General features: G+C 34.5%; 98 protein-coding genes and 1 pseudogene. 43 read left to right on the top strand and 56 right to left on the bottom strand.

Translation table 11 applies throughout. The annotated features are described in order from the left end of the window. Window positions 1-62: 62 nt before the first annotated feature. The 4 genes from IRZ80_RS15245 to IRZ80_RS15230 form a co-directional block, all read right to left on the bottom strand. Window positions 63-185: a FeoB-associated Cys-rich membrane protein gene (locus IRZ80_RS15245; RefSeq protein ID WP_194642437.1), complete on the bottom strand. Its 123-nt coding sequence runs from the start codon at window positions 183-185 to the stop codon at window positions 63-65. A gap of 6 nt (window positions 186-191) precedes the next feature. Continuing rightward, entirely contained in the window at window positions 192-2,291 is a 2,100-nt protein-coding gene (gene feoB, locus IRZ80_RS15240) for a ferrous iron transport protein B (protein WP_194642436.1), read from the bottom strand. Further along, on the bottom strand, window positions 2,288-2,530 hold the full coding sequence (locus tag IRZ80_RS15235) for a ferrous iron transport protein A (protein WP_115814808.1): 243 nt from the start codon (window positions 2,528-2,530) through the stop codon (window positions 2,288-2,290). The genes feoB and IRZ80_RS15235 overlap by 4 nt, the downstream gene beginning before the upstream one ends. A 71-nt stretch (window positions 2,531-2,601) precedes the next feature. Then, entirely contained in the window at window positions 2,602-3,279 is a 678-nt protein-coding gene (locus IRZ80_RS15230) for an SCO family protein (RefSeq protein WP_194642435.1), read from the bottom strand. A 131-nt stretch (window positions 3,280-3,410) separates the two neighbouring features. Here IRZ80_RS15230 and IRZ80_RS15225 point away from each other — a divergent pair, with 131 nt between their 5' ends. Then, complete coding sequence (locus IRZ80_RS15225; protein ID WP_194642434.1) at window positions 3,411-5,474, top strand: M13 family metallopeptidase; 2,064 nt, start codon at window positions 3,411-3,413, stop codon at window positions 5,472-5,474. Between the two features lie 134 nt (window positions 5,475-5,608). On the opposite strand, the gene IRZ80_RS15220 is transcribed toward IRZ80_RS15225, so the two are convergent. Beyond that, window positions 5,609-6,529: a DMT family transporter gene (locus IRZ80_RS15220; protein WP_228520920.1), complete on the bottom strand. Its 921-nt coding sequence runs from the start codon at window positions 6,527-6,529 to the stop codon at window positions 5,609-5,611. Between the two features lie 490 nt (window positions 6,530-7,019). On the opposite strand from IRZ80_RS15220, the gene IRZ80_RS15215 reads away from it, so the two are divergent. After that, complete coding sequence (locus IRZ80_RS15215) at window positions 7,020-9,362, top strand: CHASE domain-containing protein (protein ID WP_228520919.1); 2,343 nt, start codon at window positions 7,020-7,022, stop codon at window positions 9,360-9,362. Window positions 9,363-9,376: 14 nt separating this feature from the next. Here IRZ80_RS15215 and IRZ80_RS15210 read toward each other — a convergent pair whose 3' ends face one another. From IRZ80_RS15210 to IRZ80_RS15195, 4 genes are read right to left on the bottom strand one after another with little or no spacing between them, the layout of a single operon-like run. Continuing rightward, window positions 9,377-10,201: an SDR family oxidoreductase gene (locus IRZ80_RS15210; protein ID WP_194642432.1), complete on the bottom strand. Its 825-nt coding sequence runs from the start codon at window positions 10,199-10,201 to the stop codon at window positions 9,377-9,379. Window positions 10,202-10,236: 35 nt separating this feature from the next. Then, a complete protein-coding gene (locus tag IRZ80_RS15205) occupies window positions 10,237-10,788 on the bottom strand; it encodes a DUF2199 domain-containing protein (RefSeq protein ID WP_194642431.1) in 552 nt (183 codons plus the stop codon). A 52-nt stretch (window positions 10,789-10,840) separates the two neighbouring features. Then, window positions 10,841-11,290, bottom strand: coding sequence for a GNAT family N-acetyltransferase (locus IRZ80_RS15200; protein WP_194642430.1), 450 nt, complete (start codon window positions 11,288-11,290; stop codon window positions 10,841-10,843). Next, window positions 11,287-12,177, bottom strand: coding sequence for a LysR family transcriptional regulator (locus IRZ80_RS15195; protein WP_194642429.1), 891 nt, complete (start codon window positions 12,175-12,177; stop codon window positions 11,287-11,289). The genes IRZ80_RS15200 and IRZ80_RS15195 overlap by 4 nt, the downstream gene beginning before the upstream one ends. A 145-nt stretch (window positions 12,178-12,322) precedes the next feature. Here IRZ80_RS15195 and IRZ80_RS15190 point away from each other — a divergent pair, with 145 nt between their 5' ends. Then, the gene (locus IRZ80_RS15190) at window positions 12,323-12,718 is read left to right on the top strand and encodes a rhodanese-like domain-containing protein (protein ID WP_194642428.1); all 396 of its coding nucleotides are present in this window, start codon (window positions 12,323-12,325) and stop codon (window positions 12,716-12,718) included. A 23-nt stretch (window positions 12,719-12,741) separates the two neighbouring features. Here IRZ80_RS15190 and IRZ80_RS15185 read toward each other — a convergent pair whose 3' ends face one another. Then, window positions 12,742-13,281, bottom strand: a complete 540-nt coding sequence (locus IRZ80_RS15185) for a DUF4375 domain-containing protein (RefSeq protein WP_194642427.1) — start codon at window positions 13,279-13,281, stop codon at window positions 12,742-12,744. 207 nt (window positions 13,282-13,488) lie between these two features. On the opposite strand from IRZ80_RS15185, the gene IRZ80_RS15180 reads away from it, so the two are divergent. Continuing rightward, window positions 13,489-14,373: a DUF1080 domain-containing protein gene (locus IRZ80_RS15180; RefSeq protein WP_194642426.1), complete on the top strand. Its 885-nt coding sequence runs from the start codon at window positions 13,489-13,491 to the stop codon at window positions 14,371-14,373. A gap of 353 nt (window positions 14,374-14,726) precedes the next feature. Here IRZ80_RS15180 and IRZ80_RS15175 read toward each other — a convergent pair whose 3' ends face one another. Next, a complete protein-coding gene (locus tag IRZ80_RS15175; protein ID WP_194642425.1) occupies window positions 14,727-15,218 on the bottom strand; it encodes a hypothetical protein in 492 nt (163 codons plus the stop codon). A gap of 243 nt (window positions 15,219-15,461) precedes the next feature. Between IRZ80_RS15175 and IRZ80_RS15170 the strand changes: the two genes are divergently transcribed. Continuing rightward, the gene (locus IRZ80_RS15170) at window positions 15,462-17,375 is read left to right on the top strand and encodes a M1 family aminopeptidase (protein WP_194642424.1); all 1,914 of its coding nucleotides are present in this window, start codon (window positions 15,462-15,464) and stop codon (window positions 17,373-17,375) included. A 137-nt stretch (window positions 17,376-17,512) separates the two neighbouring features. Here the strand turns inward: IRZ80_RS15170 and IRZ80_RS15165 are convergent, their stop codons facing one another. The 11 genes from IRZ80_RS15165 to IRZ80_RS15115 form a co-directional block, all read right to left on the bottom strand. Next, entirely contained in the window at window positions 17,513-19,906 is a 2,394-nt protein-coding gene (locus IRZ80_RS15165) for a M28 family peptidase (protein WP_194642423.1), read from the bottom strand. A 14-nt stretch (window positions 19,907-19,920) separates the two neighbouring features. Then, a complete protein-coding gene (locus IRZ80_RS15160; protein ID WP_194642422.1) occupies window positions 19,921-20,268 on the bottom strand; it encodes a DUF2116 family Zn-ribbon domain-containing protein in 348 nt (115 codons plus the stop codon). Window positions 20,269-20,329: 61 nt separating this feature from the next. Continuing rightward, a complete protein-coding gene (locus tag IRZ80_RS15155) occupies window positions 20,330-21,052 on the bottom strand; it encodes a DUF2625 domain-containing protein (protein WP_194642421.1) in 723 nt (240 codons plus the stop codon). 376 nt (window positions 21,053-21,428) lie between these two features. Continuing rightward, window positions 21,429-21,929, bottom strand: a complete 501-nt coding sequence (locus IRZ80_RS15150; protein ID WP_194642420.1) for an SRPBCC domain-containing protein — start codon at window positions 21,927-21,929, stop codon at window positions 21,429-21,431. Then, on the bottom strand, window positions 21,926-22,246 hold the full coding sequence (locus IRZ80_RS15145) for an ArsR/SmtB family transcription factor (RefSeq protein WP_194642419.1): 321 nt from the start codon (window positions 22,244-22,246) through the stop codon (window positions 21,926-21,928). The genes IRZ80_RS15150 and IRZ80_RS15145 overlap by 4 nt, the downstream gene beginning before the upstream one ends. Window positions 22,247-22,473: 227 nt before the next feature. Then, window positions 22,474-22,869 carry a VOC family protein gene (locus IRZ80_RS15140; protein WP_194642418.1) on the bottom strand — a complete coding sequence of 132 codons (396 nt, stop codon included), beginning with the start codon at window positions 22,867-22,869 and terminating at the stop codon, window positions 22,474-22,476. A gap of 400 nt (window positions 22,870-23,269) precedes the next feature. Further along, window positions 23,270-23,689, bottom strand: coding sequence for a lysozyme inhibitor LprI family protein (locus IRZ80_RS15135; RefSeq protein WP_194642417.1), 420 nt, complete (start codon window positions 23,687-23,689; stop codon window positions 23,270-23,272). Window positions 23,690-23,833: 144 nt separating this feature from the next. After that, entirely contained in the window at window positions 23,834-24,361 is a 528-nt protein-coding gene (locus tag IRZ80_RS15130) for a DUF3997 domain-containing protein (protein ID WP_194642416.1), read from the bottom strand. 176 nt (window positions 24,362-24,537) lie between these two features. Continuing rightward, window positions 24,538-25,644, bottom strand: coding sequence for a hypothetical protein (locus tag IRZ80_RS15125; protein WP_194642415.1), 1,107 nt, complete (start codon window positions 25,642-25,644; stop codon window positions 24,538-24,540). A gap of 32 nt (window positions 25,645-25,676) precedes the next feature. Then, the gene (locus IRZ80_RS15120; protein WP_194642414.1) at window positions 25,677-26,360 is read right to left on the bottom strand and encodes a hypothetical protein; all 684 of its coding nucleotides are present in this window, start codon (window positions 26,358-26,360) and stop codon (window positions 25,677-25,679) included. Between the two features lie 164 nt (window positions 26,361-26,524). Next, window positions 26,525-27,082, bottom strand: coding sequence for a DUF4738 domain-containing protein (locus tag IRZ80_RS15115; protein WP_194642413.1), 558 nt, complete (start codon window positions 27,080-27,082; stop codon window positions 26,525-26,527). A 479-nt stretch (window positions 27,083-27,561) separates the two neighbouring features. Here IRZ80_RS15115 and IRZ80_RS21230 point away from each other — a divergent pair. Beyond that, window positions 27,562-27,822: pseudogene (locus IRZ80_RS21230) on the top strand (group II intron reverse transcriptase/maturase); the annotation flags it as partial. A gap of 79 nt (window positions 27,823-27,901) precedes the next feature. On the opposite strand, the gene IRZ80_RS15110 reads toward IRZ80_RS21230, so the two are convergent. The 8 genes from IRZ80_RS15110 to IRZ80_RS15075 form a co-directional block, all read right to left on the bottom strand. Beyond that, window positions 27,902-28,381 carry a hypothetical protein gene (locus IRZ80_RS15110; RefSeq protein WP_194642412.1) on the bottom strand — a complete coding sequence of 160 codons (480 nt, stop codon included), beginning with the start codon at window positions 28,379-28,381 and terminating at the stop codon, window positions 27,902-27,904. Window positions 28,382-28,395: 14 nt separating this feature from the next. Next, window positions 28,396-28,773, bottom strand: coding sequence for a PH domain-containing protein (locus IRZ80_RS15105; RefSeq protein WP_194642411.1), 378 nt, complete (start codon window positions 28,771-28,773; stop codon window positions 28,396-28,398). A gap of 265 nt (window positions 28,774-29,038) precedes the next feature. Then, window positions 29,039-30,484, bottom strand: a complete 1,446-nt coding sequence (locus IRZ80_RS15100) for an AAA family ATPase (protein ID WP_194642410.1) — start codon at window positions 30,482-30,484, stop codon at window positions 29,039-29,041. Window positions 30,485-30,650: 166 nt separating this feature from the next. Continuing rightward, complete coding sequence (locus tag IRZ80_RS15095; RefSeq protein ID WP_194642409.1) at window positions 30,651-31,928, bottom strand: SEFIR domain-containing protein; 1,278 nt, start codon at window positions 31,926-31,928, stop codon at window positions 30,651-30,653. A gap of 185 nt (window positions 31,929-32,113) precedes the next feature. Beyond that, window positions 32,114-32,590 carry a hypothetical protein gene (locus IRZ80_RS15090; RefSeq protein ID WP_194642408.1) on the bottom strand — a complete coding sequence of 159 codons (477 nt, stop codon included), beginning with the start codon at window positions 32,588-32,590 and terminating at the stop codon, window positions 32,114-32,116. A gap of 89 nt (window positions 32,591-32,679) precedes the next feature. Further along, the gene (locus IRZ80_RS15085) at window positions 32,680-33,033 is read right to left on the bottom strand and encodes a hypothetical protein (RefSeq protein WP_194642407.1); all 354 of its coding nucleotides are present in this window, start codon (window positions 33,031-33,033) and stop codon (window positions 32,680-32,682) included. A 171-nt stretch (window positions 33,034-33,204) separates the two neighbouring features. Continuing rightward, on the bottom strand, window positions 33,205-33,771 hold the full coding sequence (locus IRZ80_RS15080; protein ID WP_194642406.1) for an AtpZ/AtpI family protein: 567 nt from the start codon (window positions 33,769-33,771) through the stop codon (window positions 33,205-33,207). A gap of 236 nt (window positions 33,772-34,007) precedes the next feature. Further along, entirely contained in the window at window positions 34,008-34,814 is an 807-nt protein-coding gene (locus IRZ80_RS15075; RefSeq protein ID WP_194642405.1) for a hypothetical protein, read from the bottom strand. A gap of 337 nt (window positions 34,815-35,151) precedes the next feature. On the opposite strand from IRZ80_RS15075, the gene IRZ80_RS15070 reads away from it, so the two are divergent. Beyond that, window positions 35,152-35,475, top strand: a complete 324-nt coding sequence (locus IRZ80_RS15070) for a single-stranded DNA-binding protein (protein ID WP_194642404.1) — start codon at window positions 35,152-35,154, stop codon at window positions 35,473-35,475. A 78-nt stretch (window positions 35,476-35,553) separates the two neighbouring features. Here the strand turns inward: IRZ80_RS15070 and IRZ80_RS15065 are convergent, their stop codons facing one another. Together IRZ80_RS15065 and IRZ80_RS15060 are read right to left on the bottom strand one after the other, a co-directional pair. Further along, entirely contained in the window at window positions 35,554-36,489 is a 936-nt protein-coding gene (locus tag IRZ80_RS15065; protein ID WP_194642403.1) for a right-handed parallel beta-helix repeat-containing protein, read from the bottom strand. Window positions 36,490-37,520: 1,031 nt separating this feature from the next. Then, window positions 37,521-38,048, bottom strand: coding sequence for a ferritin (locus IRZ80_RS15060; protein ID WP_194642402.1), 528 nt, complete (start codon window positions 38,046-38,048; stop codon window positions 37,521-37,523). 321 nt (window positions 38,049-38,369) lie between these two features. On the opposite strand from IRZ80_RS15060, the gene serS reads away from it, so the two are divergent. From serS to IRZ80_RS15020, 8 genes are all read left to right on the top strand, one after another. Then, window positions 38,370-39,641 (top strand): serine--tRNA ligase, encoded by a 1,272-nt coding sequence (gene serS, locus IRZ80_RS15055; RefSeq protein WP_194642401.1) that lies wholly within the window; start codon window positions 38,370-38,372, stop codon window positions 39,639-39,641. A gap of 173 nt (window positions 39,642-39,814) precedes the next feature. Further along, complete coding sequence (locus IRZ80_RS15050; protein WP_194642400.1) at window positions 39,815-41,593, top strand: tetratricopeptide repeat protein; 1,779 nt, start codon at window positions 39,815-39,817, stop codon at window positions 41,591-41,593. Window positions 41,594-41,754: 161 nt separating this feature from the next. Beyond that, window positions 41,755-42,066, top strand: a complete 312-nt coding sequence (locus IRZ80_RS15045; protein ID WP_194642399.1) for a DUF4286 family protein — start codon at window positions 41,755-41,757, stop codon at window positions 42,064-42,066. Window positions 42,067-42,161: 95 nt separating this feature from the next. Then, complete coding sequence (rsmA, locus tag IRZ80_RS15040; protein ID WP_194642398.1) at window positions 42,162-42,944, top strand: 16S rRNA (adenine(1518)-N(6)/adenine(1519)-N(6))-dimethyltransferase RsmA; 783 nt, start codon at window positions 42,162-42,164, stop codon at window positions 42,942-42,944. Continuing rightward, window positions 42,931-44,283, top strand: coding sequence for a magnesium transporter (mgtE, locus tag IRZ80_RS15035; protein WP_194642397.1), 1,353 nt, complete (start codon window positions 42,931-42,933; stop codon window positions 44,281-44,283). Before rsmA ends, mgtE begins: the two co-directional genes overlap by 14 nt. A gap of 147 nt (window positions 44,284-44,430) precedes the next feature. Next, window positions 44,431-45,207, top strand: coding sequence for a pyrroline-5-carboxylate reductase (proC, locus tag IRZ80_RS15030; RefSeq protein WP_194642396.1), 777 nt, complete (start codon window positions 44,431-44,433; stop codon window positions 45,205-45,207). Between the two features lie 372 nt (window positions 45,208-45,579). Next, window positions 45,580-46,581, top strand: coding sequence for a hypothetical protein (locus tag IRZ80_RS15025; protein WP_194642395.1), 1,002 nt, complete (start codon window positions 45,580-45,582; stop codon window positions 46,579-46,581). An 80-nt stretch (window positions 46,582-46,661) separates the two neighbouring features. Then, window positions 46,662-47,243, top strand: a complete 582-nt coding sequence (locus tag IRZ80_RS15020) for a TIGR00730 family Rossman fold protein (RefSeq protein ID WP_194642394.1) — start codon at window positions 46,662-46,664, stop codon at window positions 47,241-47,243. A 32-nt stretch (window positions 47,244-47,275) separates the two neighbouring features. Here the strand turns inward: IRZ80_RS15020 and IRZ80_RS15015 are convergent, their stop codons facing one another. From IRZ80_RS15015 to metG, 7 genes are all read right to left on the bottom strand, one after another. Beyond that, window positions 47,276-48,667: a hypothetical protein gene (locus IRZ80_RS15015; RefSeq protein WP_194642393.1), complete on the bottom strand. Its 1,392-nt coding sequence runs from the start codon at window positions 48,665-48,667 to the stop codon at window positions 47,276-47,278. 64 nt (window positions 48,668-48,731) lie between these two features. Next, window positions 48,732-49,370: a chloramphenicol acetyltransferase gene (locus IRZ80_RS15010; RefSeq protein ID WP_194642392.1), complete on the bottom strand. Its 639-nt coding sequence runs from the start codon at window positions 49,368-49,370 to the stop codon at window positions 48,732-48,734. Window positions 49,371-49,518: 148 nt separating this feature from the next. Further along, the gene (locus IRZ80_RS15005) at window positions 49,519-50,790 is read right to left on the bottom strand and encodes an OmpA family protein (protein ID WP_194642391.1); all 1,272 of its coding nucleotides are present in this window, start codon (window positions 50,788-50,790) and stop codon (window positions 49,519-49,521) included. Window positions 50,791-51,062: 272 nt separating this feature from the next. Beyond that, entirely contained in the window at window positions 51,063-51,770 is a 708-nt protein-coding gene (locus IRZ80_RS15000) for an HAD family hydrolase (protein ID WP_194642390.1), read from the bottom strand. 55 nt (window positions 51,771-51,825) lie between these two features. After that, window positions 51,826-52,704: a DMT family transporter gene (locus tag IRZ80_RS14995; protein ID WP_194642389.1), complete on the bottom strand. Its 879-nt coding sequence runs from the start codon at window positions 52,702-52,704 to the stop codon at window positions 51,826-51,828. A gap of 130 nt (window positions 52,705-52,834) precedes the next feature. After that, window positions 52,835-53,533, bottom strand: a complete 699-nt coding sequence (locus IRZ80_RS14990; protein WP_317174773.1) for a transposase — start codon at window positions 53,531-53,533, stop codon at window positions 52,835-52,837. Between the two features lie 97 nt (window positions 53,534-53,630). After that, window positions 53,631-55,715 (bottom strand): methionine--tRNA ligase, encoded by a 2,085-nt coding sequence (metG, locus tag IRZ80_RS14985; protein WP_317174774.1) that lies wholly within the window; start codon window positions 55,713-55,715, stop codon window positions 53,631-53,633. A 568-nt stretch (window positions 55,716-56,283) separates the two neighbouring features. On the opposite strand from metG, the gene IRZ80_RS14980 reads away from it, so the two are divergent. The 4 genes from IRZ80_RS14980 (at window position 56,284) to IRZ80_RS14965 (ending at window position 58,583) form a co-directional block, all read left to right on the top strand. After that, the gene (locus tag IRZ80_RS14980) at window positions 56,284-57,177 is read left to right on the top strand and encodes a hypothetical protein (RefSeq protein WP_194642387.1); all 894 of its coding nucleotides are present in this window, start codon (window positions 56,284-56,286) and stop codon (window positions 57,175-57,177) included. A gap of 327 nt (window positions 57,178-57,504) precedes the next feature. Continuing rightward, complete coding sequence (locus IRZ80_RS14975; protein ID WP_194642386.1) at window positions 57,505-58,008, top strand: GNAT family N-acetyltransferase; 504 nt, start codon at window positions 57,505-57,507, stop codon at window positions 58,006-58,008. A 168-nt stretch (window positions 58,009-58,176) separates the two neighbouring features. After that, on the top strand, window positions 58,177-58,362 hold the full coding sequence (locus IRZ80_RS14970; protein WP_194642385.1) for a hypothetical protein: 186 nt from the start codon (window positions 58,177-58,179) through the stop codon (window positions 58,360-58,362). A gap of 50 nt (window positions 58,363-58,412) precedes the next feature. Next, entirely contained in the window at window positions 58,413-58,583 is a 171-nt protein-coding gene (locus IRZ80_RS14965) for a hypothetical protein (RefSeq protein ID WP_194642384.1), read from the top strand. Window positions 58,584-58,680: 97 nt separating this feature from the next. Here the strand turns inward: IRZ80_RS14965 and IRZ80_RS14960 are convergent, their stop codons facing one another. The 5 genes from IRZ80_RS14960 to nhaA form a co-directional block, all read right to left on the bottom strand. Then, entirely contained in the window at window positions 58,681-59,193 is a 513-nt protein-coding gene (locus IRZ80_RS14960; protein WP_194642383.1) for a hypothetical protein, read from the bottom strand. Between the two features lie 357 nt (window positions 59,194-59,550). Continuing rightward, the gene (locus tag IRZ80_RS14955; RefSeq protein ID WP_194642382.1) at window positions 59,551-60,918 is read right to left on the bottom strand and encodes a hypothetical protein; all 1,368 of its coding nucleotides are present in this window, start codon (window positions 60,916-60,918) and stop codon (window positions 59,551-59,553) included. Window positions 60,919-60,921: 3 nt separating this feature from the next. Beyond that, window positions 60,922-62,916: a hypothetical protein gene (locus tag IRZ80_RS14950; RefSeq protein WP_194642381.1), complete on the bottom strand. Its 1,995-nt coding sequence runs from the start codon at window positions 62,914-62,916 to the stop codon at window positions 60,922-60,924. A 22-nt stretch (window positions 62,917-62,938) separates the two neighbouring features. Then, window positions 62,939-63,598 carry a hypothetical protein gene (locus IRZ80_RS14945; protein ID WP_194642380.1) on the bottom strand — a complete coding sequence of 220 codons (660 nt, stop codon included), beginning with the start codon at window positions 63,596-63,598 and terminating at the stop codon, window positions 62,939-62,941. A 108-nt stretch (window positions 63,599-63,706) separates the two neighbouring features. Then, on the bottom strand, window positions 63,707-64,870 hold the full coding sequence (gene nhaA, locus IRZ80_RS14940; RefSeq protein WP_194642379.1) for a Na+/H+ antiporter NhaA: 1,164 nt from the start codon (window positions 64,868-64,870) through the stop codon (window positions 63,707-63,709). A 323-nt stretch (window positions 64,871-65,193) separates the two neighbouring features. Between nhaA and IRZ80_RS14935 the strand changes: the two genes are divergently transcribed. From IRZ80_RS14935 to IRZ80_RS14925, 3 genes are all read left to right on the top strand, one after another. Further along, window positions 65,194-66,144 carry a 2-hydroxyacid dehydrogenase gene (locus tag IRZ80_RS14935; protein WP_194642378.1) on the top strand — a complete coding sequence of 317 codons (951 nt, stop codon included), beginning with the start codon at window positions 65,194-65,196 and terminating at the stop codon, window positions 66,142-66,144. 89 nt (window positions 66,145-66,233) lie between these two features. Further along, the gene (locus tag IRZ80_RS14930) at window positions 66,234-66,614 is read left to right on the top strand and encodes a DUF4234 domain-containing protein (RefSeq protein WP_194642377.1); all 381 of its coding nucleotides are present in this window, start codon (window positions 66,234-66,236) and stop codon (window positions 66,612-66,614) included. Window positions 66,615-66,621: 7 nt separating this feature from the next. Continuing rightward, complete coding sequence (locus IRZ80_RS14925; RefSeq protein ID WP_194642376.1) at window positions 66,622-67,059, top strand: DUF2752 domain-containing protein; 438 nt, start codon at window positions 66,622-66,624, stop codon at window positions 67,057-67,059. A 38-nt stretch (window positions 67,060-67,097) separates the two neighbouring features. Here IRZ80_RS14925 and IRZ80_RS14920 read toward each other — a convergent pair whose 3' ends face one another. Further along, a complete protein-coding gene (locus IRZ80_RS14920) occupies window positions 67,098-68,915 on the bottom strand; it encodes a GNAT family N-acyltransferase (protein ID WP_194642375.1) in 1,818 nt (605 codons plus the stop codon). 191 nt (window positions 68,916-69,106) lie between these two features. On the opposite strand from IRZ80_RS14920, the gene IRZ80_RS14915 reads away from it, so the two are divergent. Next, entirely contained in the window at window positions 69,107-69,868 is a 762-nt protein-coding gene (locus tag IRZ80_RS14915; protein ID WP_194642374.1) for an exodeoxyribonuclease III, read from the top strand. Between the two features lie 124 nt (window positions 69,869-69,992). Continuing rightward, the gene (locus tag IRZ80_RS14910) at window positions 69,993-70,931 is read left to right on the top strand and encodes a flagellar motor protein MotB (RefSeq protein WP_194642373.1); all 939 of its coding nucleotides are present in this window, start codon (window positions 69,993-69,995) and stop codon (window positions 70,929-70,931) included. 75 nt (window positions 70,932-71,006) lie between these two features. Here the strand turns inward: IRZ80_RS14910 and IRZ80_RS21265 are convergent, their stop codons facing one another. Then, a complete protein-coding gene (locus tag IRZ80_RS21265; RefSeq protein WP_194642439.1) occupies window positions 71,007-71,273 on the bottom strand; it encodes a type II toxin-antitoxin system RelE/ParE family toxin in 267 nt (88 codons plus the stop codon). Between the two features lie 47 nt (window positions 71,274-71,320). Next, a complete protein-coding gene (locus tag IRZ80_RS14900; RefSeq protein WP_194642372.1) occupies window positions 71,321-71,557 on the bottom strand; it encodes an addiction module component CHP02574 family protein in 237 nt (78 codons plus the stop codon). A gap of 235 nt (window positions 71,558-71,792) precedes the next feature. On the opposite strand from IRZ80_RS14900, the gene IRZ80_RS14895 reads away from it, so the two are divergent. Then, window positions 71,793-72,830: an aldo/keto reductase gene (locus IRZ80_RS14895; RefSeq protein ID WP_194642371.1), complete on the top strand. Its 1,038-nt coding sequence runs from the start codon at window positions 71,793-71,795 to the stop codon at window positions 72,828-72,830. A 58-nt stretch (window positions 72,831-72,888) separates the two neighbouring features. On the opposite strand, the gene IRZ80_RS14890 is transcribed toward IRZ80_RS14895, so the two are convergent. From IRZ80_RS14890 to IRZ80_RS14880, 3 genes are all read right to left on the bottom strand, one after another. After that, on the bottom strand, window positions 72,889-74,541 hold the full coding sequence (locus tag IRZ80_RS14890) for a DUF4139 domain-containing protein (RefSeq protein ID WP_194642370.1): 1,653 nt from the start codon (window positions 74,539-74,541) through the stop codon (window positions 72,889-72,891). A 196-nt stretch (window positions 74,542-74,737) separates the two neighbouring features. Further along, window positions 74,738-75,898 (bottom strand): vWA domain-containing protein, encoded by a 1,161-nt coding sequence (locus tag IRZ80_RS14885; RefSeq protein ID WP_194642369.1) that lies wholly within the window; start codon window positions 75,896-75,898, stop codon window positions 74,738-74,740. A 156-nt stretch (window positions 75,899-76,054) separates the two neighbouring features. Beyond that, window positions 76,055-77,017, bottom strand: a complete 963-nt coding sequence (locus IRZ80_RS14880) for an SIMPL domain-containing protein (protein ID WP_194642368.1) — start codon at window positions 77,015-77,017, stop codon at window positions 76,055-76,057. Between the two features lie 147 nt (window positions 77,018-77,164). Here IRZ80_RS14880 and IRZ80_RS14875 point away from each other — a divergent pair, with 147 nt between their 5' ends. Continuing rightward, window positions 77,165-79,006 (top strand): histidine kinase, encoded by a 1,842-nt coding sequence (locus IRZ80_RS14875; RefSeq protein ID WP_317174772.1) that lies wholly within the window; start codon window positions 77,165-77,167, stop codon window positions 79,004-79,006. Beyond that, window positions 79,003-79,749, top strand: a complete 747-nt coding sequence (locus IRZ80_RS14870; RefSeq protein ID WP_194642367.1) for a LytR/AlgR family response regulator transcription factor — start codon at window positions 79,003-79,005, stop codon at window positions 79,747-79,749. Before IRZ80_RS14875 ends, IRZ80_RS14870 begins: the two co-directional genes overlap by 4 nt. Before the next feature lie 67 nt (window positions 79,750-79,816). On the opposite strand, the gene IRZ80_RS14865 is transcribed toward IRZ80_RS14870, so the two are convergent. The 5 genes from IRZ80_RS14865 to panC form a co-directional block, all read right to left on the bottom strand. Further along, the gene (locus IRZ80_RS14865; protein WP_194642366.1) at window positions 79,817-81,778 is read right to left on the bottom strand and encodes a transglycosylase domain-containing protein; all 1,962 of its coding nucleotides are present in this window, start codon (window positions 81,776-81,778) and stop codon (window positions 79,817-79,819) included. 39 nt (window positions 81,779-81,817) lie between these two features. Beyond that, on the bottom strand, window positions 81,818-83,179 hold the full coding sequence (gene radA, locus IRZ80_RS14860; RefSeq protein WP_194642365.1) for a DNA repair protein RadA: 1,362 nt from the start codon (window positions 83,177-83,179) through the stop codon (window positions 81,818-81,820). Between the two features lie 2 nt (window positions 83,180-83,181). Next, complete coding sequence (locus IRZ80_RS14855) at window positions 83,182-84,438, bottom strand: alpha/beta hydrolase (protein ID WP_194642364.1); 1,257 nt, start codon at window positions 84,436-84,438, stop codon at window positions 83,182-83,184. 85 nt (window positions 84,439-84,523) lie between these two features. Continuing rightward, complete coding sequence (panD, locus tag IRZ80_RS14850; RefSeq protein WP_194642363.1) at window positions 84,524-84,874, bottom strand: aspartate 1-decarboxylase; 351 nt, start codon at window positions 84,872-84,874, stop codon at window positions 84,524-84,526. Window positions 84,875-84,880: 6 nt separating this feature from the next. Continuing rightward, on the bottom strand, window positions 84,881-85,729 hold the full coding sequence (gene panC, locus IRZ80_RS14845) for a pantoate--beta-alanine ligase (RefSeq protein WP_194642362.1): 849 nt from the start codon (window positions 85,727-85,729) through the stop codon (window positions 84,881-84,883). A 107-nt stretch (window positions 85,730-85,836) separates the two neighbouring features. Here panC and IRZ80_RS14840 point away from each other — a divergent pair, with 107 nt between their 5' ends. The 14 genes from IRZ80_RS14840 to IRZ80_RS14775 all read left to right on the top strand — a co-directional run bounded on the left by IRZ80_RS14840 (window position 85,837) and on the right by IRZ80_RS14775 (window position 103,999). Continuing rightward, window positions 85,837-86,643: a glycogen/starch synthase gene (locus IRZ80_RS14840; protein ID WP_194642361.1), complete on the top strand. Its 807-nt coding sequence runs from the start codon at window positions 85,837-85,839 to the stop codon at window positions 86,641-86,643. 21 nt (window positions 86,644-86,664) lie between these two features. Continuing rightward, window positions 86,665-88,266: a DUF4270 domain-containing protein gene (locus IRZ80_RS14835; protein WP_194642360.1), complete on the top strand. Its 1,602-nt coding sequence runs from the start codon at window positions 86,665-86,667 to the stop codon at window positions 88,264-88,266. 8 nt (window positions 88,267-88,274) lie between these two features. Continuing rightward, entirely contained in the window at window positions 88,275-90,122 is a 1,848-nt protein-coding gene (gene glmS, locus IRZ80_RS14830) for a glutamine--fructose-6-phosphate transaminase (isomerizing) (RefSeq protein ID WP_194642359.1), read from the top strand. A 302-nt stretch (window positions 90,123-90,424) separates the two neighbouring features. Continuing rightward, the gene (locus IRZ80_RS14825) at window positions 90,425-93,286 is read left to right on the top strand and encodes a TonB-dependent receptor domain-containing protein (protein ID WP_194642358.1); all 2,862 of its coding nucleotides are present in this window, start codon (window positions 90,425-90,427) and stop codon (window positions 93,284-93,286) included. Window positions 93,287-93,323: 37 nt separating this feature from the next. Further along, window positions 93,324-94,808 carry a G-D-S-L family lipolytic protein gene (locus IRZ80_RS14820; protein ID WP_194642357.1) on the top strand — a complete coding sequence of 495 codons (1,485 nt, stop codon included), beginning with the start codon at window positions 93,324-93,326 and terminating at the stop codon, window positions 94,806-94,808. A 293-nt stretch (window positions 94,809-95,101) separates the two neighbouring features. Then, window positions 95,102-96,610 carry a F0F1 ATP synthase subunit beta gene (atpD, locus tag IRZ80_RS14815; RefSeq protein ID WP_194642356.1) on the top strand — a complete coding sequence of 503 codons (1,509 nt, stop codon included), beginning with the start codon at window positions 95,102-95,104 and terminating at the stop codon, window positions 96,608-96,610. A 77-nt stretch (window positions 96,611-96,687) separates the two neighbouring features. Continuing rightward, window positions 96,688-96,969, top strand: a complete 282-nt coding sequence (locus IRZ80_RS14810) for a hypothetical protein (protein WP_194642355.1) — start codon at window positions 96,688-96,690, stop codon at window positions 96,967-96,969. 443 nt (window positions 96,970-97,412) lie between these two features. Continuing rightward, the gene (locus tag IRZ80_RS14805; protein ID WP_194642354.1) at window positions 97,413-98,558 is read left to right on the top strand and encodes an aminotransferase class I/II-fold pyridoxal phosphate-dependent enzyme; all 1,146 of its coding nucleotides are present in this window, start codon (window positions 97,413-97,415) and stop codon (window positions 98,556-98,558) included. An 89-nt stretch (window positions 98,559-98,647) separates the two neighbouring features. Next, on the top strand, window positions 98,648-99,505 hold the full coding sequence (locus IRZ80_RS14800; RefSeq protein WP_194642353.1) for a TraB/GumN family protein: 858 nt from the start codon (window positions 98,648-98,650) through the stop codon (window positions 99,503-99,505). A 4-nt stretch (window positions 99,506-99,509) separates the two neighbouring features. Then, complete coding sequence (locus IRZ80_RS14795; protein WP_194642352.1) at window positions 99,510-100,013, top strand: RNA polymerase sigma factor; 504 nt, start codon at window positions 99,510-99,512, stop codon at window positions 100,011-100,013. Beyond that, entirely contained in the window at window positions 100,003-100,611 is a 609-nt protein-coding gene (locus IRZ80_RS14790; protein WP_194642351.1) for a hypothetical protein, read from the top strand. The genes IRZ80_RS14795 and IRZ80_RS14790 overlap by 11 nt, the downstream gene beginning before the upstream one ends. Window positions 100,612-100,747: 136 nt before the next feature. Beyond that, window positions 100,748-101,365, top strand: a complete 618-nt coding sequence (gene bioD, locus IRZ80_RS14785; RefSeq protein WP_194642350.1) for a dethiobiotin synthase — start codon at window positions 100,748-100,750, stop codon at window positions 101,363-101,365. A gap of 97 nt (window positions 101,366-101,462) precedes the next feature. Next, a complete protein-coding gene (bioA, locus tag IRZ80_RS14780; protein WP_194642349.1) occupies window positions 101,463-102,734 on the top strand; it encodes an adenosylmethionine--8-amino-7-oxononanoate transaminase in 1,272 nt (423 codons plus the stop codon). A gap of 110 nt (window positions 102,735-102,844) precedes the next feature. Continuing rightward, complete coding sequence (locus IRZ80_RS14775; protein WP_194642348.1) at window positions 102,845-103,999, top strand: beta-ketoacyl synthase N-terminal-like domain-containing protein; 1,155 nt, start codon at window positions 102,845-102,847, stop codon at window positions 103,997-103,999. Between the two features lie 164 nt (window positions 104,000-104,163). On the opposite strand, the gene IRZ80_RS14770 is transcribed toward IRZ80_RS14775, so the two are convergent. Continuing rightward, entirely contained in the window at window positions 104,164-104,640 is a 477-nt protein-coding gene (locus tag IRZ80_RS14770; protein WP_194642347.1) for a regulatory protein RecX, read from the bottom strand. Between the two features lie 730 nt (window positions 104,641-105,370). Between IRZ80_RS14770 and IRZ80_RS14765 the strand changes: the two genes are divergently transcribed. Both IRZ80_RS14765 and IRZ80_RS14760 read left to right on the top strand, forming a co-directional pair. Further along, on the top strand, window positions 105,371-106,960 hold the full coding sequence (locus IRZ80_RS14765; RefSeq protein ID WP_194642346.1) for a hypothetical protein: 1,590 nt from the start codon (window positions 105,371-105,373) through the stop codon (window positions 106,958-106,960). A 952-nt stretch (window positions 106,961-107,912) separates the two neighbouring features. Then, a partial coding sequence (locus IRZ80_RS14760; RefSeq protein ID WP_194642345.1) for a hypothetical protein occupies window positions 107,913-109,791 on the top strand: 1,879 nt, incomplete at its 3' end.

Raw genomic sequence — 109,791 nt, 5'->3', positions numbered from 1 at the left:
TTTTTGCCCCATACTAATTATTATTTTAGATTTTTAACAGGCTCTAAGTATTGGAATCCCAATCAACTGCAGCCACAATCACCATTTCCGCAGTTTTTGTCCGATTTTTTTTTGAAGAAAAATTTACGGATTAAAAATGCAAGTGCGATGATAAGTATAACAAAGGCTATAATTTCCTGAATCATTATGCTTTATTTTAAGATTTGAAAAGCAATTAATGCTACTACGTATGCTAAAGTACTCATAAAGACAAGCTGACCGGCCGGCCATTTCCAAGAATTGGTTTCTTTCTTTGTTATGGCAAGCGTACTGGCACACTGCATAGCAAAAGCATAAAACATTAATAAGGAAATACCCGAAGCAAAATTGAATATTTTTTCACCGGTTACCGGATTCACTTCATCGGCCATTTTATTTTTTATAGTATTTTCATTGTCGGTTCCGCCCACACTGTAGATGGTTGCCAGAGTGCCTACAAAAACTTCTCTGGCGGCAAATGAACTGATAATGGCTATGCCTATTTTCCAGTCGTATCCTAATGGAGAGATAATTGGTTCTATGCCTCTTCCCATTAATCCAATATAAGAGTTTTCGAGTTTTTGAGAGGCCACAGCATTATCAAATTCTGTTGATGACAGCGGATGTTCTTTTGCATTTTCAAAGACAATCTTTTCGGCATCTTTAAACTCTTTTCCTGGTCCGTAAGAAGCCAAAAACCATAGAATGATGGATATTGCCAAAATGATTTTTCCAGCTCCAGTAACGAATGCTTTTGTTTTTTCAATTACGTTGATGGCAACATTCTTAAACATTGGCAGCTTGTAATTAGGCATTTCTACAACGAAAAATGTTTTGCCTTTTACTTTCAAAATAAGATTCAGAATATAAGCAGCTAGAATTGCCATTCCAAAACCGATAACATACAGCAGCATTAAGGTTAATCCCTGAAGATTTAAAATTCCAAAAACATAAGTATCAGGAATTACCAATCCAATAATAATGGCATAAACAGGTAAACGGGCAGAGCAGGTTGTAAAAGGAGTTACCAGTATAGTAATCAGTCTTTCTTTCCAGTTTTCGATATTTCGGGTCGCCATAATAGCTGGAATAGCACAGGCAGTTCCTGAAATTAAAGGAACTACGCTTTTTCCGGATAATCCAAACCGGCGCATGATTTTGTCCATTAAAAAAACAACACGGCTCATGTAACCGCTTTCCTCGAGTATCGAAATGAACAGAAACAGGAAGGCAATCTGGGGTATAAATATTAAAATACCGCCAATTCCCGGTATTATTCCCTGCGAAATCAAATTTGTCAGCATTCCTGAAGGTAAATGTTCTCCAGCTATGGTGCTTAGTGTAGCAAAAGTACTGTCGATAAAATCCATCGGAATTTTTGACCATTCGAAAATTGATTGAAAAATCACAAACAAAATCACGAAGAAAATGGCGTAGCCCCACACTTTATGAGTAAGTACACGGTCTAGTTTACTTCGGTAATCTTTGGCAATACTAGCATCAACTTTCAGACCTTCTTTTAAAACATTGTTGATGAACTGATAGCGTTTGATGGTTTCTTTTTGCTGCAGACGCTTCAAATCCGAATGGGATTTCGTAAACGTGCTTCGGATTTCATTTCGCTCCAAATTCAAAAAGTTGACATCCTGTGTGATAACCAGCCACAATTTATACAGCAGCTGATTAGGAAAGGCCTGCTGAAGACTGTCAAAATATGGCTTATCGATTACTGAAGCATTCAAACAAGGTTCTGCCGAAATGGTTTTGTAACTGATAATTAGGTTTTTCAATTCTTCGATTCCGTACCCTTTTCTGGAACTTATTAATGCAATTTTGGTTTTTAAGTGTTCCTCAAGATAGGGAATATCCAGGCTGATTCCTTTGGTTTCCATTCGATCTGCCATATTAATGACCAAAATAGTTGGAATTTCAAGGTCTTTTATCTGTGTATAAAGAAGTAAATTTCGTTTTAGATTTTCTACATCAGTAACAACTAATGCAACGTCTGGATAGAGACGGTCATTTTTGTTCAGCAGGAGTTCAATAACAACACTTTCATCAATTGAACTGGCATTTAGACTGTAAGTACCGGGTAAATCAAGAATATTGGCTTTGATATTGTTGGGCAGTTTACAAAAACCCATTTTTTTCTCTACGGTAATTCCGGGATAGTTCCCCACTTGCTGATTTAAACCAGTAAGCTGATTAAAAACTGAAGTTTTCCCAACATTTGGGTTTCCAATTAATGCAACGTTGATGTTTTTTAAACTCATTTTTCTGAAGTATTAATCAGTTCTACTTCAATAAGTTTGGCGGTTTCAATACGAATAGCAAGGTGTGAGCCATTTATATCTAGATACAGAGGATCACCAAACGGAGCCACCTGAAGCAATTCAACGTCATTACCTGGCAAACAGCCCATTTCCAGAAGTTTTAATGGGATTAAATCGATATCAAAATCCAGGATAGTGGCTTTTTGGCCTTTTTTGAGAGAATGTATCGTTGTTTGCAAAGCTTATTTAGATTGAATTTAGATTGCAAAAATACATTTTTATTTATAACTATACTTGATTATTATCAGTTTTACTCATTTTTTTCATTGGCGCAAAGCCAATCAATATCTTCAATTAATCTTTGAATTTCCTCTTTCTTAGTACCGTCATAAAATCCGCGGACGCGCTTTTTTTGGTCAACCAAAACAAAATTTTCAGTATGCACCATATCGTATAACTGGTCTGGTCTGCCCATTTTTACGGCCAAGTATGATTTTCGTGCCATTGTGTAGATTTCTTTTTTGTCACCGGTAACCAGATTCCATTTGGCATCAATGACACCATACTTTTTTGCATACTCTTTTAATGCAGGCACGGTGTCAGTTTCCGGGAAGACAGAAAGCGAGAGCAGTTTAACTTTTGGATTCTTCTTGATTGCTTTTTGCACATCGACTAGGTTAGTTGTCATTTTTGGACAAATAGAACCGCAGGTTGTAAAGAAAAAATCGGCTACGTATACTTTTCCTTCATAGTCTTTTTGGGTAATGGTTTTTCCATTTTGATTAGTAAAGGAAAAATCAGCGATTGTGTGGTATTTGCTGACGTATTGAACGGTTGAGTCTACTAATTCTGGGTTTACATCAGCCGGATTATAGATTGGCAGTGTTTTATTGGGTTTCAAGGCTGAATAAAACAAGTACAATGTTACGATTGAAAAAATTAAAACAATGGTTAGGTAGGTTCGATATTTTTTGAAGAAAGCAGACATAATTGTGATTTGATGCAAAAATACAAAAAGTAGTTTCTTTTTCAGGTTTTTTAATTTTATGTATTTTTTTAAAAATATAACAAAACGATAAATTATTTATATGTTTGTAACAACTTCTAAACAATTTATTAATGAAAAATGTATTGACAAAAAGGGTTTTATTTGCGATCCCTGCATTGATTTGGGCATCTCAAAGCCAAGCGCAGTCAGCAGCAAAGATGGCTGAACCAGGAATCAATGTCACATTTATGGACAAAAATGTAAAGCCAAATGATAATTTTTACCAATTTGTAAATGGAACTTGGTTAGAAAAAACCCAAATTCCAAATGATAGAACAACTTGGGGATCTTCTAGCGAGCTGGTTAAGAAAACAGATAAAGATGCTCTGGATATTTTGAAAGAATCTTCAAAAAATCCAAAGTATAAATCAAATACTGATCAGGGAAAAGCTATTAATCTTTATAAGTCATTCCTTGATACAGTAGTCAGAAATAAGCAGGGAATTAATCCATTGAAACCGTATTTGGCAAAAATCGATAAGATAAAAAATATCGAGGATCTGCAAAAAATACTGATTGAAATGGAATCGATTGGCGGAATTGGTTTTTTTGGAGTTGGAGTAGGAGCGGATGAGAAAGACAGCAATAAAAATACAGTTAGTCTTGGCTTAGGAAGACTGGGGCTGCCAGACAGAGATTATTATGTTTCTGATGATAAAGATTCTAAAGAAAAAAGAGAAAAATACCTGCTGCATGTTGCTAGAATGCTTCAGTTTATAGGTGAAAATCCAAAGCAGGCCAATGAGAGCGCTGCAAAAATTTTAGCTTTGGAAACTTCTATGTCAAAACCTAGATTGGATAGGGTTGAACGAAGAGATTCCAGACTGCAGTACAATCCCACGACAATTGCCGATTTACAAAAAATGGTACCGGCAATCAATTGGGAAAATTATTTTTCGGGAGTTGGATTTTCAAAATTAAGTACAGTCAATGTTGATCAGCCTCGTTATATGAAAGCGTTGCAGGCTATTTTTACCGAAAATAAAGTGGATGACTGGAAAGAATTTATGAAATGGACTCTGTTGAATAATTCAGCCAGCAAATTATCAATGAATATAGATGCTGCTGATTTTGATTTTTATGAAAAAACATTAACAGGTGCCATTACACAAAGACCTCTTGAAGAAAGAGCTTTACTGATTGTGAATAGAAATATTGGAGAAGCTTTAGGGAAATTATATGTTGAAAAATTATTTCCTGCAGAAGCGAAAGCAAAAGCGGAGAAGATGATTAAAAACATCATCAAAGGTTATGAATTCAGAATTAACAATTTAACTTGGATGTCTGCTGAAACAAAAGTAAAAGCAATTGAAAAATTAAATAAAATTTCTATAAAAGTCGGATATCCGGATAAATGGAAAGATTATTCAAAACTAGTAATAAAAGCGCCTTCTGAAGGAGGCAGTTATTTTGAGAATTCAAAAAATGTTTCAGTCTGGAATCATCAAAAAGCTATTGAGGAACTTTCAAAACCAGTTGATAAAACAGAATGGCACATGTCTCCGCAAACTGTAAATGCTTATTATAACCCATCTTATAACGAAATTGTTTTCCCTGCAGCCATTTTACAGCCTCCATTTTATAATTACCAAGCCGATGAAGCTGTAAATTATGGAGGAATTGGAGCTGTTATCGGACATGAAATATCTCATGGATTTGACGATTCAGGAGCGCGCTACAATGCTGATGGAAATCTTGTTGACTGGTGGACTGCCGAAGATTTAAAACAATTTAGTGCATTAGGAACAGCTCTTGCCGATCAGTACAGTGCATTAGAGCCTTTACCGGGAATACATGTCGACGGTAAATTTACGCTTGGCGAAAATATTGGCGATTTAGGGGGAGTAAACGCCGCTTATGATGGATTGCAATTGTTTTTGAAAGAAAACGGAAGACCCGAACTAATTGATGGATTTTCACCAGAACAGCGTTTCTTTATATCTTGGGCTACCGTATGGCGCATCAAAATGCGTGATGAAGCTATCAAAAACCGTGTAAAAACAGATCCGCATTCGCCGGGTATGTATAGAGGTTATGTACCATTACAGAATATTGATGCTTTTTATCAAGCATTTGATATTAAATCGGGTGAAGGAATGTTTATCGTTCCTGAGAAAAGAGTTAAAATCTGGTAGTAAATAATTTTAGCTAAAAGCATAAAAAATCCCATCAGATTCTAAAACTGATGGGATTTTTTTATGTCTTTTAAAACCAAATTCGATATAAGATTTGAGTATTATGAAAGAATCAGATGTAATTATACTTCTGGTCAGCGTTTTTTTCGCATGGCGAAATTAATAAGATACAAACCTATTAAAGTAACGCTTCCGCCAAAAATAATTGCCGAGGTTAAAGGTTCTTCAAAAATCAATGAGCCAAGAATTACTGCAACTATTGGATTCATATAAGCATAAAGGCTGCTCAGTTCTGTTGGGAGTTTCTGCAGTGCATAAATAAAAGCAATAAAAGTTAAAAGCGATCCAATAATTACCAAATAAGCAATTGCCCACCAGGAATTTACAGGGATTTCAGACAGGGGAATACCCGTTCCAGTGGCACCTATCAACGAAAAAAGAAAAATACTGGAAATAAACATCTGCAGGCCTAAACTAAAATACGGATTAAAACTTGCGGCCTTTTTCTTGGTGTATAATGTTCCAAATGACCATGTAATAGTTGCCATTATAGAAAGCACAATCCCAAATTGAAAGTCAGGCTGCAAAAAATCAAGCAGGTGTTCGTAGAAAATAATGCAGACACCGCCAAAACAGATTAAAATTCCTAAAACTGCTAATCTGGTGATGCGTTCGCCTTTGCAAAAATTAATTAGTAAAATCCACAAAGGAACCATTGCTGCTATGATAGCGCCCAAACCGCTGCTAATATATTTTACGCCCCAAGTACTAAGACCGTTACTTAAAAAGAAATTGAGCAGACTTAAAATCAGAATTGTTCTCCATTGTTTTCCTTTAGGCCAAGGCTCTTTTTTAAAAATAAAGAAACATAAATAAAGAAATCCAGCTATAAACTGTCTTATGGCAGCAAGCTGCAGTCCCGGCATATGTCTCACACCTTCCTTGGATGCCAGCCATGTGGTGCCCCAAAAAAATCCTACCCAGCACAATGCGAAAATAGGTAACCCGATGGCGTTAATTCTGGATTTTATAGCAGTTTTTATTTTTGTTCTCAATTTATAAACTATTTTTAATAAAGGCATCTGCCAAAAAACCTTTCGATTTTGTCGGTCTAAAGCAGTTTTAATGCAAGGTTAGGAGTAACCAAACCGTGGCAAAGGTAAGATTAAAACAATGTCTTTTTACTGTAATTTTTTTCTGTTTTAAGATAGTTTCTAAAATAAAATGGAATGAAAACCATTCGAGAACAGCGGATTTGATTCATATAATAACAGATCTTACCGCAGATTTTGTTTTCTGTTGCCAGAGACCGAATGTTTTTTAAACTTACAAAAGCTGTAATAAAAGACGGTTTATTTTTATAAATTGTTAAGTTTTTAACATGATTTTTTAATATTATTATTTTTTATTAATTTGTTCTTTATTAAAGGATTTTTTTTTAAGTTTAAAAAACGGATTTATACCTTTCAGATAAATGATAATTTAAACTGAAGATAAAAAATATCGCTTTCCATAAGTTACTTTAACTGCTGAAGAAATAGTAAGATGCCAAATGTAAGACATATAAAAAATAGCGCTGCAAAAAATCACAACCCTTTGTGGAATTCTTTTGTAATTCTATTTGTTGGACTTATAATAACTTTTGGTGTTTCCCATTATGTAAGCCAGGATGATGAATCTCAGTCTCAAAAAGAGTTCGTTCTGGCATGTAATGAGGTTAAAACAAAGATTTTCCTCCGAATCAATCTGCATGTACAATTTCTTCTTAATGCTTCTTCTTTTTTTGAAGCTTCCCAATTAGTCACTCGGAAAGAGTGGGAGCAATTCAATAAATTTTCAACAGTGAATGAAAATTTTAAAGGAGTCCAGGGTTTTGGATATGCAGCTATCGTAAAAAAAGAGCAGTTAAAAAAACACATTCAGAATATTCAGAAAGAAGGATTTTCAAAATACACAGTTTATCCTGCGGGAGACAGAGCAGTTTACACTTCGATCATTTATCTTGAGCCATATAATGAAAGAAATGCCCGGGCTCTGGGTTTCGATATGTTTTCAGAATCAGTCAGACGTAAAGCGATGGAAAAAGCCCGGGATTATAATATGCCGGTTCTGTCAGGAAAAGTAGTGCTGCGCCAGGAAACTAAAAAAAATGTTCAGGCAGGGACATTAATCTACGTTCCTGTTTATAAAAATACGCTAATAAATACAATAGCAGAAAGGCGTTCGGCTATATTGGGATGGGTTTTCAGCCCTTTTCGGATGGATGATTTAATGAAAAGTATTTTAGAGGAATGGAAGTTAGACGGTGACAAAAATATTCATTTGAAAATTTATGACGGCGAATTCCTCTCACAAAAAACACTATTGTTCGATAACCATGAAAACAGTATAAAAAGCAGCGATACCAAGATTAGAACGCGAATACTTCCAGTTTTGTTTAATAATAAAAAATGGACTTTGGTATTTTCCCAGCCAATTGGAAGCTCCTTTTTCTTTTCGGGTAAAACACTAGTGGCAGCAATTGGCGGCATCGTAATAAGTCTGCTGTTATTTGCATTATCTTATTCCTTATTAATAACCAAACGGCGTGCAAAAATCATTGCATGGCGTTTAAGTCAGGATCTTTCGGTTAAAAACAAAGAGTATGAGCGGATAAATAATTCGCTCAAAAAAAATTATAAAAAATTAATTTCATCTAAGGAAAAACTAAAAGAAGCCATCAGTGAACTGCAGAAAGCTAAAATAAAAGCAGAAGAAAGCGACCAGTTAAAATCTGCTTTTCTCGCCAATATGAGTCATGAGATCAGAACTCCGATGAATGGAATAATGGGGTTTGCCGAATTATTGAAAGAAGCTGATCTAAGCAGTGAAGAACAGAAGAATTACCTTGAAATTATCGAAAAGAGCGGTACCCGTCTGCTTAATATTATCAATGATATTGTCGATATTTCAAAAATTGAGGCTGGGCAGATGAACGCTGTTTTTTCAGCGACAAATATTGATGAACTGCTCCAGTACATACATACTTTTTTTAAGCCCGAAACACAGGAGAAAGGAGTGCTTCTTCTTCTTAAAACGCCTCTGGACGGGGATGAAACTATAATTAGGACTGACCGCGAAAAACTATATGCCATTCTTATCAATCTGGTTAAAAATGCAATCAAGTTTACTATCAAAGGAATTATAGAATTTGGATATACAGAAAAGGATGATCATATTGAATTTTTTGTAAAAGATACTGGAATAGGAATTCCAAAAGACAGGCATAATGCTATATTTGAACGTTTTATTCAAGCTGATTTCAATGATAAAATGGCACGTCAGGGAGCTGGTTTGGGTTTGTCTATAGCAAAGGCTTATGTAGAATTGCTCGGCGGTAAAATCTGGGTAGAAAGCGAGCCGGAAAAAGGATCTATATTTTATTTTACAATTCCAAGTATGGTGAAGTTGGAAGAAAACTACTGTACAGAAATCAATATGCCGGCGTGTCAATTCGATTGTGAGATCGCAAAACTGAAAATACTGATTGCTGAGGATGATAAAATATCCAGGCTGTTAATTCTAAAGGTTTTAAATCCATTTGGAAAAGAAATTATAACAGCAAAAACAGGAGTTGAAGCGGTAAAAATCTGCCGTAATAATCCTGATATTGATTTAATTCTGATGGACATGCAGATGCCGCAGATGAATGGATATGAAGCTACAAAGGAAATCAGAAAATTCAATAAAAAAGTAATTATTGTTGCCCAGACAGCTTTTGCGCTGGAAGGGGATAAAGAGAAAACAATAAAAGCAGGATGTGACGGTTATATTTCTAAACCAATTAAAAAGGAAGAATTGTCAAGACTGCTGCAAAGCCATTTTGGGAAGCAGCGAGAGCTTAACTAATTTTAGTTTTCTATTTATAAATTTGGTTTTATAAATTGATATTCCAAAATTTTTTCGATTTTTTCGCCTGAAATCAGTTTACCAGCCGAAGGTTTAGTGTGGTCAAATTTAGGCGGAGATAAGTTCAGTCCGGAAGCTTTTTCAGTATAATATTTCTCTCTTGTGGGATGAAAAGGACTTACTCCGTTGTAGATTTCGTTCCAGGAACCGGCAGTAATTATTTTTAGGATTATCCCAATGCAGTCTTCCTGATGAATAAAATTAATACAGGAATCCGGATTCTCCAGATTTTCTTTTCCAGCCAAAAATTTAATAGGATTCCGGTCTTCGCCAATGAGTCCGCCGAAACGCAGAATCGTGGTTTTGAAGCTGGAATTGTTCTGCAGCAGCGTTTCTGCTTCCAGTAATTGTTTTCCGCTTTCAGTATCTGGTTTTGGATGGGTTTCTTCGGTGATTCTTCCATTGGCTACACCATAAACTGAAGTTGAACTCACAAAGAGGACATTTTTTACAGCAGCGTTTTCAAGAAATGAAATCAGATTCTTTATTTTTTCGACAAATACCTTTTCTTCCACAGTCGAAGAATCATTGTTTTTTCCTCTCAATTGAGGCGGAATATTGACAATTAAAGTCTCGCTTCCGTTGAGAAAATTTTCGACGGCACCGTTTATGTTTTTGCTGTCAAGCGAAATTAAAAAAGCTTCAATTCCCAACGATTTTAATATAGGAAGTTTACTTTCGGACGTGGTCGAACCTTTCACGTAAAACCCATTTGTCAATAATGTTTTCGCCAAAGGCAGACCCAGCCAGCCACAGCCTAATATGCTTATTTGTTTCATTTTAAGTTTTTATAATTTTTTATGCGACGATAGTTTCAGTTTGTATTATGCTGACTTTTAATAATTTCGTCTACAATTTCCACCGCTTTCTTATAGGTAATTCCATTCTCTTGATCTATTGTCAAAGGATGTTCTTCTTCAATTGATTTTATTACAGGAATTATTCCCATTTCTTGTTCTATTGCAATCGTTTTAATATTTAATGTGTCTTCGTAAGTTGGAACAGTCGTCTGTAACCAGCCAAAATAAGGTTTTTCATTTATTCTGCTTGGATCTTCCCATAAGTCCATTCGTTTACTAAAATTGTCAGCACTTATTGATGTCCATACATTAAAAATTAAATCTTGATTATGATCAACAATTGGAATTGTCAGTCTGCCATGATGAAAAAAATGCTGTTTGTCAACTACACACAAACTTTCTTTTAGTTCGATCCTTTTTTCTCTATCTTCTGGCGGAACAGAAAAGTAATAGTCGGGAAATTCAGAACCAAAACAAAGTGGTAACTCGTCATACTTTTGTCCACAGCAAGAACATTTATATACTGGTTTGCTGTTGTTCTTTTTTAAAAATTTGAAAAGTTTCATTTTCTCAACTGTTTTTTTGTCTTGGTTGTTTTTAAGAGGTATTTCTATTCATTTATAAATCCAGAAAAAACCGCACTTTGTCTTTTCCTGTCGCGCCGATGCGGCGGTAAAATTTAATGGCTCTTTCGTTGAATTCAGGAGTCTGCCATTGTATATTGATACAGTTTTTGTCTGCTGCAATCTGTTTTAACTTTTCGATCAGGGCTTCGCCAATGCCAAAACCGCGGAAACCTTCTTCGAGATACAGGCAATCCATATACATAAAAGTGGCCGCGTCCCAGGTTGAAAAATCAAAAGTATAACTCGTATAGCCAGCTATTTTATCATTGACTTCTGCAATCAGACAGGATAATTTTGGGTTTTCGCCAAACAAAGCGTTTTTGAGCTTTTCTCCTTTTCCAGCGGGATCAAAAGAGGCTTGTTCGTATTCGGTATGTTTTTGGCACAAATCAATTAAAATGCTTATATCGTCTGGCTGGCAGTTTCGTATCAGAAAGTTCATTGGAGATTAATTTCGTTTTGTAAAAAGCCAATAAAATGACTGAAATATTCCGGATATTCTTTTTCGGCCCTGATGGCGATGAAATGTTTTCTTTTCAGCCCGTTTTTGCCAATTTTTATGGCTTTGACAGCACCATTTTTTAAATACGGCTGTAACGCCCATTTTGCCATTGACATCACACCCATATCAGCTTTGACCATTTCTATTGAGGCTTCGGTGAGTGGCAGCGGCGTTATTTTTTTTGGTGTTATTTTGGCTGGTGCCAAAAACATCTGATGCACAGTAACGGTTTCCAGCGGAAGAGAATGAATGATTAAATGTTCATTGGCAAAATCTTCGGGAGTCACATATTTTTTATTGGCCCACGGATGATTTTCGGAAACGGCCATCATCACTTCATCCTGAAAAAGTTCTATATATTTTATTCTGCCGTCTTTGATCTGGTCACTGACAATTCCGATGTCGATTACATTATCCAATAGTTTCTGTAATGGATAATGAGTGGCTTCGGTAACGATTTTCAATTCAATATTTGGATATAAATCATGAAACTGCTTTATAACTGAAGGCAGCCAATGGTAACTGGAAAAACATTCGGTACTGATGCGGATTTCGCCAAATTCTCCAAAAACCATTTCCTTGATTTGAAGTTCCGTTTCCGAAAGTTTGTCTAGGATTTCATTGGCTATTCCATACACTTTCTCGCCGGCTTTGGTCGGAATCAGTTTTTTATTCGTTCTCAAAAACAATTTGGTACCCAATTGATATTCGGCTTCCTTGAGCTGATGACTCAAGGCAGATTGTGTCAAATGCAGTTTGTCAATCGCTTTTGTGATGCTCCCTTCTTCGACAATTGCCTTTATCAATTTGAGATGTCTGATTTCCATTTAAAGAATTGTTTTTACAAAGGAACAAAAAATCTGCATGGATTTATATGAAAAGAATTAATGCAATGAATGAATTCTTTTCGTTAGTATTTGAAAAACAGTTACTTTAATTTTGGAGTATTAATCAATCTAAAAAATTATATAAATGGAAGAGCAGATAAAATTTTATGAAAACAAATTAGCCTTTGAGATGGATCCATCCGATTTGTTTGACGCTTTGAACAATGGCGAAAAAGTAATCGCACTCGATGCCCGAAAAGCATTTGGTTATGAGGCAGAGCATATTCCAAACGCAATTAATATGCCGCACCGCGAAATGAATGCAGAAACAACAGCCCATTTGGACAGAGAAGTTTTGTATGTAACCTATTGCGATGGGATAGGCTGTAATGCCTCGACCAAAGGCGCACTGAATATGGCCAGATTAGGATTCAAGGTAAAAGAATTAATCGGCGGTATCGAATGGTGGAAATTTGACGGCTACGCGACAGAAGGAACCAGCGGAAACAAAGTCGGACTGAAAATTGAATGTGCTTGTTAAAATGAAAATTATTGATCAGAAGGCTATTCTCTTTTGATCTCGTGTCCTATGAATTCTTCCAGAACAGTAAACATTTCGTCTACGGAAAGTATTTCTGTGTCTGGATGTGATTTCAAGAAATTAGCATTTAGTTCTATCAGGTTTTCTTCTATTTCAAAAAAAGTATCATTATTCAATAAATCTCTAATTGGGTTTACACCTTCGAGTCTGCTTTTGAAGAATTTTTCTCTTTTGACGCTGCTCATCAGTTTTACTTTTTTGCATTGCTGCTGGAACAGTTCCAAATGTTTTTCGGCACCAAGTAATTGAAGTCCTTCTTCAATAAGTTCATTTAATTCAGTGTTCCAGCGCGAATTATATACAAATTGGGCAAAATTCCCTTCAGTGTATTGGGAAACGTAATAATCCAGATAATAACTCATCAGAGCATCTTCATGAATCAGATCATCATCTACTTTTTCTTCGCGCATTAAATTGATTACTGAAATATTAGAATTGATGATGTCTTGAGGATTTTCGCTGTTTGATGCGGTTTCTGAAATAATGATTCTGCCGAATTCCATGTGAATTAATTTTATATAATAGACTGCAAAATTGCATCAAATAATATTGCTAATACGCAACTGATTTTGTTTTTTATCAAATAAAAATCATTTATTAGATAAAATAAAAGAAAAATCTTATTTTTTAATAAGGTATAAAACTGCATCTTTAATAAAATCATTAGTTTTGTTATACTAACTGCTATTTAAATAACCAACAGAGACCTTATGAAAAAAACTTCTTTATTACTATTGCTTGGGCTTCTTTTCAGTTTAACTTCCTTAACAAAAGAAAGTCATTTCAAGGATGAGGGCTGGATAAATTTATTGGACAATAATCTGAGTAAATGGGAAATGTACCTGAGTTATAAACATCAAAATGGGTATTCTGGAAAAATTCCAACGGATGCTGACGGTAAGGAAATCATGCCAATTGGCTATAACAAAAATGTAAATAATATGTTTACGGTAATTCAGGATAAAAATGAGCCGGTGCTGAAAGTTTCAGGGGAATATTATGGCTGTGTTTTTACCAAAGAAAAATTTAAAAACTATCGCTTAAAGCTAAAAGTAAAGTTTGGAACCAAAAAATGGGAGCCTAGAGCAGACAAACTTATGGATGCAGGCGTACTTTATCACTCTCAAGGCGAAGCAGGGGTAGATTACTGGCGTGCCTGGATGCTGGCGCAGGAGTTTCAGGTTATGGAAGGACATTTTGGAGATTATTGGAACATTGCCAATGCTGCTATCGACATCAGAGCGTATCTTCCAGAAGGAACAATGAGTGCAGTTGCTGATGAAAGCCAAAATTTTTTATCATTTGGCACCCACACAAATAACACTGGTTTCTGCATGCGAAAAATGAGAGCCGAAACACCTAATAACGGCTGGACAGAAATTGAATTAGTTTGTTTTGAGGGTAAAAGCCTTCATATAATTAATGGTAAAGTGGTAATGGTTTTGCAAAATTCCCGTTATTATGACGGCAAGGAATTTCAGCCTCTAATAGAAGGCAAAATACAGCTGCAGAGTGAAGCTGCTGAGGTTTATTACAAGGACATTAAAATAAAACCGATAAATAAAATGCCGGCTGAATTTGAAAAATTATTTTAAATAAAGAGCTGTTGATTATCAATTTCTAAAAAAAACGGAAATAGCTTTAAAAGTCATTTCCGTTTCATCCTGCTTCCCAAAAGAGGCAGCATTTAACACCAGAAAATCAATTATCTGATGTATATAATTGTTATTTTACTGTTTCCTCTGGAATAAATTCCTGACAGAGTTGTTACTGCACAAGGACTGACTGTAGAGTCATAATCTCCTGAAGTTATGTTATATTATCAATTTTTAAATTAATAATAGCTAAATTAGCTTTAGAGAGCTTGGAGACTGTTACATAATTATTGAAATTGTTTACATTATTCTTACCATAACTAAAAACGCTGTGATTGGTTTTGTAAATCTGTTTAAATTACAAATTTATTCTTGTGGTGTTTTTCAATGTTTTTGGTCAATTCCTCAGCTTTTTGTGTGCCGATTAAGATTTTTTCTCCGCTGTTTAATTCAACCGCCAGTCCTGTTTTTCCTTTAGTGTTATAAACAGTCCCATAAGAAGTAAATAACCGGACTCCGTAACCGACAAACTTATATTCTATAATTGCTGCAGATTTTATTTCATCCCATTTCAATGTTTTTTTTGTCAATGGAATAAAAGTAATGCGTATTTCTTTTTCGTCTATTTCTGTTTCCAGTTTCATGTACCAGAAGAAAGCTATCAGTCCGAATGGAATTAGCGTAAAGAAAATCAGTCCCATATCTGACATTGGCTTGTTCCCAAAAGGCACATCTTTAATCAGCTGGCTGAAAAGGCCGTAAACTTGAAAAATTCCAAGCCCGATTAAAAATAACCATAACCACCATTGGGTAAATTTTTGTTTTTCTTTGAATATTGTTTCCATTAAAATGCCGATTTATAAATGAATATTTTGATAATTTTATAGGTTTTCAAATATAATCTTTTAGAGCGGATTTTAGGAAATAAAACTAGTGATTCATTCTTACTTTTTTCGATGGCATAAACCAGATAAACACTATAAAAAAAGACAAATTTTATGCTGGTTAAACGAATGGTATTTTGTGGTTGGTTTTTAAGTCTTTAAAACAAAACCAATGATTATATTTGGCACATTAATAGAATTGAAATGAGAAAAAGTCTTTTGCTGGCTGTACAGATTTTAATGATTTTAAGCTGTGTTCAAAAAAGCACAAGCCAAACATCAGATATTGCCCAGATTGAACGAAAGACAGCGGTCCAGAAGATGAACCTGAGTGTTAATCCCAATACATTAAATTATGATGTTACTTATCAAAAATTGGAATTTACTGTAGATCCGGCCAAATATTTTATTTCAGGAATTGTGACCAGTACTTTTACTGCATTGTCTGATCTTAACTCAGTGACTTTTGATTTAACGAATAAACTCACAGTAAGTGCTGTTATTCAGAATGGCGTGTCATTAGCCTTTGTGCAAAATGCCAATAATGAATTAGTCATTACTTTACCTGCTATTTTAAAATCGGGAGCTTCGGCTTCTCTCGAAATTAGATATTCAGGGACTCCGGCCACAGGGGAGAAAGCATTTATTACTGCGGCACACAATGGTTCTCCTATTTTATATACTTTATCAGAACCTTATGGATCTCGCGACTGGTGGCCCTGCAAGCAGGATTTGAATGATAAAATTGATGCAGTTGATGTTTACATTACGGCACCTTCACAATATGTCAGTGTTTCCAATGGTGTTGAGCCCGAAGCACCCGTAATTAACGGAGCCAGCAAAACTACCCATTTTCATCACGGTTATCCTATTCCCGCTTATTTAGTTGCTATAGCGGTCACTAATTATAGTATTTACAATCAGCAGGGAGGAACTGCGCCCAGCCAGTATCCCATCATCAATTACATTTATCCCGAAACGTTAGCATCGGTTAAAACAAAATTGGACCAGACGCCATTGATTTTGAATTTTTACGAAAACCTTTTTGAAATCTATCCTTTTCATGCCGAGAAATATGGACACGCGCAGTTTGAATGGGGAGGCGGAATGGAGCATACTACGGTTTCTTTTATGAATAGTTTTGAAAGAGATTTAATTGCTCATGAAATGGCTCACCAATGGTTTGGAAACAAAGTCACCTGCGGTACTTGGAATGATATTTGGCTGAATGAAGGTTTTGCGGTTTATGCAGCTTCCCTCGTTATCGAAAACTTTGACGGACAGAATGCCTTTGTTTCTGAAAAAAATAAAATGATTGATAACATAGTTTCCAAAACTAATGGATCCGTATATGTAACAGATGCTGAGCTTTCTAATGTTGACAGGATTTTCAGTTCCCGATTAACCTATGACAAAGGAGCAATGGTGCTAAACATGCTCCGTTTTAAAATGGGGGATGCTTTGTTTTTTCAAGGAATAAAAAATTATTTAAAAGACCCGAATCTTGCTTATAAATATGCCAAAACTTCGAATCTGCAATCGCATTTGGAAGCTGTTTACGGCAATAGTCTGACGGAATTTTTTAATGACTGGGTTTATGGGCAGGGCTATCCAAGTTATAGCATTTCTGCTGAAAATTTAGACAGCGGTGAAGCCAGATTTACGGTCAGTCAGACACAATCGGATGCTTCAGTTTCCTTTTTTGAGATGCCCGTTCCTATCAGGATTTTTGGAAGCGGAGGACAGCAATTGGATTTGGTTCTGAATAATACTTTCAATGGGGAAACTTTTACCGAAAAAGTACCTTTTACGATTACAAGCATCACATTTGACCGTGCAAAAAATATTATTTCCAAAGACAATACAACAATTACATCTTCCAAAAAAAATGAACTGAGCACGGCACAGTTATTCTTAAACCCTGCCAATAATATTCTTTCACTTGACATTCCTAGTGGTATAACTGTCGAAAAAGTGCAGTTTTATAACATGGCTGGTCAAAGAATAAGAACTACAAATGCTGTGTCCAGCTGGGATGTCAGCTCTTGGGCTTCTGGTGTTTATCTGATAAAACTAAAAACAAATACCGGCACACAGCAGTTAAAATTTATAAAGTAATAGAACTTTTTAATCTGTTTGATAAAAATGCTTATGTAATTGCACATTTATGAAAAAAAGGAACAGAGATATTCAAAGTCATTTTATTAAACTTTGGATATCTCTGTTTTTTTTTGAGAAGTTTTACGAAACTGCTTTTACTTTACTTTCAAACTATCTTTCACTACTCTCAAACTGTCAGCCACAATCGGCTGTACAGCTACAGGTTTAATTGTTGGAGCAGCTTTCGGTCTGCGTCTTATTTTTTGGGTAATAATTACCGCATTGTTTAATACAAATGGTGTAGGCATCATCCAGTTTTCCCTTGGAGTCATGGAGAAAATTGGGTTGACCATCAAGTCAAAAGAACTTTCCATCACATCCATATCAAGAATCGTCGCTTTGTTTATTGTGAACTGTAACACCAGCGGTTCGTTGTTGACTACATAATAGCTCAGCAGTTTTTTGCCGTTTCGTTCTAATTCGGTTCCCTGCTGTCCAAGAGTCGAAGTTCCGTTGGCTTTGAAATTATAAAAACGCATAATTTCATTAGCAAAAACATCATAGCGGTTGACTTTTCGGTTTGGCGTGATCTGTATTTTTAGGAATCTTTTATGGCCTACTACGCTGTCTTTTAGGAACGAAATGCTTGGTTTTGCTATGTCTTTGTTTGGAGCTTCGGCAGAATAGGTGAACTCTGAATTGTATTTGCTGTACAGCTTCAAATCATTGAAAATTTTCGCGCCTTTCGGCTTTTCTCCTAGATAACCTTTTGTCCAGGAATCCAGATTGGTGTCATAAGTCAGCCAATGTGCTTTGTTGGTATCCGCATTATAGTAATACACCAAACTGTTCGATTTAGCTTCACCCGCTTCGTAACCCGAATGGTATTGCGCTTTCGCGAAAAAGATAACGGCTGTTAAAAAGAAAAACAGCGACCAGATTCCTTTTTTGGCGAAAGCCCCAAAAACAGGCAGTATTAAGACAAATAATAAAACCGTCAAAATTGCGCTACCAAACAGTATTTTCAGTCCCAAACCTATCGGAAACATTTGAATAAATGGTGCAACAATCAGTAAGGCGGGAATAGCGCAGATGAGGTTTACAATCCAATTCGATCTTTGGCTAAATACAAAAACCGCAAAGGCAAACAATCCAAAATACACAGGAATAATCAGGAATCCTGCACCCTGCAGACTATTGGCAAGAAAACCGTTCAGCACAATCCAAAAAATAAGCGGCATCACATAATGGTTCATTGCTACTTTGGGTTGTGAACCAATTTGATAAAAGAAAAAACAAATCGAAAGGCTCAGCAATACAAAAGCCGCAATATAATCGTGGCCGTTGTACGTAAAACCGTTAAGCAGATCATTGTACTGCGGATTAATCAGCAGCAGTCCTTTCCATCCATAATACGTTATCAGTCCGACAAAAATCAGTGAACCGAGGAAAGGGAAGAAGCCTTTCATAATATCGGACAGCTTCAGCATTCTTTTGGCTTTGCCAATAAATACCAAAATGATTAAAACGCCAACAGCGATCAGTGTCATTGGTATTACCCAGTCAAAAGGATAGCTGATAAAAGCAAACGGAATCGTAAAATAAACATCATCTGATGCGGAAGCTGTAGCATTCAGATCGGCATTCGAAAAGTGATTCAGTAGCGGCATCAGGTATGAACCTTGGTGTTTAAGCGTGCTTTTGTCTAAATGCGCTACATCGTCCTGTTGGGTATGGTAGTTAAAATGACTGTCGATAAAAGCAAAATTGAAACCCTGAATATCGCCCTTTTCCCGAAAAACAGTCAAATCTGTATCATTCGGCAGCATTTTGTAAATGCTGTACATCAGTGAATTTGAAACCGCATATGCTGGATCTGCTTTGGCAAATTCCTTTACCAAACCAGCATTCCCCTTGTTGGTCTCCATCAGCATATAACTCGGCCCTGATGAACCGCGGGCTTCAAAATTCAATACTAGCCCTACCTGTTTTGCCCATTTATGTTCGGTTACAAAAAGCGAAGCGCCGTTTAAGCCTAATTCCTCCGCATCTGTAAACAGAATGATAATGTCGTTTTGGTGTTTGGTTCTTGCATTCAAAAAAGCGCGAACACCTTCCAAAATCGTCGCCACACCCGATGCATCATCGCTCGCTCCGTGCGAGAAGGAATGCGGTGCGCTGTCATAATGTGAAAGCAGAAGCAGGGCTTTGCCACCCGGTTTAGTCCCGTCAATACGGCACATAATGTTTTTGGATTTTACTAAATTCCCCCAGTCTGTAAGTGTATAGCCTTCCTGAACTGTTGTTTCTAAGCCCAGTTTTTCAAGCTCGGCGATGATATAATTGGCAACAGCTTCATGGTTTTTGGTGCCTACATAATGCGGATGCTGTGCAATCGCTTCGACATGTTCCATGGCTCTGTCCGTCGAAAATTCAGTGACTTTCTTTTCCTCACCCTCCGAATACGAAGGCATTAGCGAGGCAAACAGTAAGCCCAAAATCCCAAGGATTACGGCAGCGGTTATAATGGAGGAATAATTTTTCTTCATTAGTATGTGTGGTATTAAATATCTTTTTTAACAAGCATATAGTAATCATTTTCCAAAACCATATAGCCTTGGTCGTATAGGAAATAGTAAGTATTCCCCGACTTGGTGTTCAAAATGCTGGTGAAAAATTCAAAATCAAAACCCCTGCTCATCAATTTGGCTCGGGTCGTTTTCGATTTTCCTTCAACATTTAGTTCCGACAAAATTCGGTAATTTTTGCGCAATTTGTTATTGATATTGCGCATATAATTCGTGCTGTCCTTATTTATTTTGTTGTTATAGGCATTTCGGCATCCGTCACTGCAGAATTTCTTGTCTTCTCGGCCTACAATCGGGTCACCGCATTCAAGGCAGTTTTTCATATTTTGTCGGTATTAATGTTCAAAATTAGTCTGTTTTTTTGGAGCGAAACATTAGGCTTTATTACTTGTAATAGCCTATTTTTAAACTATACTGTTCCTCTACGGGGACTTCTGTTTTAGCATTTTTTTCAATTTCTTTTCCTTCTTTGGTCCATAAATAAGGATAGAAATTATAGGTTTTATCATAATTAAGGTTTTTCACATCTTTTTCCCAGTTTTTCCATCGCAAACCTTTGTAAAAGGCGTCCAAGTCATTGTTAAGACAAAACAAAATGAATTCGGAATAGGTTATATTCAAAGGTTCGTATTCCAGACTGTCTGGCGCAGAATAATAGATTTTGCCGAAATCATTACCGAATGCCCCTCCATTTAAAATATAAAATCCTCCTATTGCATCATCGGCAATTAGCAGAAATGGTGGTGAATCGCCGTATTCCTTGAATGATTTTCCTTTATTCCAGTTTGAAATTGAACTGGTAAGTTTTGAATTTCCTGAGCCTAATATTCTAATCCAGCCATTATCAATGATTATTCCTCCAGTATAATAAATAATTGCTCCCATTGGAGAACGGGTTGTTACCTGAGTGTTGTATAAAGCATTTTTATCTGTAGCAGAATCCAATTCTAATATCTCAGCTTTGTTTTTGGCAGATTTAATCCATTCCTGTACTATTGGCCAGCTGGAATCTGTTGTATTTATTAGTTCTGAGAGAGGTTTCATTTTATTTTGTCCAAGTATGCCTTGCGCAACAAAAAATAAAATTAGTAATGATGTTTTTTTCATTGGTACGTTTTCATAAAGCTAGGGTCTAATTTTTCGACAAGAAAACTTCATCTAAAAATGTTGAGATGTTTTTGATTATAAATATATTAGATTTTGGCTGTAAAAAAGAGTTCTTTTAATGGAAAAGCATAAAGTATAATATAACTATCCGTGACTAATACCCAATCGATAAAATTGGTCACAGATTATAAAGATTAACACAGATTTCTAAAAAAGGCATGTAAAATCTGTGAGAATCTGTGTAATCAGTGGCAAAAAAAAACATTTAGTATGCTTTGCGGATAGTCATAAAATATAAATAAAGAACCCCGCTTTATCCCTAATTATATCGGGAAAGTGAGGTTTGTTTTATTGTCTTTTAGTTCTGGAAGCGAAATTATTTTTTCGATAATGCTTCCAATAATTCTTCTAGGTTGTCGATAGACATTGTGAATCCTTCTTTGAAACCCATTTCGATCATTCTCTCCATGCGTTCAAGAGATTCATTGTAAATTGAGATGCGGACTTTTGTTTTTCCGTTTTCTTCACTGAAATTATAATCCCATTCGGAGCCCGGTAATTGAGGATTTTCGTCCTTGTCGGCAAAAGCGTTGTACATTTTAAAATGGGTCTTCGGGCTAATAGAAGTATATTCCTGAATGGACCAATGTTCCTGCCCCTCTGGGCTCACCATCGCATAAAAGCGTTTTCCGCCAACTTTAAAATCCATGTATTTTGTTCTGGAAGTCCAAGGTTTTGGAGCAACCCACTGATCCAGCAGTTCTTTCGTGGTAAAAGCATCCCATACCAGCGAAAGATCGGCATTAAATTCTCGGTTTATGACTACCGTTTTGGCTGTTTTGTCAACGGTAAAATCAAATAGCAGATTGTTGTTCATTTTTTATTTTTTTTAATTGTTGATAATACGTCATCGAGCTGGTCAAAACGGATTTCCCAAATTTTTCGGTATTGTTCTAACCATTCGTCTATTTCCTTCATTTTCTTGATTTCAAGCGAATAATAGATTTCTCTGCCCTGCTGTACTTGTTTTACCAATTCGCATTCCGTTAGTATGCGGAGGTGTTTTGAAATCGCTTGTCGCGTAGTATTGAAATTTTCAGCAATTGTGTTAGGCGTCATGGCCTGTAAGGCAATTAAGGCGATGATAGCTCTTCTTGTCGGATCGGCTATGGCTTGAAAAACATCTCTTCTCATACTTTTTTAATTAAGAAACCAATCAGTTGCAAATATATGCGCAACTTTTCGGTTTCGCAAATGTTTTAATGATTTTTTTATTCTAATGATTTGATTTTGAGTTTTTTTGTTGTGTGGTTATTCTTTTGGAAACGTTTTAATACCCATATTTTATGGACTTTTACATTATAGACCACAGGCTCGGATAATATCGCAGCAACGGATTTTAATCTGTTGAAAAAGCAAAATCACATTCCAGGCCAATACAGGAAATTGAATTTATGTCCGTCAGGATCGGCAAAACCAAAAGTATAGCCTGCCTCAAAATTTTCCGGATTGGAGAAAATTTCTCCGCCTGCCTGTTTCACTTTTTCAAACCAGCGGTCAACATCTTCCCTGCTGTCAGCCGACAGGGAAAAGATAATTTCATTGTCGTTTTTAGTGTTGGTTATGTTGCCTTTCAAGGCAGATTCAAATCTTTTGTCTGCAAAGAAATTAATAATAAAATTGTTGTCAGCAAAAAGGATACTTACCAATTCTTCTGTCCGTTGGCAATTTTCTTTGAAACCCAAATCAGTATAAAACTTTGCCGTTTTCTCCAAATCACTTGAGGAAAGATTTGCCCATATCATTTTAGTTTTCATAATATTTGGTTTTATTTATAAGTTTGTTCTTTTTAAATATAAATATTATCTGTTTCTTTTATTTGCAGTTCAGCCTTGTCAGGAAAGAATTCAAAGAAATAGCCACTTTCTGACGTTTCACAACCTGGCGATACTTGTGGTTAAATATGCATGATTTTGGTTAATCATTAATTTTCCAAGTTCAAAACCCTCTTTAAATTAAGAAAATTGCCCAAATCTCTTGTAGCAAATGTGGCTGTTTTATAACTCAAAAATAAGTGATATTTGTCAAGAAACTCAAAATGTGTAAATTTCATTTAATTTATTTTTAATGTATTACGAATTAAATATTTATAAAAAGAAATCAAAATTAAACTAAGAGTTAGTTGTACAACAGCCACCGATGTTATATGCAGGCTTTTTAAAAGTCTAACATTCTATAGTATTCTTCTAATTCCAGCGTTCTTTCTTTCACAATTTCCTTTTTCTTATTTTCTGCTACCGTGAACCACATTGTTCCTTCCTTAACTTCATAATAAAATTTAGAAATAAACAAATATTCTTTATCTCGATAATTTATCCATTGTTTTTGTGATTCTTTCAAAATTTCAAATGCTTCTTTTGGAAGTTTAGTTTTCAAAAGTCCGTAATATTTGTTTAATTCTTTGTCCCACGATTCTCTTGCTTTTATTGTGCAGTTACACATTTCCGCATTAGAAATTTCACTTTTATTTAGACAGTTTGATTCAATTTTGTCTATTGATTTCTCATTTTTCTTTTGTGTCTGTGATATAGCAAAAAAAGAGAGAAACATAAAAAATACAGATAGAGTTCTTTTCATTGTTAAGTTGTTTAAGGCTTGCATATAAAGTTCCCTTGCTACAAGAGGTTTGGGGTTAAATTAAGACTTATTTTCTGACAAAACCATTTTCAAATTAAGACAAATGCCCAAATCTTTTGTAGTAGCGGTTGTGTGATGTGTTTTTTATTTCGGCTGATTTCCCATTAAGTTTTTAACATCTACAACTTCAGAGTCTGGATTCTTATATTGTATGTCTTTTCTTTGAACTTTTAAATAAAATTCTTCTGTTGAGTAGTTTATTTTAAGATTGTCAGGAACTCCAATTTCTTTTCGTTTTTTTAGATATTCAGCTTTTTGGAACGGTCCAAATAAACTATCATTTTTAACTTTCAAAATCCAAAATTGATTAAAATTACTTTTAAAAACTTTTTCCATCATTTTATCATATTTTAAGTTTTCATTAAAATTATAAATACTATCTGATGGTTTTTGAATAACAATTATATAATCTTTTGAATGTCCATAAAAAAGTATATGTCCAGGAATTGATATTATATTATATCCGATTCCTGATTTTTGTTTATTTACTAAGTTAATTTCTTCATTTGGATTGTAATCCAATTCGTAATTTTTTTCAATGGAATTATCCTTGCACGAAACAAGTAAAATTGATAAAAAAGATAAGATTATAATTCTCTTCATATTTTTCATTTCCTCTATATTTTCTGCAGTTTTTTGGCTACATAGCACATAAGGTTCCCTTACTACAAGAGGTTTGGGGTTAAATTAAGCCTTATTTTCGGTTTTGCTTAAACTTCCAAATAAAAGACCTTTTTTAAAAGCAAAATGCCCAAATCTCGCAAAACATCGTGTTGTGTGCTGTTTTTTTAATAGTATTCAATTTCATATACAACTTCATTCTGTGAAGGTTCATTGGAATAAGTAGTAATGGTTTTAACTAAATGATTATATTCATTATACAGGTATTCACATTGAAAATTATTTTTGTTATTAGTTGTTTCTGTTTTTGTTAACGATTCATTATCTGAATGAAAATAGTATGTAAAACTAAAATTACTTTGTTCAGTACTTAAACCCTCTTGCATTTCAGAATAAACTAAAAGATTGTTTTCATACTTTTTGGTTCTTTTCATTTGAGATGTTATCAAACCATCATAATTGTTCTTTTTTGTTTCAATAAAAGTAATTAAGTTCTTATCGTTATCATAAGTGTAATTTCTCTCAATGGTTTCTGATTTATTTTTTATAACTTTTTTTACAATCAGGTTATTTTTAAATTCCTGTTCAACAGTGCTATTATTTGTTTTCTCTGTTAATATATTGTTTTTAAATATACTTCTAATTGATTCATAAAAAACGATTTGGTTGTCTTTGTATTTGTAAATTCTGTCCATAAAGGTTTTTGTCTTTGCATCAATTTGATTTATTTCTTCTTTTCTGATTAAATTTTTACCTGAATAATAAAAATTTGAAATATACTTAAGTCCTGTTGAATCAGTGCATTTAATCAGTCTGTTTTTATTATCATAATATTGATAACCAATTATTTTATATATGCTGTCTTTTGTTAATTTGAAAGTTTTGCCATCTATTATTTTTCCCTTGTCGTTTAGATTTAATTTAGTCGTTGTGATTTCGTCTGGACGTATTTTATTACCGTTCTGATCAAAATTAGAGATTTGTTTTAGCGTGTGCTCTACAATCATATCACCTTTATATCTTTTAATCTCAATTATGGTATATTCGTTCCAAAAAACACTTCTTTTAGTATGTCTTCCTATGGAATCAAATTCATCAATACATTTACTATGTTCAGAATTTATTATTTTTTTATAGGGTTTCTTAGAAAAATCCCATTTATCACCAGGAGATGCCGATGGCCATTCAATATCAAAGTTTGGAGTTGGGTCTTTAATTTGTCCAAAAGTCAAAATCGTGAATAAGGAAAATGATAGGTAAATAATTTGTTTCATTTATAAATTCTGGTTTTTAATTATAATGTTTATTACTCTGAATATACTTCTAACGGCAGTTCTTTTGTGCTAATCAATTTCCCTGTATTACCATCTATTTCATATTCTTTATAAACACGTTTATTGTAATCAGGTTGTGATTGAATATACCAACACTTATTATATTTTCTAATTTGAGATACTGACTTATCGTTGTTTATTCTTTGCAATGAAATTTTATTTATTAAACAGAAACTAAATACTTTTTTATAGCCAAATTTATAATCACGATCAAAATTCTCAACATTAATTAATTCTCCATTTTCGTCATATTTATACCAATTACCAATTTTAAAACCTAAGAAACAATATATTCCTTTAAGTTTTATATTTCCATTTTCATGAAATTCTTTATAGATGCCAACTATTGGATTAATAGAAAAATCATATCCAGAAAATGTGGATTTACTATCATCAGATTTAGTATAACGTATTAAGCAAAAGTGTAATGAATCATTTTCTACATATTCATTTTTTCCAATATTAACATATATAGTTTTGCCTTTCTTATTTTTCTTTGTGTACCCGATATATTTGTCAGATGAATTAGGTAAAGTATCAAGATTAAATTTTTCAAATGAATTGGTTATTTCAGGCAGTTCTAATTTATATTTTTGCGCTAAAGATATATTAGTTGTCAAAATAATAACTAATAATATTTTATTTAAGGTTTTCATATTTAGTTATTATGGTAAAATAGCTCACAACGTGTTGCTATTACAGTGGGTTTGAGACTAAATTAAGCCCATTCTTCGGATTTGCCAAATGATCCAGATACTTGACCATTTTTCCATTAAGCCTATTGCCCAAATCCGTTGCAGTAGCGGTTATGGGTTGCTTTTTAATCTTCATCTTCTTCAGTTTTTTGAACAAAAGTCAATTTTCTATTTGCCAAATCAAAATAATGATAAAAGTCAATTGTATTGTCGGTCTCTGGTTTAGCAATTACTCCAAAGAATTGAATTTTGTCTTTCCCTGACGCCTCAAACCAATAATTTAAAAAAATGGCATTATCTAAAAATCCTTTGTTAACATATTTCGAAAACTGTTTTTTTGTAAATACAGTGTCTAAAAATATTTGTGAATTTTGTTTAATTGTAAGCGATATTTCAGCATCTCTATATTTGTCAATTTGTTTGTTACCATCTTCTTCATATTCATTGATTACGTAACTGTCAAGGTCTGTTTTTTTAATAGTGATTTGTATCTTGCTGTCGGCTATTATTGTATCAAATTTTTCAGTTCCCTTTGTCTCAGGAATGAATTTTTCTGATTTTTTATTAATCAAAATCACGACAGAATTGTCAGCAGTCTTAATAATTGGTTTTTTCTTTTCTGTCTGTGAATTACAGGCAAAAAGTAGGAAAGCCAAAATTAGAATCAATATATTTTTTCTCATCTATCGTCGGTTCTTTAAAGTAACCCATAACGTGTTGCTACTATAGTGGGTTTGGGATTAAATTAAGACCATTTTTCGGATTTGCCAAATCTTTCCAAATATAAAACCATTTTCAAATTATGCCAAATGCCCAAATCTTTTGTAGCAAGTGTGTGTGCCATGCATGAGCAGGACACACGCTGTAATGTTTGATAAAAATCCGAAAATACAAATTTTGGATTAGATAACAAATCCTACAGCGTGTATTTTTCCAGAGGGTGCAAGTCCCTTGTGGGCGGATTGAAACCCCGAACCATTAGCACGTCGCAAGGTTGTTAGCTGCGAAGCTAGAACTGAAGGAAGCGAAATATGAAGTATTCATGAACTCCAAAAGAGCAAATAAATACTTTGTGAATAAACGGCAAAATCCGGTACTGACGAACAGAATTTAGCGAAGCGGTATCACGAAGACCAAAAAAAACAATAAAAACTTATGAGTAAACCGACTTCAATACTGCATTTGGCACGATTGGAAGAAACCTGAAAGAAAGAGAAAGGGAAAGAATCTCATTCGGTTTGGAGTTGACCAAGGCCATTCCTATGCATTTAGCCGAACGAGAAAAGGGGGTTGGGCAATTGCACAGAGCCCGATTTTGAGTACCACCATTACTTTGAAACGCTTAAAACAGCGTGGTTATCAATCCTTAACCGATGTTTATATCGAACTCAACCCATCTCTTTGCGAACCGCCGTGTACGTGACCCGTATGCACGGTGGTGTGAGAGGCGCACTCCGTCCCTTTAGGGGCGGAGCCGTCTACTCGATTGTGCGACGTATTTTTTATTCTGTTAATGCTTTAATGTATATATAATCTATTTTTCCTGAACCATTATCGAATACACTAATCTCTTTTATGTTTTCTATATTATTCCATTTCTTAACATTTCCTGGATTATCAAAACTTGGTTCCGCAGATTTCAAACCTAACAATTCAATATTTTCATTATTGATTTCGTTTTCAGAAAGTTTATTTATTGTTATCCAATCTGCTTTGCCATTTATGAATACAATTTCAAATTTGTCAGATTGATAATTGGCTTTTTCACAAGGTTTATTTTCACAAGGTGTATTACTTGGTTTAACCATTTCAAGATTATCAGGTTTCCCTAAAATTTTTTCAATTTCTGTTTGGTCTTTTCCAATAATATCTGAAACATTAACTATTGTTTTTTTTTCTGTTGCTACTGCTTCATTTTTATTTGAATTTAAACAAGATGTAAATACAAAACTAATAAGCAATATTTTAATAAAATTTTTCATTGTTTAGATTTTGTTTAATGTGAAATTTTGCTTGCCATTAAAGAACCAACTTCTTTAATGTCTAATTTTTTTCCAAATTTAATTTCAAAACATCCAACTCCTGAAACCCATATTTTGAAATCTGCATCTGTATCGAAAAATCCTGCAGTTTCAACTGAAAAAGATGATATTTTTGAATATGGAAAAATTCTGTATTCTTTTTTGCCACCTGTAAATCCTTGAACATCGTAACAAATAATTTTGTAAGTTGTGAAAACAACTTTATCTCTTGCGTGTTTATATGATAAAAGTATTTCTTCTTCTGGAGCTAAAAACACATCAAATATCTCTTTACTTTCTGTTGGTGTTACCTTTTCTAGAACACTGAATTTTGCAATTAAATCTAAAGCCATTTTAATTTTTAAGTTTCCTACTCTTTTGGCTTTTCGGTTACGCCACGTTTTTAATTTGGTTTCAGTTCTCCAATTATAGTTTTTATGTTACTTTCTATTTTCGCGATTTTTGGTAATATGTCGCACAACGTTCTGGTACTACAGCGGGTTTGGGATTAAATTAAGCTTTATTTTCGGATTTGCCTAAACTTCCAAATAAAAGACCTTTTTTAAATTAAGCAAAATGCCCAAATCTCGCAAAACATCGTGTTAGGTGCAGTACTTTTTACACCTTATCGATTGTGTCAATCAACAAAGTGATATATCGTTTTAATTCTTCATTGTCAATCGCTAAATCTCTTGTATTTCCGGTCGAATGATGATAACTTTTAGTATAATCATTAAGTTCAATAATATCATCAACAATTGTTTGTAATCGATATAATCTCATTCCTAATGTTGATTTTTTAATAAGTTCAATTATATCTCCTAACCAAATATTGTTTGGAATTAAATCAAAATATTTAGATTTAAAAACGCCTTCTAAAACAGGCCTTATGCATCGAATAACTTCTCTTTTATCACTTTCAGAATTAACTCCTGATTTTAAATACTCTTTGATTATTTCAATATCCTTTTGAGTACTAGTTAAAAACTCCGAATTGATGTCGTATTTATTTAAGGAACTAGTTGTTCCATCGTTTTCTATTTTGAGAGTAATTTGGTCAATAAAGGAACATTTATCGCTAAAATCTGCAGTAAATGCTAAATCGTGTGATAATAAAATGAATTGCACAGAAGTATTAGCAATTTTCGCTAGCTGATAAATTGTAGCATTTCTTCTAGAATAATCAAAACTAGATAGTGGGTCGTCAAAAACAATTATTTTGTCTGATACGCCTAGAACTTCCAAACGGGCAAGAAAAAAACATAAAGCAACTGTACTTTTATCTCCTTCACTCATTGAGTATCTTGCATTCCCTATTTTTGAGGTTGGGTTTGGGTTGGCAAAAACTACTTGTTCATTGTACACCTCAAAAACTGGAAATATTCGAAATTTTTCAAAATCACTAGTATTTTCGAGATAAGAAAATTTTTTTAAATTTATGTAAGAAGTGAATTTCGATAGGTACTTATTTACAATTATAACGTGTTCATTATAAATAGGTTCTGTATAATCATTGAACTCATTCATTATTTCATCTAGTTTAGTTTGAACTAGTTTGATTTTATCTTTTAATTCAGAATTTGATTTGTCTTTTGAAAGTCTTTTTAAATATAGGTCTTTTTTACTAATTAGGGGTTTCATTTTATTCCTAAACTCTCCTCCTTTGTTTCCAAATAGTAACTTATATAAATTGGTTTTATTCTGTTTTGTTCCATAGGAACCTGCAAAAAGATAATCTTCTATATAATTAATATCAAATACTTCAATTTTTAGGTTATGATTACTCCATTTTTCTTCTTCCAAAGTAACAAGATTTGCACTATTTGAAACTTTGATTTTAACTTTTGGTGTGTTATTTGCTCCAAAAGTTTTTTTATAATTAATTAAATCAAGATTGTTTTTGGAAAGAGATTTTAATATTGTTGCCAGAGTAGTTTTTCCAGAACCATTGGGTGCATAGACAACATTTAACTTCTTTAATAAACCATTCCAATCTTGAGTTCCTTGAAATCTAAAATTTACAAAGTGTCCAATATTTGAGATTTCAATTATTTTTTCAATCATCGTTTTTTTTTTTTTAGTATTGCACCTAACGTTCCCTTGCTACAAGAGGTTTGGGATTAAATTAAGCCTTATTTTCGGATTTGCCTAAATTTCCCAAATACAAGACCATTTTTAAATTAAGCCAAATGCCCAAATCTCTTGTAGCAAGTGTTAGTGGCTGTTTTTTTTATTGATTTTTAGGTAGGAATAAGGACAAATCTAACTTTTTTGGCGAGCCATTGAAATCCCTGATAATGAATTCATTTAAAGGAAATTCTTTTTCACTTACACCTTTTTCAGTGAATATCTTAATAATAATTGTTTTGTCAATAATTTCGTGAATTGTGTAATTTCTTAAAATTATTTTTTCAAGCTTTATTGATTTTGTTTGATGAGAAAAAATTCTGTTCGATTCTTCTAATGTTACAATTTTGTATTCTCCTTCAACTCGACCATCAACCTCGTATGAAACAGTATGTTTTGGATAATGTATCTCAATACTGTATTCATTCAAGGTGCTATCGGTGGAGTTTGTAAAAGTCAAGTTTAAATCAAGTTCAATGTTTTTGAGTAATTGATAAAGGTATGATGCGGTTCCTGTCGTATTATTTAATTTAATGTCCGAAACTAAATTTTCTTTTTTTGAAAACAATGCAGGAGTTTCGCTTTTTTTGATTTTTGGTAATTCGTTAGCAACTTTTGAAAATTCATAAAGCTTTTTGTCAAGTAATTTGGCAAAAAGTTTTTGTTTTTCCGTTTCATTTTCTTTGCTGAAATCAATTATTTCTCGAGATTTGAAAAATAAAGGTGCAATATTATCATTATGACCTTCAAAAGATACTAAAATATATTTATTGGGATTAGTTTCAATATCTTTTAATATGAGTGAATATTCAGTTCCTACACCACCTTTAAAATCTTGAGCTTTGATTTTATAACCTTCCGATAAGATAACTACAACTTTTTGGTAGTCGGTCATGCCTTTATGCATCATGACTTTGAAGTCTTTTGCGGTTTCATTTTGAATTAACATTTTATCAACTTCTGCATGAAAGCCATTATCTCTTAAAAAATTAGTGAATGCTATAACTTTTTCGTTATGTTCTTCATTATCCCAACTGTATGTAACAAATACTTTAATTTCGTTAACATTATTTAATGTTGTTGAGTCTATCGTTTTTTCCATCGGATTACTTTTTAAATATTTAATACCTTCAATACTTAAACCATAACGTAAGTCACGTGTGCTAAGACCAATTGAAGGAATGAATTCACCTGGTTCATCAATTTTTGTTATTAAACCTTGTTGATTTAATTCATCCAAAAGCATTCTGAAGTTTTCGATACCAAACGAAGGACTAATCTCTAAGAAGAATTTCCCAAATTCAATTGGTACAAATTTTTTACTAAGTTCTTCAAGTATAAAGTTTATGAATTCTTCTTTTGATTTATATTCTTTTGACATTTGTTTAATTTACTGATTTTGAAGTTTATTGTGAGGTAAAATAGCCACTAACGTTCCCTTGCTACAAGAGGTTTGGGATTAAATTAAGCCTTATTTTCGGATTTGCCTGAACTTCCCAAATACAAGACCATTTTTAAATTAAGCCAATTGCCCAAATCTCTTGTAGCAAGTGTTACCAGCAGTATTTATGGGTTTCTACTTAATTTATCTCCAAAAATTTCAACTGTCGGTTTATATTCAGCTTTTGGGTCAACAATTAATAATTTCAACCTATCTTCAAAACTTAAAGTGGCTTTATATTCTGCTTCGTATTCCAATTGTTTCCGACCTTCAAAAGAGTTTATGTCTAAACTATGTTGGAATCTTTTATATTGTCTTCTTAAAGTTTCTGACCAACTTATAATTGGAAAATTTTCAGGTTTTGCTGATTCAAATTTTTCTAAGCAAACCAAAAAAGCACTATTAAAATCTAATAAATCAATATTTGAAATCCAACCTTTCGAACACAAATGTACTGGAAGAGAATAAACATTATATTCTGATTTGTTGTCATAAGACCAAATTTCACTTATAGGAAACTCAACAGGAAAGTTATTGTCTTTTTCAGTTTCAATTCCGCTATTACTAATAGTCCATCTTCCAATGTGAATTTTCTTTTCCATAAATATTTTTGTACTAATTTTTTAAATTTCTTTTAGCTCCAATTTTTCAGTTTGTTAAAGTCTTTTTCTTCAAATTCCATTAATAAATTCTAAAAGCATTTGTTAAATATTAAACATATTGAAAGCATACAAAAAAGCAATAGAGAAACTAATAAAGTTAAGAATTTTGAAAAAGTTTGTTGTTTAAATAGATTTATTTTTCTTACAAGTTTAACTCCAATTAAAGCTAACAATAATGAAGCAACAGTTATTAAACTTAGAATTAAGTATGAATTTTCATTTGGCCTGATTTCGTTAAATTCTGGAATTAAAAAAATGAGACAAATTGCTGAAATCAAATAACAAATAAAAAGCCCAATATTTTTTTCAGAATTTACCGGTTTATTTTCCTTGCTAGGCAAGTTGCCAAGATTTGCTAATATGTCTAGAATTTCTGAAATCATAATTTTAACGTTCTTTTTGACTAATATTGCTGGTAACGTTCCCTTGCTACAAGAGGTTTGGGATTAAATTAAGCCTTATTTTCGGATTTACCTAAACTTCTCAAGTACAAGACCATTTTTAAATTAAGCCAAATGCCCAAATCTCTTGTAGCAAGTGTTAGGCGTTCGGTTTTATTCGTCGATGTCTTCAAATATAAGTAAATTACTATTTTTGTCGATTTCTATTTTTCTCCAAGTTGGCGCATAATTATCTCCATTTGGTTGGAAAAGTTCTCTCACAAATTGATTTTCAGTTTCATAATTCTTAATCCGTTTTGGTCCATTATAATAGTCTTTACGATTCTCGAAATAATTTTCCGTTTTTAAGTCGCTATTATAATTCTTTGACTTTTGAATTTCTCTAATTATTTTGTTTTTATCGTGACTTGTAATCTTCAAAGTAAATGTATGATAGTAGTCGCCAATTCCTGACATTGATTTGTTTTCTATTAGTTCAAATTCATCAATTAGTACAATATTTTGTTCTTTCAAAAGTTCTTTGGCGTCATTTTTTGAGAAAAGTTCATCCTCAAAAATTTGAGTTAGAATAAATACTGCAATTAGAGTTCCAATTAGAAGGGAGAAATATTTACCGAATTTTGGATATCCAAATTTTTTCGGAATCCAAAAGCACAACCAAACTATTCCGATTATTATTGCAACTAAAATTAGAATTCCAGCAATTAAAAATATTATCATTTAATTTATGTTTTTCAACGGTTTTTGCAAACTGACGCCTAACGTTCCCTTGCTACAAGAGGTTTGGGATTAAAAATTCGTAATCTTTCTGATTTGCCTAAACATCCCAAATACAAAATCATTTTCAAATTAAGCCAAATGCCCAAATCTATTGTAGCAAGTGTTACAGGCTGGTTGTTTTGTGCGGAATTATGAATTTAACCGAAAACTTTTCACACTTCTGCTTTTTTAGTTTTTTAAAATTTCAATAAGGTTTTTATGTCTTCCGGAATTTGCTCTTTATTTTCTATTTGCCCATAAAATTTAAAAGCTTTTTGTTTCATTTTTTCGTCATTTTTAGTTTCAGAAACTTTGAGTAAACACAATGAATAATGGATTTTAAAGTTTTCGTCTTTTTTATAAGTTGAATAACATTTTTCTAAATATTCTAAACCTTCATCATATTTTTTGTTTTGTGATAACAAAACGCCTTTTAAAAATATTACTTCGTCTTTTAATTTTGGATTTAATAATTTATATTTTTCGATTGCAATATTTATATTTTCTAAACCTTTATCTACATCTCCGAAAATAGGAGAAGTTAATGCAAAACCATAATAACCTTCAGGGCTTTCAGGAAATAACGTAATTATTTCATTATATTTTTTTCGAGCAATTTTTAATGATCTATCTTGACCTAATCTTAATCCTTCGGAAGCTAAATTTATTTTAAATTCTAATGTTTTTTTTGACAAACTGTCTGCCATTATATAGCAAGCTATAGCCTTTTCGTCATTTAATAATCTCAAAGTGTATCCTGTAAAAAAAATTGCATCACAAAAATTCGTGTCTGTTTTGTATGCTTTAAAGAAAATATTTGAAGTTATTTTGAGATATTTTGGGTCTAAAGATTTGTTTAAATATAAAGTTTCTATGCCTAAATTAAAAAGCTTCATTGCTTTGGGATTTTCAGACTTACAATACAAGTTTTTACCTTCAAAGTAATTTTGAGAAAAAGTTAAATTAAAGCTTATTATTAGTAAAGTAGCAATGATTTTTTTCATTTTAAATATTTGTGTTTTTCTATGCGTTTTTTTGGTTCAACTTGCCTGTAACTTGTATATACCCGCAGCAAACTAAAAAAAATATTAAAAATTGAGGTAATTACTTTCTAGTTTGTAAGCGATATCCAACAAATATAGGGCTAATATTTTATTGTATATTAATTACATTCGCTTTTATTCTCAGCACATTATTCGTTTGCAAACGGTTACAAATACTTACAACCGAAAGTAAACAGTTACTAACCGAATAATTTTTGCATGCAGTCACATCTTTGTCATGTCAATAACAATAACAATATCAATAATAATATACGCTAACATTTAAATTTTACACGCCATGCAAAACAGAGTACAGTTAATCGGGAACACAGGGAATGATCCAATAATCAAAACGCTAGACAATGGGAGAAAAGTAGCAAACCTTTCCATCGCAACCAAAGAGTTTTACAAAAATGAAAAAGGAGAAAGGGTAGAACAAACCGAATGGCATCCCGTAGTTGCTTGGGGAAAAGTAGCCGAGATTATCGAAAAATTCGTAACCAAAGGCAAACAAATTGCCATAGACGGAAAACTAACCCACAGAAGCTACGATGACAAGAACGGAGAGAAACGATACATCACCGAAGTCGTAGTAAGCGAGATTATGCTGCTTGGAAAGTAGTTTCGAGCTTTGAATCTTCCATAAAAAAAGTGTTCGCTTAGCGAACACTTTTTATTTAGTATCATTACCTAAAATGAATTAATAGATTCTGGTGAATGATCCAGCTCCATTACCAGAAGCTGTACTTCCGGTAATTGTTATGTGTCCGGTATTTCCATTTCCGTCGTAGCCCCATGCTTTATTATTTGTGGCCGAATTACTGGTTACTGTATGTGGAATATTTTGACCTGCACTTCCTAATTTAAATCCGTTACCGTCACCATTTGTTCCGTATCCATTATTTTGTGATTTACAGTTTTTAATGGTTACTGTATATGGCTGTCCATACAAATCCCATCCATCGTCAGAATTATGGTATGCAGTACAGCTGTCAAAAACGTTTCCTGCACCTCCAGACAGTTTGCAGGCAAAACCATCTGCATTTTCTCCACCATTTGCTGTGTCGTAATTTTCAGCTGAGTAGCAATTACTTACAGTGTTGTGATGCGCTCCATTATAAACTTGAATTCCAGAGTCTTTATTGCCTGTGGCTGTAATTTTATAAATATAGTTATAGCCGCCCACTTGTAAAACCAAACCGCAATCAGGAGCATTTTTAATGGTCATGTTGGTAACATTCCAGTAACTTCCATTTAATTTCACGCCCCAGCCTGAAGATATTCCAGAACAATCTAGTGTGCCTCCTGTAAAGTTTATTTTAGAAGATGAAGTACCGCTTTTTAGTAATTGAAGTGTTTTGGTTAGTTTAATGGTGCCGCTTACAGTGATGACATCGCCAGGAGCAGCATTGGTTATTGCACTTATTAATGCCGTCTCAGTAGTTACTGAAGTACTTTTGCGTGTAAGTGAATTGCCAGATGGACTGCTTTGTGTATCATTTGAAATAGTTTGATCGTCGGTTGTGATGTTTTGCGAATCAGTCGGGCTGATAGTGTCATCATTTTGACAATTTGAAAGAAGCAGCGAAAGTAAAATTACACTTGTAATTTTACAAATTAGTACATTTTTTTTCATAAAAATTTAGTTTTTAAAATGGTTATTGATTAATTGCAATTAATTGTAATCGATTGCACAAATCTAATTCTAAAAAATAAAGTTTTTCTTATTTTTGTAAATAAATATATAATTTTATGTTAAAAACAGGTATTTATACCTGTTTTTTTAATGTATTTTAATAAATGTATAATTACATTTTTAACAAAAAACATATAGAAATTATGTTTTATGATTAAAAATCGGCTTTATAAGTGAAAGTTTAATTACGTTATAATTTACAATATTGATTTTTATTATAACATTTTAGAAAGTACTTGGAGAGATTTTTTTTTCGTTTTTCTCTTTAATCTTTGAAGAGTATGTGCAGGCAGTAAGGATTGATTGTAATAAGCAATATTTTTGTTTCTATTCATGATTTGATTTTGAGTAAATACTTTTACAGAACAAAATTATTATGAATATTATAAAAACAAGACAGCAGTAATCGTGAGGTTACTGCTGTTTATGGATTTTAATTTTATTGCTTTTAAGTAAATTTGTTGTTTTTATGGCTATGTAATAAATCAATATTCTAAAACATAGTGGTGTGTATTATTAAGCTGAACACTTTAAAGAAGTAAAAAATACTTTATTCGAACTAAAACTATGCTGATTTTTTTAATAAATCAAACATTGGACAGCGGCTGCAGCGTTTCTTTTCGCTTTTCTTGTATTTTTCACAACAGCTGGATTTACAGTTTGACGGTACTTTACAGCTTGACATGCAAGTCGACTTACAGCCTTCAAGAGCTTTCAGTTTTTTGAGGATTTCTTTTTTATCCTTTTTTTTCTTCTTGTCCTTTTTCTCCTTTTCTTTTTCTTTCTTGCTCAAGGTAACTGCGGATTATAGTTATGAATCTGTTTGAATCGTGTATAAAGAATTTAAAACCAATGCAAAGGTATGTTGTTTTTATCTATTCTAAATAAATTTTAACACTTTTGGAGCAAAAAAAATCCCCAAAATGCTGTTCGTGCATTTTGGGGATATTATTTATTAAGAGGTATCTTAACTATTTGGTAGCAGCGCCTCCATTTGCAGCAGCACTAGCAGCGGCTACCTGCTGGATGTCACGGTCAAAAAGATACAATCCGCCTTTGTCGTCACCGATAAGGTTGATTTTATCCAAAATTGATTTGGCAGTTGCTTCTTCTTCAATCTGCTCGGCTACGTACCATTGCAGGAAGTTATGAGTGGCATAATCTTTCTCCTGAAAAGTAATATGAACTAACTCATTAATCGAGTCAGATACAAAAACTTCGTGTTTGTATAATTCTTCAAACATTCCTTTGAAGGTTTCGTAAGATGTTTTTGGAGCTTTCAAATCGGTAATTTGAGCATGACCGCCACGTTCATTTACATACTTGATTAGCTTTAGCATGTGCAGACGCTCCTCATCTGATTGAGCGTACATAAACTGAGCGATACCTTCCAGTCCATTCACTTCAGCCCAGCATGCCATTGATAAATAGATTTGAGAAGATTCGGCCTCTATACGGATTTGCTTGTTTAGCGCTGTTTCGATATTTTTTAATAACATGATTTCTAGTTTTTAGTGAAATTAAAAATAAATAAGTTGAGTTCAACTTAGTTTTAAAGTATAAAGGAAAGAAATATTTTCAATTTATCAATATTTCATTGCAATTTTACTATGAAAACAGCTTGAATTTAGATTCGTTTTTGATAGTTTATTTCGCAAAGATTCACAAAGTATACACGAAGAATCAAGAAGTTTTATTTTAAAATCTTTGCCTGTCTCTGCGACTTCTTTGTGAATCTTTGCGAAATAAAAAAGCGGCTATTAAATCCATGAATTATTTCCTTAAATTTGCTTCCATTATTGAGTTATAAAAATCAAACTATGTTACAAATTGCATTTATTAGAGAGAATCAAGAGAAAGTAATCAGCGCTTTGGCCAAAAGAAATATGGATGCCAGAGCCGTTGTTGAAGAAGTGGTACAACTGGATGAAAAACGACGCGCTGCGCAAGTTGAGTTAGACAACACTTTATCCGAATCTAATAAATTGTCCAAAGATATAGGCGAATTGATGAAAGCCGGCGAAAAATCGAAAGCGTCAATCCTTAAAGAAAAAACGGTTCTTTTAAAAGAAAAAAGCAAAGCATTGGCTGAAAGCGCTGATGTTTTAGCAAATGAATTAACAGAAAAATTATATACACTGCCTAATCTTCCTGCAGCTATTGTTCCTGCTGGAAAATCGGCAGACGATAATTTAAATGTTTATGAAGAAGGTGATATTCCGGTTTTGCACGAAGGTGCGCAGCCACATTGGGAATTGGTAAAACAATATGATATCATTGATTTTGAACTTGGAAATAAAATTACAGGTGCAGGATTCCCTGTTTACAAAGGAAAAGGTGCCCGTTTACAGCGTGCTTTAATTAATTATTTCCTTGACAAAAATACAGCAGCAGGCTATCAGGAAGTTCAGGTTCCACATTTTGTGAATGAAGCTTCGGCTTATGGAACGGGGCAATTGCCGGACAAAGAAGGACAGATGTATCATGACGCAACAGATAATCTATATTTGATTCCAACTGCTGAGGTTCCTGTGACCAACATTTTCAGGGATGTAATCGTGAATGAAAATGAATTTCCAATTTTGCGGACTGCCTACACACCTTGTTTCCGTCGTGAAGCGGGTTCTTACGGTGCGCATGTGCGAGGATTGAACCGTCTGCATCAATTTGATAAAGTAGAAATTGTTCGTATTGAACATCCGGATAACTCCTACCAAGCTCTTGACGGAATGGTAGAACATGTAAAAAATATTCTGAAAGAATTGAAACTGCCTTTCCGAATTTTACGTCTTTGCGGAGGAGATATGGGTTTCACATCGGCTTTGACTTATGATTTTGAAGTGTATTCTACAGCGCAGGAACGCTGGTTAGAAATTTCATCAGTATCTAATTTTGAGACTTTTCAGGCGAACCGTTTGAAACTGCGTTTCAAAGATAAAGACGGTAAAAACCAATTGGCTCACACGCTTAACGGAAGTTCATTGGCTCTGCCAAGAGTTCTGGCAGGCATTTTAGAAAATTACCAGACTCCGGAAGGAATCGTAATCCCTGAGGTTTTGCGTCCATACTGCGGGTTTGATATTATAAATTAGTGAATAGCCATTAGCCAAAAGGCAATAGCTTGAAATTTAGATCGGAAATTATCCAATTAATTTGTGATTAAAAATTTGTCCTATAAGTCATATAAATGTATTGCAAAACTTTAAAAATAAAGCAAATGCAAACTTATATGACTTATATGTTTTATAAAAAATTGCTGTTAAAAATGAAAAAACTCTTCCTACATATCGCACTGTTTTTTTCATTAATTGGGTTTGCCCAAAATGAACAATTGGCCCAGTATTATTACGACAAAGGAGATTTTGAGAAAGCATTAGTCAGTTATCAGGAGTTATCAAACAGCCTGCCGTCTAACCCTTTTTATTTTCAGCGAAAAATTGACTGTATGCAGCAGCTGCTTCAGTTTGATCCTGTAGAAAAGGAAATTCAGGACCGACTGACAAGATCCGGACAGTCAACACTTTTGGTCGAATTAGGATATAATTTTCAATTACAGAAAAATGATGTCAAGGCCAAAAAATATTATGATGAGGCCATAGACAGAATCCGAAAAAATCCAAACGAAGTCTATGGTGTTGCCAATGCATTTGAAAAAAAAGTACTGCTTGAATATGCTTTAAAATCATATCTGACGGCGGTTGAAATGGTGCCAACCCTTGATTTTAAATATCAAACGGCTCTGCTGTATGGACAATTAGGAAATACAGACCAAATGACTGTTAATTTTTTGGAAGAAGCTTTTGAAAATCAGCAGTCGACTGTAATGATTCAAAATCAGTTGACGCGGTATATGTCTTCTGAAGGGGAATCTAAGTTTAACGAAAGTCTCCGGAAAGCCTTAATTGTTCGGGTTCAAAAAAATCAGGATGTTTTTTGGAATCAATTTCTAAGCTGGTTTTATATGCAGCAAAAGGAATTTGGAAAAGCGTTTATTCAGGAAAAAGCGATTTATAAGCGAAATCCGGAATCATTATCAAACATCATCAGTTTGGGACAAATCGCTATCGAAGAAGGAAATCAGGAAGTTGCCACCGAGGTGATGAATTATGTTTTAGAAAACACAACCGATGTTGATTTGATTGTTAGGGCTCAAAGTTATTTACTGCAGATGCGAATGGAAAAAGCGCAGGAAAAAGATTTTGCTGCTATTGATGCACAGTTTAATGCTTTGTTAAAGCAGTATGGAATAACGCCGGTTACTTTATCTTTGCAGTTAAAACAAGCACATTTTGTAAGTTTCATAATGAAAAACCCCACTTTGGGTAAAACCATTGTAAAGCGGGCAGCGGAGATGCAGCTGAATCAATTTGATCAGGCACAGTGCAAAATGGAACTGGCGGATATTTTGCTTTCTGAAGAAAAGTTCAATCAGGCATTACTCTATTATTCTCAGATTCAGGAAAATCTGCAGAATAATGTGCTGTCGCACGAAGCAAGTTTGAAATCAGCAAAAACAAGTTATTTTAAAACCGATTTTGAATGGGCTTTGAAACAGTTCAAAGAACTAAAATCGGCCACTACCCAGCTGATTGCCAATGACGCTTTGGAATATTTTCTTTTGATTAATGACAATACCGTTGCCGATTCGTCTCAGACGGCTTTGAAGCAATTTGCCAAAGGAGATTATCTTTTGTACCAAAATAGAAATCAGGAAGCTGTAGCTCAGTTTCAGCAGATTCTGAAAAGTTTCAAAGGACAGGAAATCGAAGCCGTGACTTTGCTCCGATTGGGCAGATTGTATGAAAAACTGGGTGATAATACGCTGGCTTTGGCACAATATCAAGATATTATTGATCATCACAGTGACGGAATTTATATTGATGAAGCACTGTATTTCTCGGCAGAGATTTATAATAAACAATTACAGCAGCCTGATAAGGCAAAAGCTTTATACGAGAAAATAATTTTTGCGCATCAGGACAGTATCTATTTTGTCGATGCCAGAAGGAAATTCAGGGAATTGCGAGGAGATACGAACCTTTAAAGAAAAGTTTAATCGTTTAATTGTTTAATTGTTTATTTGTTTAACCGAATTAATGATTAAACAAATAAGTATAATTAATAAAAGAAGAGTTTAATCGGTTAATTATTTTATCTTTTTAACTTTCTTCGATTAAACAATTAACCAAATTAACAATAAAAAAAATGATTATATACAACGTTACCACAAACATACATGAAAGCGTTCATGATCAATGGATGATCTGGATGCAGCACAAACATATTCCCGAAATGCTGGCTTGCGGAAAATTTAGTTCAGCTCGTTTAGTCCGAGTTTTGGTTGAGGAGGAAATGGGCGGCGTTACTTATTCTGTTCAGTATGAAACGGACAGTAAGGAAACATTAGCAAAATACTATCAGGAAGATGCTCCAAAATTAATAGAGGAAGGACAAAAATTGTTTGGCGACAAAATGCTGACTTTTAGAACTGAATTGCAAGTGATTTCAGATCATTAAAAATCTTTGGATTTAAAATTAAATTTTGTCTTTGCGTCTTTGCGAGATTATAACCCTAAATAAAGCGAGAAGACACAGTGCCTCGCAATAACGATATGGAAAAAGTAACAGCCAAAAAGCACCTCGGACAGCATTTCTTAAAAGATGAAAGCGTAGCGAAAGACATCGCTGACACCCTGAATTTAGAAGGGTATGAAGATGTACTGGAAATAGGACCCGGAATGGGAGTACTGACCAAGTATCTGCTGGAAAAACCAATCAATACATATGTTATCGAAATTGACACTGAATCGGTTGAATATCTGGGTGTTCATTATGATAAATTGAAGGGCAGAATCATTTCAAAAGATTTCCTCAAATACGATATAAATGAAGTTTTCGCTGGGAAACAATTTGCTATCATTGGAAATTTCCCGTATAATATTTCGACGCAGATTGTTTTTAAAACATTGGAATATCGCAATCAGATTCCTGAATTTGCCGGAATGTTCCAAAAAGAAGTAGCAGAACGTATCTGTGAGAAAAAAGGAACCAAAGCTTATGGAATCCTGTCCGTTTTGGCACAGGCGTTTTATGATACTGAATATTTATTTACCGTAGACGAAAATGTTTTTAATCCGCCACCCAAAGTAAAGTCGGGAGTGATGCGTATGCGAAGGAAAGAAGATTTTAGTCTGCCTTGTGGCGAAAAATTGTTTTTCACGGTTGTAAAAACGGCTTTTCAGCAGCGCAGAAAGACCTTGCGGAACAGTTTAAAAACCTTAAATTTGTCCGATAAATTGAGAGAAGACGAAGTTTTTAATCTTCGTCCCGAGCAATTGGATTACAAAGAATTTATAGCATTGACCCAAAAAATAGAAGCCGATGGAGGAGTTTAAAATCAGCAAAGAATTAATACTGCAGCTCGGTGAATTTATTCAAAGTAAAAATGACCAGCAGCTGGAAGTTTTATTGAATGATATGCACCATGCTGATATTGCCGAAGTTTTAGATGAATTAGACTTTGATCAGGCAACGTATATCTTTAAAGTTCTGGACAGTGAAAAAACTGCCGAAATCCTATTAGAGTTAGAAGATGATTTAAGGGAGAATATATTAAACAGGCTTTCGCCAAAAGAGATTGCCGAAGAGCTTGACGAATTAGAAACCAATGATGCGGCCGATATTATCGGGGAACTTTCGAAAGAGAAAAAAGCCGAAGTAATATCAGAGCTGCAGGACGTTGAACATGCTAAGGACATTGTAGAACTTTTACGTTACAAGGAAGATACTGCAGGAGGAATCATGCACAAGGAGCTTGTAAAAGTGAATGAAAACTGGAACGTGCTTACCTGTGTAAAAGAAATGCGTATTCAGGCCGAAAATATTTCCAGAGTCCATTCTATTTATGTAGTCGATGACGAAGACAGATTAAAAGGCCGATTGTCGCTGAAAGATCTGCTGACGACTTCTACACGGACAAATATCAGCGATGTATATATCCGAAAACTGAATTCGGTAAATGTAGATACAGAAGATGTTGAGGTGGCCAGAATCATGCAGAAATACGATTTGGAAGCTATTCCTGTAGTGGATGAACTGGGACGTTTAGTAGGGAGAATTACTATTGACGATATCGTGGACGTTATCAAAGACGAGGCCGAAAAAGATTATCAATTGGCAGCGGGTATTACTAATGACGTAGAGTCGAGCGATACTGTTCTGGAGCTGATGAAAGCAAGACTGCCGTGGCTTTTGATAGGAATGGTAATTGAAATTATTGCCTCAAAGGTTCTCGAAGGCAATCAGACTACGGGGCAGCAGTATTTTACTTTGATGATATTTGTTCCCTTACTTTCGGCTACAGCGGGAAATATTGGTGTGCAGGCATCTGCAATTGTGGTGCAGGGTCTGGCCAACGGAACTTTAAAACAATACAGCAGTCAATACTTAACTAAGGAACTTTCGGTTGCTATGATTTCGGGAACGATAATATCATTATTTTTATTTTTGTACCATTCTTTAATGTATCAGCAGTATCTAGTTGGATTTGCTATCTCTATTTCCATGCTTGTAGTAATAGTATTTGCAGCTTCATTAGGGGTATTAGTGCCTCTGTTTTTACATAGAAGGAAAATTGATCCTGCAATTGCGACAGGACCTTTTATTACTACTACAAACGATGTTTTCGGCATCATGATTTATTTTGAGATAGCCAGACTGATATTAGGATATTAAACATCGGCAACTTTTAGAATATAACAATTATCCCGAATTTATTTAAATTTAAAAATAATAGATTCGGGATAATTTGTGTTCTTTGTAATTCCTTTTTTTCGGCATCCGAAATACTATTAATCAATCAAAGAATAAAAAGATACAAGAATGAAAGTACATATCATAGGCGGAGGAAACCTTGGGGCTTCTGTCGCAATCGGGATAGCAAAATTTACTAAAGATAACCAGGTAACGGTAACGAGACGCAATTTGGCTCCTATTTCGCATTTAAAAGAATTAGGAGTTACAATCACTACAGATAATACCAGTAATATTCAGGAAGCAGATGTTGTTATCCTGACGATAAAACCCTATCAGGTAGATACCGTTCTGGCTGAGATTCTGCCTGTGATTTCCAGTAAAGTAATCGCTTCGGCAGTAAGCGGACTTTCTATAGAGAATTTACAGAATAAGATAGGGGAGAATCATAGTGCGGTGCGTATTATGCCAAATATCGCAGCACAATTTGGGGCTTCGGCTACCTGTATTGCTTTTCATGAAAAAAACAAAGAAAAAGCACAGCCAACAGTAACTCTTTTTCAGGGATTAGGAACAGCTCCTATCATTGACGAAAAACTGATGGATGCAGCAACCGTTCTAGCAGCAAGCGGAACAGCATTTGCTTTGCGCTACATACGTGCTTCTATGCAGGCGGGAATCGAAATTGGATTTGACTGGAAGACTGCCTTGGAGATATCGGCACAGACTGTTAAAGGTGCTGCCGAAATGCTGCTGGAGGAAAAAGGACATCCAGAACAATTGATTGACCGCGTTACTACACCGCAAGGCTGTACCATTGCAGGATTGAACGAGATGGAGCTTCATGGTTTCAGTTCTTCTTTAATCAAAGGAATCAAAACTTCATTAAAACAGATCAAGGGGTAAAGCCTTTTGGGCGTGCCACCATAAAGAAAGGGGTCAAATCATTGTAATGGTGATTCGGTCCCTTTATTTTATGCTGTCGGGCTATCCACGCTGCTTTGGCATCTGGTTTCTATCCCTCACAGATTACCATTTCAGAATAAAATTTGCTGAATTGCTACAGACTTATTTGAATTAATTTTCATCAGAAAATATTCAGGAATAAAAAGTTTTTGCTGATTTCCCAGATTATTTTCACTATTTTCATGCGCAAAAAAATAATATAATTTTCATAAATTCAAACTTATGCATATTGCTTTATTACCGCAATATCAATTATGCACAATTTTATAAAGTGCAGGCGTAAATGAATTAACAGCAATCTATTATACTCTTATGACTTCAAAAATTAAAATTCTTTTGTTTTTTTTCTTGATAATTTCAGGTCTGCTTTCAGCCCAAGATAATGCAGAAATTGTAAAAATAAAAAAGGAAATTGCAGCTTTATTTCAAAAAGCAGGCAAATCAAATCTTCAAAACGTGCTAACCTATAAAATAAACGGTAAAATTGGTTTTGTAGATGCTGTAACAAATAAAAAACTTCTTAATCCAACTTCCAATTTACAAGACGTAACACTTTTTAAACCTAATATGAAAGGGCTTTATAAAAAGTTGTACAATTTCGAAATTTCGGGAGACACCTTTAATATCAATGTTGAAAAGCTCACAAATGAGGAGTTATTCCCATCGATTAGAGGAATGCAAAGTGAACGTGAAACTATTGAAGTTATTGATTCCAAAGGAGGGTTCAAAGGTTTTACCGTTGATGTAAATGGTAAGCTTACCTCTTACTCAAATCTATATTATGATAAAGTGAGTCCCTTTCTGTTTGAAGGGAAATATTATGCAATGGCAACAAAACAGACAGGTCCGGATGAATATTTTGGAGGTATTATCGATACTGATGGTGTGCCGCTGCCTCACTTCAATTTTATCCATAAATGTCTTACTCTAATAAATTATGAGAATGATGATATTTGGTTTACAGAAGGTCTTTGCAGGGGGTTAAAAGGGTCTTTTATTAGTTTTAAAGGCAAAGTTAAATTTAAGGACGAACTTGTAGGAAGTACAAACTACAGTAACAATATTTTTGAATACAATCACAACCATTCTGATGATTGGGAAGTTAATGGAATTCTTGATGTATACAATATGGAATGGGTTATGAAACCTCAAACGGCTATTAAGATACAAGGATTAGGGTATACAAGCAAAAAGCAGCTTGATGAAAGTAAACTGGAAGAAAGACCAAACGCTAATGTTTACTTTTTGGTCGAAGAGGGCAAAAAGGAATATTTCATGGATTTTAAAATGAAGAAATACCTGCCGGTGAAATAGTCAGCAGCTGTATTTTTCAGGATTAAGGAGTATTTTAGTAATGTGATATGTTTTTTGAAGAATTTTAAATAGTTATTGAAATGAAAAGAATAACCGTATTCTGTGGTTCCAGTTCAGGAACTGAAGAAATTTACACTTCTCAGGCAGCTCTGCTTGGACAGAAATTAGCCAAGCGAAACATTGAATTGGTTTATGGAGGAGCCAAAGTCGGGCTTATGGGAGCCGTTGCAGACGGTGTTTTGAATGCAGGCGGTAAAGCAATCGGTGTGCTGCCAAATTTTTTGAGGTCAAAAGAAATTGCTCACCCAGCACTTACTCAATTAATTCTGGTTGATACCATGCACGAGCGAAAAACCAAAATGAATGACCTTTGCGACGGCGTAATCGCTCTGCCGGGCGGTTTTGGTACATTGGATGAGCTTTTCGAAATGCTGACGTGGGGACAGCTAGGACTGCATAAAAAACCAATTGCCATTTTAAACATTGATCGTTATTTTGATGCTTTAATTATTTTTATCCAGACAATGACAGACAAAGGTCTTTTGAAGGAAGTAAATCAGCAGATGCTTTTGATAAGCAGTGATATTGATGATCTTCTGGAGAAAATGGAAAATTATACAGCACCCGCTGTTGGAAAATGGATCAATAAAGAAAATATTTAATGTTATGCCGTTTTTTTAATTATAAAATCTATTTAAAACGAACGGTCAAATCCGTCAATAAACTTACGCATGATATATTGTTTTGCAGAACTGTCATAATAACCCAGAATATAGTAATTTTTATAGCGTATAATGCTTGGTAAGGTTACTTCTGAGTGTTCCAGTTCAAAACGTGAAATAAAATCGACAGCAAGAGGCTCCTGGTCTTTTTTAATGTGATCTAACTTTTTATCGAATATACTCTCAAAATAAACAGTGGTGGGAATATTTTGATACTGCAAATTATTGTCGAATGAATTAAAGTCTGACAATGTATTAATGAAATTTGCAAATTGGATGTTACCAGTGCCTCCTAATGTAATCAAAATCGAATTTGAGGTTTTGTAAACTGTTAATCCAGCTTCTAAATATACTAATTGGTTCAGAAATTTGGCAGTGGTTTTGAGCTCTTTTGGTCTTTGTCCTTCAAACTGCTGCCATAAAGGAGAACTTTTAAAGGAAATAGTATCGGTTTTTGAAACGAGTATGTTTTTTATGATAGCTGCTGTGTTGTAATCTTTTATTTCAAACACCAATTCTTCGGCATTGACTTTGAATTGATATATTTTACTCTCGTGGTAATATGAATTAGACAGGCTGACATAATTTTTGGTTGAAGTTTTCGGGAAATTTTTCTCCTGAATTTCTAAGGTTGACAGATCAATATCAAATGCCTGCGTTTCATTGTCATTATGATCAAAAGTCAGAAGCAATCGGTTTTTGAGGACGTAAAATTTTGTCTTTTGAGTGCCTTTAAATAATGGATTGAATTGGTTTGTTTCTATTTTTTCAATAGGACAGGCTTCCAGAATTTGGGTAAAGTTTATTGCTTGATTTTTACTGTTTTTGAATTTAAAAGAACTAAAATCAAGTGTTTTTTCTTCTTTTTTGCCATCTTTGAAAATGTACAGTATTAATTTTTCTTCAAATTGTTTTTGTGCAAGGATATAGAATGTATTGTTTTCCTGAAATTGTGTAATAACGGTTTGATTAAAAAACTGCTGTTCATAATTAATGGGATAACTGGTTTTGGAATTCAAATCATATTGTACAGCTGTTATTTTGGTCAAATCAGCATTTGACCAATAAAGAGCTGGATTTTCATCGCTGTTGAAACTATAGCCTGCAATTGTTGTAAGACTGGTGTCCGGCCTTGGAAATGAGTATTGACTGTTCAGAAACAAGGAACTGTTGTATTTTAGAATAGTAAGTGTTTCTTTATCGGAAGCAAACACAAACATATTATGGGTGATTGTGTTTTCTGCATTGATAATATGCCTGTATTCTTTGGATTTTTTTAGTTCTAAAGGAAAAGTAGCTAAGACCGTCTGGCTTAAAAGAAACTGGCTTTGAATTAGTATAAAAAAAAGAAATATTCTTTTCATATGTTTTTTGCTTTTCAAATGAGTATTCGTTTTGAAAGAATCAACAAAAATTGTTCCATTTTATTTATACAGTATCTTGATTCATAATTTCTTGAAAATAATCTGCCATTTGTCCTACGTGCAGAGCATCCATCAATCCATGATGAACGTGGATTGACATTGGCATTTTTCTTTTTCCTTTTTTAGATAATGTCATTTTTCCAAAAGAAATTTTTGGACAGCTGTCAGGAATGGTCATATTGCGTGCGTGTGAAAGCGAAGTGAAATTCAGCCACGGAATTGACGAAAAATGAATGAGATTGTCTTCTTTGAAGTCTCTAGTTAACAGTCCTGCTGTATTTTGAATACGCTCGATTTCGGCCATTGCATTTTTTTCAAAAACCGCATAATCGGGATGAAATTCTATCAAGGAAAATCCAAAAGTTCCATCACTCCTTCCTATAGTCGCCGATGCATCAATCCTGTCATGTATGTAAATATGAGTGTTGTCTATGCGGTATCTAAAACTTTCGAAAGTATTTACGGCTAACAGTGTTTTGTGTAAATAATAGATAAAAAATGAAGTGTCTAGTGCTTTGGAAACGGCATAGGCTTTGGTGCAGTCAATATTTATGCTTACCCCAAAAAAAGGTTCCTGCATTTGTTTAAAGAAAAGGAAATGTTCTTTTCTATTCCAATTATCTAGATTTAAAAGCGTTTTCAAAAAGTTATTTTTTTACAAAAATACAGTTTTTCTTTTAATCTGTTTTAGTTGAAAATTATAATAGTAATAGATCTTTTCTTAAGGATACAAAGCAAAAAAAGTCCTAAAATGATATCATTTTAGGACTTTTAAAAGTGGTTAAGTTAGCTTATTTTACAGTGAAAGTAACTTTTCTAACTAATTTTCTTGCTCCGTTAGATGTTTTGTCAACTGAAGTGTCTTCTCCAGCAGAAATAACATTTACTCTTGATGCGTCTATTTTAGATTTTACAAAAATATCTTTTATAGTGTTTGCTCTCGCAGCAGCTAGTTTGTCGTTGTAAGCAGTTTTTCCTAATTCATCTGCATGACCTACAATATCAACTGTAGCAGAAGGATTATTTCTTAGGTAAGTAAGAACGAAATTGATACCGTCTGTTGAATCATTTGTAGGTGTAGTTGAATTGTAATCGAAATAAGCACAAATGTATCCAGAGTTGATTAATCTCTTAACTGATTCGTTGTTTTTTGTAATAACAGTGCTTTCAGAATTGTCTCCGTAAGTTCTAGTTAAATAGCTTTCTAATTCATCAGGAATGCTGTTATTGTTAACATCAATAGACTGTCCTTTTGTGTTAACCATTACTCCAGCAATTGTATTTTGTTCTTGGTCTAAATAATCAGGAACACCATCTTTGTCTGTATCCTGCATTGTAGATTCTATATCAGCAATTTTTTTGTTTAATGCAGCAATTTCGCTAACTTCAACAATTGGACGTGCATACCAGTCAGCATGTTTGTCATATTTGCCTAAAGAATATGATAAACCAATAGTTCCATTTAATAATACGCCTGATGATAACATATCCGATTTGTTTAAGCTATATCCATCAAAAGCGACATCTTGTTTTGTATTATAAATAACTGAGAAATCACCTGTTAAAGCAATTCTGTTTGATAATTTAATTTGAGCTGTTACGCCAGTTATTAAATTAATCATTAAATCATTATCTCTTCCGTTATCAAAAGTAGCTTGAGCTACTCCAAATCCAGTATGAGCTAATAAACCAAAAGTTTGTGTGAATTCTTCAAAGTTCATTATTCTGCCAAGGTTAGCAACACCTTGAACTGCTACTCTGTAATAATCTGATTTAAAATCTTTAGAAGAATTATCATTTGCAAAGTGATTAAATCCAAAATCAGCTTTTAAACCAAATTTATTGTTAAACATATATCTTGCTCCAAAATCAACAACATATGGACTTAATGGAGAAGTATAATACCCGTTTGTCAGTGGTTTTGCTGGTTTGTTAAAACCGCCAGCCAGCTCAATAGTCCATCTGTTGAAGTTGCTGCTTTCTGTACTTTGTTCCGTATCAGTTTGTGCAGTCATAGTTGTCAGACCTGAAGCAAAAACTAATGCAAGTATTGTTTTTTTCATGATGTATTTTTAAAATTCGGGCAAAAATACAAAATTCAGAGTCATTTTTAAACCTTTAAAGCTCAATTGTGTAAGAAAAGAATATTATTATTTATTAAAATCGTTTAGTTTTTAATATAAAACACTGATAACAAGGCACTTGTATTGGTTTTTATTTTTTTTATAAAAAATTAAGTTTTTTGTGTTTCTAAGAAAATTGATACAAGGAATTAAAGCTTTGATTTAATTTTTGTAAAAATTTTCCAAATTTTTAGTATATATGTGTGTCATTATTAAGTTAATAATGGTAAAATTTCAGTTATTTTTTCGAATGCCTGGAAGTTTTTGTGCTCTACTTTATGGTCAATTTTTTCGTGTGCCCAAGTCGTGTGAAAAGGAATGTGAACTGCGTATCCTCCGATGGACAAAACAGGTAAAACATCCGATTTTAAGGAATTGCCAATCATGAAAAACTCATCAGGCTGAATCTCTAATCGTTTAATCAAATCCGAATAATCTACTTCCTGCTTGTCAGACATTACTTCAATATGATGAAAATAATGTCCCAGACCCGATTTGTGTAATTTACGGCGCTGATCTAGTAAATCGCCTTTGGTAGCAACAACCAATTTGTATCTGCCTTGCAGCGCTTTTAAAGTTTCTTCTACGCCATCCAGCAATACAATTGGCTTTTCGAGCAGTTCTTTTCCATATTCAATTATTTTTTCAATGACTTCTACTCGTATAGTTTTCTCTGAAATATTCATTGCAGCTTCTATCATTGATAAGATATATCCCTTAATTCCATAACCGTATAATTTGAGATTACCGATTTGAATTTTAAACAGCTCATTCGAAATTCCCTGATGTGATAGATAATCTTCCATCAGACCGCAGAATTTTTTTTCGGCTTCATCAAAGTAGGTTTCGTTGATCCATAAGGTATCGTCTGCGTCGAAGGCAATTACTTTTAAATTTTGAATTTTGTTTTTGTCTAACATATTTTTAAAATATTTTTTTCGGCCAATGTTTTTCAGCGACGAACTATTATTCAATTTAGAAAAACGATTTCAATGAAATTGTTTTATTGTAAAAAGTAATTCGGATTCCGAAAAGTAGAATAATTCCGCCGAAAATCATTTGTAAATTTATTTTTTCTTCTAAAAAAAGCCATGCCAAAATGGATGTAATCACAGCCTGACTCAACAAACTCAGTGAAACTCTGGTGGCACGCATGTGCTGTGTTGCATAGCTGACAGATAACCAAGCACATAATTGACAGATAAACGCCTGCAGCATCAGTACCAACCAGCCCGTATCTGAAAAACCAGTGAAAGGTTCGTTCAAACTGTAACAAAGAATTCCCAAATAAATGCTTGAAGCTGTTAAACTGATGGTCATAAAGGATAAAACATCAACTTTAGAAAGCACATTTTTACTGATCAAAAGATAAATGGAATATAAAACACCTGATAACACGGCAAATAGAAATGCTTGATTGAAATTCATTTCAACGAAAATTTCGAAACCAACCAAAATCACCATTCCGAATAAAGAAACGATAGTACCAATCCAGAAATTAGGTGCGGGCTTAGATTTTAGAAATAAAAATGAGCCAATACCAACCCAAACCGGAGACAGATTTGTCAGCAGTGATGCCTGTGTAGCACTCGATTCCTGAATAGCAATATTCCAGACGGCAACATCCGAAGAAAATAATACGCCGCAAAATGCTGCCAAAAGAGCAAATTTTAAAGAAGGAATTTTGAAGTTTTTACTCAAAATAACATAAGGTAAAAGCAGGATCAAGGCAAAAAACATTCGGTAAAAAGCCGAAATTAATCCCGGTGTCAAACGTAATTTTACCAATATCGGGAAAATCGAAATGCAGAGTATGCCACAGATTAAGGCTAATCTTGGTTTTGTAAGTTTCATTGTATATTATTATGTAGAGACGTTGCAGTGCAACGTCTCTATGTAGGTTAGTTTATAATTGTGTTTAATGTTGTCTTAGACGTTGTGTTAACGTTGTGTTAGACGTTGCAATGCAACTTCTCTACGTGAATTAATTATAAAATTTATCTTCCTTCCAATTTGTTACATTGTTTTGTATGTAATTTTGAATTCTTTCAAAAGATTCAGAATTACGTATGATGTGATCGTGAAAACGTTCTTGCCATTCAAAATCAGCGTGAATATAATGGGCATTTCTAGTTACTACCGATTTATAAGAACGTATCAGTGTAGAAATTGTTCCTGCTAATGGTGAAATTTTTGACATTTGTTCGTTTTTCTGTGACGTATTTTCGTCAATCGGGGGTGTAGAGACGTTGCATTGCAACGTCTTTGTAGACATGCAGACATTGCATTGCAACGTCTCTACCGCGTTGTCGATACGATCATCAACAATATTTGTTTTGTTAATAATCAATATTCCATGAATATGATTTGGCATAACCACATAATTTCCCAATTCAATAAATGGAAAATGTTTTGGGATTTCTGTCCAAAATGCATCTGCTATTTTTCCGATTTCATTTAACTGCATTTCATTTTCACCATTGGCTGATACAATTTCGCCAAAAAAATGTTCCCTGTTTTTAGTGCATATCGTTATAAAATAAGCACCATTTTGACCATAATCCCAATTTTTCAATCGGGTAGAAGAAATTCGGTATTTGTTTTGGAATTTACCGTTCATATAATTCGTTTGATTGATGTAGAGACGTTGCAGTGCAAGGTCTAAACGACAATTGATTTTCACGAATGTAATGTTTTTCTGCATTAAAACAAAAACGGTACATGGAAACAAAAAGAGACGTTGCAGTGCAACGTCTCTACGTAAAAATGATTTGATGTAATTAATTTATCGTCTCCCCATTTCCAACACCATCAGCATCCGGATTAATAAAAACCAATTTCCCTTCTGCATTTGTAGTCATCAAAATCATTCCCTGGCTTTCAACGCCACGCAATGCTCTTGGCGCCAAATTCACCAAAACAGTCACACGTTTTCCGATAATATCTTCTGGTTTAAAACTTTCAGCAATACCCGAAACAATCGTGCGGACATCAATTCCAGTATCAACTTTCAGAACCAAAAGTTTGTTGGCTTTTGGCATTTTTCCTGCTTCGAGGATCGTTCCTACACGGATATCCATTTTGGAGAAATCTTCAAACTGAATCAAATCTTTCTGAGGTTCAGCTTTTTTGTTTTCGGCGATATTAGCTGTTTTCGTAGCTTCTAGTTTATTTATTTGTTTCTGAATTTCTTCGTCTTCAATTTTAGAAAAAAGCAATTCGGCTTCGCCAATCTGGTGTCCAGCAGGAATTAAATCTGATGTTTCCGAAATCGAATTCCAATTCAATTGGTTTTCGATTTTCAAAATACGCGTCAATTTATTCGCTGTAAACGGCAGGAAAGGCTCGCACAAAATGCTCAAAGCTCCAGCAATCTGCAAGGCAACATACATTTGAGTTTTGGTACGCTCTTCATCCGTTTTAATCATTTTCCAAGGCTCTTCATCGGCAAGGTATTTGTTTCCAAGTCTGGCCACATTCATCATTTCGCCAAGTGCTTCACGGAAACGGTATCTTTCTACCGAACTCGAAATCACAGCAGGATACGCTTTCAATTCTGTCAAAGCAGCCTCATCCACTTCTGATAATTCATTTGGCTGAGGAACAATTCCGTTGTAATATTTATTGGTTAACACCACCACACGGTTGATGAAATTTCCAAAAATAGCCACCAATTCATTATTGTTTCTCGCCTGAAAATCTTTCCAAGTGAAGTCGTTGTCTTTAGTTTCAGGAGCATTAGATGTCAAAGCATAACGCAAAACATCCTGCTGGTTCGGAAATTCTTCCAGATATTCATGCAGCCAGACTGCCCAGTTTTTGGAAGTAGACAATTTGTTTCCTTCTAAGTTCAGGAACTCATTCGCAGGCACATTGTCTGGTAAAATGTAACTTCCTTCCGCTTTTAGCATTGCTGGGAAAATCACGCAGTGAAAAACAATATTATCTTTCCCTATAAAGTGAACCAGTTTTGTTCCTTTATCTTTCCAGTACGGCGTCCAGTCTTTTCCTTCTCTTTGTGCCCATTCTTTGGTAGACGAAATATAACCAATTGGCGCATCAAACCACACATATAATTTTTTTCCTTCGGCACCTTCAACCGGAACATCAATTCCCCAATCCAGGTCACGCGTTACAGCACGAGGCTCGAGTCCGCCATCAATCCAGGATTTTACCTGACCGTAAACATTCGGTTTCCAGTCGTTTTTATGTCCAACGAGAATCCATTCATTCAAAAAATCAGAATAACGGTCCAATGGCAAAAACCAGTGTTTCGTTGATTTTAAAACCGGAGTTTCTCCTGTTATTGTCGATTTTGGGTTGATTAAATCAGTTGCGTTCAAAGTTGAACCACATTTTTCACATTGATCCCCGTATGCTTCTGGGTTATCACATTTTGGACAGGTTCCGGTAACAAAACGGTCAGCTAAGAACTGATCAGCTTTAGCATCATACAATTGCTCGGTTACTTCTTCGATAAAATCACCGTTGTCGTATAGTTTTTTAAAGAACTCCTGAGCCGTACCATGATGAATCTGAGCCGAAGTTCTAGAGTAATTATCAAATGCAATTCCAAAATCAGAGAATGATTTTTTAATGATTCCGTGATATTTGTCGATTACTTCCTGAGGGGTAATGCCTTCTTTCTTGGCTTTCATCGAAATAGCCACACCGTGTTCGTCGCTGCCGCAAATGAATAAAACATCGCGGTTTTGCAGACGCAGGTAACGCGAATAAATATCAGCAGGTACGTAAACCCCCGCCAAATGTCCAATGTGTATCGGTCCGTTAGTATAAGGCAATGCCGCCGTAATCGTATATCTTTCTGGATTCTGTATCATGTGTTGATAGTATTGTTTTTTTATTTGTCACATGTAATTCGCCTACTAGTACTGGATGTAATAACCAATTTTCGTTAGGCTCATTTCATAACTCAAATTTATTGGGTGCAAAAATAAGCAATAGAATCGAGAGTTTTAGTATAAATTGTCATTGTACACGGCATTCACTTTTAAAAGTTTCTGACACGAATTATACTAATCTGCACGAATTAAGATTGCTGTTTAATTACACAAAATATTCGAAACTGTAAAAGTTGTAAAATTTGATTTCAATTTTGACAACCCCGCGGGTGGCGTTCTAGACCCCGCTGGCTGGGTTGTATAACCCCAATTTTGGCGTTCGGAACGCCAGCAACGGCGTCCAGAACCCCGATCACGGGGGTGGTGAACGTGGCGAGCGGGGTTATTTCGTTATTTCATCTTTTTTAAAAAAAGAAATGATGAACGGAGGATAAAGGATTTTTGTAAGAAAAGATTATATTTGGTAAATTAAAATATGCCAACTGCTTCTGTAAGTGTGATGTGATTTTTTTCTTTCTATCATAGTTATATACAAGTTGTGCGTAATTAAACCAAAAATGACCTGAAAACAATGACTGAACGAATTAATCATACTTGCTTTTTTTGCTCGCAACCCATTATTGAAAAGAAAACTTTGGAACACATTATTCCAAACAGTTTATTGGGTAAATTGGGAATTAAAGAACAAACAGTAACGAGTAAAGACGAAATACAATATAGTCGAATAAAAGTTCCTGCACATTCAAAATGTAATAGTGAATTTGGTAGTATTTACGAGGATACAATTATTAAACTATTGGATAATCCAGATCAACTTTATGAGGCTCTAAGACAGGAAGAAATTGGAATGATGATACAATATGGCCCAGATCAGTCTGTGACACAATTAATTTCTACTTGGTTATCAAAAATATTTTACGGACTATTCTACAATGATTCTTTAAAATCACAAGACGATGATTGGAGAAATATTTCGAAAGAAATCGTTTCAAGTGAGAATTTTAAAATCGTGCAAACATCCTATCAAAACAATCACGGTTTTTGCTTACCATCAAGTTTATTTGTTTTTAAAACAACAAATGAGAATTTTGATTTAAAGACATTGATTTATCCACAAGGTATTTTGTTGAAAATTAAATCTTTAGTTTTGGTTTTGGTTATTGCTGATGGATTTCTCACGAAAAACTATATTCAAGGAGACAATTTAACAAGCCTACATGAATATATGGGAAAAGTGGAACATGAGCAACCGGACTTCCCTGTCCATAATCTTGCATTAGCTGAAATTTTGGCCTTAAGACTTGCAATAAAAAAGAGCCCAAGCTTCATTGTTGCAAATGATGAGATACTAAATATGAGTTTCTCAACAAGCGTTAATAATCCTCAAGAATATTATAAAGTAGATGAAGAAGAAATTAACGAATATAGAACCCAAATCTTGAGCGAATTCGGGATTCAAAATTAACTACGCACAACACTTGTGGCTGTTGCACAACTCAAAATTAAGTAATATTAGTCAAGAAATGCAAAATACATTAATTATATTTAATTGTTTTTCAATGTTTTGTGAATTTTATATTTATAAAAAAATGATCAAAATTAAACTAAAATTAGTTGTGCAACAGCCACACTTGCTACAAGAGATTTGGGTATTTGGCTTAATTTAAAAATGGTCTTGTATTTGGGATGTTTTGGCAAATTCGAAAGATTATGAATTTTTAATCCCAAACCTCTTTTAGCAAGGAAACGTTAGTTAGAATTGTAAAGTGACACTCAACAAATAACATACAAAATGAATGATATAGAAATTATTGAAATCAAGTCTGACCAACTCAAACAATATAAAACGTTTTTAGCTTTTGGACTTGTTAATGACGAAGAGAATTTTAGAATAACACCCAATGATGACTTAAATGCACCTTTTCCGACCAAAGACAAAGTGGATAGTTTTACCCTTGGGGCTTATTCAGACAATCAATTAGCAGGCATAGTGAGTTTTGCTCGTGACGGTGGCGACCGAGAAAAATTAAAACATAAGGGTGTTCTATTTAGAATGTATGTTTCTAAACACTTTCGGGGACAAGGAATTGCAAAAAAACTAATTCAAACATTAGTAGAAAGGGTAAACCAAATCGCTGGCATTGAGCAAATCAACTTGACAGTTATAGCCAATAACGACAATGCAAAAAAACTCTATGAAAAATTTGGTTTTGTAACATTTGGATCCGAAAGCAACGCAATAAAATGGAAAGGAAAATATTTTACTGAAGACCAAATGACATTGAAACTAAAATAAAGTTTGTACACAAAAACAACGAACCGCTAACACTTGCTGCAAGAGATTTGGGTATTTGGCTAAATTGAAAAATTTGTTTGCATTCGGAAGATTCGGCAAATCCGAAAATGAGGCTTTATTTAACCCCAAACCCGCTGTATTAATAGAAAGTTATCCAAAAAGCAAACCATGAATAGAAAAAAAACAGCATATATTTTAATTATTGCAAGTTGTATTTTGCTAGTCTTTAATCTATTGCAATTAGATTTTGACAACTTAAAAGCCAAAAGTTTTTTAGGAATTGGTCCCAATATATTTGTAATAGTGGCAATGCTCTTTACAATTCGTGGCATTAATAAAAGGGAGGAAAAATAAAGAATGATTTTGATTTATCTTTGTAAACGAAACATAAAAGAATAAAAGTCATGCCAAAAGGACCCGAAAAAAACACCAAAAATAAGGCTTTGCATACCAAATTGCTCAATCGTAAAAAAGCTAAACTTCAGGAAGAGAAAAAGGAAAAAGCAGCACGATTAAAAGCTCTGGTCGCCAAGATGAATCAGAAAAAGAATAGCGGTGAATCGGATACCGTATAATATTTAAAAGATAACCCTTTTGTTTTTTAGAAATGTATAGCTATAAAAAAAACCACCTGAGAATATCAGATGGTTTTATAAAATATTTGTTTGTTTTTTATAATTTGTAAGTAACTCCAAATTTAGCGACGCTTACTGTGCTGCCTCCGCCTAATTCAAGATTGATGCCAAAATGATTATTGAAGAATACGCGGCCACCTACTTGAAGCCCAACATTTAAAGGATCGTAACCTGGATGGTAGTCTTTATTGTCATAATTCCAAATAAGACCTGTAACACTAGCACCAGCGTAGAAATCAAATTTACTTGGTATATCCAATATTCTATTGAAATGATAATTTCCATTTGCTCCAATACCTACAGCAGAGTTATGATTATAATTGGAGTTGCCATAATAGTAATTGTCATTATTTGTTAAATAAGAAATTTGACCTCCAATTGTAACATCTTTTACAAGTCCATAATCAAGACCAAAATAAAAAGGAACAAAGCCCCAGTCTGAAACTCCAACACCAGCATTTAATTGTATACCACCCTCTTTAAGTGAACTTTGAGCAAATATGCCATTTGATAAAAAACCAAATGCAATAATTAGAATAAGTTTTTTCATAGTTTTTTTTTAAATTATAACGCAAAAATAGAGTTTTATTATGTTTTATTTAAGGTTTTTTTGCCAGATTTAATCTTTTTAAATACCTGTTATATCTTTATATTTTTTAATTATATAGTTTACATGTCTGCAATAATAAACAAGCCGTTTTAGCAGATTGTTTTGAAAATAGTATTGATTGATTAAATTTAATATGACTATCCGTGACTAATACCCAATCGATAAAATTGGCCACAGATTACACAGATTAACACAGATTTCTAAAAAATGCATGTAAAATCTGTGAGAATCTGTGTAATCAGTAGCAAAAAAAACATTTAGTATGCTTTGCGGATAGTCATAAAATTTAAAATGTTTTTAGTTGCTAATTTCAAGCAAGCTTTTCCCTGTTCTTGATTTGATTGAAGCCTGAAAATATCCTAGATTATTTTTTTGGATAAGATTTATTTGTATAGTTTCAAATGGTTTTAAAAGTGCAAAGTTTTTGTTTTTTGCAATTAAAAAACGCCAGTCTTTTGGCTGAAGCTTATTGAGATTAATTTGTAAATACCCTGTTTTAGAATGGATTGATTTTGAAGATTGTACTTTGGACAGATTAGCTTCTAATAGTAAAGAATTATTTTTCACAGACGTTTGGGTCACTGCCAATGGAAAATTTACGAATACTTGATGATTATCAATTACTTTCTGATTTTTTAAATAGTCATAGATTTTTTCAGAATCGTCAGTTTGAATGGAAAAGTAAAAAGAAGGTTCGCGCGTGGTATGAACAACGGCTTTTTTTATCGGATTGAAATCATCATCATAATCATACGAAATAGCCGTATTCTTCTTTTCAAGTATGCTGTGAAACACTAATTCGGTTTGCTTGGGATTATGTATTAAAATGGAATCCAGATTGAATCCAATAATTTTGTTCATATTAGCCTTGTTATTTTTGAAAATATCTTGATGGCGAATTATTTCGAAATTAAAACCTAATGATAATAGAGCGTTAGGATGCTGAACAAAATGAAGGTTTTTTCTATACTTTGGTTTCAAATCCAACTGACCTTCAGCCACTATTTCATCTTCTTGTAATGAAATAGTGATGATGCCATCATCATTGAGCAGGTTATTTTTTTTGATCCAAATCATTACGGCGTCAGAAGTATTAATAGTTTTTTCGATCTTTTTAGAATCAAAATAATGATGCTTAACAAATAAATCTTCAGCTATCCTGATGAACGTTTGATAGTTATTTGAAGTGTTTACGCAATATAAAATCTGATTCGTATATCGGAGAATATAAGTATTTAAAGTTTTGGAATAATAACCAACAAATGACTTGCCAGATTCTGTTTTCACAAATTGATTATCGAGTAAGCTTTTATTAAATTTTGATTCATTTTCGACTATTGCAGTACAGCACCACTGATTCAAAGGCTGGTTTTGAATGTGAAAAAAAGATAAATAATCTGGAGTTTCTATTCCGTAATTTGAGAAATCAAAACGTTTTTTCGAATTGTTTGAACCAAGCCCCCATTGCGAAGGGTTTTTTAGACAGGAGAAAATAAAATGATTTCGAATGGTTTTAATATCTACCATTACAATCCCATCGGTATTTTCGGGAATGCTTTTTTTATCAAATTGTTTATGAAATCCAAACCAATAAAGGATTGCCACACTTCCTATTGTGATAAGAAGTATGGCAATTCTGAGAGAATTATTTTTAACCCTCTTCATGTATTATTCTGCAACGGTTGTTTCTTTCTGTTTTTCAGTATAAACCTCATTAATCACGTTAAAGAAATATTGTAAACTATTGGCGTGTTCTCCTTTAATGGTGTATGATAATTCAGATGTAATGGTTCCATTTTTAAATTTAGATGCTGCAGTGATCTCACCAGCATTTTTCAAAGCGATGTCCCAGTAATTGCTTTTAGTTTCTTTTGAAAGTTCGGTTTTGGAAGCTGTAATGATTTTATGAAGATCAAACCAACCCGATGAATTGTTTTTTAAAATCAATTTTTTGAAATCGGCCTGCAATGGCATTACTTTTTGCTGGATGAGGTTTTCTACATTTTCCTTAGAAGTTGTAATCATCAGTACACCGCTTTTTAGTCCAAAATATAAATTTTCAAGCAGATTATCTTTTTCAAAATGAAGCGTATAATAGCCATCTGTTAATTTATAATCGGTTCCTGTAAATTTATCGGTATTCAAAGGAAGTTTTAGTAATTTGTCTACAAAGGATTCATTTCGAGTATTCACAAGAAACGTGAAATCGGGCTGAATTTCTTCTTTATTTCCTTTGGTTTCTACTTGCTCATAATTTTCATTATATTCGAAAGTAACGTAATCTCTTTGTACTTTTTTGAGATCATGAAGTACAAAAATAGCATTGCCAGGAACTAAATCGGCAATGGCTTTTTCGTCCAAAATCAAAGCAATGGCATCAATCAGAACATCAGTTTCCTTGCCACTGGCTTCCTTTGAGTACGCTTGATAAACAGAGCTCAAAGTGTTTTTCATAACCTTGTATTCATAATTCATAATGGCTTCTGTATCCATGCTGATAGAGTAATAGCCCAAGATATTATTCCCAACATAATTCAACAGGTTTTTATCCATTTTGGAATCAAACATTTCCTGATATGATTTTTTTATTTCATCGTTTTTGGGAGTTAACACTTGACTGAATCGAATCTTATCTTTTTCAAAATAAGCATTTATGTGGTAATTGCTATTCAGAAGCCCATTTTTATAGATTCCCATCAAAGCCACATTACTGCCGGCAAAAGAAGAAAATAATTGTGACGTTAATATATCTAAATCTGCGAAAGCATAGAAATCGGATTTTGGGTCATTATTCTTAAAAACGTTTGAATTTATGCCTTCTTTATCCTTAGCAATATCAAAAGTTTCTTTAAAAACTAAATCTACAGCAGAGCTGATTTTCAATCTTTCGATAGAATCGGTCTTTTTAAATTCAAGATTTTGGAGTTTTCTGTTCGTTTCTTCCAATTCAGCTTGAGCCTTTTCTTGTTTGGCATAAAGTTCTTCTTCGGTAGGCTCAGCAATTACATGTTCTTTAACTGTTTTCTTTGCTTTTTTTCCTTTTTTTGATTTACTGTTTTTAGAAGTTTTGGTCTTTTTAGGTTCTGGAGTTGGTTTTATTTCTTCAGGAATATTATAGTCAGCGGCAATAGTATCTACCAAAACACTGGTGGTATCCATCAAAGTTAAATCAGAGTAAGGTTCATTGTATATATTTTTATGCGGTTTGGTATATGTAGCATTTACCAAAACAGCAAATTTATCATTCCATGCCAGATGATGATTTTTGGAAGTGCTGACACTCATATAATTTGTCTGTTTTTTTATTTTAAGACTGTCACCATATTTGCCTTGTATTAATTTTTCGAATTGTACTGCATTGTTTAATGGAATCAGCACTACATAATTCATGACAGTATCTTTGCTTGAATAATAGTGATACTGGTTTCGGGTAACATCAATGCCAGTCTGACTCAGATCTTTTGGAAGAAATTTTAATTCTTTGTCCAATAAAGCCTGCATCCAAGGATACTCCTGAATGGTTTTGAGAGCTGCTTTATCATTTAGATTTTTACTGTTAATGCACAGTGCAAACGGTGAATTCTGAGGAACTCTGTTTGCTAAATCCTGCGCACATAATGAAGCAGAAAAGCAAATTATAAGTAAAAGGAAATAGTTTTTCATATTTTGAAGTATAAATAATTGTTTAGTTAAGCGTGATAGTGTTTTCAATTTTTTCGTTTCCGTTAATAAGGCTGATTATGGATCCATTTAGCTTAATGGCCTTTCTGCTTTTGGATGTTGTCGAATTTTTGTTTGAAAATGATTTTATGGTGGAATCAAATTTGTAAACGGAAGTGTATTTTGCGGTTTGAAAAACTTCTTTATCCGATTTTTCTAATTTCTCATAAAGCGTTTTAATGGGGATTTTTTGGGTGCGGATAAATTTTTTATCGGCAAATGTAAAATAGTCAGTGCTTAACGAAGGATCTAGCTTTCTGCTGTTTTTCAGTTTTAAAAAAGCAGTGTTGAGATTGCTTATTTTTTGAAAATCAAGATCAATTGTAAAAATATAGTTCGTTAAATCGATATTGGTTTTTACATTTGAAATTCCTGAGGTACTTTGAGCCAATGCTTCTATTTTTGAAGCTTCTTTTTTTATTTCGTCTTTGGAAGGAATTGTGTAGCCATTTATTTTCTGCATTTTTAAAATCGAATTGATTTTAGTTTTGCTTTGGCTAAAATTAATTACAAAATTAAAATGTCCCGATCCATCGTCTTTCATCTGTACTTCTTCGATGACTTCAAAGCAGCTTTGGAACAGAAAAACAAAACATAATAGAGGTATAAAGTAAACTTTTTTCATCGTTGCAAATTGCTACAAATGTTTAATGATCTGTTTGTAGGCAATGGATTGCAAAGGAAAGAATAAAATTTCGTGTTTTGAATTTTTTCAAAATGCTTTTTATCCTATTTATATGTCTTTAAACGTTTTTTTGGGAGCTTTGAAAGTGATTTTTAAACAGATAAAACCCAAAATTCCTGATAAAGAGGAAGCAATTAAAATTGCTATTTTAGAGTAAGTTATGACTTCTTCTCCTTGGTTTTTAAAAGCTAATAAAGTGATAAAGATAGACATGGTAAATCCGATTCCGCCCAGCATTCCTGCTCCTAAAATATTTTTCCATTTTAAATCTTTCGGAAGTCTGCAAATTCCGATGGTTACAGCGAGGAACGAAAACAGATAAATACCCAGTGGTTTCCCTACCACAAGTCCCAGAATAATTCCAATAGAGTTCTCGTGACCTAATCCTTCATGCCAATTACCATTTATGGCAATACAGGTGTTGGCTATTGCAAATAAAGGGAGAATAATGAAGGCAACAGGTTTGTGCAAAAAGTGCTGTAATCGGTAAGACGAGGTTTTTTCTCCTCCATCTCCAAACGGAATTACAAATGCCACTAAAACACCAGTTATAGTAGCATGCACTCCAGAATTAAGCATAAAATACCACATGAAAACGCCGCCAATTAAGTAAGGAATTAAATTATGGACTTTACGTCTGTTCAAAATGAATAAGAAGCCCATAATGGCAAAAGCAATAATCAGATTAGTAAAAGCAATTGTCTGAGTGTAAAATAATGCAATAACAAGTATGGCTCCTAAGTCATCGATCACGGCAAGTGCGGTCAAAAATATTTTTAGCGATGCAGGAATCCGATTGCCTAATAATGATAAGACACCAATGGCAAAAGCGATATCGGTAGCCATAGGAATTCCGGCTCCGTTTTGGGTAGTCGTTCCGTAATTTAAAATCAGGAAAATTCCAGCTGGGAGAATCATTCCGCCCAAAGCCCCGAAAATAGGAAGTATGGCATTTTTGATATCGGCCAATTCGCCGTGATACATTTCACGCTCCAGTTCTAATCCAATTAATAAAAAGAAAATAGTCATTAATCCATCATTAATCCAGTCCGTAATGGAATGATGACCAATTTTGGTTTCCCAAAAAGCGATATATTCCGTCTGAATTTGAGAATTGGCCAGTATTAAGGAAACTATAGTTACAAAAAGCAGTAATATGCCACCCGCTTTTTCGCTATGGAAGAAATCCGTAAACGTATTTGTTAATTTCATTTTATAAGGACTATTAAATTGGAATCGCTAATTTAAGCATTTGTAATTTAATTTGGCTTCAAACCTCAAACCGTACAGGGCATTCGCTTTTACAAGTTTCTGACACGAATTACACTAATCTGCACGAATTAAGATTGCTGTTTAATTACACAAAATATTCGAAACTGTAAAAAGTTGTAAAATTTGATTTCAATTTTGATTTCAATTTTGATAAGAATTAGTGTTAATTGGTGCAATTCGTGTTTATCTTTTTTAAAATGCGAATGCCGTGCAAACCGTAATATTTTAATTAATTTTGAAATTCTAATTTACTCATCCGTATCATGGACATAAAAATTCTTCATATTGACAGCAATCATCCCTTGCTTTGGGATCAATTAGAACAGGCAGGATTTATTAATCATGCAGATTTTACTTCTTCCAAACAGGAAATCGAAGCTAAAATTCAAGACTATCAGGGAATTGTTATTCGAAGCCGTTTTAAAATTGATAAACAGTTTCTTGACAAAGCAGCCAATCTGCAATTCATTGCCAGAGTAGGAGCGGGTTTAGAAAGTATTGACTGCGATTATGCTGTTTCCAAAAATGTAACTCTTATTGCGGCACCCGAAGGGAATTGTAATGCTGTTGGCGAACATACTTTGGGAATGATATTGTCCCTTTTCAATAAATTAAATATTGCCGACAGCGAAATCCGTTCGGGGGAATGGAATAGAGAAAAAAATAGAGGGTACGAACTTGACGGAAAAACAGTTGGGATCATTGGCTACGGAAACATGGGGAAAGCATTTGCAAAAAAACTTCGTGGTTTTGAGGTTGAAGTATTGTGTTACGATATCAAGGAAAATGTTGGCGATGCCAATGCCAGACAGGTTTCACTGCAGGAATTACAGCAAAAGACCGATGTGCTGAGTCTTCACATTCCGTGGACTCCCGAAACCGACAAAATGGTTGACTCGGATTTTATTAATGCTTTCGCAAAAGACATTTGGATTATCAACACTTCCAGAGGAAAGAACATTATAACTGCCGATTTGGTTACTGCGATGCAGTCCGGAAAAGTGCTGGGTGCAGGATTGGATGTTTTAGAATACGAAAAACTGTCTTTTGAAAATCTTTTCCAGGATAAAAATACGCCCGAAGCTTTTCAGTATTTACTAGATGGGCGAAAAGTGATATTGACACCGCACATTGCAGGCTGGACTTACGAAAGCCATGAGCGTTTGGCTCAGGTGATTGTCGATAAAATTAAGGCTTTGTATGGGAAAATCTAATATTGTAAGGTTTTTAATTGTTTAAAAAATAGGAATTTGTGATATTTTTTATAATTTAGTCGAATATCTATCATTCATTAATTATAATTATGGAAAATAAATCTGAAGAAACTTGGAACACTCCTAAGAGTTCGATTCCAACATTTAAAGTTGACCCAATTGTAGTGTTGATCTTGAGTCTGTTAACATGCGGGCTGTATTTAATCTATTGGAACCTGAAAGCATCCGAAGTATTAAATGCAGTTGCAGAAAGAGAAATTATTTCGAACCCTATTGCTATTTTTGCTGGCTGCTGTTATCCTATAAACTGCTATTTCTTTTATTTGGCAGGTAAAGAAGGATTGCCGGCTATTCAAAGAAGACTCGGATATCAAGTCAAAGATGATTCATTGCTTTATTTGATTTTAGGTTTGTTTTTTCCAATGGTAGCAGCAATGATTCTGCAAAACGAAATCAATAAGCTGTATTAATATAGAAATGAAACGACAACGAAAAATACTCGGAATTATAGGAGCTGTGATAACTCTTGTAATTCCGTTTTTTTTGATGCTCCACAATCAGAATAATCATCTTGAAACAGATCAGTCGTTATGTCCCTTTAAGATGCTTACCGGTTTTCCCTGCCCAGGCTGCGGGATAACTAAATCATTGGTTTATTTCTATGAAGGAGATCTGCATAAAAGCTTGTATTATCATATTCTGGGGCCTTTTGTGGTTCTTTTCTGCGTAATGACGATATTTGTTTTAGCAGCAGAATTAGTTACAAAAAAAGAATATTTCAATGGGATTTTGTACAATAAAAAACTAGCCTATTTTCTGGCTTGTTTTCTTATCTGCTATCAGATAGTGAGAATTACCCATTTTGTTGAAAATAATACTTTTGATTCTATTTTAAAAGAATCCATTTGGAAATAAAAAAAGCCCGAAACAGGGCTTTTTTTTATATTCAGAATTTATTCTTCTTCTTCCGGTTCGTCTTTATCATTCAGTTTTCGCTCCAATTCAGCCTGAAATTCTTCCATAACTGGTTTCATAGTGCTTTCTGGTATATCTGCGATTCGAATGTACATTAATCCGTCGATTGCATTGTTGAATAATGGGTCAACATTAAAGGCAATTACTCTTGCATTCTGCTTGATGTATTTTTTAATCAAAACAGGCAGACGCAGATTCCCAGGTTCTAATTCGTCAATAATTTTGTCGAATTTATTCAAATCTGCTTCGGCTTCATCTAGTATAAAGTCTTTGTCAGCGTCTTTAAGTTTTACTTTATATGCTTTTTTCGGATGTACATATTGTGCAATATATGGATCGTAATAATTAGATTTCATGAATTCAATCATTAACGATTTTGAAAAGTCAGAAAACTGATTACTGATACTCACACCGCCAATCAAATATTTATGCTCTGGATACCTTAGAGTAGTGTGAATAATCCCCTTCCAAAGCAGGAACAAAGGCATAGGTCTTTGCTGATATTCTTTCACGATAAAAGCACGTCCCATTTCTATTGAACTCAGCATCATATCGTTTAATTCTGGTTCAAATCGAAACAGATCATTTAAGTAAAAACCTTCAATGCCATATTTTGGATAAATTTCAGAACCTAATCCCATACGGTAGGCACCGGCGATTTTTTTGGTTTCATCATCCCACAAAAACATGTGATTATAATATTGATCGTATTTGTCAATATCAATAGACTCGTTAGTTCCTTCTCCAACCTCTCTGAAAGTGATTTCCCGCAAACGGCCTATTTCATGTAAAATATGAGGAATCGATTTGGCATCTGTAAAAAACACTTCGTAGTTTTTGCTCTGCAGTAAACGGCAGTCTTTCTTGCGCAGATTTTTTACTTCGGCTTCAATTTTATTCTGATCGCTGGCAGTAACTATTTCTTTGGGACTTTTGGGTATTTTAAGTGATGGCGTCTGTAAAAGTTTGGATTCTTTTTCAAACGGATTGGCCAGCATATAGGTTTTCTTTCTCAGGAATTCCGTATAATCTTCAATGGATTCGTATTCGTTCTGTTCCGCAACTGAAATTGGTTTTCCTACGCGGACTTTGATGATCCGGTCTTTTTGAGTAAGGAGCTCAGATGGAAGTTTAGCAGTTCTAAGCGTGTCGTTTATTTTCGATAAAAAATAAAATAATCGGCTGTTTTTAGCATGAAAATAAATTGGAACTACAGGAACCTGTGCTTTTCGGATTACTTTTATGGCACCTTCTTCCCAAGCTTTATCAACTACCAGTTTTCCATCTTTATACGTAGAAACTTCACCAGCAGGGAACATTCCCAAAGGTTTTCCGTCTCTTAAATGACGAAGTGTCTCCTTAATTCCAACCACGCTGGATTTGGCATCTTTGTGATTTTCAAAAGGATTGACCGGCATGATGTAAGGCTTCATCGGATCAATACGGTGAAGTAAAAAATTGGCAATGATTTTGAAATTAGGCTCTTTTTCAAGCATTAATTTCAATAGCAGAATACCATCAATTCCACCAAGCGGGTGATTGGATATGGTAATGTAGGCACCGTCTTTCGGTAAGCGTTTAAAATCTTCTTCCGGAATTTCAAATTTAATCTGAAACTCGTCCAAAATAGCATTCAAGAATGGAACCTCTTTCAGATGTTTGTTGCGGTCATATATTTTGTTTAATGTCGAAATCTTTAAAACTTTCATCAGCAGCCAACCCGAAAAAGTACCGAAAACCCCGTACTTATCCGTATTTATTGCCTTTGCAACTTCTTTCGCGGTAACTAAACCCATTTATTTTTCTTTTTTGAGCAAGAAGCAAAGATAGCAAAATACTCCATTTTTTATGGTTTTTTTTGAATCAATCTTTTTACTTTTTACTACTTTTGGAATCCATAGAAAAAATAATCTTCCGAATTTGGGATAAAAAATTGGTTTTTAAGAGCCTTTTTGATAGCCATTATTTCGGACAAAAAAGTACATTAATGAAAATAATCTCATACAACGTCAACGGAATCCGAGCTGCAATTACTAAAGGTTTCATCGAATGGCTTCAGCATGCTAATCCTGACGTAATTTGTTTACAGGAAATCAAAGCAACCGAAGAGCAGATTCCTGTTTTGGAAATTACCGCTGCTGGTTATCCGTATCAATATTATTATCCAGCCACTAAAAAAGGCTATAGCGGTGTTGCTATTCTTTCCAAAATAAAACCTAATAACGTAGTTTATGGTACTGGAATTCAGCACATGGATTTTGAGGGGCGTAATCTTCGTGCCGATTTTGACGATTGTTCAATTATGAGTCTGTACCTGCCATCGGGAACTAATATCGATCGTTTGAACCATAAGTTTATGTACATGGATGATTTTCAAAATTATATTGACATTCTCAAAACAACCATACCTAATCTGATTATTTGCGGTGATTACAATATCTGCCATGAGGCGATTGACATTCACGACCCGATTCGTAATAAAAATGTTTCTGGTTTTTTACCCGAAGAAAGAGCTTGGCTCGATAAATTCATGAAATCCGGATTTGTGGATAGTTTTCGTTATTTCAACAGTGAGCCGCACCAATACTCGTGGTGGAGTTACCGAGCCGGAGCACGTGGGAATAATAAAGGCTGGCGCATCGATTATAATTTGGTCAGTGATTCATTAAAACACAAACTCAAAAGAGCCGTTATACTGCCTGATGCTATGCATTCTGACCATTGCCCTGTTTTGGTCGAAATTGAATAACATAATAGCAATGATAATGTTAATTTAAAATAAAAATATTGCAATGGATAGCCAGGCTAGGGCATTCTGTATTACAAGAACTTTTGACCTCAAATACTACAATAAATAATAAAATTTAAGAAAAATGATAAAAAGAATTTCCATTGGACTTTTAATTCTCGCACTGAGTACTTCTTGTGTTTCTAAGAAAATTTACAATGATCTTGAAAACCAATTTGCGAATCTAAAAAAAGAAAACCGAGCTATTTCTGATGAAAACGCTGCTCTTTTGGTTTCCAAAAAACAGCTGGAATCTGACAAAACTGCTTTGCAGGGTAAACTTGACGATGTCAATGCTAACCTAGCCAAAGTCCAGGCTGATTTAGAAGCAGCGAAAAATAAAATGAAAGTGATGCAGGATTCGTATGCTGCTTTAGAAAAAAACAGCAATGAATCATTGGAAGCTAATATGAAAAAGAACCGTGATTTATTGGCACAATTGGATGCTAAAGCAAAAGCGCTGGCAGATGAACAGGAAAAACTGAATGAAAGCAGCCAGCGGTTAAAAGAACTGGAAGATTTAATTGCGGCCAAAGAAGCCAGCATGAAAAAACTAAAAGAAACACTTTCAAAAGCGCTTAATGGTTTTGAAGGCAAAGGTTTGACGGTGGAACAAAAAAACGGAAAAGTATATGTTTCTATGGAAAACAAACTGCTTTTCAGTTCAGGCAGCTGGGCTGTTGGTGTCGAAGGTAAAAAAGCAGTTGTTGAGGTAGGGAAAGTTTTGGGTGATAATCCGGATATTTCGGTATTGATAGAAGGACATACTGATAATGATCCTTACGAAGGTTCTGGACCTATTGCAGACAACTGGGATCTTTCGACCAAAAGAGCAACGGCAATTGTTGCTATTTTGGGCGAAAACAAAAAAGTAAACAAACAGAATCTTACTGCTGCAGGGCGTAGTGAATATTCACCATTAGTTAGCAATAGTACTGCTGAAGGTAAATCTAAAAACCGCAGAATCGAAATTATCCTGACTCCTAAATTGGACGAAATTTCTAAAATGCTGAATGAGTTTTAGAAAGTCGCTAAGTTACTAATTTTAAAAAGGTTCACGTTTGCACGTGAACCTTTTTTATTGGAATGAATATGGTTTTTAAAGTCTCTCATTTAGTTTTCTTTTGTCTTGTTTATTGTGAAGAATTGCAACGATTGTGATTTGTTTTAAATCTTCTTCAATGTAAAAATGAATTCCATATGGAAATATTTTTGGATGAGCTATACGAATGTTTTTAAATATTGGGGAATAGATAAAAGGATTTTTTTGAATCTTTAAAATGATTTCTTTTATTGCTTTGGCAAACCGTTCTTCTAAATCAGTATCTGGGTTTTGCTCGTAATACCATAATTTAGCATTGTCAATATCTCTTTCTACTTATTCAAAATAGTTTAGCTCAAAATCAAAGACAATCATTTTTTGACTTTTTTATCGAGCGTATCAAAAAGACCTTTAATTGGTTTTACTCTTTCTGGATTTTTATAAATTGCTTCAATTCTTGAAGACAAAATTTCTTTTTGCCAATCAGGTATATCTTCTGTGATTTCCTCAATATCGGGATATTGTTTTTTAATTAAATCCCATTCTTGAGCAGGAATATACACACCCGAATTATTTCCGTCACTATCATGTAAAACTTGTAGTTTCATAATTAGTTTGCTGATTAAATGGTTATTCAACAGATACTGCTAATTACAAAAATATAAAAAAAATAGGTAAGGATTGGTAATTTGACTTGGATTCAGAGAAACATTCAGTTTTTTATTTCTCCGGATCTAGTTTGATGTAATTCAAAAATGCTAGACGATAAATTAATTTTTATCTTTGCTTCCATAAAAAAAACTTAGCTTCTTAGCATCTCAGAAACTTAGCCACTTAAAAAAAATGAAATATACCACTTTACCAGATACTGATATTAAAGTTAGTAAAATATGCCTTGGAACGATGACTTTCGGACAGCAGAACACGGAATCCGAAGGGCATGCTCAAATGGATTATGCACTCGACAAAGGAGTCAATTTTTTTGATACCGCCGAGATGTATTCTATTCCAAGCAGAGAAGAAACCTACGGAAGCACTGAAAAAATCATTGGAACTTGGCTGAAGAAAACAGGAAAAAGGGAAGAAATTGTTCTGGCTTCCAAAATTGCTGGGCCGAATCCTCTTTTTGGCTATATGCGCGAAAAACTTGATTTTTCTCCAGTAAGTATTCAATATGCTTTGGATAAAAGTCTGCAGCGGCTTCAAACCGATTATCTGGATATTTATCAACTGCATTGGCCGGAGCGCAAAACTAATTGTTTTGGACAGCGAGGGCTTAAAATTCAGGACGATGCATGGGAAGATAATATTCATGAGGTTTTGGAAACCTTAGACGGTCTGATTAAAGCTGGAAAAATAAAGCACATTGGAGTTTCTAATGAAAATCCTTGGGGAATGATGCGTTTTCTAGAGGAAAGTAAATATAACAATCTGCCAAGAATTAAAACGATTCAAAATCCATATTCTTTGCTGAACCGCCTTTTTGAAAACGCTTCTGCCGAAGTTTGTCTTCGTGAAAATGTGGGGTTATTGGCGTATTCGCCATTGGCTTTTGGCGTTTTGTCGGGTAAATTTTTGACAGGCGAAAGCCATCCAAATGCAAGATTGATCCTGTTTCCGCAATATGCAAGATACAGCAGTGCTCAATCTACTGAAGCAGCTAAATTATACCAAAAAATTGCCCATAAACACGGATTTACATTAACGCAATTGGCTCAGGCTTTTGTATTGCACCAGCCTTTTGTGACCAGTTCAATTATTGGTGCTACAACAATGGAACAGCTCAAAGAAAATATTGATACTATTGATGTAGTTTTATCAAAAGAAATTTTAGAGGAGATTAATGCTGTTCAGGCTGTTATTCCTGATCCCGCGCCTTAAATCTGAATATAAAAAATAAAAGCCTGTCAGTTTTTTTGAATCTGACAGGCTTTACAGTTTATAAATTCTCTATAACCTGATCTTTTGGATACCGCACTTTGTAACTAATCCTGATTTTCTTGGTTTCATTTGGCTTCATCTGCAGTTGCCATGTTAGGATTCCTGTTTCCGGATTTACTTTAGCACGATCGCTTTGCAGTAATTCAATTTCAATGTCTTTATTGGAACTCAACGGATATTGATCTTTTAGCAGCATTTCGATTGTTTCTTTTTTATTGTTTCTAATGGTAATATCAAAGGTAAAAGTCTGTTCTTTTTTAGAAGATAAAAACTTGGTGCCCGATTGATCCACGACTTTTTCGCGTTTGATAGTCACTTTTTTATCACGCCCCATGCTTAAACTCAAAGTGTCGCTCGTTTGGTTTGGTTCGATAAACGTTTTACCCACATACATGCCTTCAAAGATAATATTGGCTTCTCCTCTCAGCAGATTGTATTTGCTGTAATCGGCAATCTGAGCCAGTAAAAAAGCATCTTTTTCTGCTTTTGGTACTGCATAAAACTTATAGGATGCTGGAAGTTTAATTTCTTTCAATGAAACGCTGTGTACTTTTCCATTTGATAAAATATCATAAGGAATATCAATATCAAATGAAATATTCAATTGGTTTTCAGATACAGTCGTATAGTTTGAAACCGATGATTCAGCCATCGTTATCGGTTGTGCATTCATTTCTTCCTTGGCAATCTGAACTCCAGCAACTGTTCCCTGCAATTGATTTTGGATTCCTTTTCTCTTAGAGCCATAACCAACAACAACTACTTCTTGTAATCTGTCATTTGCTCTATAGTTTAAGAACCATGAACTTAATAAAGGCGCTTGATTGTTCTGATTTGGAACGCCACTGGACAGAGTCAGTTTTACTTTTTTCCAATCGATTCCAGTGTTTTGAATAACCTGCGCTTTGTACATCATATTGATTGGTGCCGTTACACTTTCGGTGCGTAAATCATAGAATGGTGTCCACGAAGCATTATTTGACAAATAGGTAATGTCCAAAGGAACTGTTCCAGCCAGATTATTCATCACCTGAACTATCAGTTTTCCAGAAGAAGTTTTTTCTTCTTTGCTTGTATCTACTTCGAGTTTGTTGTTCAGCTTTTGAAGAGTCTCATTGAGTTTTTGCTCTTTTTCGGCTAAGGCGTTTATTGTATTGGCAATTTCAGTCTGTTTGGATTTGTAATAATCGACCATTTTCATTAGTTCTAATACATTCAAACCCGAATTCACTCCCGAAACCTGCTGATTTCTGTCTAATAATGCCAATGTTTTGGTTTCCGAATTTTTGGCATTACCCACTTTTAAAAGTTCTTTTTGTACCAAAACGATACTGTCTTTTACTTTTTTTAATGCTGGAGATTTTAAATCCACTTCATATTCCGAAACGTAGTCGTTTGTAAATTGAACCGAAAGTACTGTTACGCTTACAGGTGCGCCTATCTGTACCGAGTTTTCATTTAAATCGACGGCTACATTTTTGATGACAATCTCACTTGTACCTAATGGCAGATTTATATTAGCTGTTTGAGAGATTTCTGCAGCGTTAAAATACACGGTTGCAGCTTTTACTTTGGCAGTCGTGAAAATTGGTTTTTGAGCAAAACTAAATGCCGAAAACAATAACGCAAAGAGGAAATAAATTTTTTTCATGAGGTAGTAAGTTAAGATTATATCTCTATAGATGACAAAAAGCTGAAAAAGGTTGGGTGTCTGCTTAAATTTTTTATAATTTTTTTTGCCACGGATTAAACACATTCACACAGATTTTATAAGCATCATTAAAAAATCCGTGTGAAACAATGTCTAATTTTATCGTTTTGAGTCTATTACGAATACTTTGTAAGGTTTATTTTTCTACTGTATAACCTTTCGCTTTTGCCAAAGCCACAATAGAGGTGTTAATTGCCTTGCCTAAATCATCTTGTGATTTTGTTTTTTTTGTTTCGGTGTCGATGTATTGCTGGCGTTTTTTGCCCAATTCACCAATTTCTTTTTGGATAGCTTCTCTCTCCTTGGTTTTTTGGGCAACGATTTTTTCTACTTCTGCTTCCGATTTATTTTGAAGTTCGGCGGGTAATTCTTCTTTTTTGATTTTTGTAATGGCTTTTGGGTCTTGTTTTACTTTGTCAACTAAGTCCCAGCTTTCGTTTTTATACACCGTTTTGGATTTACTTATAGCACGCTCCGCATAATTGGCAGATGAAACGCCTTGTGCATTTTTGTCTTGTGCTTCCTGATTCATTTTTTTGGAAATACCTTTAGAGCCATACCCAATATAGGTGTTATTTATCCTTACATTACAATTTGATATTTGATCGTCATAAGGCGTTGATACATATTGAATAGATTGATTAGAGTCAATATTGAAGTATTTTCCCTTTCCATAATCGGCTCCGTCTTTCCAAAAGGTGTTGATGCCTTCTAAACTGCTTCCGCAAAAGATAGTATTCACGTAAATATCGTTTTTCATCGCATCACTGATTGCTTCCTTGTAGTTTATTCCGCCTTGGTTGAAGGCTTCGTTTCCTGCAATATAAATGAGTTTCATATTGTCGTTTGCTTTTTCCCATTGCAGTTTTTTTGTAGCGTCTTGAATTACCGCACCACAGTATTCATTGCCTCCGTTGGTTCTTAGTGCAAATAATTTTTCGGAAATCAAGTCTAGATCGGTGGTGAGTGGCGTTACTTGTCGGATGTAGTTGGATTGCTGTGTCAATCCGTCGTTGCCGTATTCGTACAAAGCAATTTCGATATCGGGAGTTTTTCCTGAATATTTAAGAGTGGTCAAAGTGTTTACGATATTCCAAAGTCTGGATTTGGCTTGGTCGATCAATCCGTCCATACTGTTGGAAGTGTCCAATAAAAGAGCAACCTGTATTTTGTTGTTTTCGGATGGTTTTGGCTTTTCGGGATTAGTTTTTTCTAAGGGTTTTGCATTCGAATTGTTACAGCTTGCAAAAGAAAGTGTGGTGGCCAAAAGTGCGGAGATAAATAGTGTCGATTTCATAATTTCTAGTTTTTAAGGGTTGATTACAGATCAAACTTAGAAACTAAAAACACGTCATTTTTGGACAAATGGTGAAACGGGCTTTTGACTTGGTGAAAGGGTTTAAATTAAGTCTGAAACCTGTAGCAGAAATCTACTACAGGTTTCAGACTTAATTTAAAGCTTTTGCTTTGCGGTATCCATAACAAGATTCTTTAAATCGCCATTTGGAGTAATCAGTATAAATTGTTTATCTGTTTTTGGAATCTGTTTTTTTTCTCTATTAATCAAAATCTTTATTTCATATTGTACTTGTATAACTGGTTCCAATACCACAGGGTTTATTATAAAATCAAATTCTTTATTAAATACAGGCTGATAATAAAGCGTAGTCGATTTATTGGACTGATTGACATTTGCTGTTTTTTTTAAGTTTAAATCAGAACTGTTATACGCTTCATAGGATTTGTACATTTCTACAGGTAAGTTTAGAATAAAATCATCGGTTATTCTTTTCTCTGCATTTGTAAATGTCTCACCAAGAATTACCTCATAATTCTTGGTTTTTTCTTGTATTAAAAGCTTTGCCTTGTTCATCATTTCTTTTTTGATTGATTCTAAGGTGCTTGAAAAATAATCAACTCGTACCAGATCGTATATTTCATGATTGGATAAAATTGATATAAAATCGTTCAGCTGATTGGGATCAGAGTATTTTATGTGAATATTTTTCTTCAATTCAAACCCAATTGGAACTTCATTGTAGGTTTTACGGCTGAAAACCTTTTTCTCAACTTCATATTCATAAACAGGAACAAATGAGATCATATCTACAAAGGTTTCAACATCTTTTTTGAGTTTGATTTCTGTTAATGATTGCGAAATTCGCTGATTAATTAATTCATTGACCTCTTTGGCTGTTTTACCTGTTTGAGTTAAACTGAAAATAGCTGTGTATGAATCTGCCTTAACATTAGCAAGACCTTTTACATTTATCACAATACCATCTTGTGATGGAAAATTGATATTGATTGTATTTTGTTCAGAATACCGATTTTGGTAATTGGCATTTCCCGAAACCTGTCCAGAGCTGAATTGAGACAACAGAATGATTAAAAATGAAAAGAATGGTTTTTTCATATTGATAGATTTTAAGTTTACATGGTAAAAGTATCAATAGAGAAAATATATTTTTGAGAGAATGGGTCAACAAGCCGTTTGACTTGGTAAAAGCTATAGTTTTGGAATTAAAAATTAACTTACTTTACACTTTCTAAATATTTGTTTGTGAAACATAATTTATTAATTGTTTTTGCTCTGCTCTTTTTAGCGTTTTTATTTCCTCATGAAATAATTGCGCAGTCTGCTCCTATAGAAAAAATTGAAAAAAAAAATAGCTCCAGAATCAGTAAAGCCAAAATTAGTATAACTGCTGAGGAATTATCTAAATCTTTGGATGAAAATAATGAATCAAATATCGCTTCGAATTATGAAAAACTGGCCAATGAGTTTCTCGGAAAAGGGGATAATGCCAAGGCCGAGGAATACTTTAAAAAAGCGCTGGCGAGCTACACCAAACTAAAACTGACTGATGACAAAACCCGTGTTACCAGAAGCCTTGCCAAAGTGCAGGAATCCCAAAAAGATTATAAATCCGCCATCAGTAATTATGAAGTTGCGGGGGCAATGGCCGAAGATAAAAGTGCTGAAAAAGTCAATACGAACGATGCTAACCGACTGCGTTCGATAGCAAGTCCTGTGGCTCAGGAAAGTTATGTGAATTCGAACATTGAATTGCTTAAGAAGGAGAAAAAAAGCGAAGAGGTTTCGGATGCGTATGTGAAAAAGGCCGAAAATTCGCTTCAGCAAAAAAATAAGGATGTTGCGATAGAAAGTTACAATCAGGCACTCGCTTACGCAAAAGGGAAGCCGGCGACGATCATCAAAATCAATAATGAAATTGCAAAAGTATACGCTTCGGACAATCAGTTTGACAAGGCGATCGGGATTAGCGAAAAGCTTTTGGCAGATGCCAAAACCAAACAGGATTTCACTACTCAAATCAAGCAATTGCAGTCGCTTTCGGGTCTATATTTTCAAAAAGAAGAACCAAACAAGGCTATTGAAGCCTTAAAGGAAGCATTTGCTTTGGCACTGCAAAAAGGCAATTCGGCCGAAGCAAAAACAAGTCTGACGGCATTAACGCAGTATTATAACAAAAAGGGAAACAATAAGGAGAGTTTGGTTTTGTACGATCAATTTGTTAAGAATTTCGACCAGTTAATTCATTCGGACACGACTTTGATTGATGCCAAAACGTTTCAGGTGAGTGAAGATAAAATCCGCCAGCTTGAAAAAGAAAAGTCGCTGAAAGATGAATTGATTTCAAGGAAAAACACGTTCAATTATTTTCTTTTGGGTTCTATTGGATTGCTTTTACTGTTGTTTTTATGGATTGTGAAAGCGCTTTATTCGATTAAAATCAAGAACAAGGAAATCGCCCTGCAGTCGCTGCGCAGAGAAATGAATCCGCATTTTATTTTTAACAGCCTTAACAGCGTCAATCAGTTCATTGCCCAAAATAGGGAGTTGGAGGCCAATAAATACCTGACTTCGTATTCGAATCTGATGCGGAATGCAATGGAGAATTCCAATAAGGATTTCATTACGCTCGATAACGAATTGGAGCAATTACGAAAATATCTAGAATTGGAACATCTGCGTTTTCAGGATAAATTTGATTTTAAAATTAGTGTTGATCCGGAACTGGATGCCGAAAGAACGATGGTTCCGAATATGATAATGCAGCCGCATTTGGAAAATGCTATTTGGCATGGTTTGCGCTATTTGGATATGAAAGGACTGCTGTTGCTAAAAGTGGAATTAATCAGCGGAAAAGTGGTGATTCAGATTGAGGATAATGGCATTGGTCTGACCAAAAGCCAAGAGCTGAAAACGGCGAATCAAAAAGTACACGAATCGCGAGGAATGAGCAATACCAAAGAGCGCATCAGTCTGCTGAATGAACTGTACAAACAGCATATTTCTTTCCGGATTTTTGAAAAAACGTTACCGGAAAGAGGAACGATTGTCGAAATTAGCTGTCCATTAATTGATGAAATAGGATGAATTTTCAGAAGATAAAAAGCGTTATTGTCGAAGATGAATTGACGGCGCGTGAAGTGCTTAAGAATTATTTGGGTAAATATTGTCCGCAGGTGGAGGTTATTGGCGAAGCCCAAAATATTAAAGAGGCCGTTCCGCTCTTGCACGAATTACAGCCACAATTGGTTTTTCTGGATGTCGAAATGCCTTTCGGAAATGCTTTTGATGTTCTCGAAGCCTGCAAAGACCTGCATTTTGAAACCATTTTTGTGACCGCTTTTTCGGAGTATTCGCTGAAAGCCCTGAATCAAAGCGCGGCCTATTATCTGCTGAAACCCATCAGCATTGAAGAACTGATTGTTGCGGTAAACAAAGTCCATCATCAAATTCTGAATCAGGAAATTTTTAATAGAAATAAGATTATTATTGAAAATTTTAAGGAATCCAAACCCGAAAAGCAACAAGTGATTCTGCCGACACTGGAAGGTTTTGAAGTTGTAAAAATGGAGGAAATCATTCGGCTTCGCGGTAACGGCAATTTCACCGATTTGTATCTTCATAATGGAAGTAAAAAGATGGCGTGCCGTTTTTTAAAACATTTCTCCGAAATTCTGCCTTTGCCTTTTATCCGTGTCCACAAATCCCATATCATCAATTTGAATTGTGTGAAATCGTACAATAAAGGAGGGATTATTACGCTGAACGATTCCACCGAAATTGAAGTTTCCCCGACTTATAAAGAGGATTTTTTAAGGAATTTTAAATAAAAGTCTAACCACAAAGGACACAAAGAAAACGCTAAGAGCACAAAGCTTTGTGTCCTTGTTGTTATGCCTAAAAATCAAATTCCTCTTTCACATCCGTCGAGTCGATTACGGTTGTGTCTTTTACTTTGATATTTAATAACGAATGAGCCCGACCTGTAAGCGTAACAGGGGCAGACAAACCAACAGTATCTTCAGGAACTAATAAACCACGGCGGAACATCAGATTTCTCAGGAATGCCTGATGTTTGGTTGCATAGGCTTTCTGCAAACCTTCCTGGTCAAACTGCCACATGAATTTCTTTGGTTTTGGGATGATCGTTGCCAGATATAAACATTCGCGGACATTCAAATCGGCAGGTCTTTTTTGGAAATAAAATTCAGCTGCTTCGCCAATTCCATATACGTTTGGTCCCCATTCGATAATATTGAAATAGACTTCAAGCATACGTTGTTTGCTCGTGATTCGATTGCCTTCAATTATATAAACCAACAGAATTTCTTCTAGTTTTCGTGATAAAGTTTTTTCTCTTGTAAGGAAAACGTTTTTAACCAATTGCATGCTTATGGTGCTCGCTCCACGCGAAAACTTTTTGGTGCGGATATTTTTAAGAATCGATTGTTTAAAAGCTTCGTTTATAAAGCCGTGATGTGACATAAACGAAGGATCTTCGGAAGTTAAAACGCATTTTTGCAGATATGGTGAAATCTGGTCCAAAGGCGTGTAATAGGGATTGCTTGCACCCACAAAAACCGGACGCTGCAGTACACCTTTATCGACGGCACGGTAGGTGAATTCACCATTTAATTTGGCTAAATCTATATTGCCGTATTTGGTAATTTTAACATTACGTTTGTTGACATTGCTCTTGAAAACAATAGTATTCGGTTTGTTTTTGTTGAACATGAAATCCAGATTATAATCAAAATCACCTGTGGCTTCCATTCCCTGAAAATGGGTAAACAATCCATCAGGCAGGGAAGTGATAAAATCCTGTGTTTTGATTTTTGGAGTTCGGATTTGCAGTCTGTAAACGGTATCTTCTTCGGTGTTATACGAAAGATACGGATGTATTTTTATTTTGTTGAATTGAACGGTCGAACTGCTGTCGATCGAAATAAAATCGCTGCCTAACAAGAAGCGGAAATCAAAGCGTGCATTTTTAATATTAACATCTTTATTGGCAATTCTTTTATGGTTTACTTTCAGATTGGTAATCGAACTGAAACCATCAAAATGCAGTTCACCGCCACTCATGTCAATGTTTTGAACATTAAATCTAATTGAATCAAAACTGGCTTTTAAATTATATCGTTCGTCAAAATAAGGGACTTTGATGGCACCGGTGTCAATGTTAAAAAAATGGAGATCTCCTTTTTTATTTCTTGGATCTGCTATTCCGTTGATTCTCCATCGCTGTGCAAAGGTGTTGGTTTTAACCTCGATCGACGATTCCAGTTTAGTCTGATGTAAAGTCAGATTTTTAAAATTGACAGTTGCTTTTTTGCCGTTGTCATCGAGTTTGAAAACAAGATTTTCCATTGTCATATCTGTCGGAACTAGATTGAGGACTTTGGAGATAATGCGATAGGCAAATTCGGCATAATCTCTTTTTTTGTTCGTTTTTTGTTCGTTTTTGTCTTTTTTGAGGAATGCTCCAAAGTTTTTGACATTTCCTTTTTTGGTTAACTGGACATAACCGTTTTTTATTTCAAGAGTCCCAAGCTGCACATCGCCAATGAGCAAACGCCATAAATTTACACTTGTTTTTATTTTTTGGATTTTGAAAATTGTGTCCAGATTTTTTGGAGCCAAAGTAATTTCGTCCAGTTCTATTCCTGAAATACCATCGAAAGATGCTTTTTTTATAGCAAATTCGCTGTTGTATTCTAATTTCATTGTGGATGATACCTTATCCACTGCCTGATCCAAAAGTTCGTCCCTGAAAACCAGAAAACCAATTAGGAGCAGAGTAATAACTATCCCAATTATTTTGGAGGCAAGCAGTAACTTTTGTTTGTTAGTTTTCATGTTGTAGGAAAGAAAAGAAATGTTTTTTAAAATGATGTTTTATCCAAAAAGCATACTCACCACATCTTCGATTTTGGCCGCCAGCTGAATTTTGATTCCAGTATTTTTTAAAGCTATTTTATTGTACTTGGATACAAAAATAGTAGAAAATCCTAATTTTTCAGCTTCCTGAATACGCTGGTCTACTCGGTTTACAGGACGGATTTCGCCAGAAAGACCAACTTCGCCTGCAAAGCAGTAATCTTTGTTGACCGGAATGTCTTCATTAGATGATAAAATTGCTGCAACAACGGCCAAATCGATGGCAGGGTCGTCAACAGAAATTCCTCCGGTTACATTCAGGAAAACATCTTTTGCGCCAAGTCTAAAACCGGCTCTTTTTTCCAAAACGGCTAAAATCATATTCAGTCTTTTGGCGTTATAACCTGTGGTGCTTCTTTGTGGAGTTCCATATACTGCGGTACTTACCAGCGATTGAATTTCGATCATCAGCGGACGCATACCTTCTAGTGTGGTAGCAATGGCCGTTCCTGATAGTTCTTCGTCTTTGTGCGAAATCAATATTTCGGAAGGATTGGATACCTCCCGAAGTCCGCTTCCAAGCATTTCGTAGATACCAATCTCTGCAGTTGATCCAAAACGGTTTTTTAGCGAACGTAAAATGCGGTAAACATGATTTCTGTCACCTTCAAATTGAAGTACAGTATCAACCATATGTTCCAATATTTTTGGTCCGGCAATCGTTCCGTCTTTGGTGATATGACCAATTAATATTACGGGAATATTGGTTTCTTTGGCAAATTTAATCAGCTCGGCGGTTGTTTCCCGTATTTGAGAAATACTTCCGGCGGTCGATTCGATATAATCGGTATGCAAAGTCTGAATCGAATCAATTATGACAATTTCGGGCTGAATGGCTTCAATCTGCTTAAAGATATTCTGTGTTTTGGTTTCGGTAAGAATAAAACAGCTGTCCCCATTTGGAGTGATGCGTTCTGCACGCATCTTAATCTGCTTTTGGCTTTCCTCACCCGAAACGTATAAGGTTTTGTATGGTAATTTTAAAGAAATCTGCAGCAACAAAGTACTCTTTCCAATACCAGGTTCTCCTCCTAAAAGTATTAGAGAGCCAGGAACAATTCCGCCTCCCAGAACTCTGTTCAGCTCATTGTCAGTAGTATTGAGTCTGATTTCTTCTGTACTGTCAATTTCATTGATTCTTAATGGTTTTGGGGCTTTGCTAGTTGTGGACGGCTCGCTTTTCCAAGCCACTTTTTCCTGCTTTTGAATAATTTCCTCGGCAATAGTGTTCCATTCTCTGCAGGAATTACACTGCCCCTGCCATTTGGAATATTGGGCACCGCAATTCTGGCAAAAAAAAGTTGTTTTTACTTTGGACATTATTATTGCTTTTTTTCTTCTGTTACTGGTGCGTCAGCTGTAGGAGTTTCTTCAATTACTTCTTGTTTTGCTTCAGTATCCTGACCAACTTTTCCTTTTATTTTTGGTTTTTTTGCAAAGGTTTTTTTCAGCTCTTCAGCTTTTGCAAACATCATATCTTTGGTTAGATCAGCAATTTCTTCTTTGTTGAATCCTGACATATAATAACGTACAGCCCTTGGATTATCTTGTTTTTTTTCGAACATGATTGCTAATTCGTAATCTCCAAGCATGCTTTTTGGGTAATTTTTATCTGCAAGAATTGCCAAGGCATCCAGCTCATTGTAATCTTTGTTTTCTAGGATAGCTGCTTCTATGGCTTTGAAATCGGAGATTCTGATTGGATTTTTTATTCCAAAAGAATTTTCAATTATATCGTATTTTTTTTTCAGATATTCTACATAACCTTCTTTTAAAGTGACTATTTTAGTCTTGTATTCCAGTACAGATATTGGCTCTGCCACTGAGAAAATTTGATATAAAGCAGAAGGAATCGAATGCAGCACAAGTGAATAATGGGAGGCTTCCTTAAAATCTTCGAATTTATAATTTAAATCAGGGTTTTTAATTGTTTTTAGATTTGTGTCAAGATTTAGGATTCTTTCTCTCATTTTTTTCTCATCTCCATCGGCTGTGGATAAATAATAGAAAAGAGGTGTTTTGGAATTTGCAAGTAAATCTGGCATCGTTTGCTCCATATTTACTGGAAATTCCGGGCTTAATGAAATATAAGCATCAAATAGTGGTCTGTCTTTGTATAAAAAGAAATTTAAAAAAGAGGCGGTCGTGTCATGCCCGGCTATAATCTTGAAATTTGTTACTCTGTATTCCTTTTGAATCATAGGAATAAGTTCTAGTGAAATAAAATCAAAGAAATCTACACTTTTTCCGTCGGGCATTCCTGTTACAGGATCAACTCCGCAATCTGTGTTTCTTTGGTCATTTTTGTTTTGAGCTATACCAACAATTATTACTTCTGGTAAATCATCCCAATAAGAACCGTAAATTAACGCACCAGTGAAAGGATTTAATAAATAATCGCCATCTAATAAAACTAATAAGGGGTATTGTTTGGTTTTGTTTTTTTCATAAGAAGCGGGCAATGACACAAAAAGATCCCTTTTTTCTTTGAGTTTTTCTGAGTTAAAACTGATTGTTTTTATTTGTGCCAAACAGGAAAATGAAAAAAAGGCTAGGAATGCTAATAATAGATGTTTCATATGTTGGGGATTGGTTATCTATAAGAAATAGTGTCGCAATATAAACAATTATTAGTATACCGTGAAAGACGAAACTGACAAACTGTTATGTTAAAGAGTTGTCATTTTCATTAGGGAAAACAATCCATGGCTTAAATGTTTTTGCCTCTTCAAAATCTAAAGTTGCGTAAGAAATAATGATAATAATGTCATCTTTTTGAACTTTTCGTGCAGCAGGACCGTTTAATGTGATTATCCCAGAATTTTTTTCTCCAACTATCGCATAGGTATCAAAACGTTCTCCGTTATTAATGTTTACTATCGATACCTTTTCTCCTTCTATTATGTTGGATGCTTCTAATAATGCTTCATCTATAGTTATACTTCCGATGTAATTTAAGTCGGCTCCTGTAACTTTTACTCGGTGAATTTTTGATTTAACAACTTGAATATGCATGGTATTTTAATTTAAAGAAATAGTGTCTATTAAGCGGACATTGTTGATAAACACAGCAATAAACGCTCTGTATTTTTTGTTTTTATTTTTTCGGATGCAGGTAGAAAGAGTATCTTCATCTGCAATTTCAAAGTATTCTAAAGTGAATTCTCTATGTTTGTCGAACTCATTTTTAACCCATTGTGCTGTTTTTTGAGCACTGGTATTTGTAAATTTATTTTTGGCTTCTTTTAGTGTTTTGTAAATGACGGCTGCATCATTTCTTTGCTGCAAAGTTAAGCGTTCATTTCGAGAACTCATAGCTAAGTTGTTGGTTTCTCTTAAAATGGGGCAAACAATAATTGTTACGGGTAAATGGTTTTTCTCTACCATTTTTTTGACAATCTGTACCTGCTGAAAGTCTTTTTCCCCAAAATAGGCTCTTGCGGGCTGTACAATTTCGAAAAGAAGTTTTACAATAGTTCCAACCCCGTCAAAATGACCTGGTCTGAATTTTCCTTCCATTTTGTTTTCCAAACCGTCAAAATCAAAAGATTGTGATAACGTTTTTCCTTCGTATATGTCATCGACTGTTGGAGCAAAAACAATAATATCTGGATTTATTTGAGAAATTTTGATAATATCTTCGTCTAAAGTACGAGGGTATTTTTCTAAATCTTCAGGATTGTTAAATTGTGTTGGATTTACAAAAATACTTACAACCGTTATATCATTTTCCTGAACAGACTGCTTCATTAACGACTGATGTCCTTTATGCAGAGCACCCATTGTTGGAACAAATCCAATTGAAGAATCTGTAGTCTTTACTGAACGTAAATAATCCATTAAAGCTGTTTTTCCATCGAAAATCTGCATGGCTGTTTTGTTTAAATTAGATGCAAACTTAATATTTTAGTCCATAACTGCATAAATTTTTGTAATTTTGCATGGTTTTTATTGCCAATAATTAATCAATTTATATTATGAAAGATAAGAGGATATTATACGTATCATCTGAAGTTGTGCCTTATCTCGCTGAAAATGAGGTTTCATTAATGTCTTACGACGTACCAAAAATGATTAATGATCAAGGAGGGCAAATTAGAATTTTTATGCCAAGGTATGGAAATATTAACGAGAGAAGACACCAATTACATGAAGTGATCAGGCTTTCCGGGATGAATTTGGTGGTGAATGATTTGGACATGCCTCTTATTATAAAAGTAGCTTCAATACCAAAAGAGAGAATTCAGGTTTATTTTATTGATAACGAAGAGTATTTTAAGAGAAAAGCAACATTTGCAGATGAAGAAGGGGTAATGTATCCTGATAATGATGAGCGTGCAATTTTTTTTGCTAAAGGTGTTGTTGAAACTGTCAAAAAATTAAATTGGGTTCCAGATATTATACATGTTCATGGCTGGATGGCGGCTATGCTTCCAGTTTATATGAAGCATTTTTATAAAAATGAAGCTCTTTTTTCTGATACTAAAATAGTTACTTCTGTATATAGTCAGTCTTTTGATGGAATATTAGATGCTGAAATGATTAATAAAGTTCGTTTTGACGGTATTCCTGATGAAGCTATAGCCGAATTAGAAGTTCCTAACTATGAAAATATTATGAAAACTACTGTTCGTAATTCAGATGCTGTTATCATTGCTTCAGACGGACTCTCTCCAAGTTTAACAAAATTTATAGAATCTTCAAGTAAACCTTTTTTACCTTTGAAATTTAAGGATGAATTTTCAGTAGCTTATACTGAGTTTTATCAAGATATGTTGTTATAAATCAATCTTTTACGAATAAATATGCTTAAAAATTCTGTTTTTAAAATAATTCCTTTGCTTTTTTTTATTGTTCTTTTTAACTCCTGTGATAAAGAATTTAGTGCTGTTGGGTCGGATTTAATTGATAATAACCATTTTAATATCGTTAAAGAAAATTCTAGTACCGTTCAAGCAACTTGGAAAAAAACGGGTGCAATTGCTTCTAATAATTTAGCTGTAAATGCTTTGGGTATATTGGATAATACAGTATTTGGTCAGACAACTGCAAATTTTGCTACTCAGGTTCAGCTGTCTAGTGAAAATCCAGCAATAAATTCTGATTTAGGTCAAGACATTGTAAGTGTAACGCTTTATATTCCTTATTTTACAACCGCTGCAGGAACTACAAATACAGACGGAAGACCTGTCTATAAACTCGATTCTATTTATGGTAATAGAACTTCAAAGATTAAGCTGAAAATTTATGAAAATAAATTTTTGCTTGGGAGCTTAAATACAGAACCAGGGGCGCCAATTTATGATACAAATTACCCTCAGCTGTATTATACCAATCAAGATGCCATTTTTAGTGAAAAAAAAGGAGCGTTATTGTATGAAGATAATGACTTTGTATTTAGCGAAAAAGAATATTCTGATCCTGTTCCAGCTACAGCAACTAGTGCGGCTACAACTACATATACAGCTCCAGGCATGCGATTAAGTTTAGATAAGGCTTTTTTTCAGAAGCTGTTGTTTGATAAAACATCAAATAATTATAGTTTAGCCAGTAACTCTCTATTTGAACAATATTTCAAAGGATTGTATTTTAGCGTCGAAAAAAATGATGCTTCAGGTGTGTTAGCTAGAATGAATTTCAAAAAAGGGACTATTGTAGTAAAGTACAAAGAAAAGGCTCTTGCGGCAGATCTTACATTAACTGTTGAAAAATCCATTACTTTAAATCTTACTGGTAATACTGTAAATTTATTTAACAATGAACCTAGTACAGAAGCCAGTTCTTACTCAAGTCCAAAAGCAGATAGACTTTATGTAAGAGGGGGGGAAGGAAGTGTGGCTATAATTGATTTGTTTAATCCTGCAATTGATGTTGTAACTTATAATAGAACTTCAGGGAAAATAGAACTTGGCAAAAGTAATTCTATACCAGACGAATTAGATTATATTAAGGAAAAAGGATGGTTAATTAACGACGCCAGTTTAACTTTTTATGTCGATCAAACTCTAATGAAAAATGTGGCTGCTGAGCCTAGTAAAATATTTTTGTATGACATAAACAATCGAAAAATACTTGTTGCAGGAATTTTAGAGAGAGATGCTTCTGAACGTGGCTTAAAATACAGGTGTAATATTACGGATTATATTATAGGTCTTGTAAAAGGTGATAAAGCAAATATAAAATTAGGTGTTTCAACTGCACAAGCGATTACATATGCTGCATTTAAAAAAATAAAAGACGCTCCTGTATATGCAACATGGATGGGTCTTAAATCTGAGGAACAAAATGCTTATTTCTTTCCGGAATCTTCCGTTGTGAGTCCTTTAGGTACTATTTTTCATGGAAGCAATAGCACTGATGAAAATAAAAGATTAAAGCTCGAAATTTATTATACTAAAACTAATTAAGAATAACTATGTGTGGAATTGTTGGGTATATCGGTTATAGAGAAGCTTATCCTATTGTAATAAAAGGTCTTAAGAGATTAGAATACCGTGGCTATGATAGTGCTGGGGTAATGCTTTACGATGGTGAGTCGGTAAAGTTGTCAAAAACGAAAGGTAAAGTTTCTGATCTTGAGGAAAAAGTAAAAAAAGAAATTACTACAACAGGATCGATAGGTATTGGTCATACGCGCTGGGCAACTCATGGGGTTCCAAATGATGTAAATTCGCATCCTCATGTGTCTAATTCTGGCGATTTAGTGATAATTCATAATGGTATTATAGAGAATTATGCTCCTTTGAAAGTTGAGCTGATAAAAAGAGGTTATTCTTTTACTTCTGATACGGATTCTGAGGTTTTAATTAATCTTATTGAAGAAGTTCAGAAAAACGAAAAATTAAAATTAGGAAAAGCTGTTCAGGTAGCATTAAACCAAGTAGTAGGGGCTTATGCTATTGCAGTTTTTGATAAAAAAAATCCAAATGAGATAGTTGCTGCCAGACTTGGAAGTCCGTTAGCAATTGGAATTGGTGAAGGTGAATATTTTATCGCTTCTGATGCTTCTCCATTTATTGAATACACTTCGAATGCCGTGTATCTTGAGGATGGTGAAATGGCTAATATCAGATTACATAGACCAATGAAGGTTCGTAAAATTAAGGATGATTCTATTGTTGATCCTTATATTCAGGAACTTCAAATGAATTTGGAGCAGATTGAAAAAGGTGGTTACGACCATTTCATGCTAAAGGAAATCTATGAGCAGCCTAGTGTAATTAAAGATACTTACCGAGGCAGATTACATGCTAACGAGGGTATAATTCAGCTTGCAGGTATAGAAGATAATGTTGAGAAATTTTTGAATGCAGACAGAATTATAATCGTTGCATGCGGTACTTCTTGGCATGCTGGTTTGGTTGCCGAATATATTATAGAAGAGTTTGCAAGAATCCCTGTCGAAGTTGAATATGCATCAGAATTCAGATATAGAAATCCAATTATAAGCAGTAAGGATGTTGTAATTGCAATTTCACAATCAGGTGAAACTGCAGATACAATGGCAGCGATAAAATTAGCAAAAGATCACGGCGCGTTTGTATTTGGAGTATGTAATGTGGTGGGTTCTTCTATTTCCAGAGAATCTCATGCGGGTGCTTATACTCACGCTGGGCCAGAAATTGGTGTCGCTTCAACAAAAGCGTTTACTACTCAAATCACAGTTTTAACGATGCTTGCTCTGCGTTTGGCTAAAGCTAAAGGAACTTTGACACAGTCTGATTTTCATACCTATCTTCAGGAATTGGAAATTATCCCTGAAAAAGTGAAGGAAGCTTTGGAAACTAATGCTAAAGCAACAGAAATTGCCGCTGTTTTCAAAGACGCTCCAAATTGTTTATACCTTGGTCGTGGTTATAATTTTCCGGTTGCACTTGAAGGAGCTTTAAAACTTAAAGAGATTTCATATATACATGCTGAAGGTTATCCTGCTGCAGAAATGAAGCATGGTCCTATTGCATTGATTGATGAATTAATGCCAGTAATTGTTATTGCTCCAAAACAAGGTCACTATGATAAAATTGTGAGTAATATTCAGGAGATTAAATCAAGAAGCGGTAAGATTATAGCGGTTGTAACCAAGGGAGATAAACAAGTTCGTGAATTAGCAGACTATGTTATCGAAATTCCTGAAACATCTGACGCATTGTCGCCGCTTATAACAACTATACCGTTACAGCTTTTATCGTATCATATTGCTGTCATGAGAGGATGTAACGTGGATCAGCCGAGAAATTTAGCTAAATCTGTTACAGTTGAATAAACAGTTATATAAAATTTTTTTAAAAGCGAGAATTATTTCTCGCTTTTTTTTGTCCTATACTTTTTACGAAAACGTTGTAATTTTTTATGATAAATTTAAAGAAATTGCTAAATTACTATGTATGCATAATATTTATCATGAATAATTTATTATTTTATTATTAATTATGCAATTTATTAAAATATCATATTGTTATTAATATTAGTATTTTTATGAAAATAACAATAAATTTTTTTATTTATTTTATTGATAATTAAAAAATATGCGTAATTTGGCTTCATTAACCAAAAAAAATTAGCCAAATGAGATTGTATTTACTTTTTTTAACACTATTCTTTTGCAGTATATCTTTTGCACAAAATTCAATCAAAGGAGTTGTTACGGATGAAAAAAATCAGCCGATAGCGGGTGCCAGTATTAATTTGGCAGGAACAAAGGAAGCGGCGGTTTCGGATTATGATGGCTCTTTTGTTTTAATTACTAAACAAACGCCTCCTTTTTCTCTTGAAATTAACGCTGTTGGATACACCTCTTCCAATGTTACAGCGGAATCATTAAGTCAAAAGGTCGTTGTAAAATTAAATTCAGAAGAAACAAAATTAAACGAGATTGTTGTTTCCGCTTCGAGAGCGCCGGAAAGAGTGCTTCAGTCGCCAGTGACTATTGAAAGAATGGGGATTCAGCAGGTAAAAAGCACTACTGCTCCAACCTTCTACGATGGTTTAGAGAATTTAAAAGAAGTACAGTTCAACACCAGCAGTATTTCTTTTAAAACTGTAAACACAAGAGGTTTTGCTGCGGTAGGGAATACCCGTTTTATGCAGTTAGTTGACGGTATGGACAATTCATCACCTGCGTTAAATTTTGTTTTGGGTAACTTAATTGGTCTTTCCGATATTGATGTGGCGAGTGTTGAGCTTTTGCCAGGTGCTTCTTCTGCTTTGTATGGAGCCAATGCATTTAATGGAATCTTATTCATGAATAGTAAAAGTCCGTTCATTCATCAAGGAATCAGCTCTTATGTAAAGTATGGACAGACTTCTCAGGATGCTGCGGGTACCAATGATTATTTTGATATGGGAATTAGAGCAGCAACTGCTTTTACCAAGCATTTTGCAATTAAGGCTAATTTTAATTACATGAAAGCTACTGAATGGATAGCTGATGACAGAAGAAGTGTGACTGGAGGTTCTATCGGCCATGATGGAAATCAAAATTATGATGGTTTGAATATTTATGGAGATGAAGTGACTACTTTTATTACTAATGTTGGGCAGGTAAGCAGAACAGGATATCGTGAAAAAGACTTAAATGATAATAAAGTAAATAGTGTAAAGGCAGATTTTTCTATGCATTTTAAGCCATGGGCAAATGATACTGAGATTATACTCCAATATAAATTAGGTCTTGGGAATACTATTTATCAAGGAGCAAATAGATATGCTTTGAATGATTTTTTTATGAGTCAGACTAGAATTGAAGTGAAAGGGAAAAACTTTTTTGCAAGGGCATATCAGTCTTCTGAAGACGCTGGAAATTCTTACGATATGCGTTTTGCAGGCTGGAATGTTCAAAGATTGGCTAAATCGGATACTAACTGGTTTACTGATTATGCGACCTCATTTCAATTATCGTCTGCTGTGTTGGGACTTAATGCGAATCAGGCTGCAAATTATGCGCGAACTTTTGCCGACACGAATGTTTCGCCAGGTTTGAATTTAGTGTCAAATACGGATCCAAATAATCCATCAGCACCAAGGGGGGCTCGTTTTGAACCGGGAAGCCCTGAGTTTGTTTCTGCATTAAACAGTGTAAAAAATAATCCTGATTTAACGCAAGGGGCTAAATTTACTGATCAGTCCAAAATTTATCATTCAGATGTTAATTATAATTTTAAGGATCTGTTCAAATTTGCCGAAATTCAAGTTGGGGGATCTGCGCGTCAATATGAAATGAATTCCAGCGGTTCGATTTTTACTGATTATGACGGGCCAATTCGTTACAATGAATATGGCGTTTACACTCAAGGATCGAAATTATTTTTACAAGATCGTTTGAAACTGGTTGCTTCTATACGTTATGATAAGAGTCAGAATTTTGATGGGAATGTGTCGCCGAGAGTTTCTGTTGTGTATTCTGCAGGAGCGAAAAAAGCACACAACTTTAGAGCTTCTTACCAGACAGGTTTTAGAAATCCAACCACACAGGATCAGTACATCGGGCTTGATTTAGGTCCGTTTGCTTTAATTGGTTCTGCACCAGAAAATTTATCTCGTTTTTCTGAAACATTGAATGTAAGTGCTGCAGGGCAGGCTGCTTTCATAGCGACTGGTAAACCTGCTACACCAACCGTTGTTATGGATGGTAATAATGCATATAATAATTCGTACACTTTGGTTTCTGTGCAGGAATTTAGTAAAAAGTTGAGTGAGGACTCTTCTCCAGCAGGTGTTGTTGCTGCTGTAGCTAAATTGCAAGCGGCCAATGTACAATTAGTTCGTCCTGAAGAAGTAAAGGCTTATGAATTGGGATATAGAACGGTTATTAATAATGATTTTTCAGTAGATATTAATGGATATTTTAATCAGTACAATCATTTCTTGAATACTTCTAGAGTAGCAGGAGTGTATTATGGAGATGTGAATGCTGCTTTTAATCCATTAGATGAATTAAGCTCAGTAAAAGCCCTGACACGAGGTGATAGAAGAATTTATCAAGTATACAGTAATACTTCTGCGGATGTTTCCTCGTTAGGTTTTGGTATTGGTTTGTCTAAAAAAGTCTATAAAAATTTTGAATTAGGAGCAAATTATAATTATTCTCAATTGGATTTCGATCAATCTCAAGATCCTGGATTTGTTACGGGTTTTAATACTCCAAAACATAGAGTAAAAGCATCTTTAGGAAATACTAGACTGTTTAAAAATTTTGGTTTTAATACGAATGTTAGATGGAATTCTGAGTATTTATGGCAATCTTCTTTTGGAGACGGTATGATTGAATCTGCAACAGTATTTGATGCGCAAGTTAATTATGCTCTTCCGCAGTATAAATTATTGTTTAAGGTAGGAGGGACTAATATTGGAGGAAAAGATTATATTCAAGTAATCGGTTCAGGAGCAATAGGCCAGCAATGGTTTGCGTCATTAACTATTAACCCTTAATTAAAAAGATAAGTCAAGAACTTAAAAATATACTAGTATGATAAAAAATTTCAAATGGCTGCTGTTGGTTTCTTTAAGCTTTGCAGCATGTAACGATAATGATGAGGATGTGGTTGCAGAAGTTCCTGTTACTCCAGGTTCAGCTTCTTTTGCAAAATATGTAGCGTTGGGTGATTCTTTCGCAGCGGGTTATAGTGACGGTGCTCTGTTTAAAGCAGGTCAGGCAACGTCATATGTAAATATATTGGGGCAGCAGTTTATGCCTGCTGGCGGTACGGTTGTTACAACGCCTTTAACATCTGATAATTTAGGCGGTCTGCTGTTGGGAGGGACTGCAATTGCAGAAACTAGAAAAGCTATTCTAGGTTTTAATCCTGATAAATCGCCGATTGTTGGTTCGGTGCCAGGTACTCCAACTACGGAAGTAACAAATCATTTAACGGGTTCTTTTAGTAATCTGGGAATTCCGGGAGCCAAAAGTTATCATTTAGTGGCAGCAGGATATGGAAATGCTGCAGGTGTGGCTTCAGGGAAAGCTAATCCGTATTATGCACGTTTTGCTACATCTGCGACAACTACAGTACTGGCTGATGCTTTGGTGCAGTCGCCAACTTTCTTTTCTTTATTTATTGGTGGAAATGATGTTTTGTCTTACGCAACATCTGGAGGTGTTGGAGTGAATCAAACAGGGAATTTAGATCCGTCTACTTATGGTTCAAATGATATTACAGATCCAAATGTTTTTGCAAATGTATATACAGCCTTGGTTGCTAATTTGACGGCTAAAGGAGCCAAAGGAGTAGTGGCAAATTTACCATATGTTACTTCATTGCCTTATTTTACAACTGTTCCTTATAACCCAGTTGCTTTGGATGCGACAAAGGCGGCTCAGTTAAATTCAGGCTATGCGCAATATAATGGCGGACTGCAGCTTATGGTTACTAACAAACTGCTGACTGCTGAAGAAGCAGCAAGAAGAACAATTAAATTTGCTGCAGGTAATAATCCGGTTGTTATCGAGGATAGTTACCTGACTAATTTGTCAGCTTATAAAGTGCCGTCGTACAGACAGGCGACCAAGGAAGATTTAGTAGTATTATTAGCAAGAACTTTCATTGGTACTTTGGTAGGTGGAGACCAGACAAAAATTAATGGAGTTTCTGTTCCTTTGACGGATCAATGGGTGCTTTCAAAAGATGAAGTTAAGGAAGTAGCTATAGCTACAGACGCTTATAATTTGGCTATAGATGCTGTTGCAAAATCTAAAGGACTTGCTTTTGTAGATACTAAAGCTGCATTGACTCAATTGTCTTCAACAGGAGTGCGTTTTGGAAATTTTCAAATGACCGCATCTTATGTAACAGGAGGTGCTTTTTCATTAGATGGTGTTCATCCTACGCCAAGAGGTTATGCTTTTATTGCTAATCTTTTTATAGATGCAGTCAATACTAAATATGGGTCAACATTGAGAAGGGTCGATTTGTCGCAATATCAAAGTTTATTTCCTGCCGTTATAAAATAAATTTTTAGTTTTCAAAATATCAAAAACCACCCGTTTATAGCGAGGTGGTTTTTTTAGTTTTGGCCTGGATTTAGTATAATGTAGAAGCTGAGTTTAAGATAAAATAGGCGGTTTTGTTAGTTTGAAACACCTTAATAGTCAATTCAATAAAATTTTAGCTTTTTTTATAAAAAAAAATATTGATTTTATATTTTAAAAAATTATCTTTGCACTCTGAAAAAAGTATCCATTTGAGGAGTTTCGATGGGCTGTATTTCATAAACCTAAATAGCTATTTAATAAATACATAAGCAATGTCAAAAGTAATAGGAAAAGTTGCCCAAATCATTGGACCAGTAGTCGATGTAGTTTTCAACGGAGAAGTTGAACTTCCAAAAATTTATGATTCATTAGAAATCACTAAAAAAGACGGTACATTATTAGTACTTGAAGTACAGTCTCACATCGGTGAAAACACTGTTCGTACCATTTCGATGGACTCAACAGATGGTTTGAGCAGAGGTTATGAAGTAGTTGGAACAGGAAATCCTATCCAAATGCCAATCGGTGCGGATGTTTACGGTCGTTTGTTTAACGTAATCGGTGATGCAATTGATGGTCTGCCAGCTTTACCAAAAACAGGTGGAAGCGGAACCCCAATCCACAAGCAAGCACCAAAATTCGAGGATTTATCTACGTCTTCTGAAGTTTTATTTACAGGTATCAAAGTAATCGATTTGATCGAGCCTTATGCAAAAGGAGGTAAAATTGGATTGTTTGGCGGTGCTGGAGTAGGTAAAACAGTATTGATTCAGGAGCTGATTAACAATATCGCAAAAGGTCACGGTGGACTTTCTGTATTCGCAGGAGTAGGAGAAAGAACACGTGAAGGGAATGACTTACTTCGTGAGATGTTGGAGTCTGGAATTATAAAATATGGTGAAGATTTCATGCACTCTATGGAAAATGGAGGATGGGATTTATCTAAAGTAGATTTACAGGGAATGAGAGAGTCTAAAGCTACTTTCGTTTTCGGACAAATGAATGAGCCACCGGGAGCTCGTGCACGTGTTGCACTTTCTGGATTGTCTATCGCTGAGTATTTCCGTGATGGAGCTGGTTCTGACCAAGGAAAAGACGTTCTTTTCTTCGTTGACAACATCTTCCGTTTTACTCAAGCAGGTTCTGAGGTTTCGGCTCTTTTAGGCCGTATGCCGTCTGCGGTAGGTTACCAGCCAACATTGGCAACTGAGATGGGAGCAATGCAGGAGCGTATTACATCTACAAACAAAGGATCTATTACATCTGTACAAGCGGTATATGTACCTGCGGATGACTTAACTGACCCGGCACCAGCAACAACGTTTGCCCACCTTGATGCTACTACGGTATTGTCTCGTAAAATTGCTGAGTTAGGTATCTACCCTGCGGTGGATCCATTGGATTCTACTTCAAGAATCTTGGCTCCTCACATTATTGGTAATGATCACTATGAGTGTGCTCAAAGAGTAAAAGAAATTCTTCAAAAATACAAACAATTGCAGGATATTATCGCGATTCTTGGTATGGAAGAGTTATCTGAAGATGATAAATTAGCAGTAGCTAGAGCTAGACGTGTACAGCGTTTCTTGTCTCAGCCTTTCCACGTTGCTGAGCAGTTTACAGGATTAAAAGGTGTATTAGTTGATATCAAAGATACTATCAAAGGATTTAATATGATTATTGACGGTGAATTAGATCACTTGCCAGAATCAGCTTTTAACCTTAAAGGTACTATTGAAGAAGCTATCGAGGCTGGAGAAAAAATGTTGGCAGAAGCGTAATTGGTTGTCAGTTGTTAGTTATCAGTTGTTAGAAAACAACGACGAACCATCAACCATCAACTACTAACTAAAAAATTATGATTTTAGAAATAGTATCACCAGAAGCGAAATTATTTTCAGGAGAAATCACTTCTATTTCTGTTCCGGGAGTAGACGGACGTTTTCAAATGCTGAATAATCACGCACCAATAGTTTCATTGCTGCAAAAAGGAACGGTTAATATTACAGCTCCTAGTTTTGATTTAAGCGAAGAAGCAGCAGGTTTGTTTACAAAGATTAATGATCAGAATTATACTTTGGAAATTGCCTCTGGAACTCTTGAGTTAAAAGACAATAAGGTAATTGTTTTAGCAGACTAAGACATTCAGAATTAATAAATTAAAATGCTCGGCTTAGGTCGGGCATTTTTTTGTTTAAAATTGTCTGATGGTAAAAATTTGTTGTTTTTTCTTGCCTGAAAGTTTAAAAGACATAGAGTCTGCCCTAATTTGGGTCTGCTGAAAAGTATATTTTTTTTGCTATTTCTGGATTAAAGACGGGAAAATGCGTCATAAACCTTGGCTTGCAATACTATCACGGTTTGGTTCCGCTTTTAAAGGGTGTGGACAGTCTAAACTAGTTTAATCGTTCCTTGTACATAACGGCTGGTCTTACGATTGGAAAAGCAATAGCAGCTAAAAGAGCTGAGGAGAAAATGAAGAAGGCGGATGGGGTTAGTAAATAAGATAAACAGACCTAGCAGGTTTTAAAAACCTGTTAGATCTTCTAATAAAAATACGATTGGTTTTCATAACTTTGTTTTATGAATTTTCCAAAAAATCTTACCGATAAACTCGAAATCAGAAAGAAAAATAAATCACTTAGGTTACTTCCAAAACCTAATGACTTAATTGATTTTTCTTCGAATGATTATATCGGTTTTTCAAAATCGGAAGCAATTTTCGATGCAGTCCATCAATTTTTATTGGATCATAACATAAAAAGTAATGGTGCAACCGGATCACGATTGATTTCAGGCAATCATGCCTTATATTCCCAAACGGAAGATTATATTGCGAAATTTCATCAATCGGAGTCGGCTTTGCTGTTTAATTCCGGTTACGATGCCAATGTTGGTTTTTTTAGCTCCGTTCCCCAAAAAGGCGATTTGATTTTGTATGATGAACTCTGTCATGCTTCGATTCGGGATGGAATACAATTATCGAATGCTAAATCCTATAAATTCAAGCACAATGATTTTGAGGATTTGGAGCGATTAATTTCCAAAGCCATAACAGATATCTCTCAACCGATTATTTATATTGCAACCGAATCGGTTTTTTCGATGGATGGTGATTGTCCTAATATGGAAGAATTAACAGCTGTTTCGGAGAAATACAATTGTTATTTGGTTGTTGACGAAGCCCATGCTTTAGGCGTTTTCGGTGACAAAGGTGAAGGATTGATTCAGTATCTGCATTTACAAGACAAAATATTTGCCCGAATTATGACTTTTGGTAAAGGCTTGGGGTGTCATGGAGCAGTGGTCTTGGGTTCATCAACATTAAAATCGTACCTCGTTAATTTTGCCCGAAGTTTTATTTACACCACGGGACTTTCTCCTCATTCGGTTGCTGCTGTTTTAATGGGTTACCATCATTTGGAAAAAGATAAACAAGCGATTGAAACTCTTCGGGAGAATATTGTTTTTTTTAATCAGGTGATAAAAATGCTGTATTTGAATCCGCTTTTTATCCGAAGCAAATCGGCAATACAAAGTGCCATCGTTCCTGGAAATAAAAAGGTAAAAAGCATTGCTGCTTCGCTTCAGCAAAATGGTTTTGACGTCAAAGCGATTCTTTCACCTACAGTTCCTGAAGGGCAGGAGCGATTGCGTTTTTGTATCCATAGCTTCAATTCAAAAGAAGAAATTTCATCTCTAATTGCCTGCTTTTCCTCACTTCTTTAAAAAACATTATATTTTTTTGTAACGTTTTAATTGTTTGATTACTTACGAGTCGTAAAAAAATCAATCATCAATCAAAAAACAAACAAATTATGAAAAATGTATTTAAATCAATTGCAGCAGTCACAGTATTAGCCTTTAATTTTGCAGTTAATGCGCAAACTCAAAAAAATGAAAATTCGGTATTGTGGGAAGTATCGGGTAATGGATTGGTAAAACCATCCTATCTTTTTGGAACCATTCACATGATTTGCGGAAAAGACTTTGTGATGAAACCTAAAACTGCAGACGCTTTTGCGAAAACTGCGAAACTGGTTTTAGAAATTAATATGAGTGATGTCGACGAGTTGAAAATAGTTCAACAGGCAGCAGTTGGTAAAGAACCATTGTCTAAAACATTGTCCACAAAACAAATTGTACAATTGGAAGAAGTGTTAAAAAATAACGGAGGACTTACTTTGGCTCAGGTTGACAGCTATACGCTGGAAACGGTTATGAGTTTATTGTTTATGAAATCGTTTGGCTGTACCGATTTAAAATTTTATGAAATGGAATTTCTTGCTAAAGCCAAAGAAAGCAATAAACCAATTGTTGGACTCGAAAAAGCTACAGTGCAATTGGATATTTTAAGCAAATCATTTACTGAGGATGAATTGATCGCTTATTTGCAAAAGATTGATAGCAATATGACTAAAACCATGATAAAAGAATATACCAGTGAAAATATAGATGGGCTTTATGCAATGACAACAGACAAAGAATTGATGTCCGCAACTACTAAAGAAACATTATTGAATAACAGAAATATGAATTGGTTGAAAATAATGCCTGAAATGATGCAAAAAGAAAGTGTCTTCTTTGCAGTGGGGTCGGCACATTTAGCAGGAGATCTTGGAGTAATCAATTTATTAAAGAAGGCTGGATATACAGTAAAACCTATAATGAATTAAGATTTTGAAAACCAAAGAGCAGGAATTTTTAAACCGAATTGAGCAGCACAAAGGAATACTCTACAAGGTTTCCAAGATGTATATGGATAATCCGGACGATCAGCAGGATCTGTTTCAGGAGATTGTCCTGCAGCTTTGGAAAGCCTATGAGAGTTTTAAAGGTGAAAGCCAATTTTCGACTTGGATGTACAGAGTGGCAATTAATACATCAATTGTTTTTTTGAAAAAGGAAAAACGAAAAGTTGATAAATACGAAATAGCCTCTGAAAATATCAAGGAAGAAGAAAGCGATTCTGATCACAAAGAAAGTCAGCTGCATCATTTTTATAAAGCCGTTCAGGAATTGGACAAAATTGACAAAGCTATTATTTTCTATCAGCTTGAGGGATTTTCACATAAAGAAATAGGAGTTAATTTGGGTATTTCAGAAGGAAATGCAAGGGTTAAATTGAACAGAGCAAAAGATAAATTAAAAGAAATTATAAAAAAACAAGGTTATGGACTTTAACGATATACAATCAGCTTGGAAGAATGAAAAAACAGAAAATGTAACTCTTCCTACCCATTTGGATAAAATAAATTCGGCAAATATGCCTTTGGAAATAATTAAAAACAACTCAAAAAAGGAATTTTTCTATCAAATCATTTCCATTGTATTGATTGGATTTGTTCCTTTCATTTTTGATGTTCCTGTGAATGCATTTGCTGGATTCTATTTACTTTTCTCCATATTTGTGGCAGTTTGCATTTATTATTTGGTGAAGTTATTTATGTTTTATAAAAGATTAGACAAGACTACTTTAAACACCAAAGACAGTTTGTATGAAACTTATTTTGACATTAGGCTGAATATGGAGCTGTATAAAACTTTCGGATTTGCATTAATACCATTTCTTATATTGTTTTTATTAGGGTTTATGCATTATAAAATTCCTGATTTTTTTGCTAAAGGAATAAATAGTACTCCCTTTTTGATTACTACATTTTCAATCGTTATTTTTTCTATCCTATTTATGGGTTTAGCTCTCGAATGGTGGGTGCACTTTTTTTATGGAAAGTATGCCAAAGAAATCCGGAAAGTTCTTGATGAATTAAAAGAAGAATAATAAAACGTAACCCATTGCAATGATGGGTTTGTTTTTTTATTGGTATTTTTGTGCTTCTAAATAGTATAACTCAAAGATTCACAAAAAACAAGATGATATGCGAAGAGTAATTTAAAACTTTGCGAAATAAAAATCTATGAAACTATTCATTACAGGAATTTCTACTGATGTAGGCAAGACCATTGCCTCAGCTATTATTGTCGAAGCTCTCGAGGCTGATTACTGGAAGCCAATCCAAGCAGGTGATTTGGATAATTCTGATAGCCATAAGGTAGAATCTTATGTCTCTAATACCCAGTCAAAATTTCATGCGAATGCATATGCATTAAATGCACCTGCAAGTCCGCACCTTGCTGCAGAAATTGATGGCGTTGTTATTGATTTGCAGAAAATAAAAGAACCGAAAACTGATAACCATCTGGTTATAGAAGGAGCAGGAGGTATTTTTGTTCCATTGAACGATTCAGAATGCGTTATTGATTTGATTCAGTACGATTATAAAGTGATTGTGGTGTCAAGACATTATCTGGGAAGTATTAATCATACCTTACTTACAATTGAATCTTTGCTTAATCGTAAAATAGCGATAGGAGGAATTGTTTTTTCGGGAGATGAAAATAAATCTACTGAATCTATTATTCTGAATAAAACACGCCTCAAATGTATCGGTAGAATAGAACAGGAGCCTTATTTTGATAAAAATGTTATCAAAGAATATGCAGATAGGTTTCGTGATCAACTTTTACAATTATAATGACAAGATCAATGTCAAAAATCAATACTAAGTTCTAACGATTTGTTTGTAATACCAATCTAAAATCATAAATCGTTAATCAATAATCTGAAATCAAATGACTTTAATCGAAAAAGACAGCCAGTATCTTTGGCATCCATATACGCAGCACAAAACAGCAGCAATTCCCATTGCGATAACTAAAGGAGAAGGAGCATTACTTTGGGACGAAAACAATAAAGAATATGTTGATGCCATCGCTTCATGGTGGATTAATCCATTTGGACACTCCAACAAATTCATTGCCGATGCAATTTACAAGCAGTTAACCACTTTGGAACATGTATTGTTTGGCGGATTTACTCATGAACCTGCTATTATTTTGGCTGAAAGATTGATGACCATTTTGCCAAATAATCAAAAGAAAATCTTTTTTTCAGATAACGGTTCGACCTCGGTTGAAGTAGCGATTAAAGTGGCTTTGCAGTATTTTTACAATAAAGGTGAAAAAAAGACAACGATTATTGCTTTTGAAAATGCTTTTCATGGCGATACTTTTGCCGCTATGGCTGCAAGCGGAATTTCGTTTTATACGCAAGCTTTCCAAGGGATGTTTATAGATGTCGTTAGGATTCCGGTTCCTGTGAAAGGTCAGGAACAGCTAAGTTTTGATATCCTTCGCGAAGTAATTAAAAATAACAATTGTGCTGGATTCATATTTGAACCTTTGGTGCAGGGAGCGGCCGGAATGGTAATGTATGAACCCGAAACATTAGATCAACTGCTTCAAATCTGCCAAGATAATGATGTGCTAACAATAGCAGACGAAGTGATGACAGGTTTCGGCAAAACCGGAAAAACATTTGCCTGCGATTATTTGGAACTAAAGCCAGATATGATGTGTCTCTCCAAAGCATTGACAGGCGGAACCATCCCGATGGCAATTACTACTTTTACCCAAGATCTTTTTGATGCTTTTTATGACGAGGATATCAATAAGGCATTATTCCACGGACATACTTTTACCGCTAATCCTACTGGCTGTGCTGCCGCATTGGCTAGTTTATCTTTGCTCGAAACCGAAGAAATGCAGCAAAATTTAATCCGAATTCATAAGAGACATTTAGAATTTCAAAAAAAGACTGAAAGCCATCCGATGGTTACTACAACTAGAGTGCTGGGCGTTATTTTTGCATTGGAAATAAAAACAGAAACTTCGGCGAGTTATTATGGAACGCTACGTAACAAGCTTTACGATTTTTTTATTGAAAATGGTGTGATTTTGAGACCTGTTGGGAATATTGTTTATATTTTACCACCATATGTAATTACTGATGTACAATTGGATAAAGTGTATGAAGTGGTCGTAAATGCTTTGGAAATAGTTTAGTTATTACCCGCGGATTTGATGGGTTAAACGGATTTGCACAGATGTTTAATTATTTTGCAGACTTTGCCTAAAACTTTCCGACCTTTGCGATTAAATCAGAATATAATATTTTGTCACAAATTATCTCCATAACAGCCATAGCTTCCATTTCGTCTCTGGGAAATTCATCTGAAACGATCTGGGAAAATTACCTTTCCGAAAATCCATGTTTTTCTACTCAGTTTTTGGACCATCAGAATACGGCTGTAGCTGTTCTTGATGCTGATTCGTTAGCTGAAATTGAAAATCTGCAGCAATCAGATATAAAATATAAATCTTTAGATCAATCTGTTTTGTTTGCGATGGCAGCTTCCCGCAAAGCAATTGAAAAAGCCGGCTGGACACAAGGAGATGAATTCGGAATCAACATTGGTTCTTCACGGGGTGCTACCGATTTGTTTGAAAAACATTTTCAGGAGTATTTGGAGACTGGAAAAGCACAGACTTTGGCATCGCCAACAACTACTTTGGGGAATATTTCCTCTTGGGTCGCGCATGATCTGCAAAGTACAGGACCTGAGATTTCACATTCTATTACCTGTTCGACGGCTTTGCATGCCGTTCTTAATGGTGTTGCCTGGTTAAGAGCCGGAATGGCTGATAAATTTTTGGTCGGAGGAAGTGAAGCTCCTTTGACAGATTTTACTATCGGTCAGATGCGTGCTTTGAAAATCTACTCCAAAAGTGATGAAAAATATCCAAACCGAGCTTTGGATTTGGACAAAAAACTAAACACCATGATTTTGGGCGAAGGCGCTGGAGTATGCTGTCTTGAAATCGGTAAAAAAGAGAATGCCATTGCTTTTATTGAAGGCATTGGTTATGCTACTGAAATTTTGGAGCATAATATTTCGATATCGGCTGAAGCTGTCTGTTTTCAGAAATCAATGAAAATGGCTTTGCAGAATAGTAATGTTTCCGAAGTTGATGCCATCGTAATGCATGCACCGGGAACCATAAAAGGTGATTTGACAGAGTATAGAGCGATTGAAAAAATCTTCGGCGAAAGCATTCCATTATTGACTACTAACAAATGGAAAATCGGACATACTTTTGGAGCTTCAGGTATTTTGAGTATGGAAATGGCTATTTTGATGATGCAGCACAATGAGTTTATCGGAGTTCCTTTTGCGGAAGCGCAAAAACAGACGAAACCAATAAAGAAAGTTTTGGTCAATGCGGTTGGTTTTGGCGGGAATGCGGTGAGCGTTCTGTTGAGTATTTAATGAGTTAAATGAGTAAATTTTTTTAGCACAGATTATACCAATTGACACTGATTTTTTAAAATCCCATAACTTAACAAGCTTAGGTGCTTTAAAGATTAAAATTTTAAAAAGAGATTGACAGACTTGATTCTTACTCCATTTTTGACTGATTACTAATAAACTGATTACTGCTCACTTCTTTCCAATTCTTTCACCTTATCATAAATCAAACTGCTTTCAAAGCCACGGCGCAGCATATAATCGCAGAATTTTTTTCTTTTCTTCAAAACATTTTTTTCAGAAATAGAGCTCCAGTTTCTTTCGGCTAGTTCTTCAAATGTGGCAATGTATTCTTCGGGTTCAATTTCTTTTAGAGCAAGATTAATCAGCGTCTGATTGATGCTGCGCAGTTTCAATTCATTAGTAATCCGGATTTTACCCCAATGTTTGATACGGTGTTTTCCTCTGGCAAAACTGCAGGCAAACCGCGCCTCGTTTAGGAAATTATGCTCAATGAGATGTACTATGGCTTGGTCTATTTCGTTTTGATCCAATTTCATGCTCCATAATTTGGATACAACTTCCTCATGGCATCGCTCCTGATAGGCACAGTAATGCTCTATTTTTTGAATGGCATCTTTGAGGGAATAGACTTCTTTCATTGAGGATAAAAGTTTTTGGTTATATCAAACAAAAATAATTTTTTCCTGAAGATGTTGCTTTCACATTGTTTACTAATTTTTATTGCTCATAGAAATAGATAAAATTCTATTTAGCGCGTTCTAATTTATCCCTTAATAATTTTGCTGATTGAAATTTTACAAAAGGTTTATCTATTAGAGTCTTTCTTTTATATATATGATTATCCTTAACTACTGCCAAAAAGATCGAATTAGCTACAGATTAAAAATATTTACACAGATTTTAAAAAAATAGTAATGAAATCTTTGAGAATCTGTGTAATCAGCAGGAAAAAAAGACATTGTATTATTTGTGGACAGTCATATTCTTTTATTTGCTGTAAATAAAAAACTTCAAATTAAGTCTATGCAAAATTAAGCTTACGGATTCAGCGCGTATTGGTTTTGTTTTTCAAAATATTTAAGCCTCTTTTTTGTGAAATTTATAAAATGACTGGTAATAATTTAATTGTCTGATAATAAAAATCATATCTGATTTACGTCAAATTTATTTTTTCTAACTTAATTATTTATTTTTGTAGGCTTAGTATTACTATATTAAAAAAAAAGTGTTTTTCATCGATTAAATATGCTTTTCTTCTGTTTTTTCAAATTTATTCTTTAAATTAGAGTATGATTTTGATTACAGAATAACAAATTTCCTATTTAGATGATTAATTGAAAAAAGTTCAAAATTTAACACCCTATCCTTATGAAAACAATTTTACTTTTTATGTGCAGTCTTTTATTAATTTCACAAACTTCTTTCGGAAAAGAAATAAATACAAAAGCTTCGGCAGGTAATAGGGATGTTAAGCTGGAGCGTACAGATTTTATAAATTCATCTGTTTCAAAAAAGGCAGTTATAGAAAGAAATAGAATCTGGCTGAATTTTTCTAATGCTGAAGGAGCTTTTAAACAGCAGTTAATTGGTTATGTTACAGGAGCAACCAATGGCTGGGATAAATTGTATGATGCTGTTACTTTGGATTCGAATCCTTATGTTGATTTTTACAGTATTAACGGAGGTAAAAATTTGACCATACAAGGAAGAGGTCTGCCATTTGTAACAACTGATGAAGTTCCGTTGGGTTATAAATCGACTATGGGAGGTACATTTGAAATCAGTATAGATCATGTAGACGGTCTCTTTGTTACTCAGGATATTTTTCTTAAAGATTTAACCACAGGTACTATTCATAATTTGAAAAGCGGTGCTTATAGTTTTACAACACTGATTGGCCGATTTAATGACCGTTTTGTACTGCTTTATATTAATGCACCAGTAGCGCCGGCTCCTCCTATCGAGCCAATTGTGACTGTGGTGACAGAACCAGTAGTAACCACTCCCGAAGTTCCAGTTCCAGTTGTGACTGTGCCAGTTGTAACCACTCCCGAAGTTCCAGTTCCGGTTGTAACAGAACCAGTTGTAACTGTTCCAGTTGTAACTGTTCCAGTTGTGACCGAGCCAGTGGTAACTGTTCCCGAAGTTCCAATTCCAGTTGTGACAGACCCAGTTGTAACTACTCCGGAAGTTCCAGTTCCGGTTGTAACAGAACCAGTTGTAACTGTTCCAGAAGTTCCAGTTCCAGTTGTGACCGAGCCAGTTGTAACTACTCCCGAAGTTCCAGTTCCAGTTGTGACCGAACCAGTTGTAACTACTCCCGAAGTTCCAGTTCCGGTTGTGACCGAGCCAGTGGTTACTATTCCGGAAGTTCCAGTTCCAGTAGTTTCAGAACCAGTAGTAACTACTCCGGAAGTTCCAGTTCCAGTTGTGACCGAGCCAGTGGTAACTACTCCGGAAATTCCAGTTCCGGTTGTGACAGAACCAGTTGTAACTACTCCAGAAGTTCCAGTTCCAGTTGTGATCGAGCCAGTAGTAACCACTCCAGAAATTCCAGTTCCGGTTGTGACAGAACCAGTTGTAACTACTCCAGAAGTTCCAGTTCCAGTTGTGACTGAGCCAGTGGTAACCATTCCCGTAGTACCAGTTCCGGTTGTAACAGAACCAGTTGTAATTGTTCCAGAAGTCCCAGCAGAAGTATCTGTTGAAACGATTTATGGAGGAAAAGGAAAATCGGTATTTGTCTCAGTTAATAACAATCAGATAACCATTAACTCAGCGGGAGCTCCTATAGATGAGATTTCGGTGTATAGTTTTGGTCAAATACAATTGTTTAATAAAAACAATATCAATAGTAAAGAATTTGTAATTAACGATTTAGGTGTTGCGAAGCAAATGTTAATTATAAAAACACAGCTTAAAAATGGTAAATCGACAACCAGTAAAGTTATTTTATAAAGCGGATTTAAAAAAAATATAGTTTCGATCAGCCTCATTTTGTTAATTCAGGGTGAGGCTTTTTTTTGCTCTTTTCTCATCTTTTTGAAAGTAAAGGTCTTTTTTTGTTAAAATTTTTATACGATTTTGGAAAAATATGATTGCTGTTATTTTTTTAATGTTTAGTTTTGTATCGTATTAATTATGTTTAGTTTAGAATAGATAGAGCATGATACAAATAGAAACTGTTTTGAATGTAATAGAAAGAGAAACAGTTTTGTGAGTTTGTAAAATGAAAAATAGACTTACCCCCAAAGCCAAATTGTATGAATAAAACGTTACTTACTGCAGCTGCTTTTTTATCTCCCCAGATAAGTAAGCGTAAAAGTTATTGTTATATTTTATCAAAATTGATAATAACGTTTGTGTTTGATCACTTAATCAAACAATATAGCACAAGAGAAGATTCAGTAAATCTTTTGTCTTTTGGCTAGCCTTTATTTTCTTTTTTTCTAAAAATTATCATTAGTATTCGTATCCGGATCCATATGGAGTTCGGGTTATGAATATTTTTTGCTTAAGAAATTAAGCTTCTATTGTATTAAATAATTCCCCCGATTATATGAGATTAAAATTACTTTTTACGTTTTTATTATTGACATTACTGCAAACTATTGGGTTTGGGCGGTCAGGCTGTAATGTTGTTAGGAGAGATGATTTTACTGGATGTGCTTCAAGTTTTATCGCAGAAAAATTTGCACTGAACTAAAGTAAAAGTGCGTTCATCGAAATACAGAAACTATTGTTTTTTAGAAAAGATATTTTTGATACAGCAAATTATAATATCAAGGCATTTAGTTTTTGAAAAGATTATAAAATATACAGTTTTTTAATCATAAGAATTCCTTAATGACTCTGCCTCATGGTAATTCATTAAAAAAAATAAATAATAATACCACAAAAAAACAATGATATGAAAATAAAATTACTATTTACATTTTTAATATTGATGTTGCTGCAGACCAGTGGGTTTGGGCAGTTAAACTGTAATACCGTTAAAAATGGAGATTTTACTGGAGGCGCTACTGGCTGGACATTGCAGACTAGTACTACAGGCTGGTATTATGAGGCGACTTATGCTAAAGATAAAATTTATATTGACAAAGACGGTGTAACAGATTTATCGCTAAAACAAACTGTTAATGGTTTGCTAGGAGGGACACTAACACTTTCTTTTGAAATTACAGGGCAGAATGCTGATAGATTGATGTGTGGTACCTCTGCTACTCTTGATGTAAAAATAGGAGGAGTAACTTATATGAGGATTACAAATCCAGCAAATAATGCTACCATTACTACATCTGATATCATTGTCTACGGGACAGGGACAACTTACTCACAAACAGGATTTCCTATAACAGTAGGAGGTACAGGTACGGGTGCAGGCGGAGGTAAGCCAGGAATAGCAGCAAGTGCTTTAACTTCAGGTATAATAACGCTCACAATTCCATCATGGACTGGTGCAACAAGTGCAGATCTTGAGTTTGTAGCGACAACCTCAGGCATTACTGCTACTGCGAGTGCACCATGTAACGGTACAATCGGAGGAGATGACTGGATTCTTGATAATATTCAACTTACTTCTTCTGTTGATCCAACGCTTTATGATATTACGGGGACTAGTGTTTGTTCGGGAACTCCAGCTACAATTGGACTTAGTGGTTCTCAAGTAGGAGTTAGCTATCAATTAGTGCTTAATGGTTCAACAAAGGTAGGTACACTTGTTCCTGGCACAGGATCTGCTATTCCCAGTACTGCTTTCGGAAGTCAAACGGCAGTGGGTACATATACAGTAATGGCTATAGTTGGATCTACTGATTGTAAAGTTATGAACGGGAGTTTTATAATTAGTCCAAACCCGACTTTGACTGCAGCTACACAATCAGGAACGGCTTGTACTGGATCTGGCGCATTAATTAATTTAACAGGTTTGTTAGCAGGCAGTACTTCAACTATTAATTATAGTATCAATGGCATTGCACAAACAGCAATAACAGGAGTCGTTGCTAATGCATCAGGAGCAGGAAGTTTTACATCAGCACCTTTACTTTTTACAAATAATGGCCAGAAATTACGCATAACAAGTATAATAACCACAAGTGCACCGACGAATTGTTCAACGACTTTTACTAGTCCTGTTAAGGAAGCGACGCTGACAGTGAGTGCTACCGTAACATCGGCAGATGCAGGACCAGATCAGGCCAAATGTAATACCGCTACTTTTACCCTTGCAGGAAATGCTGCGGTAGTTGGAACAGGTGCTTGGAGTTTGGTAAGCGGAACAGCTACTATAACCACTCCAGCGTCATATAATTCTGGGGTTACTGGAGTTCCTGTAGGATCCAGTGCAACATTGCGTTGGACAATTACAAATGGTGCCTGTACTGCAAGAAGTGAAGTTATTTTGACTAATAATACTATTCCAACTGTTGCGTCAACCACTGGGAATACTAAAGTATATGATAAAACAACTAATACAACAACAGTATCCGCAACAACAAGTGCGGGATCAACAATAGACTGGTATGCCAACTTAAGTGGAGGAACTGCACTCGTGTCAGGAACAACAACATATGCACCAACTGGAATAAATGCTGGTATTTATACAGTATATGCAGAAGCAAGAAATACAACAACAGGATGTGTCAGTGCTTCACGTTCGGCAGTAACATTAACAATAACACCAAAAGCATTAACTATTACAGCACCTGTGATTGCATCAAAAGCATATGACGGCAGTGCAGTATCAGGAACAGTAACAGCAGGTACATTATCTGGTTTTGTTGGAACAG

The sequence above is a fragment of the Flavobacterium sp. HJJ genome (assembly GCF_015351475.1).
Taxonomy (GTDB): Bacteria; Bacteroidota; Bacteroidia; order Flavobacteriales; family Flavobacteriaceae; genus Flavobacterium; species Flavobacterium marginilacus.
Note: the sequence above shows the minus strand (reverse complement) of the source record. Positions and strands in the feature narration are given on the sequence as shown.

Bases quoted from the DNA above. Each gene is read 5' to 3' on its own strand.
- IRZ80_RS15245 (WP_194642437.1), bottom strand. From the start codon at position 185: ATGATTCAGGAAATTATAGCCTTTGTTATACTTATCATCGCACTTGCA.
- feoB (WP_194642436.1), bottom strand. From the start codon at position 2,291: ATGAGTTTAAAAAACATCAACGTTGCATTAATTGGAAACCCAAATGTT.
- IRZ80_RS15230 (WP_194642435.1), bottom strand. From the start codon at position 3,279: ATGTCTGCTTTCTTCAAAAAATATCGAACCTACCTAACCATTGTTTTA.
- IRZ80_RS15225 (WP_194642434.1), top strand. From the start codon at position 3,411: ATGAAAAATGTATTGACAAAAAGGGTTTTATTTGCGATCCCTGCATTG.
- IRZ80_RS15215 (WP_228520919.1), top strand. From the start codon at position 7,020: ATGCCAAATGTAAGACATATAAAAAATAGCGCTGCAAAAAATCACAAC.
- IRZ80_RS15210 (WP_194642432.1), bottom strand. From the start codon at position 10,201: ATGAAACAAATAAGCATATTAGGCTGTGGCTGGCTGGGTCTGCCTTTG.
- IRZ80_RS15205 (WP_194642431.1), bottom strand. From the start codon at position 10,788: ATGAAACTTTTCAAATTTTTAAAAAAGAACAACAGCAAACCAGTATAT.
- IRZ80_RS15200 (WP_194642430.1), bottom strand. From the start codon at position 11,290: ATGAACTTTCTGATACGAAACTGCCAGCCAGACGATATAAGCATTTTA.
- IRZ80_RS15195 (WP_194642429.1), bottom strand. From the start codon at position 12,177: ATGGAAATCAGACATCTCAAATTGATAAAGGCAATTGTCGAAGAAGGG.
- IRZ80_RS15190 (WP_194642428.1), top strand. From the start codon at position 12,323: ATGGAAGAGCAGATAAAATTTTATGAAAACAAATTAGCCTTTGAGATG.
- IRZ80_RS15185 (WP_194642427.1), bottom strand. From the start codon at position 13,281: ATGGAATTCGGCAGAATCATTATTTCAGAAACCGCATCAAACAGCGAA.
- IRZ80_RS15180 (WP_194642426.1), top strand. From the start codon at position 13,489: ATGAAAAAAACTTCTTTATTACTATTGCTTGGGCTTCTTTTCAGTTTA.
- IRZ80_RS15175 (WP_194642425.1), bottom strand. From the start codon at position 15,218: ATGGAAACAATATTCAAAGAAAAACAAAAATTTACCCAATGGTGGTTA.
- IRZ80_RS15170 (WP_194642424.1), top strand. From the start codon at position 15,462: ATGAGAAAAAGTCTTTTGCTGGCTGTACAGATTTTAATGATTTTAAGC.
- IRZ80_RS15165 (WP_194642423.1), bottom strand. From the start codon at position 19,906: ATGAAGAAAAATTATTCCTCCATTATAACCGCTGCCGTAATCCTTGGG.
- IRZ80_RS15160 (WP_194642422.1), bottom strand. From the start codon at position 20,268: ATGAAAAACTGCCTTGAATGCGGTGACCCGATTGTAGGCCGAGAAGAC.
- IRZ80_RS15155 (WP_194642421.1), bottom strand. From the start codon at position 21,052: ATGAAAAAAACATCATTACTAATTTTATTTTTTGTTGCGCAAGGCATA.
- IRZ80_RS15150 (WP_194642420.1), bottom strand. From the start codon at position 21,929: ATGAACAACAATCTGCTATTTGATTTTACCGTTGACAAAACAGCCAAA.
- IRZ80_RS15145 (WP_194642419.1), bottom strand. From the start codon at position 22,246: ATGAGAAGAGATGTTTTTCAAGCCATAGCCGATCCGACAAGAAGAGCT.
- IRZ80_RS15140 (WP_194642418.1), bottom strand. From the start codon at position 22,869: ATGAAAACTAAAATGATATGGGCAAATCTTTCCTCAAGTGATTTGGAG.
- IRZ80_RS15135 (WP_194642417.1), bottom strand. From the start codon at position 23,689: ATGAAAAGAACTCTATCTGTATTTTTTATGTTTCTCTCTTTTTTTGCT.
- IRZ80_RS15130 (WP_194642416.1), bottom strand. From the start codon at position 24,361: ATGAAAAATATGAAGAGAATTATAATCTTATCTTTTTTATCAATTTTA.
- IRZ80_RS15125 (WP_194642415.1), bottom strand. From the start codon at position 25,644: ATGAAACAAATTATTTACCTATCATTTTCCTTATTCACGATTTTGACT.
- IRZ80_RS15120 (WP_194642414.1), bottom strand. From the start codon at position 26,360: ATGAAAACCTTAAATAAAATATTATTAGTTATTATTTTGACAACTAAT.
- IRZ80_RS15115 (WP_194642413.1), bottom strand. From the start codon at position 27,082: ATGAGAAAAAATATATTGATTCTAATTTTGGCTTTCCTACTTTTTGCC.
- IRZ80_RS15110 (WP_194642412.1), bottom strand. From the start codon at position 28,381: ATGAAAAATTTTATTAAAATATTGCTTATTAGTTTTGTATTTACATCT.
- IRZ80_RS15105 (WP_194642411.1), bottom strand. From the start codon at position 28,773: ATGGCTTTAGATTTAATTGCAAAATTCAGTGTTCTAGAAAAGGTAACA.
- IRZ80_RS15100 (WP_194642410.1), bottom strand. From the start codon at position 30,484: ATGATTGAAAAAATAATTGAAATCTCAAATATTGGACACTTTGTAAAT.
- IRZ80_RS15095 (WP_194642409.1), bottom strand. From the start codon at position 31,928: ATGTCAAAAGAATATAAATCAAAAGAAGAATTCATAAACTTTATACTT.
- IRZ80_RS15090 (WP_194642408.1), bottom strand. From the start codon at position 32,590: ATGGAAAAGAAAATTCACATTGGAAGATGGACTATTAGTAATAGCGGA.
- IRZ80_RS15085 (WP_194642407.1), bottom strand. From the start codon at position 33,033: ATGATTTCAGAAATTCTAGACATATTAGCAAATCTTGGCAACTTGCCT.
- IRZ80_RS15080 (WP_194642406.1), bottom strand. From the start codon at position 33,771: ATGATAATATTTTTAATTGCTGGAATTCTAATTTTAGTTGCAATAATA.
- IRZ80_RS15075 (WP_194642405.1), bottom strand. From the start codon at position 34,814: ATGAAAAAAATCATTGCTACTTTACTAATAATAAGCTTTAATTTAACT.
- IRZ80_RS15070 (WP_194642404.1), top strand. From the start codon at position 35,152: ATGCAAAACAGAGTACAGTTAATCGGGAACACAGGGAATGATCCAATA.
- IRZ80_RS15065 (WP_194642403.1), bottom strand. From the start codon at position 36,489: ATGAAAAAAAATGTACTAATTTGTAAAATTACAAGTGTAATTTTACTT.
- IRZ80_RS15060 (WP_194642402.1), bottom strand. From the start codon at position 38,048: ATGTTATTAAAAAATATCGAAACAGCGCTAAACAAGCAAATCCGTATA.
- serS (WP_194642401.1), top strand. From the start codon at position 38,370: ATGTTACAAATTGCATTTATTAGAGAGAATCAAGAGAAAGTAATCAGC.
- IRZ80_RS15050 (WP_194642400.1), top strand. From the start codon at position 39,815: ATGAAAAAACTCTTCCTACATATCGCACTGTTTTTTTCATTAATTGGG.
- IRZ80_RS15045 (WP_194642399.1), top strand. From the start codon at position 41,755: ATGATTATATACAACGTTACCACAAACATACATGAAAGCGTTCATGAT.
- rsmA (WP_194642398.1), top strand. From the start codon at position 42,162: ATGGAAAAAGTAACAGCCAAAAAGCACCTCGGACAGCATTTCTTAAAA.
- mgtE (WP_194642397.1), top strand. From the start codon at position 42,931: ATGGAGGAGTTTAAAATCAGCAAAGAATTAATACTGCAGCTCGGTGAA.
- proC (WP_194642396.1), top strand. From the start codon at position 44,431: ATGAAAGTACATATCATAGGCGGAGGAAACCTTGGGGCTTCTGTCGCA.
- IRZ80_RS15025 (WP_194642395.1), top strand. From the start codon at position 45,580: ATGACTTCAAAAATTAAAATTCTTTTGTTTTTTTTCTTGATAATTTCA.
- IRZ80_RS15020 (WP_194642394.1), top strand. From the start codon at position 46,662: ATGAAAAGAATAACCGTATTCTGTGGTTCCAGTTCAGGAACTGAAGAA.
- IRZ80_RS15015 (WP_194642393.1), bottom strand. From the start codon at position 48,667: ATGAAAAGAATATTTCTTTTTTTTATACTAATTCAAAGCCAGTTTCTT.
- IRZ80_RS15005 (WP_194642391.1), bottom strand. From the start codon at position 50,790: ATGAAAAAAACAATACTTGCATTAGTTTTTGCTTCAGGTCTGACAACT.
- IRZ80_RS15000 (WP_194642390.1), bottom strand. From the start codon at position 51,770: ATGTTAGACAAAAACAAAATTCAAAATTTAAAAGTAATTGCCTTCGAC.
- IRZ80_RS14995 (WP_194642389.1), bottom strand. From the start codon at position 52,704: ATGAAACTTACAAAACCAAGATTAGCCTTAATCTGTGGCATACTCTGC.
- IRZ80_RS14980 (WP_194642387.1), top strand. From the start codon at position 56,284: ATGACTGAACGAATTAATCATACTTGCTTTTTTTGCTCGCAACCCATT.
- IRZ80_RS14975 (WP_194642386.1), top strand. From the start codon at position 57,505: ATGAATGATATAGAAATTATTGAAATCAAGTCTGACCAACTCAAACAA.
- IRZ80_RS14970 (WP_194642385.1), top strand. From the start codon at position 58,177: ATGAATAGAAAAAAAACAGCATATATTTTAATTATTGCAAGTTGTATT.
- IRZ80_RS14965 (WP_194642384.1), top strand. From the start codon at position 58,413: ATGCCAAAAGGACCCGAAAAAAACACCAAAAATAAGGCTTTGCATACC.
- IRZ80_RS14960 (WP_194642383.1), bottom strand. From the start codon at position 59,193: ATGAAAAAACTTATTCTAATTATTGCATTTGGTTTTTTATCAAATGGC.
- IRZ80_RS14955 (WP_194642382.1), bottom strand. From the start codon at position 60,918: ATGAAGAGGGTTAAAAATAATTCTCTCAGAATTGCCATACTTCTTATC.
- IRZ80_RS14950 (WP_194642381.1), bottom strand. From the start codon at position 62,916: ATGAAAAACTATTTCCTTTTACTTATAATTTGCTTTTCTGCTTCATTA.
- IRZ80_RS14945 (WP_194642380.1), bottom strand. From the start codon at position 63,598: ATGAAAAAAGTTTACTTTATACCTCTATTATGTTTTGTTTTTCTGTTC.
- nhaA (WP_194642379.1), bottom strand. From the start codon at position 64,870: ATGAAATTAACAAATACGTTTACGGATTTCTTCCATAGCGAAAAAGCG.
- IRZ80_RS14935 (WP_194642378.1), top strand. From the start codon at position 65,194: ATGGACATAAAAATTCTTCATATTGACAGCAATCATCCCTTGCTTTGG.
- IRZ80_RS14930 (WP_194642377.1), top strand. From the start codon at position 66,234: ATGGAAAATAAATCTGAAGAAACTTGGAACACTCCTAAGAGTTCGATT.
- IRZ80_RS14925 (WP_194642376.1), top strand. From the start codon at position 66,622: ATGAAACGACAACGAAAAATACTCGGAATTATAGGAGCTGTGATAACT.
- IRZ80_RS14920 (WP_194642375.1), bottom strand. From the start codon at position 68,915: ATGGGTTTAGTTACCGCGAAAGAAGTTGCAAAGGCAATAAATACGGAT.
- IRZ80_RS14915 (WP_194642374.1), top strand. From the start codon at position 69,107: ATGAAAATAATCTCATACAACGTCAACGGAATCCGAGCTGCAATTACT.
- IRZ80_RS14910 (WP_194642373.1), top strand. From the start codon at position 69,993: ATGATAAAAAGAATTTCCATTGGACTTTTAATTCTCGCACTGAGTACT.
- IRZ80_RS14900 (WP_194642372.1), bottom strand. From the start codon at position 71,557: ATGAAACTACAAGTTTTACATGATAGTGACGGAAATAATTCGGGTGTG.
- IRZ80_RS14895 (WP_194642371.1), top strand. From the start codon at position 71,793: ATGAAATATACCACTTTACCAGATACTGATATTAAAGTTAGTAAAATA.
- IRZ80_RS14890 (WP_194642370.1), bottom strand. From the start codon at position 74,541: ATGAAAAAAATTTATTTCCTCTTTGCGTTATTGTTTTCGGCATTTAGT.
- IRZ80_RS14885 (WP_194642369.1), bottom strand. From the start codon at position 75,898: ATGAAATCGACACTATTTATCTCCGCACTTTTGGCCACCACACTTTCT.
- IRZ80_RS14880 (WP_194642368.1), bottom strand. From the start codon at position 77,017: ATGAAAAAACCATTCTTTTCATTTTTAATCATTCTGTTGTCTCAATTC.
- IRZ80_RS14870 (WP_194642367.1), top strand. From the start codon at position 79,003: ATGAATTTTCAGAAGATAAAAAGCGTTATTGTCGAAGATGAATTGACG.
- IRZ80_RS14865 (WP_194642366.1), bottom strand. From the start codon at position 81,778: ATGAAAACTAACAAACAAAAGTTACTGCTTGCCTCCAAAATAATTGGG.
- radA (WP_194642365.1), bottom strand. From the start codon at position 83,179: ATGTCCAAAGTAAAAACAACTTTTTTTTGCCAGAATTGCGGTGCCCAA.
- IRZ80_RS14855 (WP_194642364.1), bottom strand. From the start codon at position 84,438: ATGAAACATCTATTATTAGCATTCCTAGCCTTTTTTTCATTTTCCTGT.
- panD (WP_194642363.1), bottom strand. From the start codon at position 84,874: ATGCATATTCAAGTTGTTAAATCAAAAATTCACCGAGTAAAAGTTACA.
- panC (WP_194642362.1), bottom strand. From the start codon at position 85,729: ATGCAGATTTTCGATGGAAAAACAGCTTTAATGGATTATTTACGTTCA.
- IRZ80_RS14840 (WP_194642361.1), top strand. From the start codon at position 85,837: ATGAAAGATAAGAGGATATTATACGTATCATCTGAAGTTGTGCCTTAT.
- IRZ80_RS14835 (WP_194642360.1), top strand. From the start codon at position 86,665: ATGCTTAAAAATTCTGTTTTTAAAATAATTCCTTTGCTTTTTTTTATT.
- glmS (WP_194642359.1), top strand. From the start codon at position 88,275: ATGTGTGGAATTGTTGGGTATATCGGTTATAGAGAAGCTTATCCTATT.
- IRZ80_RS14825 (WP_194642358.1), top strand. From the start codon at position 90,425: ATGAGATTGTATTTACTTTTTTTAACACTATTCTTTTGCAGTATATCT.
- IRZ80_RS14820 (WP_194642357.1), top strand. From the start codon at position 93,324: ATGATAAAAAATTTCAAATGGCTGCTGTTGGTTTCTTTAAGCTTTGCA.
- atpD (WP_194642356.1), top strand. From the start codon at position 95,102: ATGTCAAAAGTAATAGGAAAAGTTGCCCAAATCATTGGACCAGTAGTC.
- IRZ80_RS14810 (WP_194642355.1), top strand. From the start codon at position 96,688: ATGATTTTAGAAATAGTATCACCAGAAGCGAAATTATTTTCAGGAGAA.
- IRZ80_RS14805 (WP_194642354.1), top strand. From the start codon at position 97,413: ATGAATTTTCCAAAAAATCTTACCGATAAACTCGAAATCAGAAAGAAA.
- IRZ80_RS14800 (WP_194642353.1), top strand. From the start codon at position 98,648: ATGAAAAATGTATTTAAATCAATTGCAGCAGTCACAGTATTAGCCTTT.
- IRZ80_RS14790 (WP_194642351.1), top strand. From the start codon at position 100,003: ATGGACTTTAACGATATACAATCAGCTTGGAAGAATGAAAAAACAGAA.
- bioD (WP_194642350.1), top strand. From the start codon at position 100,748: ATGAAACTATTCATTACAGGAATTTCTACTGATGTAGGCAAGACCATT.
- bioA (WP_194642349.1), top strand. From the start codon at position 101,463: ATGACTTTAATCGAAAAAGACAGCCAGTATCTTTGGCATCCATATACG.
- IRZ80_RS14770 (WP_194642347.1), bottom strand. From the start codon at position 104,640: ATGAAAGAAGTCTATTCCCTCAAAGATGCCATTCAAAAAATAGAGCAT.
- IRZ80_RS14765 (WP_194642346.1), top strand. From the start codon at position 105,371: ATGAAAACAATTTTACTTTTTATGTGCAGTCTTTTATTAATTTCACAA.